This is a genomic window from Bordetella genomosp. 4, assembly GCF_002261185.1.
Taxonomy (GTDB): Bacteria; Pseudomonadota; Gammaproteobacteria; order Burkholderiales; family Burkholderiaceae_B; genus Bordetella_A.
The window spans coordinates 230,687-328,583 of sequence record NZ_NEVQ01000008.1 but is presented as its reverse complement, the minus strand read 5'-3'; the positions used below and the strand labels follow the sequence as shown (position 1 = coordinate 328,583).

General features: G+C 59.3%; 87 protein-coding genes and 3 tRNA genes (1 of these 90 only partly in view). 41 read left to right on the top strand and 49 right to left on the bottom strand.

Annotated features, from left to right (window positions below; translation table 11 throughout):
* Positions 1 to 728 (bottom strand): IS110 family transposase (locus CAL20_RS06735; RefSeq protein ID WP_094837481.1); only part of this gene is annotated, 728 nt, incomplete at its 3' end.
* 26 nt (positions 729 to 754) lie between these two features.
* Here CAL20_RS06735 and CAL20_RS06730 point away from each other — a divergent pair.
* Positions 755 to 1,582: an alpha/beta fold hydrolase gene (locus CAL20_RS06730; protein WP_141217700.1), complete on the top strand. Its 828-nt coding sequence runs from the start codon at positions 755 to 757 to the stop codon at positions 1,580 to 1,582.
* Positions 1,583 to 1,648: 66 nt separating this feature from the next.
* On the opposite strand, the gene CAL20_RS06725 is transcribed toward CAL20_RS06730, so the two are convergent.
* The 6 genes from CAL20_RS06725 to cysS all read right to left on the bottom strand — a co-directional run bounded on the left by CAL20_RS06725 (position 1,649) and on the right by cysS (position 7,686).
* Positions 1,649 to 1,741: transfer RNA gene (locus CAL20_RS06725), tRNA-Ser, on the bottom strand.
* A 70-nt stretch (positions 1,742 to 1,811) separates the two neighbouring features.
* Complete coding sequence (locus tag CAL20_RS06720; protein ID WP_176456544.1) at positions 1,812 to 3,077, bottom strand: aspartate kinase; 1,266 nt, start codon at positions 3,075 to 3,077, stop codon at positions 1,812 to 1,814.
* A 465-nt stretch (positions 3,078 to 3,542) separates the two neighbouring features.
* The gene (tilS, locus tag CAL20_RS06715) at positions 3,543 to 4,535 is read right to left on the bottom strand and encodes a tRNA lysidine(34) synthetase TilS (RefSeq protein ID WP_373558278.1); all 993 of its coding nucleotides are present in this window, start codon (positions 4,533 to 4,535) and stop codon (positions 3,543 to 3,545) included.
* A 25-nt stretch (positions 4,536 to 4,560) separates the two neighbouring features.
* Complete coding sequence (locus tag CAL20_RS06710) at positions 4,561 to 5,526, bottom strand: acetyl-CoA carboxylase carboxyltransferase subunit alpha (RefSeq protein ID WP_094837480.1); 966 nt, start codon at positions 5,524 to 5,526, stop codon at positions 4,561 to 4,563.
* Between the two features lie 36 nt (positions 5,527 to 5,562).
* Complete coding sequence (locus tag CAL20_RS06705; RefSeq protein ID WP_094837479.1) at positions 5,563 to 6,207, bottom strand: DNA-3-methyladenine glycosylase family protein; 645 nt, start codon at positions 6,205 to 6,207, stop codon at positions 5,563 to 5,565.
* A 15-nt stretch (positions 6,208 to 6,222) separates the two neighbouring features.
* A complete protein-coding gene (gene cysS / locus CAL20_RS06700; RefSeq protein WP_094837478.1) occupies positions 6,223 to 7,686 on the bottom strand; it encodes a cysteine--tRNA ligase in 1,464 nt (487 codons plus the stop codon).
* 261 nt (positions 7,687 to 7,947) lie between these two features.
* Here cysS and CAL20_RS06695 point away from each other — a divergent pair, with 261 nt between their 5' ends.
* The 3 genes from CAL20_RS06695 (at position 7,948) to CAL20_RS06685 (ending at position 9,957) form a co-directional block, all read left to right on the top strand.
* Positions 7,948 to 8,553, top strand: coding sequence for a tetratricopeptide repeat protein (locus CAL20_RS06695; protein ID WP_254924222.1), 606 nt, complete (start codon positions 7,948 to 7,950; stop codon positions 8,551 to 8,553).
* 131 nt (positions 8,554 to 8,684) lie between these two features.
* The gene (locus tag CAL20_RS06690; RefSeq protein WP_094822507.1) at positions 8,685 to 9,194 is read left to right on the top strand and encodes a peptidylprolyl isomerase; all 510 of its coding nucleotides are present in this window, start codon (positions 8,685 to 8,687) and stop codon (positions 9,192 to 9,194) included.
* Positions 9,187 to 9,957, top strand: a complete 771-nt coding sequence (locus CAL20_RS06685; RefSeq protein WP_094822393.1) for a UDP-2,3-diacylglucosamine diphosphatase — start codon at positions 9,187 to 9,189, stop codon at positions 9,955 to 9,957. The genes CAL20_RS06690 and CAL20_RS06685 overlap by 8 nt, the downstream gene beginning before the upstream one ends.
* A gap of 145 nt (positions 9,958 to 10,102) precedes the next feature.
* Here CAL20_RS06685 and CAL20_RS06680 read toward each other — a convergent pair whose 3' ends face one another.
* The 3 genes from CAL20_RS06680 to CAL20_RS06670 form a co-directional block, all read right to left on the bottom strand.
* Complete coding sequence (locus CAL20_RS06680) at positions 10,103 to 10,969, bottom strand: undecaprenyl-diphosphate phosphatase (protein WP_094822394.1); 867 nt, start codon at positions 10,967 to 10,969, stop codon at positions 10,103 to 10,105.
* 21 nt (positions 10,970 to 10,990) lie between these two features.
* Complete coding sequence (locus CAL20_RS06675; RefSeq protein WP_094822395.1) at positions 10,991 to 12,577, bottom strand: TerC family protein; 1,587 nt, start codon at positions 12,575 to 12,577, stop codon at positions 10,991 to 10,993.
* 197 nt (positions 12,578 to 12,774) lie between these two features.
* Positions 12,775 to 13,557, bottom strand: a complete 783-nt coding sequence (locus CAL20_RS06670) for an inositol monophosphatase family protein (RefSeq protein WP_094822396.1) — start codon at positions 13,555 to 13,557, stop codon at positions 12,775 to 12,777.
* 152 nt (positions 13,558 to 13,709) lie between these two features.
* Here CAL20_RS06670 and CAL20_RS06665 point away from each other — a divergent pair, with 152 nt between their 5' ends.
* Complete coding sequence (locus CAL20_RS06665; protein ID WP_094822397.1) at positions 13,710 to 14,501, top strand: RNA methyltransferase; 792 nt, start codon at positions 13,710 to 13,712, stop codon at positions 14,499 to 14,501.
* A gap of 208 nt (positions 14,502 to 14,709) precedes the next feature.
* On the opposite strand, the gene CAL20_RS06660 is transcribed toward CAL20_RS06665, so the two are convergent.
* Entirely contained in the window at positions 14,710 to 15,702 is a 993-nt protein-coding gene (locus CAL20_RS06660) for a Bug family tripartite tricarboxylate transporter substrate binding protein (RefSeq protein ID WP_094837477.1), read from the bottom strand.
* 175 nt (positions 15,703 to 15,877) lie between these two features.
* On the opposite strand from CAL20_RS06660, the gene CAL20_RS06655 reads away from it, so the two are divergent.
* Positions 15,878 to 16,639, top strand: a complete 762-nt coding sequence (locus CAL20_RS06655) for an IclR family transcriptional regulator (protein ID WP_094822399.1) — start codon at positions 15,878 to 15,880, stop codon at positions 16,637 to 16,639.
* Here CAL20_RS06655 and CAL20_RS06650 read toward each other — a convergent pair whose 3' ends face one another.
* The 6 genes from CAL20_RS06650 to CAL20_RS06625 all read right to left on the bottom strand — a co-directional run bounded on the left by CAL20_RS06650 (position 16,640) and on the right by CAL20_RS06625 (position 23,343).
* Positions 16,640 to 17,476, bottom strand: coding sequence for a mechanosensitive ion channel family protein (locus tag CAL20_RS06650; protein ID WP_094822400.1), 837 nt, complete (start codon positions 17,474 to 17,476; stop codon positions 16,640 to 16,642). It abuts the gene before it with no gap.
* A 113-nt stretch (positions 17,477 to 17,589) separates the two neighbouring features.
* Complete coding sequence (locus CAL20_RS06645; RefSeq protein ID WP_176456546.1) at positions 17,590 to 18,735, bottom strand: DUF1513 domain-containing protein; 1,146 nt, start codon at positions 18,733 to 18,735, stop codon at positions 17,590 to 17,592.
* Positions 18,725 to 19,798, bottom strand: coding sequence for an imelysin family protein (locus CAL20_RS06640; protein WP_094822402.1), 1,074 nt, complete (start codon positions 19,796 to 19,798; stop codon positions 18,725 to 18,727). The genes CAL20_RS06645 and CAL20_RS06640 overlap by 11 nt, the downstream gene beginning before the upstream one ends.
* Before the next feature lie 20 nt (positions 19,799 to 19,818).
* Positions 19,819 to 21,327 (bottom strand): di-heme oxidoreductase family protein, encoded by a 1,509-nt coding sequence (locus tag CAL20_RS06635; protein WP_094822403.1) that lies wholly within the window; start codon positions 21,325 to 21,327, stop codon positions 19,819 to 19,821.
* Entirely contained in the window at positions 21,324 to 22,622 is a 1,299-nt protein-coding gene (locus tag CAL20_RS06630; RefSeq protein ID WP_094822404.1) for an imelysin family protein, read from the bottom strand. The genes CAL20_RS06635 and CAL20_RS06630 overlap by 4 nt, the downstream gene beginning before the upstream one ends.
* Positions 22,623 to 22,797: 175 nt before the next feature.
* Positions 22,798 to 23,343 (bottom strand): antibiotic biosynthesis monooxygenase, encoded by a 546-nt coding sequence (locus tag CAL20_RS06625; RefSeq protein WP_094822405.1) that lies wholly within the window; start codon positions 23,341 to 23,343, stop codon positions 22,798 to 22,800.
* A 315-nt stretch (positions 23,344 to 23,658) separates the two neighbouring features.
* Between CAL20_RS06625 and CAL20_RS06620 the strand changes: the two genes are divergently transcribed.
* A complete protein-coding gene (locus CAL20_RS06620) occupies positions 23,659 to 24,213 on the top strand; it encodes an NADPH-dependent FMN reductase (RefSeq protein ID WP_094822406.1) in 555 nt (184 codons plus the stop codon).
* A 673-nt stretch (positions 24,214 to 24,886) separates the two neighbouring features.
* Here the strand turns inward: CAL20_RS06620 and CAL20_RS06615 are convergent.
* Entirely contained in the window at positions 24,887 to 25,105 is a 219-nt protein-coding gene (locus CAL20_RS06615) for a dodecin (RefSeq protein ID WP_094822407.1), read from the bottom strand.
* Positions 25,106 to 25,480: 375 nt separating this feature from the next.
* On the opposite strand from CAL20_RS06615, the gene CAL20_RS06610 reads away from it, so the two are divergent.
* On the top strand, positions 25,481 to 26,428 hold the full coding sequence (locus CAL20_RS06610; RefSeq protein WP_176456547.1) for a LysR substrate-binding domain-containing protein: 948 nt from the start codon (positions 25,481 to 25,483) through the stop codon (positions 26,426 to 26,428).
* A 68-nt stretch (positions 26,429 to 26,496) separates the two neighbouring features.
* Here CAL20_RS06610 and CAL20_RS06605 read toward each other — a convergent pair whose 3' ends face one another.
* The 3 genes from CAL20_RS06605 to CAL20_RS06595 form a co-directional block, all read right to left on the bottom strand.
* Entirely contained in the window at positions 26,497 to 27,882 is a 1,386-nt protein-coding gene (locus CAL20_RS06605; RefSeq protein ID WP_094822409.1) for an MFS transporter, read from the bottom strand.
* A 75-nt stretch (positions 27,883 to 27,957) separates the two neighbouring features.
* Positions 27,958 to 29,628, bottom strand: a complete 1,671-nt coding sequence (locus tag CAL20_RS06600; protein ID WP_094822410.1) for a hydantoinase B/oxoprolinase family protein — start codon at positions 29,626 to 29,628, stop codon at positions 27,958 to 27,960.
* Between the two features lies 1 nt (position 29,629).
* Positions 29,630 to 31,741, bottom strand: coding sequence for a hydantoinase/oxoprolinase family protein (locus tag CAL20_RS06595; RefSeq protein WP_094822411.1), 2,112 nt, complete (start codon positions 31,739 to 31,741; stop codon positions 29,630 to 29,632).
* A 336-nt stretch (positions 31,742 to 32,077) separates the two neighbouring features.
* Between CAL20_RS06595 and CAL20_RS06590 the strand changes: the two genes are divergently transcribed.
* The gene (locus CAL20_RS06590) at positions 32,078 to 33,925 is read left to right on the top strand and encodes a PhoX family protein (RefSeq protein ID WP_094822412.1); all 1,848 of its coding nucleotides are present in this window, start codon (positions 32,078 to 32,080) and stop codon (positions 33,923 to 33,925) included.
* Between the two features lie 380 nt (positions 33,926 to 34,305).
* Here CAL20_RS06590 and CAL20_RS06585 read toward each other — a convergent pair whose 3' ends face one another.
* Both CAL20_RS06585 and CAL20_RS06580 read right to left on the bottom strand, forming a co-directional pair.
* Entirely contained in the window at positions 34,306 to 34,914 is a 609-nt protein-coding gene (locus CAL20_RS06585) for a YiiX/YebB-like N1pC/P60 family cysteine hydrolase (protein WP_094837476.1), read from the bottom strand.
* The gene (locus CAL20_RS06580; RefSeq protein ID WP_179266627.1) at positions 34,911 to 35,312 is read right to left on the bottom strand and encodes a DUF4878 domain-containing protein; all 402 of its coding nucleotides are present in this window, start codon (positions 35,310 to 35,312) and stop codon (positions 34,911 to 34,913) included. The genes CAL20_RS06585 and CAL20_RS06580 overlap by 4 nt, the downstream gene beginning before the upstream one ends.
* Before the next feature lie 502 nt (positions 35,313 to 35,814).
* Between CAL20_RS06580 and CAL20_RS06575 the strand changes: the two genes are divergently transcribed.
* Positions 35,815 to 36,765 (top strand): DUF3829 domain-containing protein, encoded by a 951-nt coding sequence (locus tag CAL20_RS06575; protein ID WP_094837474.1) that lies wholly within the window; start codon positions 35,815 to 35,817, stop codon positions 36,763 to 36,765.
* Positions 36,766 to 36,813: 48 nt separating this feature from the next.
* Here the strand turns inward: CAL20_RS06575 and CAL20_RS06570 are convergent, their stop codons facing one another.
* The 3 genes from CAL20_RS06570 to CAL20_RS06560 are packed head-to-tail and all read right to left on the bottom strand — an operon-like array spanning position 36,814 to position 39,134.
* Positions 36,814 to 37,140, bottom strand: a complete 327-nt coding sequence (locus CAL20_RS06570; RefSeq protein ID WP_094837473.1) for a DUF3325 domain-containing protein — start codon at positions 37,138 to 37,140, stop codon at positions 36,814 to 36,816.
* On the bottom strand, positions 37,133 to 38,812 hold the full coding sequence (locus CAL20_RS06565; RefSeq protein ID WP_094837472.1) for a PepSY-associated TM helix domain-containing protein: 1,680 nt from the start codon (positions 38,810 to 38,812) through the stop codon (positions 37,133 to 37,135). The genes CAL20_RS06570 and CAL20_RS06565 overlap by 8 nt, the downstream gene beginning before the upstream one ends.
* 34 nt (positions 38,813 to 38,846) lie before the next feature.
* Positions 38,847 to 39,134: an iron uptake protein gene (locus CAL20_RS06560; RefSeq protein WP_094837471.1), complete on the bottom strand. Its 288-nt coding sequence runs from the start codon at positions 39,132 to 39,134 to the stop codon at positions 38,847 to 38,849.
* A gap of 244 nt (positions 39,135 to 39,378) precedes the next feature.
* Between CAL20_RS06560 and CAL20_RS06555 the strand changes: the two genes are divergently transcribed.
* The 4 genes from CAL20_RS06555 to CAL20_RS06540 are packed head-to-tail and all read left to right on the top strand — an operon-like array spanning position 39,379 to position 43,825.
* On the top strand, positions 39,379 to 41,514 hold the full coding sequence (locus tag CAL20_RS06555; RefSeq protein WP_094837470.1) for a TonB-dependent receptor: 2,136 nt from the start codon (positions 39,379 to 39,381) through the stop codon (positions 41,512 to 41,514).
* 2 nt (positions 41,515 to 41,516) lie between these two features.
* Entirely contained in the window at positions 41,517 to 41,804 is a 288-nt protein-coding gene (locus CAL20_RS06550) for a hypothetical protein (protein ID WP_094837469.1), read from the top strand.
* Positions 41,797 to 42,132, top strand: a complete 336-nt coding sequence (locus CAL20_RS06545) for a hypothetical protein (RefSeq protein ID WP_218830698.1) — start codon at positions 41,797 to 41,799, stop codon at positions 42,130 to 42,132. The genes CAL20_RS06550 and CAL20_RS06545 overlap by 8 nt, the downstream gene beginning before the upstream one ends.
* 46 nt (positions 42,133 to 42,178) lie before the next feature.
* On the top strand, positions 42,179 to 43,825 hold the full coding sequence (locus CAL20_RS06540; protein ID WP_094837468.1) for a PepSY-associated TM helix domain-containing protein: 1,647 nt from the start codon (positions 42,179 to 42,181) through the stop codon (positions 43,823 to 43,825).
* Between the two features lie 23 nt (positions 43,826 to 43,848).
* Here the strand turns inward: CAL20_RS06540 and CAL20_RS06535 are convergent, their stop codons facing one another.
* Positions 43,849 to 44,742: a LysR family transcriptional regulator gene (locus CAL20_RS06535; RefSeq protein WP_094837467.1), complete on the bottom strand. Its 894-nt coding sequence runs from the start codon at positions 44,740 to 44,742 to the stop codon at positions 43,849 to 43,851.
* 322 nt (positions 44,743 to 45,064) lie between these two features.
* Here CAL20_RS06535 and CAL20_RS06530 point away from each other — a divergent pair, with 322 nt between their 5' ends.
* The 7 genes from CAL20_RS06530 (at position 45,065) to CAL20_RS06500 (ending at position 51,764) form a co-directional block, all read left to right on the top strand.
* Positions 45,065 to 46,027 carry a tripartite tricarboxylate transporter substrate binding protein gene (locus CAL20_RS06530; protein ID WP_094837466.1) on the top strand — a complete coding sequence of 321 codons (963 nt, stop codon included), beginning with the start codon at positions 45,065 to 45,067 and terminating at the stop codon, positions 46,025 to 46,027.
* Positions 46,015 to 46,992, top strand: coding sequence for a tripartite tricarboxylate transporter substrate binding protein (locus CAL20_RS06525; RefSeq protein WP_094837465.1), 978 nt, complete (start codon positions 46,015 to 46,017; stop codon positions 46,990 to 46,992). Before CAL20_RS06530 ends, CAL20_RS06525 begins: the two co-directional genes overlap by 13 nt.
* A 43-nt stretch (positions 46,993 to 47,035) precedes the next feature.
* Positions 47,036 to 47,830: a creatininase family protein gene (locus CAL20_RS06520; protein WP_094837464.1), complete on the top strand. Its 795-nt coding sequence runs from the start codon at positions 47,036 to 47,038 to the stop codon at positions 47,828 to 47,830.
* Positions 47,827 to 48,621: an HpcH/HpaI aldolase family protein gene (locus CAL20_RS06515; protein ID WP_094837463.1), complete on the top strand. Its 795-nt coding sequence runs from the start codon at positions 47,827 to 47,829 to the stop codon at positions 48,619 to 48,621. Before CAL20_RS06520 ends, CAL20_RS06515 begins: the two co-directional genes overlap by 4 nt.
* The gene (locus CAL20_RS06510; protein ID WP_094837462.1) at positions 48,621 to 49,418 is read left to right on the top strand and encodes a maleate cis-trans isomerase family protein; all 798 of its coding nucleotides are present in this window, start codon (positions 48,621 to 48,623) and stop codon (positions 49,416 to 49,418) included. Before CAL20_RS06515 ends, CAL20_RS06510 begins: the two co-directional genes overlap by 1 nt.
* A gap of 3 nt (positions 49,419 to 49,421) precedes the next feature.
* The gene (locus CAL20_RS06505) at positions 49,422 to 50,687 is read left to right on the top strand and encodes a Zn-dependent hydrolase (protein ID WP_094837461.1); all 1,266 of its coding nucleotides are present in this window, start codon (positions 49,422 to 49,424) and stop codon (positions 50,685 to 50,687) included.
* Positions 50,688 to 50,780: 93 nt separating this feature from the next.
* Positions 50,781 to 51,764 (top strand): hydroxyacid dehydrogenase, encoded by a 984-nt coding sequence (locus CAL20_RS06500; RefSeq protein ID WP_094837460.1) that lies wholly within the window; start codon positions 50,781 to 50,783, stop codon positions 51,762 to 51,764.
* Here the strand turns inward: CAL20_RS06500 and CAL20_RS06495 are convergent.
* On the bottom strand, positions 51,748 to 52,068 hold the full coding sequence (locus CAL20_RS06495) for a helix-turn-helix domain-containing protein (protein WP_094837459.1): 321 nt from the start codon (positions 52,066 to 52,068) through the stop codon (positions 51,748 to 51,750). The two genes, CAL20_RS06500 and CAL20_RS06495, sit on opposite strands and share 17 nt — an antisense overlap.
* Positions 52,068 to 52,430 (bottom strand): type II toxin-antitoxin system RelE/ParE family toxin, encoded by a 363-nt coding sequence (locus tag CAL20_RS06490; RefSeq protein WP_094837458.1) that lies wholly within the window; start codon positions 52,428 to 52,430, stop codon positions 52,068 to 52,070. The genes CAL20_RS06495 and CAL20_RS06490 overlap by 1 nt, the downstream gene beginning before the upstream one ends.
* Positions 52,431 to 52,844: 414 nt before the next feature.
* On the opposite strand from CAL20_RS06490, the gene mutS reads away from it, so the two are divergent.
* On the top strand, positions 52,845 to 55,499 hold the full coding sequence (mutS, locus tag CAL20_RS06485) for a DNA mismatch repair protein MutS (protein ID WP_094837457.1): 2,655 nt from the start codon (positions 52,845 to 52,847) through the stop codon (positions 55,497 to 55,499).
* A gap of 50 nt (positions 55,500 to 55,549) precedes the next feature.
* Positions 55,550 to 56,689, top strand: a complete 1,140-nt coding sequence (locus tag CAL20_RS06480; RefSeq protein ID WP_094837493.1) for a ribosomal protein uL16 3-hydroxylase — start codon at positions 55,550 to 55,552, stop codon at positions 56,687 to 56,689.
* A 31-nt stretch (positions 56,690 to 56,720) separates the two neighbouring features.
* Here the strand turns inward: CAL20_RS06480 and CAL20_RS06475 are convergent, their stop codons facing one another.
* From CAL20_RS06475 to CAL20_RS06465, 3 genes are all read right to left on the bottom strand, one after another.
* Entirely contained in the window at positions 56,721 to 57,173 is a 453-nt protein-coding gene (locus tag CAL20_RS06475; RefSeq protein WP_179266626.1) for a CesT family type III secretion system chaperone, read from the bottom strand.
* 63 nt (positions 57,174 to 57,236) lie between these two features.
* Entirely contained in the window at positions 57,237 to 60,485 is a 3,249-nt protein-coding gene (locus CAL20_RS06470) for a hypothetical protein (RefSeq protein WP_094837455.1), read from the bottom strand.
* A gap of 64 nt (positions 60,486 to 60,549) precedes the next feature.
* Positions 60,550 to 60,933 (bottom strand): type III secretion system chaperone, encoded by a 384-nt coding sequence (locus tag CAL20_RS06465; protein WP_179266625.1) that lies wholly within the window; start codon positions 60,931 to 60,933, stop codon positions 60,550 to 60,552.
* A gap of 351 nt (positions 60,934 to 61,284) precedes the next feature.
* On the opposite strand from CAL20_RS06465, the gene CAL20_RS06460 reads away from it, so the two are divergent.
* Positions 61,285 to 61,500 carry a hypothetical protein gene (locus CAL20_RS06460; protein ID WP_094822431.1) on the top strand — a complete coding sequence of 72 codons (216 nt, stop codon included), beginning with the start codon at positions 61,285 to 61,287 and terminating at the stop codon, positions 61,498 to 61,500.
* Positions 61,501 to 61,660: 160 nt separating this feature from the next.
* Here CAL20_RS06460 and bamC read toward each other — a convergent pair whose 3' ends face one another.
* The 4 genes from bamC to CAL20_RS06440 form a co-directional block, all read right to left on the bottom strand.
* Positions 61,661 to 62,791: an outer membrane protein assembly factor BamC gene (bamC, locus tag CAL20_RS06455; protein WP_094822432.1), complete on the bottom strand. Its 1,131-nt coding sequence runs from the start codon at positions 62,789 to 62,791 to the stop codon at positions 61,661 to 61,663.
* A gap of 11 nt (positions 62,792 to 62,802) precedes the next feature.
* On the bottom strand, positions 62,803 to 63,705 hold the full coding sequence (gene dapA / locus CAL20_RS06450) for a 4-hydroxy-tetrahydrodipicolinate synthase (protein ID WP_094822433.1): 903 nt from the start codon (positions 63,703 to 63,705) through the stop codon (positions 62,803 to 62,805).
* An 84-nt stretch (positions 63,706 to 63,789) separates the two neighbouring features.
* On the bottom strand, positions 63,790 to 64,437 hold the full coding sequence (locus tag CAL20_RS06445; RefSeq protein ID WP_094822434.1) for a site-2 protease family protein: 648 nt from the start codon (positions 64,435 to 64,437) through the stop codon (positions 63,790 to 63,792).
* A gap of 25 nt (positions 64,438 to 64,462) precedes the next feature.
* Positions 64,463 to 65,089 carry an L-threonylcarbamoyladenylate synthase gene (locus CAL20_RS06440; protein WP_094822435.1) on the bottom strand — a complete coding sequence of 209 codons (627 nt, stop codon included), beginning with the start codon at positions 65,087 to 65,089 and terminating at the stop codon, positions 64,463 to 64,465.
* 43 nt (positions 65,090 to 65,132) lie between these two features.
* On the opposite strand from CAL20_RS06440, the gene ypfJ reads away from it, so the two are divergent.
* The 3 genes from ypfJ to CAL20_RS06425 all read left to right on the top strand — a co-directional run bounded on the left by ypfJ (position 65,133) and on the right by CAL20_RS06425 (position 67,501).
* Complete coding sequence (ypfJ, locus tag CAL20_RS06435) at positions 65,133 to 65,990, top strand: KPN_02809 family neutral zinc metallopeptidase (protein WP_176456551.1); 858 nt, start codon at positions 65,133 to 65,135, stop codon at positions 65,988 to 65,990.
* Positions 65,991 to 66,197: 207 nt separating this feature from the next.
* Positions 66,198 to 66,734 (top strand): hypothetical protein, encoded by a 537-nt coding sequence (locus tag CAL20_RS06430; protein ID WP_094822436.1) that lies wholly within the window; start codon positions 66,198 to 66,200, stop codon positions 66,732 to 66,734.
* A 2-nt stretch (positions 66,735 to 66,736) separates the two neighbouring features.
* Positions 66,737 to 67,501: a DUF1828 domain-containing protein gene (locus CAL20_RS06425; protein WP_094822437.1), complete on the top strand. Its 765-nt coding sequence runs from the start codon at positions 66,737 to 66,739 to the stop codon at positions 67,499 to 67,501.
* A gap of 14 nt (positions 67,502 to 67,515) precedes the next feature.
* Here the strand turns inward: CAL20_RS06425 and CAL20_RS06420 are convergent, their stop codons facing one another.
* A complete protein-coding gene (locus tag CAL20_RS06420; protein ID WP_094822510.1) occupies positions 67,516 to 67,788 on the bottom strand; it encodes a hypothetical protein in 273 nt (90 codons plus the stop codon).
* A 224-nt stretch (positions 67,789 to 68,012) separates the two neighbouring features.
* Between CAL20_RS06420 and CAL20_RS06415 the strand changes: the two genes are divergently transcribed.
* Both CAL20_RS06415 and CAL20_RS06410 read left to right on the top strand, forming a co-directional pair.
* Positions 68,013 to 68,088 (top strand) — tRNA-His (locus tag CAL20_RS06415).
* A gap of 220 nt (positions 68,089 to 68,308) precedes the next feature.
* The gene (locus CAL20_RS06410) at positions 68,309 to 69,766 is read left to right on the top strand and encodes a phospholipase D-like domain-containing protein (protein ID WP_094837453.1); all 1,458 of its coding nucleotides are present in this window, start codon (positions 68,309 to 68,311) and stop codon (positions 69,764 to 69,766) included.
* A 298-nt stretch (positions 69,767 to 70,064) separates the two neighbouring features.
* Here the strand turns inward: CAL20_RS06410 and CAL20_RS06405 are convergent, their stop codons facing one another.
* Entirely contained in the window at positions 70,065 to 71,018 is a 954-nt protein-coding gene (locus tag CAL20_RS06405) for a LysR family transcriptional regulator (protein WP_094837452.1), read from the bottom strand.
* A gap of 136 nt (positions 71,019 to 71,154) precedes the next feature.
* Between CAL20_RS06405 and CAL20_RS06400 the strand changes: the two genes are divergently transcribed.
* The 4 genes from CAL20_RS06400 to pntB all read left to right on the top strand — a co-directional run bounded on the left by CAL20_RS06400 (position 71,155) and on the right by pntB (position 77,033).
* Positions 71,155 to 72,219: a tripartite tricarboxylate transporter substrate binding protein gene (locus tag CAL20_RS06400; RefSeq protein ID WP_094837451.1), complete on the top strand. Its 1,065-nt coding sequence runs from the start codon at positions 71,155 to 71,157 to the stop codon at positions 72,217 to 72,219.
* Positions 72,220 to 72,277: 58 nt separating this feature from the next.
* A complete protein-coding gene (locus tag CAL20_RS06395) occupies positions 72,278 to 73,768 on the top strand; it encodes a M81 family metallopeptidase (protein ID WP_094837450.1) in 1,491 nt (496 codons plus the stop codon).
* Positions 73,769 to 73,981: 213 nt separating this feature from the next.
* Positions 73,982 to 75,592 carry a Re/Si-specific NAD(P)(+) transhydrogenase subunit alpha gene (locus CAL20_RS06390; RefSeq protein ID WP_094837449.1) on the top strand — a complete coding sequence of 537 codons (1,611 nt, stop codon included), beginning with the start codon at positions 73,982 to 73,984 and terminating at the stop codon, positions 75,590 to 75,592.
* 28 nt (positions 75,593 to 75,620) lie between these two features.
* Positions 75,621 to 77,033, top strand: coding sequence for a Re/Si-specific NAD(P)(+) transhydrogenase subunit beta (gene pntB / locus CAL20_RS06385; RefSeq protein ID WP_094837448.1), 1,413 nt, complete (start codon positions 75,621 to 75,623; stop codon positions 77,031 to 77,033).
* A 73-nt stretch (positions 77,034 to 77,106) separates the two neighbouring features.
* Here pntB and CAL20_RS06380 read toward each other — a convergent pair whose 3' ends face one another.
* Together CAL20_RS06380 and CAL20_RS06375 are read right to left on the bottom strand one after the other, a co-directional pair.
* A complete protein-coding gene (locus CAL20_RS06380; protein WP_094822442.1) occupies positions 77,107 to 78,093 on the bottom strand; it encodes an alpha/beta fold hydrolase in 987 nt (328 codons plus the stop codon).
* A gap of 187 nt (positions 78,094 to 78,280) precedes the next feature.
* Positions 78,281 to 78,357, bottom strand: a tRNA-Arg gene (locus CAL20_RS06375).
* A 307-nt stretch (positions 78,358 to 78,664) separates the two neighbouring features.
* On the opposite strand from CAL20_RS06375, the gene CAL20_RS06370 reads away from it, so the two are divergent.
* The 3 genes from CAL20_RS06370 (at position 78,665) to CAL20_RS06360 (ending at position 82,027) form a co-directional block, all read left to right on the top strand.
* Positions 78,665 to 79,885: a phospholipase A gene (locus CAL20_RS06370; RefSeq protein ID WP_256981362.1), complete on the top strand. Its 1,221-nt coding sequence runs from the start codon at positions 78,665 to 78,667 to the stop codon at positions 79,883 to 79,885.
* Positions 79,886 to 79,972: 87 nt separating this feature from the next.
* Complete coding sequence (locus CAL20_RS06365) at positions 79,973 to 80,617, top strand: flavin reductase family protein (protein ID WP_094822444.1); 645 nt, start codon at positions 79,973 to 79,975, stop codon at positions 80,615 to 80,617.
* Positions 80,618 to 80,764: 147 nt separating this feature from the next.
* The gene (locus tag CAL20_RS06360; protein WP_094822445.1) at positions 80,765 to 82,027 is read left to right on the top strand and encodes an MFS transporter; all 1,263 of its coding nucleotides are present in this window, start codon (positions 80,765 to 80,767) and stop codon (positions 82,025 to 82,027) included.
* Positions 82,028 to 82,068: 41 nt separating this feature from the next.
* Here the strand turns inward: CAL20_RS06360 and prpR are convergent, their stop codons facing one another.
* Positions 82,069 to 83,994, bottom strand: a complete 1,926-nt coding sequence (gene prpR / locus CAL20_RS06355; protein ID WP_094822446.1) for a propionate catabolism operon regulatory protein PrpR — start codon at positions 83,992 to 83,994, stop codon at positions 82,069 to 82,071.
* 180 nt (positions 83,995 to 84,174) lie between these two features.
* Between prpR and CAL20_RS06350 the strand changes: the two genes are divergently transcribed.
* The 3 genes from CAL20_RS06350 to CAL20_RS06340 are packed head-to-tail and all read left to right on the top strand — an operon-like array spanning position 84,175 to position 87,378.
* Positions 84,175 to 85,371, top strand: a complete 1,197-nt coding sequence (locus tag CAL20_RS06350; RefSeq protein ID WP_094837446.1) for a CaiB/BaiF CoA transferase family protein — start codon at positions 84,175 to 84,177, stop codon at positions 85,369 to 85,371.
* A gap of 13 nt (positions 85,372 to 85,384) precedes the next feature.
* Positions 85,385 to 86,308 carry a hydroxymethylglutaryl-CoA lyase gene (locus tag CAL20_RS06345; RefSeq protein WP_094837445.1) on the top strand — a complete coding sequence of 308 codons (924 nt, stop codon included), beginning with the start codon at positions 85,385 to 85,387 and terminating at the stop codon, positions 86,306 to 86,308.
* Between the two features lie 50 nt (positions 86,309 to 86,358).
* Positions 86,359 to 87,378, top strand: coding sequence for a Bug family tripartite tricarboxylate transporter substrate binding protein (locus CAL20_RS06340; protein ID WP_373558277.1), 1,020 nt, complete (start codon positions 86,359 to 86,361; stop codon positions 87,376 to 87,378).
* Between the two features lie 10 nt (positions 87,379 to 87,388).
* On the opposite strand, the gene CAL20_RS06335 is transcribed toward CAL20_RS06340, so the two are convergent.
* Positions 87,389 to 88,042: a VOC family protein gene (locus tag CAL20_RS06335; protein ID WP_094837444.1), complete on the bottom strand. Its 654-nt coding sequence runs from the start codon at positions 88,040 to 88,042 to the stop codon at positions 87,389 to 87,391.
* A 157-nt stretch (positions 88,043 to 88,199) separates the two neighbouring features.
* Entirely contained in the window at positions 88,200 to 89,756 is a 1,557-nt protein-coding gene (locus CAL20_RS06330) for an AMP-binding protein (protein WP_094837443.1), read from the bottom strand.
* A 223-nt stretch (positions 89,757 to 89,979) separates the two neighbouring features.
* On the opposite strand from CAL20_RS06330, the gene CAL20_RS06325 reads away from it, so the two are divergent.
* Complete coding sequence (locus CAL20_RS06325) at positions 89,980 to 90,966, top strand: Bug family tripartite tricarboxylate transporter substrate binding protein (protein WP_094837442.1); 987 nt, start codon at positions 89,980 to 89,982, stop codon at positions 90,964 to 90,966.
* Between the two features lie 50 nt (positions 90,967 to 91,016).
* Here the strand turns inward: CAL20_RS06325 and CAL20_RS06320 are convergent, their stop codons facing one another.
* Entirely contained in the window at positions 91,017 to 91,544 is a 528-nt protein-coding gene (locus CAL20_RS06320) for a LysR substrate-binding domain-containing protein (protein ID WP_256981355.1), read from the bottom strand.
* On the bottom strand, positions 91,498 to 91,917 hold the full coding sequence (locus CAL20_RS06315) for a LysR family transcriptional regulator (RefSeq protein ID WP_094837440.1): 420 nt from the start codon (positions 91,915 to 91,917) through the stop codon (positions 91,498 to 91,500). The genes CAL20_RS06320 and CAL20_RS06315 overlap by 47 nt, the downstream gene beginning before the upstream one ends.
* A gap of 86 nt (positions 91,918 to 92,003) precedes the next feature.
* Between CAL20_RS06315 and CAL20_RS06310 the strand changes: the two genes are divergently transcribed.
* Positions 92,004 to 93,161, top strand: a complete 1,158-nt coding sequence (locus tag CAL20_RS06310) for an acyl-CoA dehydrogenase family protein (RefSeq protein WP_094837439.1) — start codon at positions 92,004 to 92,006, stop codon at positions 93,159 to 93,161.
* Positions 93,162 to 93,616: 455 nt separating this feature from the next.
* Here the strand turns inward: CAL20_RS06310 and lpdA are convergent, their stop codons facing one another.
* The 4 genes in view from lpdA to CAL20_RS06290 are tightly spaced (at most 2 nt apart) and all read right to left on the bottom strand, a layout consistent with a single transcriptional unit that may run on beyond the window.
* Complete coding sequence (gene lpdA, locus CAL20_RS06305) at positions 93,617 to 95,014, bottom strand: dihydrolipoyl dehydrogenase (RefSeq protein ID WP_094837438.1); 1,398 nt, start codon at positions 95,012 to 95,014, stop codon at positions 93,617 to 93,619.
* Positions 95,014 to 96,501, bottom strand: coding sequence for a dihydrolipoamide acetyltransferase family protein (locus CAL20_RS06300; protein WP_094837437.1), 1,488 nt, complete (start codon positions 96,499 to 96,501; stop codon positions 95,014 to 95,016). The genes lpdA and CAL20_RS06300 overlap by 1 nt, the downstream gene beginning before the upstream one ends.
* 1 nt (position 96,502) lies before the next feature.
* Entirely contained in the window at positions 96,503 to 97,546 is a 1,044-nt protein-coding gene (locus CAL20_RS06295) for an alpha-ketoacid dehydrogenase subunit beta (RefSeq protein ID WP_094822456.1), read from the bottom strand.
* 2 nt (positions 97,547 to 97,548) lie between these two features.
* Positions 97,549 to 97,897: the 3' portion of a 3-methyl-2-oxobutanoate dehydrogenase (2-methylpropanoyl-transferring) subunit alpha gene (locus CAL20_RS06290; RefSeq protein WP_094822457.1), read on the bottom strand. Its footprint extends 884 nt past the window's final position; the window shows 349 of its 1,233 coding nt (coding positions 885-1,233); the start codon falls outside the window, past its right edge; it ends in the stop codon at positions 97,549 to 97,551.

Genomic DNA, 97,897 nt, shown 5'->3' with positions numbered 1-97,897 from the left:
TGGCGCCCGTTCTTAAAGGCCTTTGCATCACCGATAGAGGCGCTTAAGGCGCTGGCGGTAATGGGCCCGATGCCAGGCACTTCTTCGAGCCGACGGCTGATGACGTGGTCCCGGTGCCAGGTTTTGATCTGTCCCTCGAGCTGCTGAACATGGGTATCAAGCACCTTGAGATGATCAAGCAATCGGTCGATTAACCCGCGCAGCATCAGAGGCACGTCATCGCCGGCGAGCTCCATCAAGGCTGGCACTTGCTTAGTAACGTGGACGATGCCTACGGGCACAATCACACCGAATTCAGCCAGCAGGCCTCGGATCTGATTGGCTTGAGCAGTGCGCGCTTGGACGAAGCTCTGGCGTGCACGATGGAGCGAGAGCAGGGCCTGCTGATCGACGGTTTTAATGGGTACGAAGCGCATGGTAGGTCGACTGACCGCCTCGCAGATCGCCTCGGCATCGGCGCGGTCGTTCTTGTTGCCCTTGACGAAGGGCTTGACGAACTGAGGAGCGATGATCCGTACGGTATGGCCCATGCTTTGTAACTTTCGCGCCCAATAATGTGCGCTGCCGCATGCCTCCATGCCGATGACACATGGCGGCAAGTTGGCGAAATAGGAGGCCATTTGATCGCGCTTGAGCTGCTTACGCACCAATGGCTTACCGCGTTTGTCGGCACCGTGGATCTGAAAGACACTCTTTGCCAAATCGATCGCAACTGTCGTAATCTCCATAGCGGACGCTCCTTCCGTCCAAGTGGTTGTACGCACTCCCACTTTGGCACATTGATGCCGTTTCAGGTAGGGGCGTCCATCCCATTGAATTCCGAAACTTCATGCCCAGGCTGGCGGACAAATGGCGGCTGATCGCGCCGGATTTTCCTGGCTTTGGGTATAGCGGCACGCCGGAGAGCTTTTCCTATACGTTCGATGGTTACGCTGCCTGGCTCAATGCCTTTGTCGAAAAACTGGGGCTCGAACGTTTTGTTCTCTACTTGCACGACTTCGGCTCGCCGATTGGAGCGAGGCTGGCCATCATGCAGCCAGAGCGTATCGCCGGACAGATCATCCAGAACGGCGACATTCCTTACGAAGACGCGCTGGGGCCCAAATACGCCGACATCGAGAAAGCCTGGACGCTGCCCGAAGACCAGATGCGCGCCGCAATGCGCGCAGCCGTGACCGAAGAAAACTTCCGCGACGAATTCCTGAACGATGTGCGCCCGGACCTGGCGGCGCTCATCTCCCCGGACCTCTGGAAACTGCACTGGGGCTTGGTGACAGAGAGAAGAAAGGACGCCGCCGCGCAGCTTCTCGCCGACCTGAAAGCGAATCGGGCCTGGTTTCCCGCCCATCGCCGCTACTTGCAGACCCATCAGCCGCCGACACTCATTGTCTGGGGGCCGCAAGACCACTACATGCCGGAAAAATCCGCCCGCGCCTATCTGCGCGACTTGCCTGACGCGCAGCTCCACCTATTGGACGGAGGACACTGGCTGCTGGAGACGAACCTCGACGAAGTCGTTTCCCTGGTCAGAGGATTCCTCGACTGTCTGAATTGGCACCAGGACACGCCGGCGCGGCAATAAAAAACCCCGCAAGCCATTGAGCTTACGGGGTTTTGGGATTTCGCTAGACTCTCTTGGAAGAGTCCCTGGCGGAGACGGAGGGATTCGAACCCTCGATGCAGTTTTAAGCCGCATGCTCCCTTAGCAGGGGAGTACCTTCAACCACTCGGCCACGTCTCCGCAGAACTTGTAATTCTAGCACGGTTTTTTGGACATACGCCACTGGCGCATGCCGAAAATGGGTGCAGAATCAGACTTTTTCAGCCGGTACCTGGTCCAGGCCAAAAGCCTTGTGCAGCGAACGGACGGCCAGTTCCATGTATTTGTCGTCGATGACCACCGAGGTCTTGATTTCGCTGGTGCTGATCATCTGGATGTTGATGCCCTCTTGCGAGAGGGTCTGGAACATCAGGCTGGCGACGCCCACGTGGGAACGCATGCCGATACCGACGATGGAGACTTTGGCGACTTTGTCATCGGTGACCAGTTCGCGCGCCTTGACGGCGGGTACGACTTCGCGCTGGAGCAGTTCGATGGTGCGCTGGAACTCGTTGCGGTTGACCGTGAACGAGAAATCAGTCGTACCAGCGACGGACTGGTTCTGCACGATCATGTCGACGTCGATGTTGGCAGCAGCAACAGGACCCAGGATGGAGAAGGCTACCCCCGGGGTGTCGGGCACAGCCAACAGGGTGATCTTGGCTTCGTCGCGGCTGAAGGCGATGCCGGAGACAACGGCGGCTTCCATTTTTTCGTCTTCCTCAAAAGTAATCAGCGTGCCCGAAGTCATTTCTTCTTCGAGCGGGATAAACGGGTCGGTCAGCGAAGACAGCACACGGGTGGGGACGCGGTACTTGCCGGCGAATTCCACCGAGCGGATCTGCAGCACCTTGGAGCCCAGCGAGGCCATTTCGAGCATTTCTTCGAAGGACACGACGGACATGCGGCGCGCCTCGGGGACGACGCGCGGGTCTGTGGTGTAGACGCCGTCGACATCGGTGTAGATCAGGCATTCGTCTGCCTTGAGGGCCGCAGCGACGGCCACGGCCGAGGTGTCGGAACCGCCACGGCCCAGCGTGGTGATGTGCCCCTCGGGATCGATGCCCTGGAATCCAGTCACGATGACGACGCGGCCGGCGTCGAGGTCGGTACGAATGCGGGTATCGTCGATCGATGTGATGCGAGCCTTGGTGAAGGACGAGTCGGTGCACACCGGGACTTGCCAGCCTGTATAGCTGCGGGCGGCGACGCCCTCGGCCTGCAGGGCGATGGCGAGCAGGCCGCTGCTGGCTTGTTCGCCGGTGGCGGCAATCATATCGAGTTCGCGGGGGTCGGGCTGGGGCGCAATTTCGCGGGCCAGGCCCAGCAGGCGGTTGGTTTCGCCGGCCATGGCCGACGGCACGACGACCACTTGGTGGCCAGCGGCATGCCATTTGGCAACGCGACGCGCGACATTGCGGATGCGCTCGACTGAGCCCATCGAGGTACCGCCGTATTTGTGAACGATCAGGGACATCTCGTACTCTGGCTGGAAACCTGCCACTGCTGGGCAGGCAAAGCTGAGTATTTTAGCGCGTGGTGAAAATTTGCGCAGGGGTGGGTCAATTTTGTGGGTGTTGAATGTTCAGAGTATCTCTATTTAGACGTACCGGCGGCGTGTGTGAGGTGGTGCTGGCCCTGTCGTCCGGTCTGGCCGCCTGCGCGGCCAGACTGCCCTTCGCCAGCCTCATCAGGCGGGGCGGCCGGGCAAACTCGCTTCGCTCAAACATGCCCAGCCGACTTCCCCCCGCCTGATGAGGCTGGCTCGGCGGACTCTACGGGCCAGCACCGCCTCACACACGCCGCCGGTACTCGCGATGGAGGCACACTACGGCCGTTGAAACCCTTTGTTGGTTGCATTGGATTTTATGGGCGTCTGCTTAACCTTATGAGCGCCGGCTTAATCCTATGGCAACAGTTCGAGCGGGTTGCGTATCGGGGTTTATGCCTCGTTGCGAGGCTCGATCCGCACGCGGCCGCGCTGGCAATGGATGACGTGCTGGGCGTGGGCGACTTGCATTTGGCGGTCGTGGCCCAGGCTGTGTAGTTGGCGCAGTTGGCGTAGCAGGTCTGCCATGCGGGCTTCGGTGGGCATGCGGGCGCCGTTCAAGCGCAGCCAGTGGCGTAGCACCAGGGATTGCCGGGCGGATGGCAGGCCGCGCCATTGGGCCAGGGAAAAGCTCTTGCCGTCGGGCGAGAGATCCAAGGTGGCCAGGTCGTTTTGTGCGACCTCTTCCAGGATGGCGCTTGTCTCGGCGGCGTGGCGTGCGTGGCTGGCCAGGCGAGCTTGCCAGCCGGGCCAGCGAGCGTCCAGAACCGGCGACAGCAATTCGCGAACGGCTGCGCGGGTGTAGCGGGGATCGGCGTTGGTAGGGTCCTGGACGGCATGCCAATCGTGCTGCTCGGCGAATGCGTGTGCAGATTGCAGGATGCTGGTGCGGCTTAGGTTCAACCACGGACGATGGTAGGTGATGCCATCGCGCTGCATGGTGGGCGCCATGGCAGCCATGCCGTCGGGGCCCGTACCGCGCAGCAGTCGCAGCAGGACGGTTTCGGCCTGGTCGTTCTGGTGATGGGCCAGCAGGATGTGCTGGACGTCGTGTTGACGGGCCAGTTCGGCTAACGAGGCGTAGCGTGCGTCGCGCGCGGCGGCTTCGATGCCCAGGCCGGTGGTGGCATCAACCTGGGCGTGGGCAGTGGCAACGGGTATGCCCAGGATGCGTCCCAGCCCCTGAACGTGATCGGCCCAGCCATCGGCGGCCGTTTGCAGGCCGTGGTGGACGTGGAACAGGATGAGTTCCGTGCCGCGCTCACGTGCCAGTGCAGCAGCATGTGCAGCAAGCATCGCGGAATCTGCGCCGCCGCTGGTGGCAACGGCCAGGCGTGCCGCCGGATTTGCCACGCCCTGCCATACCTTGCGCAGGGCGGCGGTCAAATCAGGACACGGAAACACGGCTATCTCAGGCGCGGACTTCTTGGAATTTGCCGTACGACAGCAGGCGCTGCACGCGTTGCTCGACCAGTTGTTCGGCCGTCATGCCGCGGAACTGGCGCAGGGCGTCGCCCAGTGCGCGGCGCAGCAGACGCGCCATGACACGGGGGTCGCGATGAGCGCCGCCCACAGGCTCGTTGACCACGCGATCGATCAAGCCCAGGTCTTTCAGTCGCGGCGCGGTGATGGCCAGCGCCTCGGCGGCCTCAGCGGCCTTGTCCGCGCTGCGCCACAGAATGGAAGCGCAGCCCTCGGGCGAAATCACCGAGTAGGTGGCGTATTGCAGCATCAACACGGCGTTGCCGACAGCGATCGCCAATGCCCCGCCGGAGCCACCCTCGCCGATGATGGTCGTGATGACCGGAACTTTGAGCTCGGCCATGGCGTACAGGTTGTGGCCGATGGCTTCGGATTGGCCGCGTTCCTCGGCACCGACGCCAGGGTAAGCGCCCGGCGTGTCGACAAAGGTAAAGATCGGCAACTTGAACTTTTCGGCCAGGCGCATCAGGCGCAGAGCCTTGCGATAGCCTTCGGGACGCGGCATGCCGAAATTGCGCGCGGCACGTTCTTTGGTATCGCGGCCCTTTTGGTGGCCGATGACCATGCAGGATTCGCCGTTAAAGCGCGCCAGGCCGCCGACGATGGACTGGTCATCGGCATACATGCGGTCGCCGTGCAGTTCATGGTAGTCGGTGAAGATCTCCCGGACATAGTCCAGGGTGTAGGGGCGCTGCGGATGCCGAGCCACCAGGGCGGTTTGCCACGGCGTCAATTTGCCGTAGATTTCCTTGGCCAGCGTCTGGCTTTTTTGCTGCAGCCGGCCGATTTCGTCGGAAATATCGACGGCAGAGTCGGCCTGGACATAGCGCAGTTGCTCGATTTTGTTCTCGAGCTCGGCCAGCGGTTGTTCAAATTCAAGGAAGGTATTGCGCATGAAATAGGGTTCCGTTATTGGGTGCCAGGTGGTGCGCTAGTTCAGAGCCGTATGGGGCTCCAGACTGCGCCACAGGTACCAGGTCGCCACGGTACGCCAAGGCTGCCACGCCGACGAGACCTCTCGGGCCTCGAAGCGCGAGACAGGCTCTCCGCTGAAGTAGTGTAACGAGATTGCTTTGAGCAATCCCAGATCGTCCAGAGGCAGCACATCGGGCCGCTGCAAATGGAAGATCAAAAACATCTCGGCCGTCCAGCGGCCGATGCCACGAATGGCGACCAATTCTGAGACCACGCTTTCGTCGTCCATGGCGGCCCATTTTTCCGGGTGCACACGGCGCTCGCCAAAATGCGCGGCTAAATCCTGTACGTATTCACATTTGCGCTGCGGCAGGCCTGCTTGCCGCAAGCCCTGTACGCCAACAGTGAGCACACTGCTCGGCGTGGGGCGCTTGCCAACAGTATCCACAAACCGTTGCCACAGCGTATCCGCGGCCTTGTTGGAAATCTGCTGTCCGAGGATGGCGCGCGCCAGCGTGATAAACGGCGAGCCGCGCGATGTCAGCCAGGTTTCACTATGCTGCGGAATGATTTTCTTGAGAATGCGATCGCGCCGCATCAGGTGGGCGACGGCTTCTTCCCAGTAGTCGGGCTTGGCGATGGCGATATCTGCGCTAGACATGACAGTGAGTGTTCCTCAGGCGCGGCGCCATTGGGTGATACCACCGGGTTTGTCATCGAGCTCGATGCCGGCCTCGCGCAACTGGGCGCGGATCCGGTCGGCTTCAGCGTAGTCGCGTGCCTGTTTGGCTGCCGCTCGCGCAGCGATCAGCGCATCGATCTGGCCAGCGTCCAATTCGTTGGAGGCCGTAGCGCCCCCCTGTGCCAGGCTGGCGGCCGAATAGCGGGTAGTGCATTGAAAGTAGCTGGCCGGATCCTGTTGCAGCAGTCCCAGCACCGCGGCCAATGCCTTGAGCTGGCCGGCAGCCTGCGCACTACGGGTGCGATTGGCATCGGAGGCCAGCTCAAACAATGCCGCCAACGCCCCCGAAGTGTTGAAATCATCGTCCATTGCGGCCTTGAAGGCCTGCGCCTGCGCACTATTCCAATCCACCGGACTACCGTCGGGCACGACATTCAGCAGCGCCTGATAGAGGCGGTCCAAGGCGTTTTGTGCATCGACCAGGTTATCCGGCGCGTAGTTTTGCGGGCTGCGATAGTGGTTGCGCACAATAAAGAAACGCAACATTTCGGCTTCGCGCGGATTGACGGCGTAGTCGGCCTGATCAGCGGCAGCCTCGCCCTGGGCGATGGTCTGGCGGATGGTGCGGAAATTGCCGAGGGATTTGGACATTTTGTCCGAGTCAACCATCAGCGGGCCGCAATGCATCCAGATGTTGGCCAAGGTACCGCCGAATGCGCCCTCGGTCTGGGCGATTTCGTTCTCGTGATGCGGGAATTTCAGGTCGGGGCCGCCGCCATGGATGTCCAGGGGCAAACCCAACAGGGCCTTGCTCATGGCCGAGCACTCGATGTGCCAGCCGGGACGGCCCAGGCCATACGGGGACGGCCATTTGGTGTCCTCGGGCTCGTCGGGTTTGGCGGCCTTCCAGAGGACAAAATCCAGGGGATCGCGTTTGGCCGAGCCCACGGCTACGCGCTCGCCAGCGCGCAAGTCGTCCAGCGCCTTGCCGGAGAGCTTGCCATAGCCGGCGAAGCCGCGCACCGCGTAGTTCACGTCACCGTCGTCGGCTCGATAGGCCAGGCCGTTTTGCTCGAGTTTGCCAATGATGTCGAGCATATCGCCCACGTACTGGGTGGCCCTCGGCTCGCGGTCGGGTGACTGTACCCCCAGGGCGCGCTCATCCGCATGCATGGCAGCGATGTAGTATTCGGTAACCTCGCCAATCCGCCGCCCGGTCTCGACCGCCCGGCGAATGATTTTGTCGTCGATATCCGTGATGTTGCGCACATAGTCGACCGTCAGGCCGCTGGCGCGCAGCCAGCGCTGCACCACATCGAAAGCCACCAGCATGCGGGCATGGCCCAGATGGCAATAGTCGTACACGGTCATGCCACACACGTACATGCGCACCTGGCCGGGCTGGGCCGGCTTGAAGGGTTCTTTAGTACGCGATAACGTGTTGTAGATGTGCAGCATGACGCTTGAACAGGCCTCGATAAATTGCGGTGCAAGTCCCGCGGAGCGGTCGGCGCCGGCAGGCGAAACATCGGCGGATCAACGACGAACACAACCGGGGCTAAAATGGCGGTCGTCAAGTATAGCAAGCGGCCTCGTTACGCGCCCAACGCGTCTCCATTTTTAACGGATACCCCAGTGACCCTAAACCGCCTTTTCCGTATAACCATGCTGATCCTGCCTCTGGTCGCCCTGCCCGGCGGAGCTGCGTTCGGGCAGGCCATGGGCGGAGCTGGAAACCTCCCCTATGACGACACGAACACGCGCACCAAGCTGGATCCGCCGCGTCCCGAGGGTGGCTGGAAAGGCTTGGCCAATCTGCTCGAGGCCCTGAAACCGGGCGTAGACACGCGCCTGGACCCGACGCCGTCCCAGATCACGACGCATATTGAGCGCCTGCTCAATGACGGCAAAAACGAAGAAGCCCTCGCGATGATCGAGCAACGCGAGGCCGCTATCAAGGACCAGCGCGGCACCGATGTGCAGCTCATGTTCCAGCATGCGCGCGCGCTGGCTGCGCTGGGCCGCACCTCCGAAGCGGTGAGCCTCTACACCGAGATGACTACCCGATTTCCAGAATTGCCCGAACCCTGGAACAATCTGGCTGCGCTGTATGCGCAACAAGGCGAACTGGATCGGGCCCACGAGGCCCTCGAGATGGCGTTGCGCGCCGATCCGAATTACCCGGCTGCGCGCGCCAACATGGGAGACATTCAACTCATGATGGCGCTGCGCACCTATCGCAATGCTGCGAACCAGGGCGTGCCTGGCATGAACGCCAAGGCACGTGAAATCGAAAACATGCTGAAGGAAAGTCAACACAGATGATTTCGCGCTACTCTCCTCTACATTTGCTGCGTTTAGCGGCCTGCAGTGTTGCCCTGGCGATCGTGCCGGCAGCCGCGAGCGCCCAGGCAGCAACCCCATCAACCCCCTCCTCCAAAGAAGGCACCAAACCCATGAGCACCTCTCCCCGCGTCAAACTGCAAACCAATCAGGGCGATATTGTGATTACCCTGGATGCGGAAAAAGCCCCCAAGACCGTGGAAAACTTCCTGAGCTACGTCAAGAGCGGTTTCTACAACGGCACGATTTTCCACCGCGTCATTGACGGTTTCATGATCCAGGGCGGCGGCTTCGAAGCCGGTCTCAAGCAAAAACCCACGCAAGCGCCGATCGAAAACGAAGCCAACAACGGCCTGAAGAATGACAAGTACACCCTGGCCATGGCGCGCACCAGCGATCCGCATTCGGCGACCGCTCAGTTCTTTATCAACGTCGCCAACAACGACTTCCTGAACTTCACCGCTCCCACGCCTAACGGCTGGGGCTACGCCGTATTCGGCAAAGTCACAGAAGGCACCGAGGTCGTCGACAAGATCAAGGGCGTGAAGACCGGCAACAGCGGCTTCCACCAAAACGTGCCGACCGAGGACGTGGTCATCGAAAAGGCCGAAGTCCTTGAATAAGGTCACGTTGCAGGGCCCCGTCTGGCTGGCTTCGGATGTACACCTGGGGCCGGCCACACCGGCCACCGCCGAGGCATTCCTGGGGTTCCTGGACGCGGCGGCAGACGAAGCCGCTGCGCTGCTTTTGCCTGGCGATATTTTTGATGCCTGGATCGGTGACGATGTCATCAAGATCGCCCCGCCCTGGCTGGCGGCAGCGCTCCAGGGGCTGCAACGCACGGCTGCCCGCATTCCGCTCTGGCTGGGGCGCGGCAACCGCGATTTCCTGATGGGCGCCGATCTGGCCAATGCGCTGGGCGCGCAGCTGCTGCCCGAACCCGCTCTGTTGGAAACGGACTTTGGCCGTATCCTGCTGACCCACGGCGATGAGTACTGTACGGACGATGCCGCCTACCAGCAGTTTCGGACCATGGTGCGCAACCCGCAATGGCAAGCCCAGTTTCTGGCCAAGACCATTCCCGAACGGATGGCCATGGCGCAGCAGGCGCGCGGCGAGAGCCAATCGGCGAATCAAATGAAATCCGCCGAGATCATGGACGTCAATGCACAGGCGATCGAACAGGCCTTTCGCGAGGCCGACATCGATATTCTGGTGCACGGCCACACGCATCGTCCTGCCCGGCATGTGTTGGAGGTCGATGGACGCCGCCGCGAACGCTGGGTGTTGCCCGACTGGGAATGCGATCATGCCAATCCGCCGCGCGGCGGCTGGCTGGTCATCGACCGCGACGGCATTACGCCTTACGATCTGGATATCGCCTGAACGGTATCCGAGAACGCACGGCCCAAAAAAACGCTGGATTCGCGATATCACGAATCCAGCGTTTTTTATTGCCGAGCCACCCAAAACCCAAAGGGGCCCTTGGGGCGGCAAACCGAAGGCGCAGCGTGGGGTTTTTCCTAGAACGTCAGGCGTGCGTCGCAAGCCAGATGGCCACCACGATACCCAACGCAATCCGGTACCAGGCAAACACGCGATAGGTGTGATTGGCCACAAAACGCAGGACTGCACGCACCACGACCAACGCGCTCAAGAAGGCCGCGATGAAGCCCACCGCGATGGCCGACAGATCATGACTGCTCAGTAAGTCGATATTGCGGTACATGTCATAGACCGCCGCCCCCAGCATCGTGGGCATGGCGAGAAAGAACGAAAACTCCGTCGCCGTCTTGCGTTGGATACCGGCAATCATCCCGCCAATAATTGTCGCGCCTGAACGCGACACACCAGGAATCATCGCGACGCACTGCGCAACGCCGACGCCGATCGCCTGTTTCCACGTAATCTGCTCCAGCGTACGAGCCGTGGCACGCTCATCCGACGCAGAGTCATCGGCCGCCCCTGGCACATCGCCTGGCGTATGGTGCGTGCGGCGCTCTACCCACAGCATGATGAGTCCGCCCAGTACCAGGGTCACCGCGACCACGCCGGGGTGATAGAAGACGCTTTTGATGGTCTTGATGAAAATCGCCCCGATCACCGCGGCCGGCAAGAAAGCCAACAGCAGGTTGCGGGTAAAGGCGACCTCAACGGGCACACCGGTCAGCGTGCCACGGATCAGTTGCCACAAGCGCGCGCGGAATATCCACATCACCGCCAGGATCGACCCCAGCTGAATCACTACCTCGAACACCTTGCCGGAGCTCGAGGTGAAATTGATCAAGTCACCGATGATGATCAAATGCCCTGTGCTGGAAACCGGAATGAACTCGGTCAGCCCTTCGATGATGCCGAGGAAAAAAGCCTTGATCAGGTATAGGGTGCTATCGGTCACAGTGTCTGTAGAAGAGAAGGATTAATAACTATCGCCATCGGCATCAGCATCAGACGGCATCAGAGACATACGCTCAACGCGCACCGACGCGATACGACGGCCATCGAGTTCCAGCACCTCGAAACGGAAACGATAATGCAGGTCCTCGTATTCGCAGCTATCGCCGGGCCGCGGCAAATGGCCAAAACGCGCCAATAAGTAGCCCGCCAGCGTGGAATAGTCCTGCGCATCGTCGAGCAAGCCTTCGGTCTCCAGCACTTGCTCGACGTGATGCAGGTCGGCAGCGCCGTCGATTCTCCAGACGTTGTCCTCTAGCGGCGTGATGTCGGGCAGTTCGTCCTCATCGGGGAATTCGCCGGCAATCGCCTCGAAAACATCGATCGGCGTGACCAAGCCCTCGATCGCACCGAACTCGTCAGCCACCAGCACCAACTGCCCGCGCGAACGCTTCAGCGTGTCCATCAAGCGCAGGATACCAATAGATTCGTGCACGATGATGGGATCACGCAAACGGTTACGACGAATATGGCCGTCGGTGATCAGGTCGGCCACAAGGTCTTTGGCGCGGCCAATCCCGATGACCTCGTCGAGCGAGCCGCGGCATACCGGAAAAAAGCTGTGAGGCGCCTCAGTCAACTGCTTGCGTATCGTCTGCGCGTCGTCATCGATATTGACCCATGACAAATCGGTGCGCGGCGTCATGATAGAGCGTATCGAGCGCTCGGCCAGCGTCAATACGCCACTGACCATGTTGCGCTCTTCGACGCCAAAGGCGGGCGTGTCGGGCTGGTCCGGTCGCGCGATCGCGGTATCGTCGCTTTCGGCTGGCGGGCGCTTGCCCAGCATGCGCAACACGGCGCTGGCCGTACGGTCGCGCATCGGGCGGGTCGCATCCAGGCGCAGCAGATTGCGGCGCGCCACCTGATTCAGCGCCTCGATCGCCACCGAGAAGCCGATCGCAGCATAGAGATAGCCCTTGGGGACTTTGAAGCCAAAGCTTTCGGCCAACAGCGAAAAACCGATCATCAGCAAAAAGCCCAAACACAGCACCACCACGGTAGGGTGCGCATTGACGAAACGCGTCAACGGTTTGGAGGCAATCAACATCACGCCGATCGCAATGGTCACCGCCATCATCATGATGGCCAGATGATCCACCATCCCTACGGCGGTAATGACCGAGTCCAATGAGAACACGGCGTCCAGCACGACGATCTGCGTCACGATGACCCAGAAACTGGCGTAAACGCGCGGTCCGGATACCTCAGCGGTTTTGCCCTCGATGCGCTCGTGGAGCTCGAGGGTCCCTTTGAACAGCAGGAACAGGCCGCCCACCATCAGGATCAGGTCTCGACCTGAGAACGTCAGCGGCCCGACAGAAAATAGCGGAGCAGTGAGAGTGACCAGCCACGACATGACGGACAACAGGCCCAGACGCATCAGCAGCGCCAAGGACAGACCCACGATACGCGCGCGGTCGCGCTGCGCCGGGGGCAACTTGTCAGCCAGAATGGCAATGAAAATGAGGTTATCGATCCCCAGGACGATTTCAAGAACGACCAGGGTAAGCAGGCCGACCCACGCGGCGGGGTCCTGCAGCCACTCCATCAAGAGCTCCGAAAGTTTTGGAACCGCCAATCGTACATGGAAATGGCGCGACTTGCCGGCAACATGCCGGCAGATGAGGATAAATCAGGAGGCGGATTTGCCCCGGTACGATGCAAAAAACCGGGGTGCCGATCCCTGTTATTGTGACCCAGCGCCCCGCAGGCATGCAGCATGCATGCGCCGGAGTCAACGCGTACTCAGTCCTGCTTCGGTTGCAGGGCAGCCAGCATCTGCGTAAAGATCTTGGGGCTGCCTGCGAGCACGTTGCCTGAATCCATCCACCCTTGTTCGCCGTCCAGATCGGCGACCAGGCCGCCCGCCTCCTGGATCAGCAGGCTGCCTGCCGCCACGTCCCAGGGTTTGAGCTTGAGGCCGCAGAAACCGTCCAAGCGGCCCGTGGCCACATAGGCCAGATCCAGCACGGTCGAGCCCATACGGCGCACGCCGCTGCAGTTCTCGGTCATTTGGCGGAACCGGCCACCGCCGGCGTCGGCGTCGCCCGAGCGCGGCCAGTGCGCCCCCAGGAGCGCTTCGGCGTAACGGGTGCGGCTCGACACGCGCACACGGCGGTCGTTCAGGAACGTACCGCTGCCGCGGCTGGCGGTGAACAATTCGTTGCGCGACGGGTCGTAGACCACTGCCTGCGTGACTTGGCCACGCTGGGTCAAGGCGATCGACACGGCATAATTGGGCAAGCCATGGATGAAGTTGGTCGTGCCGTCCAGCGGATCAATGATCCATTGGAATTCGGCCTGCTCCGGCCCCTGCAGGCCGAATTCCTCGCCCAGCACCGCATGATCGGGATAGGCGGCTTGCAGGGTCTCGACAATGGACTCCTCGGCAGCACGATCGACATCCGTGACATAATCGCGCGGTCCCTTGCGGGCTACGCTGATTCGTTCCAAGTCCAGGCTGGCACGATTGACGATAGTGCCGGCACGCCGGGCCGCCTTGATGGCGATATTGAGCATCGGGTGCATAAAATTCCGTACGTATGCAATAAGGCTCAACGGGAATGCCGGGTTTCACCAGCCGGTTCCCCTTGAGCGACAACATGGGGCGGCCCTGCCGCAATCGCGCGGCAAAGCCCCGAAAAAATCAGGATGGCACTAGGCCAAACCGGGTATTTTAAATGACTCAAGCATTTTCACGCGTTCAGTTCATCATGGTACAGCCCAGCCACCCCGGAAACGTCGGGTCGGCGGCACGCGCCATCAAGACGATGGGCTTTCAGAATCTGGTCCTGGTCGAGCCCAAATTTCCCGATATGACCACGCAACCCGAGGCCATCGCCCTGGCCAGCGGCGCCGTCGACGTCCTCGAACACGCCCGCGTCTGCGCCACCCTGGAAGAAGCCCTGGCGCCGGTCACTCTGGCATTTGCCCTGACGGCGCGGGTGCGCGACCTGGGGCCTCCGCCCTGCGACATCCGTCAGGCGGCAGAGCTGGCCAGCGATCACCTGGCCAACGCGGAATCCGGCGACACCGCCATCGTGCTGGGCACCGAGCGGGCGGGCCTGACCAACGCGCAGATCGCATTGTGCCATCGCATTTGCCATATCCCCGCCAACCCGGAATACAGTTCACTGAACGTCGCCCAGGCCCTGCAACTGGGCGCGTGGGAACTGAGATATGCCTTGCTCAAGGCAGCCGGCGCGGCCATGTTGCCCGCCTCGACGGCCCAACAGGCCGACCCGGGCGCGGCGCCTGCCCCCAGCGAGGCCGTGCTGGCATTTCTGAAACACTGGGAAGAAGCCTTGATCCAGATCGAGTTTCTCGACCCAGCCCACCCCAAAAAACTGATGCCGCGCATGCGGCACTTGTTCAGCCGCAGTGGCCTGACCCGCGACGAAGTCGATATGCTGCGAGGGGTGTGCACAGCGATGCTGCGTAAAACAAAGATCGTCGGGGATAAGCAGAAATAGCTCTCTGCTATCTCCGCTTGAGGTGCTCGCGCCTCGGCAAACACCCCACGCCCTGCATCATATTCACCCGCCACAAACAATCGGGCGGGCCACAGCCCGCCTGATCGCCGTTCCGTGCCGAGAGCGTGCAAGGAAACGCGATATCTACGTTGCCTCCTTGCCGCCCTATGGGCTGTCCGGGTCAAAGATTCGCCCGGACCTATCCCCCTCAGTCGACCTGCGCGCCCGAAGCCTTGACCACCGGCGCCCAGTTTTCGACTTCCGACTTGATGAAAGCGCCGAACTGAGCAGGAGTCGTCTTTTCACCCACAGCGCCCAGGCCCTCAAACGCCTTTTGCACTTCGGGATTGTCTTGCGCCTTGACGATGGCGGCGTTGAGCTTTTCGATGACCTCCGGCGGCGTGCCGGCCGGCGCGATCAAACCGAACCACGACGACACGTCGAACTTGTCAAAGCCCAATTCCTGCATCGTGGGCAGATCGGGAGCCGAGGGCGAACGCTTGGCCGTAGTCACGGCCAACGCTTTCAACTTGCCGCCTTTCACATGCGGCCAAGAAGACGGCATGTTATCGAACATGAATTGCACCTGGCCGCCGATCAGATCGGTCACCGCTGGCGCGCTGCCTTTGTAGGGCACGTGTAATACGTCAATGCCGGTACGCATCTTGAACAGCTCGCCTGCCATGTGAATCGACGTGCCGCTGCCCGATGAGGCGAACGCCAGCTTGCCGGGATTCGCCTTGGCATAGTCCACCAGTTCTTGCACCGACTTCACCGGCACATTCGGGTTCAGGACCAGAATGTTCGGGACCTTGGCACCCAATGCGACGGGGACGAAGTCCTTGGTCAGATCGAACGAAACGTTGCGGTAGAGCGTCTGGTTGATGGCGCTGGTCACGGCGACGAACAACAGCGTGTAACCGTCGGGGTCCGCACGTTTTACGTAATCAGTTGCGATGTTGCTGCCGGCGCCGGGCTTGTTTTCTACAACAAAGGATTGACCCAATGTCTGCGTCAGCTCCTTGGCCATGATGCGAGCGATCACGTCAGTCGTGCCACCCGCCGAAAAACCTACAACAATGTGCACGGGCTTGTCTGGGTAGGCAGCCTGGGCACTGGCGGCAATCGCCATCGATCCCAGAACACCGGCAAGCAGCGACGCGGCATGGCGAAGAAAACGGGGCTTTTGACCTGTGGTCATGTCGTGTCTCCTGTGAAGTGTCCATAGTACGGACGTTATGGTTGGTAATACCGACCGAATTTTCTACTAGTCAACGTCGTTCCGGCAAGGTAGAGTCCACACCACGGACGATTTTGCAGGGCGCCGCTTTACGAAGGCTGCTCGCATCGTTATTAGTTACAAGTTCGAGTGCAGCATGTCGATTTCTGAGAGCTCTTCCGGCCCGCGCACCCTGCGCCGTGGCCTGACGGTACTGGCCACTCTGCGCGACCACGGCGCAGGCGGCTTGAGCATTACCGACCTTGCCCGCCTGACGGGCATCCAGCGCCCGACGATTTACCGTCTACTTGCGGCGTTGTTAGACGCTGGCCTGGTATTACCCGTGCCCGGCACCAAAAAATACCGGGCACAATGGGCGACGACCGCGGATACGGTGACGCCTGACCCCCGCATCAGTCAGACGCTGCCGAGCCTGAAACGCCTGGCCGAGCGCACCGGAGACGCCGTGTTCCTCGTGGTGCGCGAAGGCGACGAGTCGGTCAGCCTGCATCGGGAAATCGGCGGCTATCCCGTGCAGATCCTGGCCACTTATGCCGGCAAGCGCCAACCGCTGGGTGTCGGCTCGGGGGGGATGGCGATTCTGGCCGCCCTGCCCGACGCTGTCGCACACAGCATCGTCGAGCGCAACTCCGGATACCTGGATGAATATGGCGGCATGACGCCGCACGAGATGCTGCGATTGATCGAGAACACGCGCGCGCGCGGTTATGCCGTCGTCGGCAACCATGCCGTGCGCGGTGCGCTGGGCGTAGGCTGCGCCCTGCTGGACCCGCAAGGAGCGCCCATTCTGGCGATCAGCGTGACTGCCATCATTGACCGCATGCCTGCGCCACGGCAGCGAGAAATCGCGGGCTGGATCCATGCGGAACTCGCCCGGCTCTCGCTGCGCAGCACGTGATCAGGCGGCCAAATCGTCTTTGGGCTGGCCCTGAATCTCGCGTACGGGGATCGGGGCCTTGAACCCCGAAGACGCCAGCGTCTGACGGATCTGGTGAAACAACCCCCAACGCAGATCCCAGTATTGCGCGGCTGCGCACCACATGCGGATATTGATCACCGTCCCGTTATCTTTGTATTCGCTTACCTTGACCAGCGGTGCAGGATCTTTCAACACCAACGGGTGCGACTCGACGATCTGGGTCAAACTCGTGATCGCCGCATCCAGGTCGTCGCTATAGTGGATCGTGACAGGCAGATCCAGACGGCGCGTCACATTGCGGCTGTAATTGGTGATGGTCGCGCCCCAGACTACGCTATTGGGCAGCGTGATGTGAATACCATCGGCCTGCACCAGGCGGCACAAGAACAGGCCGACTTCCTCGACGGTTCCTTCGGTGCCGGTGCTCAACGCAACATATTCACCAGTACGCAACGGGCGCAAAATCAACAGCATGATGCCCGCCGCAATGTTCTGCAGCGTATTCTGCAATGCCAGCCCTACCGCCAAGCCGGCCGCGCCCAACACCGCAATCAAACTAGCCGTTTGCACGCCAAAGCGCGCCAACACGGCGATAAGCGTAAAGATACGTACGGTCCACACCACGACGCTGTAGAACATCGGCACGATCGTCGCATCGATACGCGGCGATCGCGTTGCCGCGCGTCGCACCCAGCGGCCTAGCAACGACGATACCCACCAGCCAAGGATCAATATCACCAGGGCCATGGCGACATTGACCGCGCCGTCGGCCAATCGCGGCATGATGGCTTCCAGATTCACCAAATACTCTTGCATGTCTTTTCCAACAGGTCAAAATTAAGCGCACAACATTAGTTGTACGCTGAATAATTAAACAGCCGGAAACTGTATCAAATCACGGTGACCGTGCCGAGTATTGTTCGGTTCCGTCACAAACGACGGAAATGATTATCCCAAGACAGACCTGAAGACGGCGTCAGAATGGATTGCGCCGATGCCGCAGGACCTGCCTGCACCAGCGCGCCCATTCCGCTATTGACTAAAAAGCGTCCCGGCGCCAACGGCGCGACACCGCAGCCATCCGACAGGCGCGTTGTCCCAAGCATGCGACCGCTGGCAGCGTCCCAGTACAGCACCTGATTCCCCACAGGACTGCTGGTCGCGATCACGCCCCCTGCCGGATCTGCGGCAACAGAACCGATGTAATTGCGGCAATCACGCAGCACGTCTTCTGGGCCGGCAAACAACTCCGGCTCGTGCCCCCTGCGATGCCTTCCCACCAGCGCAGGCCGCTCGCTGGCAGGCCCCATGTGCTGGCAGCCGAACCACACGGTCCCGTCAGCCGCCAAGGCCAGATGACGAATCGACAAACGGTGCAGATCCTGTGTCAACTCGACACGCTCGATCAAGCGTCCATCGTTCGCATCGATATACGCCAACGACGGGCGCATCGTATCCAGATTCAGTTCCAGCTTGCCGTAATCCGGGTGCGTCAGAATGCCGCCATTGGCCACACAAAGCGTCTTGCCGTCTGGCAGCAGGACGACCTCATGAGGGCCAATGCCGCCGGTTTCAAACTCACCAATGCGGCGATAGTCTCCGCCCTCCGACGCATCGTAAATACCCAGAACACCCTTGCCCGCTTCGTAGGCGTTCTCTGTTGCCACCATGCGTTTGCCGTCGGGTAGATAGACACCGTGACCGAAAAAATGGCGCTCGCTCACGGCCTTCAATGCGACGGGAGACCGGGAACCGTCGATACGAAAAGCGACCGCGAAAAATCCCGGCTGGCGACCGAACACCACAGCACGCCCTCTAGCAGGATCCAACGCAAAACTGTGGCCACGAGCGGGCATGGGCACCACCAGTTGGTCACGGCCCTGCACGTCTAATACAACGGCCTCATAACGACCATGAGCCTTGCGCGCGGCCACATACAGCGGCCCCTCGGCAGCGGTCAAAGGGTCTGTACGGCTGGCCACGTCCTCTGGCAAGCCCGTCGCAGCACGTAATACCGCAGGCGACAGACCAGCCAGCGCAGTCAAGGCCAAAAAGCGGCGGCGATCAATCTCCATCGAGCGCATTGAATCCAATCGTGACGCCCATGGCAGGCGCAAAATTCTGATCCACAATGTCCTTGGCGTTTTTCAGGATCAAACCCACCAATGCCAAGCGTTGCCATCCCGCCTCGTCGGCCAACAATTGCTGCAGTGGTTCGTTCACCTTATCCAACACCTCAGCGGCGCGATCGAGTTCACCGGTCAACGAGGCCCCGATCCATTCTTCGCCCTTGGGATAGCGATAGCCGCCCGCGTCGTAAAACGCACGCATCCCTTTTATGCTTGCCGCCAACATCGGTACAGTCGACCCGCTGCGCCAGAATGCGGCACGCTGCGCGCGGGCTGCCTGCGCGGAGTCGCCCAACACAGGCAACAATTTGACGTCGCGCGCAAATTGCAGACCTGTCGACAATGCTTTGATGGCCTCGGCCGCGACCTCTTGTTGAGTGCGATACAAGTCATTGCCCGCAGCAGGCGCAGTAAATTGCCGCCCGAATTCACCCTCGGGGCTCCAGGCCTGCTGCAACTCGTCCGACACCGCCGCGACATTACCCGCCACGGCCACGGCGTAGCTGCACGCATAGGGCGTGTCTTTGCCCGGCGCAGATTTCACCAAGCCTGGCGTGTCGTACAACACATATTCCAATGCAGGCAAACCTTGCATCGCCACGCTGCGCGAGGCCAGTGCCCCCGGCGCCACCGCAGCAGGATCGGCCGCAGCCAACAACGCGCGGACCTGACGCTGCATCACCCCGCGGGTGTCGGGCCAGAATGCCAATTTCTCATAGCGGTTGCCCTGCACCAACGGACCGAAACGCAAAAACTCCACGCCAGCCCAGGCCTGCATCGTCCCAGCAAAAGCCTGCTGTACGCCTTTCACATCGGCTTGTCCGCTGCTATCGCACCAGGTCTTCAAAGCCTGCTGCAAATGATCGGCCTGCTCGGCCAGTTTGGCGACGGCAGGCCGCGCATAACCGTCGGCCAGGCGCTTGCCCAAGTCGCTGGGCGCCTGTGCCAAGGCCAGCCAGGGCGCAATCACCATGACAGCGGCCGACATCCATTGCTTCGTCTTCAACATACTTACTCCTATCGGATCGCTCACAGCGACTCCAGGAATCGAATCAGGTCTGCCCGTTCCTCCGGCGTCATCGCGACGACGCGGTCACGCGCAGCCTGGGCTTCGCCCCCGTGCCACAGCACCGCCTCCAACAGCGACCGCGCACGCCCATCGTGCAACCACGTTGCATTGGGATTCACCGTGCGCGTCAGGCCTATGCCCCACAAGGGCGGCGTGCGCCATTCGCTGCCGCTGGCCTCATCTTCGGAGACCTGGTCAGCCAATCCCTCGCCCATGTCATGCAGCAACATGTCGGTATACGGCCAGATCAGCTGAAAGCGATGCTCCTCGCGCGCGGCATCTCGCCGCGTCACATACTTCGGCACGTGACACGCAACGCAATTCGCCTCGTAAAACAATTTTTTCCCGGCCAGCACCCGCGCGTCATCCACATCACGCCGCTGCGGCACAGCCAGGTTCACGGAATACGTCGTCACGAAATCCATCAGCTCGGCGGGGACTTCGTGTTCGCCCAGATGCGGTTGTGCACCGTGCGGCATATCGAAGCACGCAGATTGAGCCTTGGTGCACTCGCCATAATGACTGGGGAACAACGGCGTAGACAAGCCCATGTCATTCGAGAATGCCGCCGCGCTTTGCTGCTCTACCGTCGGTTGGCTGGCCTTCCAATTAAAGCGTCCCAACACACGCTCGCCGGTGCGGCGATCACGCGTCCAATTAGGCCGGCCGCTGATGCCATCGCCATGATCGGCAGCCGCGTTGGCCAGAATGTCAGCCGGATGAATTGCCTCCAGCAACCCCAGGCCTATCATGGGCTGGGCGATACGCGGCGATATTTGTACGTCCTTGCGCATGGGGCCATAGCCCAGGTTTTCGATGCGGTAAGTCGGCTTCATCAACGTCGCCGTTTCGCCGCCGTTCAGTTGCACCGTCACCGGTTCATACTCGATTTCCAGACTGCCTTCGGAAGGCAATCCGGCTACCGAGAAATTCTGCAACTGCACGCCATAAACAGGTTCAGGCACAAAGGGCAGATGGCCCGACGCCAATTGCTGGCGCTGCTCATCCGTCGTCGCTGGCACCGACAAGCGCAGCAACAAAGCCACAGTATCCGAGCGTTCAAGCGGATCAAAACCGGGCACCGTACCTCGGCCATCCTTGGTGTGACAGGCCTGGCACGAACGTGCGTTGAACAAAGGCCCCAGGCCATCTGAGGCTTGCGTCGACGACGGCGACGAGACCCAGTCCTTGCGGAACAAGCCATTGCCCACCAGAAATTCCTGGCGTCCCTCGAACGTCAAATTGGCAGACGGATGCGAAAAAATGTCTGCATTGATCATCTTGCGCGTGGTCCCGGCCCCTGCAGGCAGTGTCTCGAATGACTCCGGCGCAGAAAAATCGCGCGTCGGCGCGGTGACCTTGGCCACCCGCGCACGGTCCTCCTCTGTCAGATCATCCCGTCCATCAGAGGCAGCAACGGCGCTGGCTGCCGCCAGCGCCGTCAGTATTGCAACAGCGAGCTTGTTCACTGAAATACGGCTTCCGGCTTGTCCAGACTATCCGAGCCTTCCAATGCGACGTCGCCCAATTCCAGGGCAGCAATCACCCGCTCCAGGCTGCGCGTCTGATCGATCAGGCTGTCGATGGCTTTCTGCACCACCGCATTGCCCTCGGCATTGCCCGACGCGATCATCTGATCATAGGTCTCGACTTTTTCTGCACGATCCCGCATGGCCTGCATTGCCGCGACCGTCGCATCCAGCTTGGCGCGCATTTCTGCGTCCAGCTTGGCATCACGCGCCTTGACGAGATCAGACAGGCTCGCGCCCTTGACCGTCTTGCCGTCCGTGCGCTGGTAGTCGCCCAGATACACGTTGCGGATACCGATCTGGTTGTAATAGTGCGAGTTATGCGTGTTGTCCGAGAAGCAGTCGTGCTCTTCTTCGGGATCGTTCAGCATCAGACCCAGCTTCATGCGTTCGCCTGCCAGCTCGCCGTACGACAGGCTGCCCAGCCCCGTCATCATGGCGATCAAGCCGGCCTTGGGATCTTCTTCGACAGCCTTGCGTGCAGCGCCGTCGGATTTCCAATTAGCGACCATGTCCTCCAGGTCGGAGACGAGCAGATCAGTCACCGCCTTGAGATACGCGATACGGCGCTCGCAATTGCCGCCCGTGCAGTTGGCGGGATCAAAGTCCGTGTGCGGACGGTTGCCCGAGTGGCGTTCCTGCGGTGTGCCGGTACGATCGGCTGGCGCCGCGCCGGTGCCGTTCAGATCCTGCCCCCACAACAAGAATTCAATCGCGTGATAGCCCGTCGCCACATTGGCCTCGTTACCATCGGCCTCGTGCAGCGTTTTGGACAACAGCTCAGGGGTGATCTTGCTGGCGTCGATGGTCTTGCCGCCCACATTGATCTTCGAGTTGGCAATCACATTGACCGCATAGAACGCGTTCTCGTCGTTTTCTGTGCCGTACGACGCGTCCACGTAATCGATCAGGCCCTCGTCCAGCGGCCAGGCATTCACGCTGCCTTCCCAATCGTCCACAATAGGATTGCCGAAGCGGAACGCCTCCGTTTGCTGGTAAGGCACACGTGCCGCCAACCACGCGGTACGCGCGGCCTTCAGCGTCTCGGCGCTGGGCTTGGCGACCAGGGCATCAATTGCCGTGCGCAAGGCCTGTGCTGTAGTCAGCGAATCCTCATAACCCGCCAACGCGATGTCAGAATAGGTTTTCACCACCGCCTTGGGTTCGGCAGCCGCCTGGGCGGCGCCTCCCGTCAGGGCGGCCATCAGCAGCGCGCCATAGAGCAACTTGCGCATCGGAACAATCTCCTTTGTTGAAAAAGCGCGCCCCGCGTGGCCGCGCTTTCTTAGAAATCGGATGAGATAACGCAAGTGTAAACAATTTTCGTTTAATGTTCAGTCTAGTGTCAGTGTTCTTTATCCTAAATGTAAGAATCAGCGGCCAACTCCGGTCAACTACCTCGCCCCACGATTAATTTCTGGCAGACGGTTGCAACCATCCGCGCAACAGGCGGGTAATAACTGGAATACAAATAAAAGACAGCACCGGCGTCATGCAAACCGTCGTGACCAACACGCGCCAGAATATCGGCAAGGCGCTCAACTGCTCATTCAGCAGCAAACTGAACAGCAACAGCATCGGAAAATACGCCAGCCAGATGCTGACAGCCTGCTTCCAACGAGGCGGCGCCGTGCGCGCCGCGCCAAACCAGGTGTCCATGCCGCTGACACGATGCACCCGGCTCGTACGCACCAGGCTTGCGCCGCGCTCGAGCCACATCCGGCGCGGCAACGAGTTTTCCCAACGGGCCAGACTCGCGGCATCGACAAAGCGCAGGACGATCTGATACTGATCGCCCCCTTCGGGAGGCTGCAACACCCCCGAGCCCAAGAAACCTGGAAAGCCTGCTGCCAGGATTTCACCCTGGCGCATCCAAGTCAGAAAATCCCCATAACGTTCGGGAGAAATGTGGCGGGTCACCAGCATAGTGACAGGTGCGGGAACATGAGCGGACATACGAAAACTCCTGGTTGCTTGCGGGCCGGTGTCGAACGAGTCCGGCCTCTTAGTACTTACCCTAGCAAACGGCATGCCAATTAGCGGGCTTCTCGCTTCCCGGGGGAAAACCATCTGAACCGTCCCGCGTTATTGCTGCATCGCACCAATTCAAGCCGACGTGCATAGATAACAGCGCATCCTGCACCAAAACAGTGCGCAATACTTGTCCGTCCCACATACTTTTCATCGCCATCGATATATGGGTTCCGTGTATTGAGGCAGCAAAGACCGAGGTCTACACTAGGCGCTTTCCCCTCGTCTGGAGCAAGTGCAATGAGCAACACCAAGATCGCGGTTTTCGTGGGCAGCCTGCGGGCCGCCTCTATCAATTTGCGCCTGGCTCGCGCCCTGGAAAAACTCGCGCCCTCAGACGTCCAGTTTGAATACGCCAGCCTGGGTGACATCCCCCTGTTCAACCAAGATCTTGAGACGGATCTGCCCGCGCCGGCAGCTAAACTAAAGGCCTTGATCGCCGAGGCCGATGGCCTGCTATTCGTCACCCCGGAGCACAATCGCTCGATACCTGCAGCCCTGAAAAACGCGATCGACTGGGGCTCCCGTCCCTGGGGACAAAACTCGTGGCCCGGCAAAGCCGGCGGCCTGCTGGGCACCTCGCCCAGCGCTGCGGGCACGGCCATGGCCCAACAACACCTGCGCAACATCCTCGCCGCGGAGGGCGTCAATGTGTACACCACCCCTGAGGTGTTCCTGCAAGACACCGCCGGGCTCATCGACGATCAGTACACCATCACCAACGAACGCACCCGCCAATTCCTGCAAGGCTGGCTCGATGGCTATATCGCCTGGGTGAACAAGTTCAAGGCATAAGACGAGATCACTGCCGACGATATGCCGGCAGGCAACAGAAGCGGGGGAAAGGCTCACACCTTTCCCCCGTTTTTCTATCCACACACCCAAGGCTTATCCCCGTCTAATGTGGACAAGCCACTGAACAGTTTTCTGACAAGCGGGGAATCATCTTTCACGACAAGGACTTAGAAGCACTGCTTAAAAAATGCCCAATCAATGCGTGGACCTGCGATTCCATGGATAAAAGTCCAAGAAACGGCATCGACGACCGCAAAACCCTCTTTTTCCATCGATCTCAATGCCGGTTGCCTTCTCAACTATCCACACACCCTGAGCTTATCCCCGCGTAATGTGGACAAGCCACTGAACAGTTTTCTGACAAGCAGAGAATCGCCTTTCGCGACAAAGGCTTACGATCGTCGATCAAAAAATGACCAATCGTCGCTTCCGCCCGGTTTTTTAGCCTAACCCGCGAATAGCCCGCACCCCGGAGCGGAAAATTTCAGGGTCCGCGAAGTTTTGCACACCCACCCGGACCTGAACTATCCACACGCCCTGGGTTTATCCCCGGACAATGTGGACAAGCCACTGAACAGTTTTCGGACAAGCAAAGAAAATCCTTACACCGCAAACACTTACGATGCATGGTGAAAAAATGCGCAGCAATCAGCGTCGCTGCGCCCACGCGGCGTCAGGGCTCTTGTTCCAGACGCATCCCGATCTTCAGGCTCACCTGCCAGTGCGCAACTTTGCCATCCTTGATATGGCCGCGCACTTCAGTGACTTCGAACCAATCCAGATTGCGCAACGTTTCCGATGCACGAGCGATCGCCTGCGTAATGGCATCGTCCGAAGACTTCGTAGACGATCCCACCAACTCGATCTGCTTGTAGATATGGCTATTGGACATTGCTGTACCTCCTAGAGAAAAGGTCCCACGCTTCTGTCACCCCGTGACGACGCGCCTATCGCTGCCCACCGCCCGCTATGGAGAATCGCCCCACAACACCGGCGGCGCGCTCTGCAACTCATTATTAATGTGTTTGTCAGCAACTGCAATGCCTGAGCCTCTGCTGAAAGAGCACGCAGAAAGCACGAAGGTACTCGCACGGAAATCACCGCGCGCAGACACCCGAAGCAGAAATACTTGCCGATCCAAGACCTGCTTCAGAAAGGATTACGATTGAGGGTTTCCACGTGACCTGGTAATAGCGGGACGTCTTTCATTCCGTATTGCACCCCACAGAGCGTCCCATCCGCGACCATGCGTTATCGCCTTCCTCCTTTGAATACCTTACGTATCTTCGAGGCCATCATGCGCCGCGGCTCGATACGCCAGGCTGCAGAAGAGCTGTGTCTCACCCCGCAAGCCGTCAGCCAACAGCTCAAACAACTCGAAGCCCATTTGGAACAGACCCTGTTCCAACGCAATATCCGCAGCCTGACTCCTACCCAAGCGGCGCATACGCTGTATGACCACGTGCGTGATGGGCTGGATCGGTTCTCTCAGGGCGTCAGCGCCGTCCAGACCTCTCGCACGGCGCAGCAGTTATATCTGTATGTCAGCCCGTATTTTGCGACGGAATTCCTGGTGCCCCGGCTGGGTCAATTCACCGCGCTGTTTCCTGGCATCGACTTTCGTATGGCTGTGGGTGTGGACTTGATCGAGCTCGATGATCGCGGGATGGATGCGGCCATACATTGGGATTACGGCGGCAACGTCGACTATATCGAAACGCCCTTGATCGACGACTTGAAAGTACTGGTCGCCACGCCCGGCCTGCTGGAACGGATCCCGTTGAACAGCCCCTCGGACTTGCTCAAACACAGCGTGGTCACGTCGTTGGTGGCAAACTCGCTCTGGGACGACACGCTGGACCTGCTGCAAGTAAAGGAACGTGCCTCGCAGCGAGTCATGCTGCTGCATACCCACGCGGCAATGATGGAGGCCATCCTCGCGGGCCTCGGCGTAGGTTTTATCTCCTATGCCGATGCCGTCAGAGAAATCGCCGCGGGCCGGCTCGTGGCGCCCTATGGCATCGATCTGCTCAAACAACTGCCCGCGGAAAAAATGCCCCGTTTCACGCTGTTGATCAAACCCGATCGCAAGCATTCGCCATTGCTCAAGCAGTTCACCGCATGGTTGTTGGAATACGTTTGCACAGAAGACATCGTGGGCTATCCCTCGGCATGCCGCCGGGTTTCCAGCGCGTCGAACACCGCGCGGCGCTGAGATACTCGCAGAAAAACCGACATCGTCCGTGCGGTCATCACTACGACAGGGGCATCGCCCCTGCGCATTCAGTGCGGACGCGCCACATCCCCATGCATGGGCTCGCCGGTACGGTCACGGCTATACAACAGCGCCACCACACCGACCAACGCCCCCAGCATCAAGTAATAGGCCGGCATCATCGGGTTGCCCGTACGCTGAATCAGCCACGCATTCAACATGGGTGCAGTGCCCGCAAACAACGCCACCGACACGTTGTAGCTGATCGCCATTCCCGTGAACCGCACATGAGGTGCGAATAATGCAGGCACGGCGGCAAAGATGCATCCCAGCATGGCAGCCAGGCACAGATTCATCACCATCAAGGCGCCCAGTTTCTCGAGATAGCCCCCCGTCGACAACATGCTGAAGCACGGAATCGCCAACACCAGGATCGCCACGCTGCCTGCCAGCATCGTCGCTTTGCGCGTGATGCGATCGGCCAGCCATCCCATGACCGGGATCATCACAATCAGGAAAATCTGCGGTCCGAGCGACAACATGAAGCCTTGGGCAGGCGCCATGGTCAAGGTGCTGATCAAATACGTCGGGATATACGTCACCACCGTATACAAGGTGATGTTGGTGACAATGATCAAGCCGCAAGACTGCAGCAGCGGGCCCCTATGCGTTTCAAACAAATGCCGCCAGCTGACTTTGGGAGGCGCGGCCTTGCTTTCCCGCACCGCTTGAAAGGTCGGCGTTTCCTCCAGATGGTTGCGGATGTACAGGCCAATCGCGCCCAAGGGCAATGCCAACAGGAACGGCACACGCCAGGCCCAATCATTGATCTGATCTGCCGTGAACAGGCTGGTCAGAACCGTCGTAATGATGGCGCCAAATGCAAAGCCGCTGATGCAACCCACCTCGACCCAACTCGTCACGGCTGTGCGATGTTTGTCTGAGCAATACTCCGCCACAAAAATAGCAGCGCCACTGCCCTCGCCGCCCGCCGAGATCCCTTGCAGCAAGCGCATCACCACCAGCAATATAGGCGCTGCAATACCGATCGTATCGTGCGACGGGATCAAGCCGATGGCGCATGTCGCCAGCGCCATCATCAGAATCGTGACCGTCAGCACGTTCTTTCGGCCATAGCGATCGCCGATCGGGCCAAATAGAAAGCCACCAAAAGGCCGTGCAAAAAACGCGACGGCGAACGCCGCCAATGAGGCGATCAACTGCACTCCCGGCTCACTGGCCGGGAAAAACACTTTGCCGAGGATTGCGGCCAGATAGCCATAAACAGAAAACTCGAACCACTCAACAAAACTGCCCACTACCGAGGCCAGCACGACACGGTTCAACTCTTTCTTGCCGACTTTACGCGGTGTCATGCCCGCAGTGTCTTGCACGTTCTGATCGGAAAACTCCCCCGATACGGGACGGCCAGCGCTGATTGCATTGGTATTCATTTTTTCCCCATCATGTATTGATATTGAATGAACATTGCCGGTGTCTGCACAGACACCGGCAGTCCCGCCCTGCGATCAATCAAACGCGTGTGGATAGTCGCGGCGCGCCTCGGCCTCGCTGATATAGCCGTAGTGCACATCGCGCTTGACCAGTTCGGCAGGCCGCTCGGCCGGCTCGCCAAAACCGCCGCCACCGGGCAAGTCCAGCACCAGCCGCTGCCCTTCTGCAATCAACTGGCTGCCCTTGGCACGCAATGCCGTGCCATCATCCAGTGCGACCTTGCCGGCTCCGCCGTTGCTGCCGCCATGATGGCCTCGCGCCGGGAAAGCCACGCGATCAAACATCGCATTCAACGTGAACTGGTATCCCTCGTGAGCGCCGATCTCGATACGCTGCCCCAGGCCGCCGCGCCAACGCCCTGCGCCGCCGGAATCCGGAAGCAGTTCCTTGCGCCATACGACGATCGGGCCAATGCTCTCCGTCACTTCCGAGGACATGGTATGCACACCGCTCGGGAAAGCTGTCGTACTCAGCCCGTCACTGTTAGGCCGAGCGCCCGTGCCGCCCGTATTGAAAATCAGCATCTCGTGGCGCGATTCGCGATTATGCTCACGCGCGCCCTGGAATCGCATCTGCAGGTTCCATAGTGCGCTGGCACCCTCGGCAGGGATCAAATCCGGGCGATAGCTCTGCAGGGCTCCCAACACCACATCGGGAATCAGATGCCCCAGCACGTGCCGCACTGCCACCGGAGCAGGGAACGGCGCATTCAAAATACAACCCGCCGGCGCAGTGATTTCGAACGGACGCAGCGACGCCCAGTTGTTCGGGATCTCTGGGGCGATGGCACACTTCAGGGCATAACATGCATAGGCCTTGGTATAGGTCAGCGGCACGTTGATACCGTAACGGCTGGTGCCCGACGTGCCCGCAAAATCCGCATACATGGTGCCGCCCTGCGGCTGCACCGTCACCCGCAGATCAATCGGGCTCTCGTAACCATCGACACGCATTTCATAGCTGTGCTTGCCTTGAGGCAGCGCCGCAATGTACTCGCGCGTGGCGCGCTCGCTGTGTTCGAAAATAAACGCCGCTAATTCCGTCAGATCGGGCAGCCCGAACTCATCCAGCATGGCCTCCAGGCGACGGCGACCCGTGTCGTTGCAAGCAACCAGCGAATGGAAATCTCCGACGACCTGATCGCGCTCGCGCACGTTATTGCGCAGGATCTCGACCAGATCCTCATTCAGTTCGCCGCCCTTGTAGAACTTCATCAACGGGATGCGTATACCTTCTTCGTATACATCGCCCGCATCCGGGCCAAAACCGCGGCCGCCAATATCCACTACGTGCGCCGTGGAGGCAAAAAAGCCGATCAGGCGAGGCGCCGCCTCGGCCGAGGGCTTGCGGTAGACCGGCGTCACCATGGTGATATCGTGCAAATGCCCGGTTCCCATCCAGGGGTCGTTGGTCACAAGAACATCACCTGGCACCAAGCCATTCTCACCGAATTTGGCCACGAAATGGCCGACAGACTCCGCCATGGAATTGACGTGCCCCGGCGTTCCGGTCACCGCCTGCGCAATCATGCGCCCCTGCGCATCGAACACGCCTGCCGACAGATCGCCTGCCTCGCGCACGCTGGTGCAAAACGCCGTACGGATCAACGTCGCAGCCTGCTCCTCGACCACCGAGATCAGGCGATTCCACATGATCTGTTCGCGGACTTTGATATTGGTGCTCATGTCACACCCCTTCTTTCTGTTGACGTTGGATGAGTAAGCTATCGTCCTGCTGCAGGATCAAGCTGTAGTCCGGGCTGACGTAGGTCGAGGTCTCTTTTTCCGTCACAATCAACGGCCCATCCAGCCGCACGGCACGCGGCAAGCTGGCACGGTCATAGATCGCGCAATCATGAAAATCGCCGGACTTGGCATCGAACACATCACGCCGATCAATCGGCGGATATTGCTCGCGCGATCCCGCGCGGTCGCCCGTGCTCGGCTCGATGCGCGCCGGCATTTCCGTTTCTGTGCGCAAAGACAGCGCCCAGCTCACCACTTCGATGTCTAGTCCAGCCACCTCGTGGCCAAACAGTTGCGTATAGGCCCGAACGAAATTCGCGCGCAGGACTTCAAGGCTGGCATCGTTCAACACCCCCGTGGGCGCATCCACCGGGATTTCCCAGCCCTGGCCGGCATAGCGCATATACGCCCGCAGCTCGCGAATGGCATCCTCGCCATGTCCCGTTTCGCGCAGGAAACTCGCGACCTCGTCATTCATCTCGTCAATCATGCCGTTCACAATCCCGGCATCGAACTGACTCAAACGCATGACCGCGCTGCGCAGTGATTCATAGCCGAAAGGCGCACGCAGAAAGCCGATAGCCGACCCGACACCTGCGCCTGGCGGCACGAGCAGACGTTCCATGCCGAGCTTTTCGCACAGCCGTACCGCATGCAGCGGCGCAGCGCCGCCATAGGCGATCATCGTGTATTCGCTCAGATCACGGCCGCTCTCGACCGCATGCATGCGTGCGGCGTTGGACATGTTCTCGTCCACCATCTCAGCCACTGCATAGGCGGCTTGCACGTTCACACTCTGCAGCGGGTCCGCGACATGCGTTTGCAATGCCCGACGCGATGCCTGCTCGTCCAGGGTAATAGAACCACCCGCAAACCGCTTGGCGTCCAGCTTTGCCAACACCAGATCCGCATCCGTCACCGTCGGACGCTCGCCACCCCGGCCATAGCAGGCTGGCCCCGGCTCGGAACCCGCGCTCTCCGGGCCGACCCGGACCTGCTTCAGATCATCGACATGGGCAATCGAACCGCCGCCCGCACCGATCTCCACCATTTCGATCACCGGGATCGAAATCGGCATACCGCTGCCCTTCTTGAACCGATACGTGCGCGCCACCTCGAACGTGCGCGCAGTCTTGGGATGCAAGTCTTCAATGAGGCAGATCTTGGCCGTCGTTCCACCCATATCGAATGACAAAACGCGATCCAGACCGTATTTCGCGGCAACGTGGCTGGCGTAGATCGCTCCGCCCGCGGGCCCGGATTCCAGCAAGCGCACCGGAAATTCCGCAGCGCTCGCCAATGACATCAAACCGCCCCCCGAATGAATCATGTACAGCGGACATGCCATCCCCTCTGCCGCCAGCGCCTGAGCCAGGCGATTCAGGTACGACGACATCAGCGGCTTCACATAAGCATTCGCGCAGACCGTGTTGAACCGTTCAAACTCGCGGATCTGCGGCGAGACCTCGCACGAAATCGACACCGACACATCGGGCAACGCACGCCGCAGACGATCACGCACCAGACGCTCATGATCGCCATTGCGATAGCTGTGCATCAAGCCCACCGCCACACTGGTAAAGCCGCCGTCGCGAATCGCCTCGATAATGCGGTCCAGGCCTTCCATGTCGAGAGGCACGAGCTCACGCCCAGACGCATCCAGACGCCCTTTGAGCGGAAAACGATCGCAGCGCGGGATCAACGGCGCAGGCAACTGGATCGTCAAGTCATACTGCTCGAAACGGCCCTCGTTGCGCATTTCGATGACATCGCGAAAACCGTCGCTCGTAATAAATGCCGTCTTGGCGCCCCGCCGCTCGATCAGCGCATTGGTCGCGAGCGTCGTACCATGCACGATGGACTGGATCGCCTCAGGCGCAATCCCTGCTTGTTCTATCGCCAATTTCAAGCCCTGCACGATGGCGCGCTCGGGCTTCTCATAATCGGTCAGTACCTTGGCGGTATACAGCCGCCCCTGGTGTTCCAATGCCACATCGGTGAATGTCCCGCCGATGTCGACCCCTGCCCTGCAAGCCAAATTCTTGTCGCTCATGTATTACCCATGTACGGATGAAAGGGTTCTGGCGATGTGCCGCGCGGTCTGCGGCACATCACGCTATGCCCATCATCGGCCAAGCCGGGCAATGATGACAAACAAGTAATAACGCGCATTAGGGCAAGCCAGGCTAGGCCAGCAATTACCCTTAAGGGACTACCCTTACCGCCCTATATGTCAATGAGATGGCGCTTTTTTGACTGCGCATCGATCAAAAAATGTCGAATTACGATGTTTTTTGTCTTTAGCCATATCAGCGTCATACACGCACCTTAGTCTCTCGTCCGCTCCCTGACGTTTTACTGAAAAACGACTCACATTACGAGGATCTACATGTCATATTTGACGGACAAATTGCGTGCCCCCAGCCGTGAGGCCCGCGGTGAGATTACGGTTCCGGGCCAAATGCTCGAGGACATCGTGGCGGCCAACCCCGCCCGCCGCACGCTCTTGAGAAACAGTATCGGCTTGTCGCTGATATCCGTCTTTGGTGCGACGCTGACTGCCTGTGGCAGCGGTAGCGATGATGATGACGACAGCACCGGCGGCGGCGATACCGGCGGTGGCGAGACGCCCGGCCCCACGCCCGAGCCGGGTCCTGATTATTCCGTCACGTTCAAGCCCTTGGACGATCTGATCACCGCAGACATGGTCACCGTACCGGAAGGCTACGTGGTAGACGTGCTGTATTCTGCTGGCGACAAATGCGCCATCGGTTCGATCGGCTACACCGGCGTACCCCAGTCCTTTCCGGTCACCGAGAACCAAGCGGGCGGCCAGCACGACGGCATGCATTTCTATCCGCTGGAAGGCATCGACCCAAGCAAGGGCGGCCTGCTGGTACTGAATCACGAGAACGTCGACAGCGAAACGCTGGACCTGAGCACCAACGAAATCCAGACCAACTTGTCCAACGTCGGCGTATCGGTGATCGAGATCTCCCGTACCGACGATGGGAAGTGGTCGGTCAACACGAACTCCAGCTACAACAAGCGCTACACCGGCAACACCGTCTATGGCGTGAGCGGTCCGGCCGCCGCCGTGGTGGGTTCGACCGTGGTAGGCACCTTGAACAACTGCGCCAGCGGCCCGACGCCCTGGGGCACGTACCTGACCTGCGAAGAAACGACCGACAACTATTGGGATCCCTCTCAAGCCGAGGAAGGCTATGGGTGGGTGGTTGAGATCGATCCGTATAGCCCGAACTCCACCGCTGTCAAACGTACCGCCATGGGCCGTTTCGACCACGAGAACACGGCTTACATGCTGGACGAGAACAACCGTGTCGCGTTCTACATGGGCGATGACGGCACACCGGGCTGCATTTATAAGTTCGTCCCCAGCAAGGCTTACGATCCGTCGAACCGCGCCAACAATTTTGGCCTGCTCGACGAGGGCACGTTGTATGCCGCCCGCTTTAACGATGACGGCTCGGGTAATTGGGTCGAGCTGACGGTCGGCAAGAACAATCTGACCGTGGGTGCTGTAGACCCGGGCAACTACACCCAGGTTGCCCCGGGCACGCTGCCCGAGTCGTCGCTGATCGACTTCAAGACACAAGCCGATGTGCTGATCAACACCAAGGCCGCTGCACGCGTGGCAGGCGCTACGTTGATGGACCGTCCGGAGTGGATCACCGTCGGCACCGACAAGACCATTTACTGCACGCTGACCAACAACAGCCGCCGCCAACGTACCAGCGCAGCCAACCCCCGCACGCAAAACCAGCACGGTCACATCGTGCGCTGGAAGGAAACGGGTGACTCTCCGCTGGCCACGACTTTCCAATGGGATCTGCTGCTGTTGGCCGGCTTTGACAAGTCCGAAGGCCAAGCTGAGAACGTCACCGGCAACATCAATGGCGACACCTTCTCGAGCCCGGACGGCATTCGCGTCGATCCCCAGGGCCGCCTGTGGGTGCAAACCGATTCCGGCGCCTCCGGCTTCGGCAACAACTCGATGTATTACATCGATCAGAACACTGGCGAGTCCAAGCGCTTCCTGGTGGGCCCAGCTGGTTGCGAAATCACCGGTATCGCTTATCCGGATGATCTGACCGCGTTCTTCATCAACATCCAGCACCCGAACGGTGTGTGGAATACGGTGCGCGCAGAAGGTGGTGATGCACGCTCGGCTACCATCGTTGTGCGGCGTGAAGACGGTAAGCCCGTCGGCGCCTGATTGATGATGGTGGGAGGGGTCGTTGCTGTATGGGCGGCTCCTTCTCCAGAGCTCTTGGCTGGTGGAGTTTTACGCCCTCTCTCGCTCTCGAGTAGAGGGCGTCTTCATCATGGGGGTTAGGGTTTTTGCAAGCGGCGTATGGTTCTTAAGCGCCAGGGGCTGCCTTGTACAGGCTGCGCCGGCCCTATCGCCCGGTCTGGTCGCCTTCGCGACCAGACTGCCCTTCGCCAGCTTCATCAGGCGGGGCGGCTGGGCAAACTCGCTCCGCTGCGCTCCACTCAAACATGCCCATCCGACTTCCCCCCGCCTGATGAAGCTGGCTCGGCGGGCTCAACGGGCCGGCGCAGCCTGTACAAGGCAGCCCCTGGCTCGCGTTGTGCTCACATTGCGGATGATTCTTTGGCTTTGTGATGTGGTGTTAGCGGATGCAGTTTTTTTGATGCCAGCAATGAACTGGGCAATAGGTATTCGCCGTTTAGCAACGGCAAATTTAATCGGGTGAAGGGCACATCTAGATCTATGCCGGCTTGGCGCCAGGCATTCCACACCAATACTGTGCAGTATGTCCCGGTGGGGTCTGCCACGCGAAAGGGCTTGCCTAACATGGTCTGCGCGTCCCGGATTGCTCGGGTCCGATGCGCTGCGTCGGCATCTACGTGATAGATGGCATAGCGCTTTGCGCGCTTGGCGTCGACGAAAAACGCTAAGGTATCGGACACGACGCCGTCTGGCCGGCCCGGTACCTCGGAGGGCGTTGCATGCAGTACATGCCAATCGCCCGGCTGACCGATCAGCATCCCCACATGACTGAATGGGCCGCCGTCCACCGCCATGACGGCATCGCTGACAGACTCAGTGCCCTCGCGAAAAATCAGATCGCCAGCTTGCGCCGCGTCGGGCAGCACCACTTCATCTGCATAGGCTTGTGTCCATATCAGCCAGCCGCCGAGACACAGGGCGGCCAGCCGACGCGCACGGGCCTGGGTCATTTCAACAGGATTTTCCAGCTATCGTCTTCTTTGATCAGGCGATGGTTTTCGGTTTGTTCTTTGCCGTTCTTGAATTTGACCTTGGAACGGACCGTGGCCAGTTTCCCCTCTTCGTTGATCTTTGACTCCAGGATCTCTACGCTGTCCAAACCGTCGTTCGCTTGAATGCGTGCCTGCATTTCGCCCACGATCATTTGCACTTTTCCTTTGGCAGCCATCATCTGCGCGGCCGGGACACTCGAGAACGAGATTTGCTCTGTGGCTTTCTCTACGTCACCCTTCGCGGCGGCCTCGTAAAACGTTTCTACTGTCGACTCCGGCTTGCCGCTGGAGCATGCCGTCAAGGCCAGAGCGAATACCGCCATGAAGAAAGCCGAAAATATGCGAGAGGGAAACATCTTCTTTTCCTTTGATGAACGAGAACGCGCACCACACGTGCGCACCGCGCCGAATGATATCCAGAATTCTTCGCTCATGGCCGCGCACTTGCATCAATTTGATGCACACGAATGACTAAACGTATCTTTGCGGTTCTTTTATTGTCATCAGGACGATCCCTCCCTATTTAAGGCGTACACTCCCGCCCTGCCTCATCGGCTGACAAAACGCCTTTAGGCGATGTTATGCCTGACCGTCGATATGCATATTTTTTCGCAGCAAAAACAACGGCCATCCGATTGCGCATGGCCGGCCCAGTGCCCTGAATATAGGCCTTGCCTTCGGAGCAGCGCTCTATCTCTGTCTGATGTCTCCCCATCGGTCTCTTGCGCGGGTCTCTCGCCTGTGCGCCACGGCGCGCCAATGTTCCTGACGAATATCTGAATACGACGGTTGTCTCGTTCCACCACTACATTCAATGACGCAGCTTGCCGTCAGGCCGGCAACTGTGTTGGAGTCTATATGTCTTTTCAAATGAAACCCCTGTTCGCAGCGCTGTTTGTTGCCGGCACGCTGATTCTGAGCGGCTGCAATGACGACAACAAATCGGCCGCCCAACAATCCGACACTGCGCAGGTATCCGCCGAGCAACAGGACATCATCAAGTACAACGCGTTCATCGACGCGGCCAACGGCAATTCGTTTGCCAAGGATCTCGCTGATCACTTGAAATACTACGCGGACGATATCAAGAATAAAAAGCCGCTGGCCAATTATTCGGTAGTGAGCATCTATAACATCAAGATCACCCGCGAGGCACTGGACAAGGCACTGGCCCTGCCCGGCAACCTGCCTGAGCTCGACGCAACCGGCAAGCCATTAAAGGACGCCTTGGCCAAGCTCGAGCCTATCAATGCCGAGCTGAGCAACTACGCGCAATCAAAAGGTTTCTTGGCCGACGATGGTAAAAAGGCGCAGGAAAAAGAAGCAGAATTTGTCGCCGCACTGACCGAGGTCGCCAAGTCCCAGAACGCGTTCTTTGAGGCGATTGCCAAGCGTGATGAGATCAACACGCGCACGGCCTTTGAAAAGGCTCCCAAAGACACTCTCGAGTATTACCGCGCCGGCCTGATCGTGTACGCCAAGGAGGCCGCCAATCGTTCAGATGCCTTCTTTGAAACGAAGGGCGAGCAGAAAGCCGCGGACGCGCTCAAGGAAAGCCTGAACAAGACCGCTGAAATGGTGGACGGCTGGAACAAGAAAGTGACTGAAGCCAAGCCCGGTGGCTGCTCCAGCATGACGATGGCAATGAACAGTTTTCTGAGCAGCGGCCGCAACGCGATTGCGCACGCCGCCCGCGGAGACTACCAGCGCGGCCAAGGCCTGCTCATGGGTCCGATGCAAATGGACGCGCAGAGCTTTGCCCAGGATTTCAACAATCTGATCAACAAATTGAACGAACAACGCTGCTAAACACACAGCGTGGGCGAGCGGGCTCGAGTTATCTGAGCCCGCTCGCGTCTAGTTCAGTTCGGCACGAATTCCGGGCAGCAATACCGCCAACCAACGCGCGCGCCAAGACAGCGTAAAGGCGACCACCAGCGCTGCTGCGGCCAAAGTCATGAACCAGACCAGTGCCGCCATCGTCGCGTGATCCACCGCCAGACACAGCAGCAAAGCCCCTAGCAGGGACACTCCGCCCAGCCAACGGAGCCGCCGCGCCAATGCAGGCGAGCACACCGCCTCGCCATAGACCTGCTTCCAGTGCGCCTCCATCGCCAGCGCCAGCCACCCCATCCCGGCCAGGGCAAGCACAAAGGCAAACAACAACGTCACGCTATCAGGCATGTGCAGGCCCCGAGGATTCTGGCTGCAACACGGGCGCTCGTTGCGCGCGCTGCTTCAGTTTGCGAGCCGCAAACAAAGCGACCATCGCACCTGCCAGCATAAACAAATCCACACCCGCCACCGGCCAGTAGCCAGCGCTCAACGTGCGCAGCAAGTGATCGCCCGTCGTGGCCCAGTTGAGCAACACCGCTACGACGGCCAGCCCAGCGACCGCGAGACATTGCTCACGCCACGCCGGATTCAGCCGTCCCTGCGCCACCGGCGCCGACCGCCAGAACGCATGCACCATGGCGAGCGCCCAGACGCCCCAGAAAATATAGCGTTCCATCGCCTGCCGCTCCGGCCAGCCCGCGCCCATGGAATCAGGCAGCAATCGATTGGCAATCAAAATTCCCAATGTCGCGACTACCATGCCTGTCACTGTCGTCACCGCCAGTGCATCCACCACACGCGCCCCTTGGCTGCCCTGCTTGGCGTGTTGCCGTTTGCGTTTTTCGACGAAGAATAAAAAGCCCGTGGCGATGCACACGCATCCCATCAGTCCGCCCAACACATACAGCCACCGCAGCAGCCAATGACGGAAGTGCTGCAAATGCAGACCCGTCAGAAACTCGTTGACGCTATCGACCGCACTGCTCGGCGGGTCCTCGCGCAGCAGTTCACCCGTGGACGCCTTGAAGTGAATCCCTTCGCCGGTCAAGGCAATACGATCCGTGCCTGCGCGATAAATACTGACGTAGCCATTCGCGTCACCGACGTGCCGCATGGCCAAGAAACCGACCTCTCCGGCCATGCCCTTTTCTGCCCAGCGGCGTTGCGCCTCGACCACCATCGCGTCGACAGAGGCCATCGGCGCAGCAACGCCGGCCCGGTCATGCGGCAGTCCCGTTTCCTCGGCATCCAGGCGCTCGTGCAGCTCATGCAACGGTTCCAACTGCGTATGCGTGATGGGAAAATAAATCCCCGCAAAGATCACCAGGCCGGTAAAGGCAAAGAAAAAATGGAACGGCAACGCCACCACGCCGGTGAGATTGTGCAGATCCAGCAGGCTGCGCTGCTTGTTTTTATTGGGTCGGAAAGTGAACAGCTCGCGAAACAGCTTGCGATGCATGATCACGCCGCTGACCAGAGCCGCCAACATGATCAGCGCCGCCAACCCTACGATCCAATAGCCTACATTCTTCCAATAGAAAGTCAGGCTGTAGTGCATGGGATAGAAAAAGCTGCTGCCGATCTTGAGCCTATCGTCCGGCAAGGATGCTCCGGAACGCGGATCAATGGTGCGCAGGGCAAACACACGCGTATCGTGCTCTTTGGCGTTGGGCACCTCATAGCCGACGAACAAGCCCAGCACAGGATCCCGATGCGTGGTGTACGCGCCCCAGACTGACGGCGTCGTAAAGTGCGTGGGAACAGGACCATTGACCTTGTTGCGCAGTTGATCGATCCGTTCGGCCGAGGGCTGCATCGTTTCGAAAACAGGCTTGAGCATCTGATCGAACGACGGCATGGGTTGCGCCTCGAAACGCGAGGACGGGATCGCCCAACGATCGATCTCGCGGTCAAACACCGACAAGGCGCCAAAGAAAAACACGATCATCAACACAAACCCCAGCACGAGCCCGAACCAGGTGTGCAACCAGGCCATGCTGAGACGTAAATTCTGGAACATAGGAGACTCCGGTCTCTTTTTAATCGTCGTCGGTTCAGACCAACATGTGCTGAATCAAGGAAGCCGATGCCGTCATCAAGCCACCGCCACCCAATAGCACCAGCCACACGCGCGGCATGCTGCGGGCGGCAAACGCCCATAGAAAAACCACCAGGAACACCAGGAATCCCAGGATGTTGCACAAGTGTTCGGCGTCGTGGAACTCCATCCCTGCCGCAAACAGGCCGGCCATCCCCAAGGCAATCCCACCCCAGGTGAAGACATAGCCTCCCAGCAAAGCCGCCCCAATACGCCCGGCGATGTGAATCTGTTCTGTCGTCATATTCGATACGCGAGTCTTGCGCCGATGCCGCGTCACCAGCCCGCTGGGCAGCTCTCGCCCAGCCCTCTTTTTTCAGCTAACTGTCAATATTGACACAAAACCGCATAGAAGAAAGAAAATTTTAAACTTTGATTATAAGATTGATTCTTGTTTAGAATTCAGAGGTTTTTATCTCCCCTGCCCGCCGTCCGTATCTCACCAAAAAAATATGGCAGGGGATCCACATCCTCGCATCTCGTTTCCAATGAAATCCCGCCTCCCGAACCGACGCGTCACCACGCTTGCCTGCTTGTCCGCCCTGGCCATGATGGGTGCCCATTTGTCCGCCGCAGCCCAATCTCAAAACGCCGCGGAGGCGACGGTGACGCTGCCGGACGTCAAAGTCACTGGCACGAGCGAAAGCGACAACAACCTGCCTGCGGTTGCGCCTGGCGGCAAGACCGCCACGGGCGCGCGGCTCGGGATATTGGGCAACGCCAACGTCATGGATGCGGCCTTCAGCGTCAAGTCGTATACCTCCGAATTGGCCCAAGACCAGATTGCCATGAGCCTGGGCGATGTCCTGCTGAACGATCCGTCGGTGCAGTACACGACCAACGGCGGGCATTTGATCGAGAACTTCACCATTCGCGGTTTTGGCGTCACGGCAACGGATATCGGCCTGAACGGCATGTACGGCATATTGCCCATCAGCCACGTCCCGATGGAATTCATCGAACGCGTCGAAGTCCTGAACGGCCCCAACGCCATGCTGGGCGGCATTTCGCCTAGTGGCGGCGTCGGCGGCATGATCAATCTAGTGACCAAACGCGCCGGCAGCGAGCCCATTACAGAATTCACCACTACGTACTCGTCGAAATCGTATTTCCAGCAACAGGTCGACCTGGGCCGGCGGTTCGGGGACGACGATCGCTGGGGCATCCGGTTCAACGGGGTATACGGCGATGGCGAGACCGGCGTATCCGGCCAAAAGAAAGGGCGCACGCTAGGTGCATTGGCGCTGGACTATCAGGGCGACGACTTCAACCTGCAACTGGATGCGTATTCCAACCGCGAGGACATCGAGAACGGCAGCCCCGCGCAGTATTCCATGGCCAAACTGGGCTACCTGGTCAGTCCGCCTGACTCCAGCACGAATATGTTTCGCGGTACGCGCGGTTACTCGCGGACTTCGGGTTTCTTGATGCGTGGCGAGTATCAATTCAACGATAAAACCAGCGCCTATGCCGCCTTTGGCGCCGCCAACACCGTCGCAAACGGCTTGCAGTTCGGCACACGCGTGGTCGTGAACAACGAGGACGGCGACGCCACGGGGTACGTCTACAACATCAATAGCATCACGCACACGCGCACCGCAGAGCTCGGCCTGAAAACGCAATTGCAAACCGGCCCCGTCTCGCACAAGGTCACCATGGCGCTGAACCAGATGACCTATAAATACTGGCTGTCCAGCACCGCCAACACCGGCTGGGCGCAGAATATCTACGACCCCGTTTCACCCGACGTCCCAGTAGGCCCCAACGGCGCCGCCCTCAATACCGACAACGTTTACAAAGGTGTCGCGCTGGCTGACACGATGGGGATATTCGACGACAAGCTGCTGGTCACACTGGGCGCACGTTATCAAAGCGTCGAGCAGAAAGTCTCAGACAGCAAAAAATCAACGATCACCCCGGCTTTCGGCATCGTCTATAAACCTTGGGGCGACGATGTGGCGCTCTACGCGAACTATATCGAAGGCCTCTCACCTGGTGCTACCGTCGGTACGGGGTATGCCAATGCAGGCGAACAGTTTTCACCCTATCGCACCAAGCAGGGTGAAATCGGCCTCAAGATCCGTGCGGACAGTATGTTGAATACCTTCAGCCTGTTCCGCATCGAACAGCCATCGGTCATCACGAATGCCGACACCAACACGCAAAGCGTGGACGGGGAGCAGCGTAACCAGGGTTTCGAGTGGAGTTTCTCCGGCCAACTGACCGACACCGTGTCGCTGCTGGGCGGTTTCACCTACACCGATGCCCGCTACCATCGCAACACCGCGGCCCTGCAGGGCAATACAGTCTATGGCGTGCCGAAAACCGCGATCACGCTGGGCGCAGAATGGCGCACTCCCGTACAAGGCCTGAGCGTGAATGGCCGTGTGACACGCGTGGGCGAGCAATATCTGAACTCGACCAACACTATCAAACTGCCCGCCTGGTATCGCTTTGACGTCGGTGCGGCCTACGCCACCCGAATCCACAACACGCCCGTCACGTTCCGCGCCTATGTCGACAACGTGTTTGACCACGACTACTGGTCGGGCGTCTTCAACGATAATTTTGCCATGCTGTCGGCGCCTCGAACCTTCCGCCTGTCGGCCACTATCGCGTTCTGATCATGCTTGCACTCGCTCTCCTATTGGGAACACTGGGCACGATCTGCGTCGTACTCCGTCATCCTAATCAGGAATGGCGCGACGGGCGCCGCCTGCCGGCGGGTTGTGGCTGGCTTGGGCTCGTGCTCATCGCGGCATCGTTCTGGGCCGCGTGGCAGGCCATGCGCCCTGTGGCATCTGTCTTTGTCATTGCGACGCTGCTGATGCTGACTTTTAGCCTGATCCCCGCGATCGGCCCTGTCTGGCGGGCCCGCCAGGCGCATCGACAAGATGACCCCACCCATGGCTGAGCGTCCCGCAAAAATACAACGAGACTGGGTCTCCAAAACCATTGCCGGCACAGTGCTGGGATTGGCGCTCGCGCTCGCAGCCGGTGGCGCCGTCATGCGCCTGTCGTCGGCCGCACCCATGATCGCTGCCCAATTTGCGATGTGGATCGTGCCTCCCGTCTGGATGGGCGTACTGAGTCTGTGCTATTTATTTCGCAATGGCCTGCGCACCTGGCTGTGGCTGGGCGCAGCCACGCTGTTGGCGTATGCGCTGCTCTATGCGCCTGACGTGGTGCGGCATGTGACATGCGTCCGCTGCCTCGACGCCCTGACATGGCCCGCCACATGACCACGTCCACCGTATCCACGCCCTGACATCGCGACACAGCTCATCCATGGTTCGTCCCGACATCGTTCGCCTCTACAAGAGCCTGCATACCTGGACCGGCATCATTTCCGGCATGGCACTGTTCATCGCTTTTTACGCGGGCGCACTGACCGTATTCAAAGATCCCATCGCGCGTTGGGTATCGCCGCCCTCACCTGGCCTGGAGTCCAGCACGCTGGCTGATGCTCCGCGACTGATCGAGCAAGTATTGCAGGAACGCCCCAAAGCCAGCCGCGACTTCATACTGTATCTCCAGGACGGCGAAAACGTCCCTGCCCCGCTCGCCTGGCGAGAACTGCCTGCAGGAGTCCAGCCCTCCGGCCACGACGGGCAAGCCCATGCACAGCACTTTGCCGCACGCCTCACCAACGATCGCGTCGTGGTCGAACAACATACGCCCTCGGCTCTGCCCGAATTTATCGATACGCTGCATCGCGTCGTCGGGCTGCCCGAGGATATCGATCCCTATCGCCGCGTCATGGGCGTCATCGCTGCGCTCTATGCGGTCGCACTGGTATCTGGCCTGATTGTGCTGCTGCCCACGCTCGCGAAGAGTCTGTTCGCGCTGCACATCGGGCCGAATCTGAAACGCATGTGGCTCGATGCGCACAACCTGATCGGCCTGGCCAGCTTGCCGTTTCACATCATCATGGCGTTGACCTCGATCGTATTCGCCTTTCACGACGATATTTTCGCGATCCAGGATCCGATGATCCATGGCGGCAAACTCGAATCCATCTGGCGCGGACCGGCACCAGCAGCACAACCGGATGTACAGGCCAAACCCGTACCGCGCAATCCTGCGGCGATGCTGCCTCCTGCGGAGTTGCTGGCAAAGGTCAAGGCTATCGCCCCCGATTTTGTGCCCAGGACCATGCAATACACCCAAGTCACCGGCCCTCGAGCCACCGTGCGCATCTGGGGTTTTGACGACAAAGACATCGCGAGATCGGATCAAGGCGGACTCGTCAGAGTCGATCCGTATTCAGGAAACATCCTGGATACCGAGCTATTGCCCGGCCAACAGTCCCCAGCGGCAGTCACGCTGACCAGTTTCTTTACCCTGCACTTTGCCAATTTTGGAGGCACGCCGGTGCGTTGGCTGTACTTTGTACTGGGCCTGGCGGGCGCGTTCCTGTTTTACTCGGGAAATCTGCTTTGGATCGAATCGCGGCGCAAAGCCCAACGCAAGGGGCAGCCCATGCCCATGCAAACGAAACCGACGCGGGGAATAGCCGCGGCCTCCGTTGGCGTCTGTTTGGGCTGTGTATGCGGCATATCGCTGAGCATGGCCGCCGGCAAATGGCTGCATGGCATCGTCGCCGATCTGGCCGCATGGCATATGGCCGTCTATTACGTGGTTTTCTTCGCCTGCATCGCCTGGAGTTTTTACGTCGGCGCAGCTCGCGCCAGCGTGCACCTGCTGTGGTTGGCGTCGCTGAGTACGCTCGCCATTCCGCTCACGTCGCTGGTGGCGTGGGCAATGCCATCGCTGGGGTGGTGGGCGTACGGCACCGTGGCTCCGCTGGGCGTGGATGCCACGGCATTATTGGCCTCGGTTGCATGGGCTTGGCTGGCACGCATGACAGCGCGGCGCGCCACGCGTGGGCGTCCAGACAGCGTATGGGCATTGCCTACGTCAACGCCCACTTGATCTCAGCGCCCTCACAGTCGATTTCACTCCAACAATGGATGCACGAACGGCGATTCACGAATCTGTGCGCAGGTGATGCGCACGAATTGCGCTACGAGTTGCGCCTGCCGTTGGTTGGCTGGATGAACGACACCAACCTCACGATGCAATTGGTGCTCCCCCAGATCGAGAACGCGAACGGATGCCTGATGACGCCCCACATCCTTTATCGGCACCAGCGCGGCGCCCAGCCCAGACGCCACCATTTCCAGGATGGCGTCTACATCCTGTGACTCCACCTGGTATTTAGGCACCAGACGCTGGCTCTGTAAAAAACGATCGACGACCCGTCCGCCAAAGGACGCGCTGTCATAACGGATAAAGGGCAATGTTTTCAGAATCTGCCGCCAATCATCGCCCGCGACATCCGCTGGGCAGATCACTTTGAATGGTTCCTGCAGTAAAGGTACCCATTTCAACTCTGGTGGCAAAGCGAAGAAAGGCTTTACCACGATCGCAGCATCGAGCTTGCCGTGATCGACCAGGGTCAACAGCGGCATCGAGCCTCCCAGCTCCAGATGAGTACTGACATCAGGGTATTCACCGACCAATGCCTGAATGATGCGAGGCAGGTATTGACGCTGCATGCTCTGAATCGCCCCCAATCGCAAATGCCCACGCAACGCCGTGCGTTGGGACTGATCGCACAGCTCGTCATAAAGATGCAGTATCTGGGTCGCTCGCGCCACAGCGTCGGCACCGGCAGCATTGAGCTTCACTTGGCGTCCTCTGCGATCAAACAGCGATGTCTGCAAGGATTCTTCCAGGCGCTGAATCTGCGCGCTGGCAGCGGCCTGAGTCAAGCCGATGTGCTGTGCAGCGGCCGTAATACTGCCGTGCTTGGCGACGGCCACCAGTGTGCGAAGCTCTTTCAACATAGGTACACAAATAATATTTGTGAATCACACAAAAAAATAGAGTTTTTCAATTACCCGATCTATATATACCATCTTCTCCAGGCTAGACGAAATGGTTCAATTTCCGTTGATGCCTACCAAGCCTGACGTGTCGAAGAATACGGACAAGGCAAAAGTTTTTGTTTGAATTCAAAAGCTTAAAAAATCACAAGGGGTTTTAATCATGATGCATATCCGCTTTTTCAAAAGAGGTCTTCGTAGAAAGATCCCGGCGCCATCGCCGGGCTGATCATGGCCTGAGTGTAAGTAATCCACTTTCACTTTCTTCCTATCCGGAGGGGCCATGCATCGCTTTTGCGTCTTATCCGGGCTGCTCGCGATCCATAGTGTGATCGCGTGCTCACCGGCATTTGCTCAGGACTTTCCACATAAACCCATCACGCTGGTGGTGCCGTTCACCGCGGCGGGCGGCACCGACCTGACTGCTCGTCTTTTTGCCCGCGCATTGGAGCGGCAATCAGGTCAACCCGTGACAGTGCTGAACAAGCCTGGCGCAGGTGGCGAAATCGGGATGAGCTATGTAGCCCGATCCGAGCCGGATGGCTACACATTAGGCATCATCAACACGCCCAATGTGCTGACCATCCCCATCGAACGGCATGCCCAATTCGATCTGACTTCGTTCGCTCTCATCGCCAATCTGGTTGATGACCCCGCGACATTCAGCGTACATGCCGATTGGCCTATCCGCTCCATTTCCGACCTCGTCGAGGCCGCAAAACGCAATCCGGAGGGCCTGACATATGGGACAGCCGGCATAGGCTCGGCCGGGCATATCGCCATGCTTATGCTCGAACAGGCCGCCGGCATCAAGCTACGCCATGTCCCATTCAAAGGAACCGCCGACGTACGCACCGCGCTGCTTAGCAAACACATTGATATTGCTGCCGCGAATCTCAGTGAAGCGCTGGCCTTTTCTCAAGGCTCGCCTTGGCGCACGTTAGGCGTCATGAAAGCGACGCGATCCACCACGGCTCCCGACTTGCCGACGCTGGCGGAAGCCGGCTACGCGTTACAAGCCGGCTCACTACGCGGCATCGGTGCACCTGCTGCCATCACGGCACAACGTCAACAGCAGGTCGCCGCATTAATCACAAAAGCTGCCAACGATCCTTTATTCATCGAGGACGCACGCAAGGCAGAGCAGGACATCAGGGTGATTCCCGGAGACGAGTACCACAAGGCGCTGCAGCAACAGCAAACGCAATTCCAGGCCCTGTGGAAAACATCCCCATGGAACCGTTGAATACCTTGGAGTCCCACACCATGAAAAAAGTCCTCTGCGGCGCCCTGCTTGCCCTGCCTACACTGTGTTCGGCAGCCTACCCCGCTCATCCCATCAACCTAATCGTGCCGTTTCCGGCTGGCGCGGGTTCGGATCAAACGGCCCGCACGATTGCCGCCTGCATGGAAACCAAGCTCGATTCAGCTCGCATTGTTGTCCTCAACAAACCGGGCGCTTCGGGTGATATCGGCCTGACGGCCTTGGCTCGAGCTGAGCCCGACGGCTACACAATCGGTCTGGTCAACACTCCTGGCGTGATCAGCCTGCCTATCGAACGCAAGACGGCCTATACGCTAGAGAGTTTCGACTTTATTGCCAACCTTGTTGAAGACCCCGGCACGATCAGCGTCCATGCAGACAGTCCTATCCATTCGATCCAGGATCTGATTGCCGCAGCCAAAGCCAAACCCGGTGAAATCACCGTTGGCACACAAGGCGTCGGCTCCGCGGGACATATCTCCGCGCTCTCGCTCGAACATGCAGCGGGTATTCAACTTTCTCCCGTGCCATTCCAAGGAGCCGCTCCCGCCAGTGTGGCACTGCTAGGCAAAGTCGTTGACAGCACAATGGCCAACCTGGGTGAAGCCATCACATTTGCCAGCGGCAAACCCTGGCGCATTGTGGGCGTGATGGGCGACAAACGGGCCGAGCAGGCACCGGACATACCCACGTTTCACGACGCAGGATATGAGGTCATTGGCGGCTCGATGCGTGGATTGGCGGGACCACGCGGCATGCCAGCGGAGGTGATCGCCGACCTGAGCCGGGCCGTGGACGAATGCAATCGCGATCAAACGTATCTCAGCCGCGCCAAGGCTTCTTTTCAACCCCTGCGCTATCTCAAACGCGACGACTACATCGCCAGCCTGAAAGCCGTCGATCGGCAGTTACGCGAGCTGTGGACGGTGAAGCCATGGCAACAGTGAACAGCTCTCTTTTTTTCTAGCACACACAAACAGGCCCTGCATTATGCGAACAGATCAACACCCCTACGATGACATCCGAGCCTATCTGGCAGAACGCGATACCGTCTTGATCCCTGTCGGAGCCGTTGAGCAATACGGCAGCCATCTGGCTACAGGCACCGAATTGCGCATCTGCGAATCCATTGCGACCGAGATCGGTGAGCATACGGGCTTGGCGGTAACGCCCATCGTTCCCGTCAATTATTCGGCTATGTTTCTGGACTACCCCGGCACCTTGTCGGTGGAAATGCACACGATCGAATCCTATCTAAAAGACATGTGCGATGCCTTGGCCGGTCAGGGGTTTCGTCATTTCTTTTTCATCAATATCCACGCGGGCTCGCTGGGACCGATCGAGAGCGTTTGCCGCCATCTGCGTCGCAAATACGACGCGGTTGGCGGCCTGATCGATGTGTTCTCGATCATGCGCGATGTGGCTGGCGACAGCTTTCAGACGAAACGCTCGCCCAGCGGCCATGCCTCTGAAATGGTGACCTCCGTGGCATTGGCCAAATTTCCTGAGCTGGTTTTTATGGACCGCGCACGGGCCACAGAATCACTGCGCCCCTTTACCGCTGACGTCAAGACCGTCAGCAGCGGCAAAGTGTCGTTGGGCAAATCGAGCTTTGCGGTATTCAGCGACATCAGCGACTACGCTCCCATCGGCACTCAGGGCGACCCCACCCACGCCAGCGCCGGCGTCGGACACACCATCTGGAATGCGACCGTTCAGTATATGAGCGAGGCCGCACTCAAATTCAGCACCATGTCCTTTACCTCGGAAGCCACAGCCTCATGAAACAAAACCCACTCAAGCAGCTTTGGACTCAGAACAAACCTGTATTTGGCACCTGGGCGACCATGGTGCATCACCCTCGCTTTATGAAACTGCTCGCCACGACGGGTCTGGATTTCGTGTTGATCGAAATGGAGCACAGCGACTTTTCGATCGCTGATGTGGCGACACTCTGCCTGGTAGCGCGCGAAGCAGGCATTGTACCCATCGTGCGTCCCGCAGGGTCGGACTCTCATGACTACACGCGCCCGCTGGATGCCGGTGCAATGGGTCTGCTATTGCCCAATATCGAAACGCCGGAGCAACTCGAACAGATTCTGCGTTACACCAAATACTATCCCGATGGACAACGCATTCTGAACATGCGGGGACCGCACACGGACTACATCAAACTGTCGTCCCCCCTATCCCAGGCCGCGGAGATCAACGCCAACACCGCCACCGTCGCCATGATGGAAACGCGAGTCGGACTGGATAATCTGGATCGTATCTGCCAAGTACGGGGCCTGGACGCCATCATGATAGGTCCCGATGATCTCACCCAGGATCTTGGCATTCCAGGTGATATGCAACACCCGCTGTACCAAGAGGCCGTCGAACATGTCATTGCCACATGCAGCCAACACGGCATTCCCTGGGGTTTCAGTTGCCAAGACCTGAATGCCGCCGAGCGTTGGATCGCCCGCGGTATCCACTGGATGCCGTTCAGCAACGATGTCAACGCCCTGTTCAATACTTTCAACACGGCAGCCGCCGGCTTGAAACGCCTGGCAGCACGCGAGGAGATTGCATAATGCCCGTTCAAACGCTGATGAAAACGACCGCGCAATACCGCCCCTATGGCTGGCGCGCGAAAATTGGGCTGATCGTCCCATCGACCAACACCATCAACGAGCCCGAGTTCTACCGGCTGGCTCCCGAAGGCGTCACAATCCACACGGGCCGTGCCATCAACGCAGGTCCTGCCACACAAGAGAACTACGACCGCATGGCACAAGGCGTGCTCGAAGCCGCCGATCTGATCAAGACTGCCGAAGTGGACGTCGTAGCCTATGGGTGCACGTCCGGTTCGATTGTCTGCTCATTGGACGAACTGTGCGATGGGATGAGCGAGCGCGTCGGCGTCCCAGCCATCGCCACCGCAGGCGCGGCAGTGGCGGCATTACGTGCACTAGGCGCCAAACGCATCGCGGTGGGTACGCCTTATATTGATTTCGTCAATCAACGCGAGCGCGATTTCCTGGAACAATATGGCTTTGATGTAGTATCGATCCAAGGCCTGGATCTGGGCCACACGCAGGAAGAAAGGCGCGATATCGGGCGTGTTCCGCCACAATCTACATTCCAGTTGGCCCGAGCCATCGATCGCGCGGATGCAGACGCCATCTTTCTATCGTGCACCAACTTGGCCACGATTGATATGATCGCCCATATCGAAGACGAACTGGGCAAGCCTGTCGTCACCAGCAATCAAGCCACGTTCTGGGCATGCTTGCGCCTGCTGGGCCTGTCTAACGCGATCCCAGGCTACGGACGGCTGCTCACAGACCATCTGGCGCCGATCTCCCGCGCCGATTACTCATTGGTATAACCCATGAGCCATCTCCCCGATCCGGATATCGACCTGGCAGTCCACCTCTTCGAGACTTTGCGTACACAGTCGTTCGGCGGACTGGGCGTAACCCGCGACACCTACGGTGCCGGAGAACAACGCGCCCACGACTTGATGCAGAACACAGCGCGCCAATTAGGTCTGGAAACTCGTGTTGATACCAGTGGCAATCTCTACATCACATTACCGGGACATTATCGGGATCGGCCCGTACGGTTGACAGGCTCGCATCTGGACTCTGTACCTGCCGGCGGGAATTTCGATGGGGCTGCAGGCGTGGTTGCAGGATTGTCGGTGCTGGCAGGTTGGCATACGGCCGGCTATCGGCCACAGGCCGACGTTACCGTCATGGCGATTCGCGCGGAAGAAAGCACCTGGTTTCCTTACTCATATTTGGGCAGCAAGGCCGCCTTTGGTTTGGTCGACGCCTCGGTGCTCGAGCTGCCACGCGCCGACACCCGCCAAACGCTACGTGAACATCTGTCCACCTTGTCTATTGACCCGGCCGCATTCGGACGTGCTGCGCTGAACCCCACCAGGATCGATCGCTTCATCGAGTTGCATATCGAACAAGGCCCGACGCTGGTCGACGCCGGCATACCTGTGGGCATCGTTACCGGCATCCGCGGCAGTTTTCGATATCGCGACATGCGTTGGATCGGCGAATACGCGCACTCCGGTGCAGTCAACCGGCGTTACCGACGCGATGCCGTGCGTGCCGCAGCATTGTGGATGACCGCGCTGGATAAAACCTGGGCAGACCTCGAGGCTGATGGCGAGGACCTCGTCGTGACGGTAGGCCAACTATCGACCAACTCGGCTCAGCATGCCTTCAGCAAGGTGGCCGGCGAACTGGACTGCTGCATCGACGTACGCAGCATTAGCGTTCCCCTGCTCGAGCGGTTTGATCAGTTGTTGCGCGATCACGCGTTGGACACAGCGCGAGCCACCTCCACCGAGGTGCATTTTGGCCCCAAGACAGGCTCGCAACCCGCCCTCATGGACACCAAGCTGATCGCCCAATTGACTGCCATGGCCTCGGCCCGCGCCATCCCTGCGCTGGCTATGCCCAGCGGGGCAGGACATGATGCGGCGGTGTTCGCGCAACAGAAAATTCCGACCGCCATGATTTTCGTGCGTAATCAAAACGGCTCACACAACCCTCACGAGGCCATGGACATATCGGATTTCGCGATGGCGACGCAATTGCTGTCCGATATTCTCGCTGCAGACCACACGGCTATGTAGTCATCAAGAGGCCCCGGCAGTGCCTACAGGTGCACAACGGCTCTCCTTTTTCGTTCCGGCTTGAATGCCGGGATTTCTCGAGGCAACCCACCGATGAAATGTCTGATCGTTCAACCCATTCATGAACAGGGGCTGGCAATGCTGCGCACGGCGGGCATCACCTGCGTCACCCCTAAATCTGCATCCATGCAAGACGTCGCCGACGCCATTAGAGACTGCGATGCTGTCATTACTCGTAATGCGGGCTTGAACACGCTCGCCATCGAATCCGCTCCGAAACTGCGTATCATCGGCAGCCACGGCGCGGGTACCAATGCCATTGATCTCGCGTCAGCCGAACGGCTGGGAATTCCTGTTGTAAACACTCCAGGCGCCAACGCACGTTCCGTGGCAGAACTGGCCCTGTCGATGATGTTGGCGCTGGTCAAACGCACGGTGATGCTGGATCAGGCTGTGCGCAAGGGCAATTGGGATGTGCGGTATGAGCCCGGCCTGTATGAGCTTTCTGGCATGTCGCTGGGCATCGTCGGATTCGGCCAGATTGGACGACTATTGGCACGAATGGCGGCTGGCGGATTTGGCATGACGGTTCGCGTCCACTCTCCTTCGGTCGCGCCCAGTGAGATCACTGCTGCGGGTTTCGAGGTCGTCGATAGTCTGGCGGACCTGGTCAGTCAGGTGGATATTCTTTCTTTGCATCGGCCGTCTCGTGCAGGAACAGGTCCATTGCTGACGGATGCATTACTCGCATCCATGAAACCAGGAGCGCTGGTGATTAATACGGCTCGTGGCGACCTGATTGACGAAGCGGCGCTCACCCGTTATTTGACGTCCGGCCAAATCGGCGGAGCAGGCCTGGATGTGTTCTCGCAGGAGCCACTTGTTGATTCGCCGTTACTACGCATGCCTCAAGTTGTCCTGACCCCTCATGCGGGAGGCAGTACGGAACAAGCCCTGGTACGCACCGCGCGTGCTGTAGTGGGACAGGTCATTGAGGTGCTGCAAGGGCAACGTCCCGCTCATCTAGTTACGCCTGCAGTATGGGAGCAACGACGTGAAATCACGCCGCAACCGTGATGCCCGGCAAATCGCTACGCCTTGCGGGTTGCACCACGATTTCGACATGCTGGTCCAGGGACACCAGCGCCTGCATCAGCCGTTCGAGCGAAATGTTCTGAAGCTTGTAGCGACGGACTTGCGATACCTTCGGTTGCGTCATACCGACGATCGCCCCTGCTTCGGTCTGACTGAGACCGCGTTGATCGATCAGCTCATTGAGCTTAAATGCGAGCGCAGCCTTAGCCGACAGTTCAGTAGCATCCTCGAATCCTAGATCCAGCAAAACGTTGTCTATGCCCTGGGCATGGTCGATACGAGTCATCATATTCTCCTGTTCGCTCCATAGCGGGCGAGCACTGCTTTTAATCTCTTTTCAATCAATGCCACGTCCGGCTGCGGCGTGGCGATACCCGACTTGGATTTTTTCTGGAAGGCATGGAGCACGTGCACCGCGTCACCGATCCGTACGGTATAAACCGCGCGAAAGGCATCACCACGATGATCCTCCACCAGTTCATACACCCCAGAACCGAGCCCCTTCCAAAGCTTGGCTGACTCTGGCGTACCACCCAACTGAGTGACAAACAACGCCACACCCATGTCTTTCTGCACCTCGATCGGAAATTCTTTGAAATCCCTTTTTGACGAGCCTTCCCAGTAGAGAAGCTTACGTTTCTGTTCCATCATTATATCCGTTCAGGTATATACGGCAAGCCTGCGAACTGTCGCAACCACAGCGAATTGGGGCAGGCACGCGTCCGTAGATAGCGTGAACGCATGCAAACGGACGAAGCCACCGTCGTTGCTGATTTGCTGGCCACATAGGGCTGGAGTCAACATGCTCGTTTGGTTTTCACGCGCCAGATCTTATCGGCGTCAAGCCAGTACAACTGGATATCCAAACAGCCGCTATTCAAATCAGACTAAGCCGCAGATCGGGGGCTACGTTCTTATTCTTCTCAGCGTAAGTATTGAGGCTTCTCTGAACAACAACGGCTGACGATAGTTAACGAGATACTGGCTCGATATCCTGATCTCGGCATTGTCGGCAGCGGTGCAAGAACCACTTTGAAACTCTCACCCGATACAATACCGGGCATGAATTCCGCACCGCAAAAATCCCCCACTGACTCCCTGGCCGGCCATACGCCGATGATGCAGCAATATCTACGCCTCAAAGCCGAGGCGGGGCCGTTGCTGCTGTTCTATCGCATGGGCGACTTCTACGAGATGTTCTACGAAGACGCCGAGCGCGGGGCGCGCTTGCTGGGCTTGACGCTGACCAAACGGGGCGCCTCGAACGGCACGCCGATTCCCATGGCGGGCATTCCGGTGCACGCCATGGAGCAATACCTGGCCCGTCTGGTTGCCCAGGGGGAATCCGTCGCCATTTGCGAACAAATCGGCGACCCTGCGGCGTCCAAAGGGCCGGTCGAACGGCGTATCGTGCGCATTGTCACACCCGGCACCCTCACCGACGAGGCGCTGCTGCCGGCCAAAGCCGACCGTGCGCTGGCGGCCGTCTGCATCAGCGGTAAAGCACGCAACCAACGCGCCGGATTGGCATGGTTGAACTTGGCCAGCGGCGAGTTTCGCGTGACCGAATGCGCGCCCGCGCAGATCGAGTCGGAATTGCATCGCATTGCACCCGCCGAACTGGTCTACGCGGAGAGCGCCGAGCTACCCTTGGCGTTCGACGGCGCACGCACGCGCGTTCCGGATTGGCATTTCGAAAGCGATGGCGCACGTGCGCATCTGTTGGCGCATTTCAAGACCGATACCTTGTCGGGCTTCGACGTGGACGATATGCCGGCAGCCATCTGCGCCGCAGGGGCTTTGCTGCGCTATGCCGCGCGCACGCAATCGCAGGCATTGGCACATGTGCAGAGCATTGCCGTTGACCGCCCGGGCCAATATGTACTGATGGATCCCGTCACGCGCCGCAATCTGGAGCTGACCCAAACCCTGAGTGGCGAAGACTCCCCGACCTTGTTCTCGTTGCTCGACAGTTGCCAGACGCCCATGGGCAGCCGGTTGCTGCGCCGCTGGTTGCATCACCCCCTACGCGACAATGCGCCCGCGCAAGCCAGGCAACAAGCCATCGCCGCCCTGTTGGCGGGCCGCATGGATGTGGAACAAACCTTTGGCGCGGCAGGGTTGTTGGAAACGCTGCGCGACGCGTTGGATGCATTTCCCGACGTCGAGCGTATCGCCTCGCGTTTGGCGCTGCGATCGGTACGCCCGCGGGAATTGGCCAGCTTGCGAGACGCACTGTCTGCCCTGCCCGCGCTGCGCGAGTTGATCGTGCCGTTGGAGAACACGCCTCGTCTCGCGGAACTCGCGGCGCATCTCTCGCTGGACCCTGCCATCGCGGATCTGCTGAGCCGCGCGATTGCCCAGGAACCGGCTGTCGCCATACGCGATGGCGGCGTGATCGCAACCGGCTTCGATGCCGAGCTGGACGAGCTACGGGCCTTGGCCGCAGACGGAGGAGATTTCCTGCTGCAGCTGGAGGCTCGCGAACGCGAACGGACGGGCATCAATAACCTGCGCGTCGAGTTCAATCGCGTGCACGGCTTTTATATCGAAGTCACCAAGGGCCAGACCGACAAGGTGCCCGACGACTACCGCCGCCGCCAGACGCTCAAGAATGCCGAGCGCTACATCACGCCTGAACTGAAGTCCTGGGAAGACAAAGTCCTGTCCGCCCAGGACCGCTCGCTAGCTCGGGAAAAATGGCTATACGAGCAGGTCCTGGATGCACTGGCAGCGTTCGTGCGTCCGCTATCGGAGTGCGCTGTCTCACTGGCGGAATTGGATACCCTGGCCGCATTGGCTGAACACGCACGCCGTCACGGCTGGGTCGCCCCCGAGCTGACCGAGCAGGCCGATATTTCCATCGAGGCTGGCCGTCACCCCGTGGTGGAACGCACGATCGAGCGCTTTACGCCCAATAACTGCTCCCTCGACGCCACGCGCCGCATGCTGTTGATCACCGGCCCGAACATGGGCGGTAAATCCACCTACATGCGGCAGATCGCCTTGATTGCATTGCTGGCGCGTACGGGCAGTTTTGTGCCCGCACAGCGCGCCACCATCGGCAAACTGGATCGCATTTTCACGCGCATTGGTGCGGCAGACGATCTGGCCGGAGGACGCTCGACTTTCATGATGGAAATGACCGAGGCGGCTGCAATCCTCGCTGCCAGTACGCCGCACAGTCTGGTGCTGATGGACGAAATCGGCCGAGGGACATCCACCTATGATGGTCTGGCATTGGCATGGGCCATCGCACTGCGTCTGATCACGCACAATCAGGCGTTGACCTTGTTTGCCACGCACTATTTTGAATTGACACGTCTGCCTGCCGAGCAGCCCACTGCGGCCAACGTGCACTTGGCCGCCGCTGAATCCGCGGGAGGCATTGTGTTCCTGCACGAAGTCCGCGAGGGCCCTGCCAGCCGCAGCTACGGGATTCAAGTCGCCCAGCGAGCCGGAATTCCCGCTGCGGTCATTCGCCATGCCTCACGCGAACTGGAACGCCTGGAAGCCCAAGGCGCCCCTACTCCGCAACTGGGTCTGTTCGCCGCTGCGCTGGACGCCGACGCGCAAGCCAGCGCCGCCAGCGACCGTTCCGAGGAATCGGCGGCGTTGGACACGCTGCGCGACGAACTGGCTCACATCGATCCCGACAGCCTGACGCCGCGCGAAGCGTTGGAAGCCCTTTATCGCTTGAAAGCCTGCCTACCGTGAACATCAACGAACCCTTGACTTTGCTTGGCGGCATCAGCGCCGCCGATTTTATGCGTCGCTTTTGGCAACGCAAGCCGTTGCTGATCCGGCAGGCGATTCCGAATTTCAAACCGCCTGTCAGCATTGCCAACGTGAAAAAGCTGGCGCGCCGCGACGATGTGGAATCACGTCTGATCTGGCGCGAAGACGGTGCCTGGCAAATGGAAAACGGGCCCTTCGCGCGCCTGCCCAAACCTGCGGAGCCGGATTGGACGCTGCTCGTGCAAAGCGTGGATCTGCATGATGATGCCGCCATGGCGCTGTTGCAGTTGTTCCGGTTCATTCCGGATGCGCGTCTGGATGACGTCATGATCAGCGTGGCCTCGGATGGTGGCGGCGTCGGGCCGCATTTCGATAGCTACGACGTTTTCTTGCTGCAAGCCTCGGGCCGCCGCCGTTGGCGCTATGGCCGGCAGAAGGACTTGACGCTGCAACCTGGCTTGCCGCTAAAGATATTGGAGAACTTCACGCCTGAGCACGATGTCATCCTGGAACCGGGCGACATGCTGTATTTGCCGCCACAGGCAGCACACGATGGCGTTGCCGTCGGCGGAGACTGCATGACGATTTCGATCGGTTTTCGGGCGCCTACGCAGGCCATCTTGGCGCGAGGCCTGCTCGAGGCGGCAGCAGACCAGGCCATGGCGCGCGTCGGACTGCTGGGAGGCCCCTATGGTGAACCGGCACTGCCGGGTCCAAAGCTGGATGCGCTATATCGTGACCCAGGCCAACCTGCCGTCGAAACGCCGGCGGCCTTGCCCGACGATTTGGTTCAAGCAACGTTGGACACCTTGGCCAAGGTCCGTTTCGATGACGCACTCGCCTCGCGTTTTCTAGGATGCTGGCTGACCGAGCCCAGCAACCTCAGCGTCTTTGAACCCGCGGCCGATCCGGTCATCGACCTCGTATCAGAATGGCCAGAGAGCGGCTATCTGGAACTGGATCGCCGCAGCCGCATGCTATATCGCGGCAAGCAGCTCTTCATCAATGGCGAGACGGCCACAGTCGCCGCGCATCCTGCATTGCGTGCCCTGGCCGATGCGCGCCAATTGCAGTGCAACGACCCACGTTGCAAACGGCTAGGCGAAGATGAGCGTGAATGCCTGACGGATTGGCTGGATGCCGGTTGGCTGCATTATCGGCAAGGTTGAGCCGCCGGCACAACCGTGCCGAAAAGTTTAATCAAGCTACGAATATCTCGCGGCCGACGTCACCCTCAGACTCGACACCCAGGTTGCCGTCGGCTCGTTCCGGAAAGAACAGCCGCAGTTTCACCAGACGCCACGCCTCAATGAAGTCCTCCATGCGGCTGACCACATCATCATGGGATATCTGTGCGACAGGCAAACGATGAACCAGAAACATCGGCCCATAACGGTCAGTCAGCGCGATAGCCCCGAGATCGCGCATGTGCAGCAGAAAGTTCATGTATAGACAGACTTGCGGATCCAGCGTCTCCATCTGACCTTCATCGGCTAACAGAGCGCTGATCATCCAAGCCTCTCGGTCCACGTCGTTCGTGATACAGAGGACAAGGGCATCGTCCAATTCGATGGTGCAAACGCCTTCATCGAACGACAGTGGCAAACCCAAGGTCGCGCTCAATTGTTTAAGGTGCGCTTCAGAGCTCGTCATGGTATCCATGGCATGGTTTCGGTCAGTATGCGAAATCAAAGCGGGGGCGCGGCTGCACGCTCATCATGGCCGCATGAGGCCACTGAGATCATATTGGACGCCATGCCGGCGCCGCTGCATCAGAAACTCGTCCTGGTTCTGCAGCGCAGTCCGCGGTTGAGGCGACACATTCCTAACCGATAGAGGTGTTTTCTCATGCAGCTTGAATCCAGTACGAGCGAAGCCGATACGGAAGCTGTCGTACCGGCCACGAGCCAGCACCTGTGGGTCAGAGAAGTTGTAACGGTCGGGAATGATGCTGGACGTTGAGACAAGCTTGATACCTTCGATATTCACACCCGCTAACTGCATCATACTGCGCACCCAATCCGCACAATTCCCCGCCCGCAAGGCGCGACGGCCTTTTTCATCGGTCGCGGTATAACCGTCTGCCCCCTTGATCATTTCAGCGCTACGCACGCTGTATCGACTCTCCAGGTCAGCCGCCAGTTTGGCGAGATCTTCGTCGCTCATCAGGACGTCAAATTCGGGGAGCTCGCCACCGAAATTCTTGACGCGAATCTGGGCCAAATCTTCGTTGGGATTCTTGGCGCGGACCGCGAATGGCGTTGATAACGTGTCGTGGACTATTCTTTTGGCTGCTGCGGCCAATCTGTTGTTGTCCTCCTCGGACATTGGCGCTGCTGCCAGGTTCTCAATATAGTTACTGAGCCTTTTGGGCTTGGTCAAAAATATATCTCTGAGCCGGTCCGCCGTCCAACTCTCGTCCCAGCCGGCCGGCTTCAACTCGCTAAGCCGGGAAGCAAGTGGCTCAAAATCCCGAATCGTCAACGCATCCGAAAGCGACTCGGGCTCAGACTTCGGCTGACGAGCTGCCTTTTCGCGAATGCGCGCCATGATCGAATCAACTCGGAGAGAGTCGGACAACGCGAGCCTTTTCTGCTGAGTCGCAATAGCGTCCTTTACGAACTGCTCATAGAAGGCTTCGAAGGAACCATCCTTCTTACTACTCTCGAGCTCTTCCGAACTTGGGGTGGCGTCCCAATTGTCGGGTTTGAGTTTTCGCATCGCAGCGGCAAGGTGGACGTTCGCGTTTTGCCGATGCTCTTTCGCGATAGTCTTGGACGCCTCTCGCATCTGTAGTTCTTTGCGAACCGCCTTGAGATCCAACTCCAAGGCTTCGATGTTCGATAGTTTCTCAATTTTGTAAGAAAGCTGATGAATCGCACGTTGGCAATACCAAAGCTCCGCCAACAAACCATTGACCTCGGACGGGAAGAGTTTCTGAAGCTGCCCGCGTTCGCTAGCAGAAAGTCCCTTGCCGTCCTCCAGCAGCCCTTTAACGCTTGCGCCGAAACGACTGGATGCGTCTGTGACACTGCGCACCAGGTCTGCCCGCTTTTTAGCGGCCTCGCTTGTGTCGACGTATGCTTCCTCGACGGTTCCGATTCGTTCCTTCATGGTCCCAAGCACCTCGTGCATTGGCGTGTTGCGAGGCGGGCGCTGCAACGACTCGAGCGATAGCTTCGCCAGCAGCCCCTGGTCGCGAAGCGATTGAAGTAGCGTCGGGCACCATGGCCGCTCGGGCGCAGGCGCTGCCGCCTGTGCAGGGGCAGCCCCCTGGGCGGCGGCGGCGGCTGCGGCTTGAGCAGCGGCCGCTTCCTTGTCGTCGAGTTTCATTTCGGCGAGATGGTCAAACAACATCTGGATTCGAACGAGTTCCACCATGGCGCTGGCCTGCCTATGTTGATGGATCTTCAGCTCTTTACCCAGCTCCTCCTTGGAAGCAGTCCTGCCATAAAGATGATAGAGGGGCACATCATCCAACTCTTCCGCTATTTCACGTTTACGCAGGACTTTCGCGGTCTCGATGATTTTTTTAATTTCTGTAATCGGCAAACGTATGCTGGTGACATCCTTCATCTTTCCGCTCCCCATGCCCAACAGGCCGGTAGGAACGGATCTGCCGATTTTCCGATCTGCCTCTGAAATAACCGTCGGATTAGTCATTTTGTACTCAGCCTCTCCTCCGTTCATGCTCTTAGTCACTTCCGCCTCAGAGAGCCTGATCGTCCCACGGAGCAGCGACTCGTCCGTGAGTTGCTCAAACAAAGACGGGTCCGGCCGTGACATATCCGTCACGTAAGCAAAATCGAGCTTGGTAAGTTTCCACTTATGCGTTTCGGGATCCAATGTCTCGATATACATGGCTGCGTGCCGAGGGCTTTCAGCGATTAAATGAATCACACCCGCGTCCTTCTCAAGGGTGAATCCCGAGTAGCGAGAGTGGGCAGGACCCGCCGCACTAGCTTCGAACATCTCATTAAACGGTCTTTCGGCGCGGCCTACGGTTGACCGATTCTTGAAAGCCAATCGCTCTAACGCTTGAAAGTCGTTTTTTGTGAGATCGCAGAGACGTCCCGTCTTCTTGTCAATTAATCTGCTTTCTACGTATTTACCGACGAGACGATCGAAGGCCACCTCCTTGGTACTGACGGAGTCCACGCGAGCACCTCGGAAATAGGCCAGCTTAAGCGATGCCAGGCAGTGCGCCAGAGTTCTCTCGGCAACGTTTTCCTCCGGGGGAACGCTTCCCCGGGGTGCAAGCATCAGGCGTGCTGCGCCACGCCCGACCTCAACAGCGTCTTGATTTCCCTGACTCGACATGTCGCTGTTCGTCGTAAGGCGAATGACGTCCGATCCGGCCTGGCTACGCCGTAGCAGAGCCTTATAGTCTTTCAAGGGATCGAAATTCTGAGCGTCTGACAAACGCCCGCCCGTGGATTGCGGACGATAGCGTCTCACCCCGCTCATCGTAATGGATGCAAATTGAATTTCGGCCTTCGTTCTGAGCTCGGCAATCATTCTCGGCGTGAGGAACGCGCCCTTTCGGGAGGACAGGAGGTCGATCTCCGCTTCGATTCGCTTGATGGCGGCGAGCCGGACCACGCCCATCGACACGCAGCTTTGATCAGTGCCGCGAAACAGCCCCTTTTTTTCCACGCTACTGATTTCCGAATTCAGCTGATGGGCGCCATTCTCCGTCCGAGCGTCGATAGGCTCTCCGCCCAAGTATTCCTCACGCAACTCGGATTTGAGTTGGTCGAACAGCTTCTGCTGCTGGCCTAATGTCGACGCCGTGTGAACACGATACCCAAGCCATCCCCAAAAGCCCCAGGCTGAAACGGTAGACTCAGTCCGAAAGCCTGTGGTGGTTTCCGTGCCAGCGTTTATATCTGTAGACGTTTGCTCAACCACCGCGTCGTTCAGGGAATCCGGCGAGAAGGTTGTAGAAAGTAATTTTCCGACCATCTTGGCACTCCATTGCTTCAATAGCGCTGCTCGGCGGCGCTTCGCCAGGCACACGGCCCATTAGTCAATAGGTTCGGATTCGTTGTTGCCAATTGGTGGCAACTTCGCAAAACGTCTTGAGAATAGGCAAGCAGTCATCCGGACAATGGACGCCGGTAGGGACGTGCCTGAAAAGGCATGCGACGGGATCATCCGGCCGGAGGGCGAGTACCGCGCCTTCCGTGCCTGCCCCGAGAAAATTCGCTCGTCCGATATCCTGCAGAAACGCATCACCGCTCGGCACGCCGCCTAGCTCCGCATACAAGAGCACGCTCTCGACGCCAGAAGTCTCCAGACTGACGGTGACCTGCACATCACCCGCGAGCGTGAGATAGAGGACGGCGCTGTCCTCAGCTTGGGGGGCGCCTAAAAGGCGCGCGAGTTCTGTCAGAAAGAGCTGCCCACTCATTTGCATCGTCCGCTCCGGATGCGTGATTGAGATATTTAATTGTGATCGTGAGTGGCAGTATGAAATTTAAAGTTCCAATTGGAACTTGAGCGCGGACAGCCCTGTGCACAAATCCTACAGAAAGAAATTCGTATCTATCTCCCACAGGTTACGGACGAAATGGAGCATATGAAACATTAGGAAATACCCAACACGTATCAGTAAGGCTTGTTACATTCTAGATGCCACCGCTTTAATTTTTACACGCCAGCGCACGCCTGATTCCTGTAGCCTGACTACTGGTTTCCCCTAATGGGATTCTGATTTCCCCGACTTGGGGCCGCATGATCGTCATTTCACAGGAGTCTCAACATGATCAGCAAAACCTTGATTCTTGCTTCGGTATTGGCCGTAGCGCTGACCGCTTGCGACAAGAAGGAAGACACCTCGAGCCCCGCCGGCTCGGCACCGTCGACCACGGCACCGGCACCTACGACCCCCGCTCCCACGGCGCCTACGCCCGCTCCGGACAGCTCGAGCACCACGACCCCGGGCACCTCGACCACGCCGGGATCGTCGGGTGGCTAATTCCGTTTTCTGGTGAAACTCGCCAGACATGAAAAGGGGCTACGGCGATTGCCGTAGCCCCTTTTTTATTGGAGGGGCGGGTCGCCCAAAAATAAAAACGCCCCACAGGGGCGTTTTTATTGCACAGAGACGGGCCATCGGCGACGGCCCTGCTCGAACATCAGACCATTTTGTCCTTCAGCACGCCCAACAGACGCTGTGCGGTTGCACTATTGTCACGCTGGCCGCTGGCGTTGAGCACCGTCACCTGGGTCTGGCCACCGACTTCGGTCAGATGGATGCGGTACTGCGCCGCTTGGGACGGTTTGTCACCAGAGAACATCCGGCTGAAGAAACCCGGCTCGCTTTGCTGAGCGCCCGTATCCGTATCCACATAGCGCACGAAATACTCGCCAGCGGAACGATCACGATCATCCACCGCAAAACCGCCCGAATCCAGCGCCACGCCAACACGACGCCATGCGCGGTCAAAGGACTCGTCAACCACCAACATGGCGCCATCGGCGCGCACGTCCTGCTGGACCTTCGGCGACTGCGGCGAAGCCTCGGCCTGAGCCACCAGCTTGCGAGCGCTGTCGACGTCAGTACCCAGATACACCATCAGGCGCGCCAGCATGGCGGCGTTCAGACCGGGATCTTCTTTACCGTGCTCCCATTGCACTTGGGAGTCATCAGAGCCCACGCGTTTTTCGAACATCTGCTGGTGCGAGATATAGATCTCGGTACGCCCGTTGACGCGCTCGACACGCGTACGGAATTTCTCGCGCTCGCCGCTATCCCACACCGAATCCAGGATGGAACCCAACGCCTGACGCAGCCAGCTCTCGGGGATCTTGGCACGGTTTTCGGCCCAGTTCGTGTCGATCAAACCGGCCTTTGGATTGTTGTTCGCAATCGTAAAGCCGGTGTCTGTCCAGAAATCGACCACTTTGGGAAAGACTTGCTCGGGAGGCAAATCGACCACCAGCCAACGCAAATCGCCATCACGCTCGACGCGCATGTCGCTGCGCTCGGGCAGCACATTGCTAGTCTGTGCTGACGAAGAGGCGACTTGCTGGCCCTGCTCTTGATATTGCGAGAACGTGGTGCTGCCCGAGGCAGGAGCACGATAACGTGGATCGTTCGATGCCTGAGTCAGATCCGGAGGGATGCTCAGCGGTTCGCCACGTTTTGTGCTTTTGTAATCGATCGACTCTTCGCCGCCGAGAAATTCATTCACATCGCTGCAACCCGCCAGCAATGCCAGAGCCATCAATGCCGACGCAGCGGCATGACGTTGGTTCATACGCATCCTCACTTAAATTAGAGCAGACCCGTTTCCTGGAGCGTGCGACGGACCGTATCGTGATGCTGCGCGCCGAGTTCGACCAGCGGTAACCGGTAACCCAACGACGTACGGCCCATCTGGGCAAGCGCCCATTTCACAGGAATGGGATTAGCCTCGACAAACAAGGCCTTGTTAAGACGGGCCAGGCGTGAGTTTAGTTCACGCACTTTTGGAACGTCACCGGCCAGGGCCGCAGCACAAAGCTCACGCATGAGTCGTGGTGCGACATTGGCTGTCACTGAAATATTGCCTCGGGCGCCCAACAGAATGAGTGCGGCAGCGGTAGGATCATCGCCGCTGAACACTTGAAAATCTGCGGGGGCTTCGCGCAACAACAACGCCCCGCGGCCGATGTCGCCGGTCGCGTCCTTGATACCGATGATGCCCGGGATTTGCGCCAGACGCAGCACGGTGTCGTTGCTCATGTCAGCGACCGTACGGCCCGGCACGTTGTACAAGACCGTCGGTAAATCCACCGCCTCGGCGACCGCGCGAAAATGCTGATAGAGGCCTTCCTGAGAAGGTTTATTGTAGTAAGGCACCACGGACAGGCCCGCCTGGGCGCCCACGCGCTGGGCGTGACGCGTCAGATGGATTGCCTCGTCGGTCGAGTTGGCGCCGACCCCAGCGATCACCGGAATACGCCCCGCCGCGTGCTCTACCGCCACACGGATGAGCTCGGCATGCTCGTCCATGGACACCGTGGGAGACTCGCCCGTGGTCCCGACCACCACCAGGGCGTCGGTGCCTTCGGCGACATGCCAATCGATCAGAGATCGATAAGCCGGGTAATCCAGGCTGCCATCAGGCTGCATGGGCGTCACCAACGCCACCATGCTGCCCTGAAAAGTAATCGTTGCGGAATCGGGGGATGCCATGAAAATGGGCTCCGAACCCGGCGCAACATGCACCGGGCGAGAAACAGGTCAGTCGAACCGTCGAGTTTACCGGAATATTGGCAATTACAAGAACCACGTCACGATGGTTGAGCCCAATTCCATAAAGGGCCGCATCAAGGTCCACAACACATCGGTCGCCAGCAATACCAGCACGATCACCAAGCCATAGGGTTCGATCCGGGAATATTGCCAAGCCAGGCGGTTAGGCAGCAGGCTGAATAGGACACGACCACCGTCCAGAGGCAGAATAGGCAGCAAATTGAGCGCCATTAGGACCAAATTGACGTTAATACCCGCCATACCCACCTGATACCAGTAGCCCTCTTCGATGCCGGCAGCCAGGAACAGGCGCATCGAGATGACCCACAGAATGGCCATGACCAGATTGGCGGCAGGCCCCGCCAAGGCCACCCACAGCATGTCCTGCTTGGGCCGGCGCAGGCGCCCGAAGTCAACCGGGACGGGTTTGGCCCAACCGAACAGCATGCCCGGCCCACCCATCAATTTGGACATCAGCAAGATCGCCACAGGAACCAGTATGGTGCCGACGGGATCGATGTGGCGCACAGGGTTGAGCGTGATGCGCCCCGCCTGCTCGGCAGTGGGGTCCCCGAACATACGAGCCACATAACCGTGGGCCGCTTCGTGCAGAGTGATCGCGAAAATAACGGGGATCGCGTAGATCGCGATGGCTTGAATAATGTCGGACATGAGGCGCCGGAGTTATCTTTTTATATCAGACCAAACCCAACGTGGCGGGATCACCCCGACCACGCCGCAGCACTGCCGGCTCGTCGCCGGTCAGATCAATAACGGTAGTGGGAGATTGCGGGCAAGCGCCGGCATCAATGACAGCAGCCAGCTCGTGGGCATAGCGATCGCGGATATCCTCGGCGTCGTTAAGCGCCTCGTCTTCATCCTTGGGGATCAACGTCGTAGACAGCAACGGCGCCCCCACCTGCTCGAGCAGCGCCAAGGTCACCGCGTGCTGCGGCACACGGATCCCGATCGTCTTGCGAGATGGGTGAGATACCCGGCGCGGTACCTCGCGGGTCGCCTCGAGAATAAAGGTCCAGGGCCCCGGCGTCGCGGCTTTCAGCAAGCGGTATTGGCGATTGTCGACCCGTGCAAAATGGCCGATCTCGGCCAGATCGCGACACAAGAGTGTCAAATGGTGACGTTCGTCCAATCCACGCAACCGCCGCAACGCATCGGCGGCCGCTTTGTCGTCGAGATGGGCCACCACCGCATAACTGGAGTCGGTCGGCACCGCCACCAAACCGCCGTCGCTGAGCCATTGAGCGGCCTGTTTGAGCAATCGCGGTTGCGGATTGTCAGGATGAATGGAGAAAAAGAGAGCCATGGGTTTATCCTAGCATCCTTAGCGCTTGCTCAGGAGAAACAAGATGCGCATGGATGACTCGCGGGAAAGTCAAAATATCGAAGATCGACGCTCAAGCGGCCCGCGGTTCGGCGGACGCCGTGGGTCGATCGGCATAGGCACCATCGTACTGGCTTTGGTGGCGATCTATTTCGGCGTGGACCCCTCGGTCGTGCTGCAAATGGCCGATGGCACCGCTCCGGTACAACAACAGCAAACCTCGACCCAACCGCCAGCCAACGATCCGCAGACGCGTTTCGTTTCCAAAGTCTTGGGCGAGACCGAAGACGTCTGGAGCACGATTTTCCAGGAAAACCTCAATCGGCAATATGTCCCGCCCAAGATGGTCCTGTTCCGCGGCGCGACCCCGACCGCCTGCGGCACCGGGCAATCCGCCATGGGGCCGTTTTATTGCCCTGCGGACAGCAAGGTCTATATCGACCTGAGTTTCTTTGATGAAATGGACCGACAGCTGAACGCGCCGGGGGATTTTGCCCAGGCCTACGTCATTGCTCACGAGGTTGGTCACCATGTACAACACCTGCTCGGCATTTCCGATCAGGTGGATCAGCTACGCCAGCGTAACCCTGGCCAGGCCAACGCCCTGTCGATCCGCATGGAATTACAGGCGGACTGCTTCGCCGGGTTGTGGGCACGCCGGGCCGACCAGGCTCGCAACATCCTCGAAAGCGGCGACATCGAAGAAGGCCTGAACGCCGCGACCGCCATCGGCGACGACACACTGCAAAAGAAAAGCCAGGGCTACGTCGTCCCCGATGCCTTTACGCACGGTACCTCCGCGCAACGTGTGCAGTGGTTCAAACGCGGTCTGGACAGCGGCGACCTGCGCCAATGCGACACGTTTTCCAGCAAGACCCTGTGATCGCCACTCGTTGATTACCCAGGCACATCGGGGCGACGGGCTAGCCGTCCAGACGGCCTACCATGCCGGCTCTCCGAATGGTAGGCCGTACCGATTTAGAGCCAACTAAACGGTTGCGGCCTGCCGACAACGCCACGATCTTGTAATATTACGGCCCTTTCGGGTGTCCCACTGCACCCGCTGAACGACAACAGCCCCAAACGGCGCATGGCCACTACGCAAGCCCCTCTCATTACCCCGGCAGAAGTCCGCGAAATCCTGGCAGAGCCCAAGGAAACCGCCAAAGCGGTGACCTGGACGCCTCGCCCAGCGCCCGGACAAGCCCAATGGGTAGAATTCGTCTCGTCCTGCCGCCTGCGCGGAGAAACGCGCGACGACATCATTTTTCGTACGCTCTATCGTCCGGCACGCACTGCCGTGCACGGACAAGCCATCATCACCCTGGCAGAAGCCTGTTCGGCCAGCCTGTTCATCGGACCGCATCGCGTGCTGGGCATTGACACCAACGATGCGTACCACACGAATCTGGCTGGCACAGACCTGCCGCTCTACAGAAACGTGCTCGACCAGCGTACCCACCAGCATCTCTGGCATCACGAGGGCGAAGGCTATGCCGAGCCCGTCGTCCCTGCGCTGAACGACATCGCCACCCTGATTCCTTATTTTCTGCAACGCGCCAATCTGACGCTGGCGGGCGGCTTTGCCCATCCGCTCAAAGGCCGTCAGATTGAACTGCTCATCTGAATATGACCGCATTTCTGCCCCCGGCCGGCTGGACGGTCGTGCCCGCCGGAGAACGCGCCGTACGCGCCATCACGCCCGTTGCCATGGGCCTGGACGGCCAGCACGCCACGTTCTACATCGCTCACCCTGACGACAATTCGTTCTTTTTGACCGATGCAGGCGAGGCTGCCATGCATGCCGCCACCTATGGCGTCGAGCTCACGCCCAAACGGCTGGACCAATTGAATCAGACTCCGGGTCTCAGTCTGGCGCATTTCGACCATAGCGGCGCCATCACGGCCGCCGGCCCCCAATCGCAACTGCAGGACGCCCTGTGGGATGCGATCAAATTGACGACTGCCCTGACCTTTCAGTGCAGCCAATGGATGCCCAAATTCAGCCGCTTGCGTTTTCGAGCCGAAGTCGGCCGCACCCTGGCCGAGGCCGTGGGCGCCGACCGGTTGGTCCAAAGCGCAAAAGCACGCGCCAGCAGCGGCCACACCGCCGAATTCGCCTATGCCGTGCGCAGCACCGCCGGCGCGTCATTGACCTTCATCGAGCCCATCGCACTCAAAGCAGGCAAGAAAATCGACTGGACGCAGGTCTACCAGACGCACGGCAAAATGTCGGACGTCAAAATGGCCGACGCGGATAACAGCCGCCTGGTCATCCTGGAGGATGGCGCAGCCGCCGAGGAGTTCAACAAGGCGGTATCGATTCTGGAACAGTCCGCGATCGTCAGACCGCTGGGTAAAGCTCGCAGCTGGTCGGAGATCTTCGCTAATTAAAGGGATAGGCGCGCCTATCCCGTGACCCCTGTCAGGGCGTCAACAATCGCGCACCCATGGCTGATCGCCTGGTGTACCGCTTCGCGCGGACTGAATACAAAATTCCCTTCGGCGAAGCTGGGGACTTCATACTCGTCGCCCTCTTCTTGCACGGAATCGGCCTGAACCACGAATACCGAAGCAGTAAAGACGGGCGACCCCGACGCGTTTGCCTTGCTGTCTTGGACACCCCGGGTGACTTTAGCCGTCAACCGATATCCTTTGTAAACAAAATTATTTGGATGCACTCGTAGGCCCTCTCTAAAGGGCAGCATACCTCGCATATCATGACAAGCCTGATAAGTTTTGTAACGGACTGAAGAATCGTCTGCGTCTGAGTCAAGCGCGGCTCACCCACAGTGCTATGTACGGTACGGTCTGGCTGCTTAATCGACCGCTCGATGTATGAACCACGCGCATTTGCGTTGCCGATTTTTTCTATGCTAGAATTCGGCCTCTTTGCAGTACAGCGGTGGCTGTAGCTCAGTTGGTAGAGTCCCGGATTGTGATTCCGGTTGTCGTGGGTTCGAGTCCCATCAGCCACCCCACCGCACTTGCAGATTCAAGCCCTTGATTTCCAGTTGGAACGAGGGCTTTTTTCATGTTCGAGCTGCCAACAAAAACGAAAAGGCTCATTTGCAAACGCGGCGTCGAAGCCCGCTTGTTGCTCCCCCACGACGAAATGCGAGCTAACGGCTACAACTTGGTATCCTGACGCACCTGCCATGTATAGGCATGACACCCTGCGAGAGTCATTCAGAGCTGCATATGGATCGCTTCGACGACCTTTTACATGAATACTGGCCCCATTTGGTATTCGGCATCAGCGTAGTGGCCGGCACGGGCGCGGCCGTCCATGCTGCCATGACCAAACAGGACGTCCGTGCAGCAATTGGTTGGGTCGGGGTGGCCCTGTTTTCCCCTCTGTTTGGCGCTCTGTTTTATTTCGTCGCCGGGGTAAACCGCATCCGTCACACGCGCGTTTCACAGCAACGCGATGAAACCCCCCTGTCTTACGCGAGCTACGAGCAGGAACCCATCGACGATGTAGTGCCCTACTCGGCCATGCAATTTGCGTCACTCCGGACACTGGGCGACAAGATCAGCCATTTCCCGGTCGTAGGCAATAATTCCATCACGCCGCTATCAGGAGGCGACCAAGCCTACCCTGCCATGATGCAAGCCATCCGCCAGGCGCGTCATTGCATCGCCATGCAGAGCTATATCTTTGACAGCGACCCAATCGGCCGGGAAATGGCGCAGGCGCTGATCGAGGCGCACGAGCGCGGCGTACAGGTCCGGGTCCTGATCGATGCGATCGGCAGCAAATATTCCCGTCCGCCTATCGTGCGCATGCTGCACCGCGCGGGTGTGCGCGCCGCGTTGTTCATGACCAACCCGCTGGGCGTGCTGCGCATGCCGTATGCCAATCTGCGCAGCCACCGCAAGATTCTGGTCGTCGACGGCAACCTGGGCTTTACCGGCGGCATGAATGTGCGCGCGGCATTTGTCACTGCCTTATCCGGCGATCAGACCAACAAAGACGTCCACTTCCAACTAGAGGGTCCCGTCGTCACGCAGCTCATGTCTGTGTTCGCGCACGACTGGAATTTCACCACCCACGAGATGCTCGAAGGCGAGCCCTGGTTTCCGGCCCCGCCCTCAACGCCAGCAGGCACGGTACCGCTGCGATGCGTTCCCTCGGGGCCTGATCGCGCTGTCGTCAGCACGCGCAATATGCTTTTGGGCGCCCTTGCCGTCGCTCAGCATCACATCCGCATTCAATCGCCTTATTTCCTGCCTGATCAACCGCTGATCCTGGCGCTGGCCACCGCCGCTCGGCGCGGCATCACTGTCGATGTCGTGATTCCCGGGCGCAACAACTTGCGCTTGGTCAACTATGCGATGACGGCGCAGCTGGACCAGATCATCCGCACGGGATGCCGCGTATGGCGCTCAGCGGGCTCGTTCGATCATTCCAAGCTGATGACGGTCGACGGCGCCTGGTCGTATATCGGTTCGTCGAATATGGACCCGCGCAGCCTGCGGCTGAATTTCGAACTCGACACGGAAGTCTACGATCACAAGCTGGCGCAGTGGATTGGTGATCGCGTGGATGCCTATATCGCTGATGCACGACAAGTCACGCTAGAGGATCTCTATCGACAACCGTTTATCAAGCGGCTGCGCAACAAGATTATCTGGCTGGCTTCGCCGTATTTGTAATATGCGCAGCTTTTTTTAAAGCGCTTGTATGCGCCCCTGCGAAACACACAGTACGACACACAACGTCTCTCCTCGCCCGGTATAAGGAACTCGTACCTTTTCGGGAGTAAATGCAATGAGACCATCATATCCGGCGAACCTTTCCGCAGGCCGTTCGCCCCGCTTGACCATGAAGCGATTATTAGCTGTACTCCTTTTGCTCGCGGGTGGATTCAGCGTAGAGGCCGTCAAGCCAGTGCAGTGCACACTGATTTTCAATAGCCGGCCTTATCGTCCCCGTTCACCACAGGACTAGGCATTAAACCGTCGGGGACCGTGAACTGGCGCCAGATACTCCGCGTCTCTTGAAAACCGAAAATTGCTGGCGGATTTCCTCTAGCAAACGAGCCGCGGCCCTCGGCAAGGGTCGCCCTTGGCGCACCAATAACTGAACTTGGGCCGACGCGCACAATGGATGCGCCAGATCCAGCGCGACCAATCTCCCGGCAGAAATCTCCGGCGCCGCGGCCAGGCCTGCGCCGACCAACGTGACGCCGTCGGTAGACTGCACAAAACGTTTGATGCCAGCGACTGAATTGCAGCTCAGCGCAGGGCGTAGCTTGAAATGCCCTGCGTACTCCAATAACTCTACCAGGCGACCGACGCCATACCCAGGCGGCATGAGCGCCAACGGATAGTCCATCATGTCGGCCACCGTCAATGGCCTGGCAACGGCGGTCAATGGATGTCCTGCCCGCACCAACAGCTTTGCCGGTGCGGGAGCGCTCGCCACCACCTTGACCTCCGGCTCCGACGGCGGGTGATAGGCCACGCCAATGTGGGCCGTATCGTCCATCACCCGGTTAACCAATTCCGTAACGGGTAACGCGTCAATCGAAATCGACAACCCCGGATACGCAGCACAAAACGGCACGATGACCTGATCCAACAGTCCATCGATAAAGCCTTCGCTGGCCACGATACGGACCTCGCCTTGCGCCATGGATTCGACGGCATGCAACCGCTCTGCCAACTGCTCGCGATGCGCCTGGCACCCTTTCCAATACTCCAGGAGGTGGCGTGCTGCGTCGGTGGGTGCGACGCCGCGCGCCTGTCGTTCAAACAACATCAATCCCAACTCGCTTTCCAGTAAAGCGATCTGGCGTGTGAGCACCGAGGGCGCCGTATTCAAGGCATCGGCGGCGCCGCGAATGGAGCCATGTCGGAAAACCTCATGAAAGTACCGCAAGCGCTTTTGATTGATTTCACGCATGGTCGCATGTCTGGAGTGTTGCCTATATAGCAACTATATAAGAAATAAATTGCTATTGCTCGAACACTTTCTCTCTCAAATAATGCTTCTACATCAATCGCCCTGAGGGCACTCATTGAAGGTAAGGGGAAAAAGCATGACGAAACGCATGATGCTGGATGCCAGCGCGCAGACAAGGCGCCGGGTAGGGGAGACCATCGCACGCCTACGAAAGAAAATGATCTGTCTCGCCGCGAGTGCGGTGGCGCTGTCGGCCATAGGTACCCACGCTACCGCCGCCGAACAGCCATTCCCGTCCAAACCCATCACGATGCTCGTCGCTTTTCCTCCAGGCGGGCCCGCCGATGTGCTGGCGCGTGCCTTGCAACCGACCATGTCTAAAGTGCTGGGCCAAACAGTGATTGTGGAGAACGTCCCCGGCGCAGGTGGCGCGCTGGCGGCACGCCGCCTGCTGAACCAACCGGCGGATGGCTATACGCTGATTCTGGGCTCCCCCAACGAAGCCATTCTGGCGCCGCTCACCAACACTGCCGCCACCTATAAGCCCGAAGACATGGTGCTGCTGGCACCTATCTCCAATCACCCGCTGGTGGTCATGGCGCGATCAGATCTGCCCTATCACTCGTTGGAGGAAATCATCGCGGCGGGTAAACGCACCGGGAGCAATGGCCTGACATTCGGCAGTCCGGGCCATGGATCGATGTACCACATCATCTCTGAATACATCGCACAAACAACAGGGGCTCAACTGGTACAAGTTCCCTACAAAGGGGCCACTCCCATGATGCAGGATCTCGTGGGCCGTGCAATTGACTTCACCATTCTTCCCAACATAGGAAACTCGATCCAACTCATTGAGACTGGCAAGATCAAAGCGGTAAATGTGCTTGATCGGCAACGTATGCCTACGTTGCCCGACGTGCCTGCGATCAGCGAAAGCAACATCCCGCAAAAGCAAGAGATGGTCCACTCCGTTTGGACTGGCGTCATGACCAAAGCCGGTATTCCCGAAGACCGTGTGCGCATTCTGTTGGATGCCGCAAACCAGGCTATCCATGGCCCTGAAATGGGACAGGCATTAGCACTGTCCGGCACGCAGCCCTCGCCGTCGCAATCACTCGAAGCGTCTGCGTCGTTTTATGCCAGCGAAATCGCCAAATTCAAGAACATGACCCAATCCATTGCCTTGTCTCCGCAATGACACTGCGCCGACAGCGCAGGCAGACACGACTACGACGACTCTTCAGGACACCTTAAAAATGAATATTCTTATTGCAGGCTTTCAACACGAAACCAATACCTTTGCTCCAACACCCGCAACATATGAGAGCTTCGTACGTGGCGAAGATTTTCCTGCAATGGTGCGAGGTGAGCAGATCTTTGATCTACTGAATGTGAATCTGCCCATCAGCGGCTTTATTCACGCCATACGCCAGGCCGGTCATACCGTGACGCCCGTGATCTGGGCGGGCGCGGGCGCTTCGGCGCATGTCACCCGAGATGCCTACGAACGTATTGCGGGTGAGATTCTGCAAGCCGTCGAGACAGCGCAATATGATGCGATCTACCTGGACTTGCATGGCGCAATGGTGACAGAGCACCTGGACGATGGCGAAGGCGAGCTGCTCACCCGCATCCGGACCATAACCGGGCCTGATGTCAATATCGTCGTGTCGCTCGATCTGCATGCGAACGTCACTCAGGCCATGCTGAGCTTAGCCGATGCGTTGGTAGCCTATCGTACCTATCCCCACGTCGACATGGCCGCAACGGGACGCCGGGCAGCAGCGTTGATGTTGGTCCTGCATGAATCCCGCTCGCCCCTCAACTTGGTGGCAAAGCGCCTTCCGTTCCTGATCCCTGTCAACAGCATGTCCACGATGCTGCAGCCCGCTCAAGGGATCTATGATTTCCTGGAACTATTGGAGCGAGATGGCATGCTGTCTTTATCCTTCACCCCCGGCTTTCCTGCCGCTGACTTTGCCGAATGCGGACCGGTGATATGGGGCTATGGCAGCGATCAAAAAAAAGTTGAAGCCGCGGTCGCGAAACTCTACGAGTTCGCGACTGAGCCGGAGGACCAATGGGCCGTGCAATTCACGGAGCCGGACGCTGCGATACAGCACGCAGTGCAAGTGGCCCAGCATGCCCAGCGTCCAGTCATCATCGCGGATACGCAGGACAATCCAGGCGTCGGCGGCGACTCGAATACCACGGGGTTGCTGCGTGCGTTGGTGAACGCAAAGGTCCGAGATGCCGCCATCGGATTGATATGTGACGCAGCAGCCGCCGCTGCCGCACACCAGGCCGGCGTTGGAGCGAGCGTCGACATCGCTCTAGGCGGATGCCCGAAAGTACCTGGGGATGCCCCTTTCGAAGGCCGTTTTCGAGTCGTAGCGCTATCCGATGGCAAATTCGTCTATGGCGGACCGATGATGCACGGCAAGGCCGCCGATCTCGGTCTCATGGCCTGTCTTGAAATCGATGGCGTACAAATCGCCGTGAGCTCGGCAAAAGCCCAACTGCTCGATAGAAATATGTATCGAGCCGTCGGCATTCATCCGGAGACCAAAAAGATACTGGTGAACAAGAGTTCCGTGCATTTTCGCGCGGATTTTGGCGACATTGCGCAAGAGATCCTGGTGGCGCGCGCGCCTGGCCCTTTCATCGCCGATCCGGCGCAATTGCCCTGGACCCGCTTGGGCAAGGGAATGAGAATGTGTCCGACGGGCCCAGCATTTCAATCGTGAGGCCATGGCCGGTGACGCCATGCCAGGGGTAGTCCCCTCGTCACAACGGGATAGACCAGCGCCCGTCTCCGCCGGCCCAAACGGGGCCTGATTGTGCGCCCTCCTGAAGGCCAATATGCCCCTGCAAACTATAGGTCGAAGCCCCGTATTCGGCAGATCCATGATATGAATACGGACAGTAAAAAACCGTATCCATAAAGAGGGAGGCATTTGATGCAGTCAGACACCATCTCATCGCCGCAGCGAATCGGCGTACCCCGCGAGATATTTCCTGGCGAAAAGCGCGTCGCCACGGTACCCGAAGCGGTAGAAAAACTCGTCAAACTGGGTTTTCGGGTTGCAGTCGAGGCTGGCGCCGGCGAGGCGGCCAATTTCAGCGATGAGTCCTATTCGGCCGCAGGTGCAGAGATCGTCCAGGACGCCGCGGCGCTCTGGGCAGAATCCGACATTGTCTTCAAAACACGCCCTCCCAGCACCGAAGAAGTCGCCCTGATGCGCGAAGGCGGGACCCTGATCGGCTTCATCTGGCCCGCCCAAAATCCGGATCTGATGCAGCAACTCGCCGCGAAAAAGGCAACCGTGCTGGCCATTGACTGCCTGCCGCGCACGCTGTCACGCGCCCAGAAAATGGATGCGCTCACCTCCACGGCCGGGGTCAGCGGCTACCGAGCCGTCATTGAGGCAGCCAACGCATTCGGGCGCTATTTCAACGGACAGATCACCGCAGCAGGTAAAGTCCCGCCTGCCAAAGTCTTCATCGCAGGCGCCGGTGTGGCAGGCCTGGCGGCCATCGGTACGGCGGCCAGCCTGGGCGCCATCGTACGCGCCAACGATACCCGCGCCGAAGTCGCCGATCAGGTCAAATCCCTGGGCGGCGAGTTCGTCAAAGTCGACTACGAAGAAGAAGGCAGCGGCGGTGGCGGCTACGCCAAAGTCATGAGCGAAGGCTTTCAGGCCGCGCAGCGACAGATGTACGCGCAGCAAGCAAAAGACGCGGACATCATCATCACCACGGCTCTGATCCCCGGCAAACCGGCGCCCAAGCTCATCACCGCCGAGATGGTGCAATCGATGAAGCCCGGCAGCGTCATCGTCGACATGGCCGCAGAGCAAGGCGGCAATTGCGAGCTGACCGTACCCGGCGAAGCCGTCGTGCGTCATGGCGTCACGATCATCGGCTATACCGACCTGGCCTCGCGCCTGGCCAAACAGTCGTCCACGCTGTACGCCACCAACTTGCTGCGCCTTGCCGAGGAACTGTGCAAGGCCAAGGACGGGCATGCCGTGATCAATATGGAGGACGATGCGATCCGAGGCCTGACGGTAATCAAGGACGGCGCCATTACCTGGCCCGCTCCACCGCTAAAGCCCGCAACGCCTCCTGCCACAACTGCCAAACCGGCAGCGCCTGTTGCCGAAAAGAAAGGCGGCCACGGTCATGGCAGCAGCGGTCCGTTGCCGGCCAAAACGCTCGCGATCATTTTTGCCGTCGCGGCAGTGGCCTTCTGGTTCATCGGCGCCTATGCGCCGGCAGCATTCCTGGGGCACTTTACGGTGTTCGTACTGGCGTGCTTCATCGGATACATGGTGGTGTGGAATGTGACCCCTGCACTGCACACACCGCTGATGAGCGTGACCAATGCCATTTCCAGCATCATTGCCATCGGGGCGCTAGTGCAGATCGCGCCGCCAACAGCGGGCGTGAACGATCGACCCGATGCGCTGATTCACTGGCTGGCTTTTGCCGCGCTCGTGCTCACAGCGGTCAATATGTTTGGCGGCTTTGCCGTCACCCGTCGCATGCTCGCCATGTTCCGTAAATAAGAACAATAAATAAAGGAAAGACATCATCATGTCCCAAAGTCTCGCCACGGTGGCCTATCTCGGTGCCGCCATTCTCTTTATCTTGAGTTTGAGTGGCCTGTCCAATCCAGAAACTTCACGTCGCGGTAATCTGTTCGGCATGATCGGCATGGCGCTGGCCGTATTGGCGACCGTGTTCGGCCCCAGCGTCAGCACCTCAGGCATTGCCTGGATTGTCATTGCGTTGGTTGTGGGCGGCGGCATCGGTCTCTATGCAGCCAAGGTCGTCAAAATGACCCAGATGCCTGAGCTGGTCGCGCTCATGCATAGCCTGGTGGGTCTGGCGGCCTGCATCGTCGGATTCGCCAGCTATATCGACCCCACCATGAAATACGAAGGTGCGGAGAAAATCATCCACGAGGTGGAAATCTACGTCGGTATTCTGATCGGTGCGGTCACGTTCTCGGGCTCGCTGATCGCGTTCGGCAAACTGGCAGGGCGCATCGGCGGCAAGCCGCTGTTGCTGCCCGCGCGCCACTGGCTCAATCTGATTGCCCTGCTGGTGGTGATCTGGTTCGGCCGGGAATTCCTGGCAGCGCCCGACGTCAATGCCGGCATGCTGCCGTTGATTGTGATGACCGTGATTGCCCTGCTGTTCGGCATACACATGGTCATGGCCATCGGCGGCGCGGACATGCCTGTGGTCGTCTCCATGCTCAACAGCTATTCGGGCTGGGCAGCCGCCGCTACCGGATTCATGCTGAGCAATGACCTGTTGATTGTGACGGGTGCTCTGGTCGGCTCATCGGGTGCGATCCTGTCGTACATCATGTGCACGGCGATGAACCGCAACTTCATCAGCGTCATTGCGGGTGGCTTTGGCTCGGGCGGCGGTACGCCTGCCAAGAAAAGCGATGCAGCCGAGCCTCAAGGTGAAGTCGTGCCCGTCAGCGCCGCCGAGACATCCGAGATGCTGCGTGACGCCAAAAGCGTCATCATCGTGCCGGGTTACGGTATGGCGGTGGCCCAGGCTCAACACACGGTGTACGAGATCACCAAGACACTGCGCGAAAAAGGCGTGGACGTCCGCTTTGCCATTCACCCGGTGGCAGGCCGTATGCCAGGCCACATGAATGTGCTGCTGGCCGAGGCGAAGGTGCCCTATGACATCGTGATGGAGATGGATGAAATCAACGAAGATTTCCCCGATACGGATGTTGCCATCGTCATCGGCGCCAACGACATCGTCAATCCTAGCGCCGCCGAAGACCCGTCCAGTCCCATCGCCGGCATGCCGGTGCTGGAAGTCTGGAAGGCCAAAACCTCGATCGTAATGAAACGATCAATGGCATCGGGATATGCGGGTGTGGACAATCCGCTGTTCTACAAAGAAAACAACCGCATGTTGTTTGGCGATGCCAAGAAAATGTTGGATGAAGTCTTGGTCGCACTGAAGGGTTGAGCCGGTAATCGGCACAATCCGCTGGCGTCCTCCACGCGACTGCGTACTCGTTCGCGTGGAGGAAAACTACTAATCAACTACGAATAAACGCCAGCAAATCCGCATTGAATTTTTCCTTGTGCGTATCGGTCAGGCCGTGAGGCGCACCAGGATACTCAATCAACTTAGCATTCTTGATGAGCTTGACCGACGCGCGGCCCGAGGCTTCAATCGGCACGACTTGGTCATCGTCGCCATGAATGACCAGCGTAGGCACGTCGAATTTCTTGAGGTCTTCCCTCATATCGGTTTCGGAGAACGCCTTGATCGAGTCATAGGTGTTCTTGTGTCCGCCGAGCATGCCCTGCATCCACCACAGATCGATCAGCGGCTGTGATACCTTGGCACCGGGGCGATTGAACCCGTAGAACGGTCCCGACGGGAAATCACGATACAGTTGCGAGCGATTGGCCAATTGCGCCGCGCGCAGGTCGTCGAACGCCTCGATAGGTGTTCCGTTTGGATTGCTGGGCGTCTTCAGCATGAATGGCGTCACGGCCGAGACCAGGACCGCTTTCGCAACGCGCTTGGTGCCATGACGGCCAATATAACGAGCGACTTCGCCACCACCCGTGGAGAATCCGACCAGAACAACGTTCTTCAGGTCCAGGGTTTCGATAACGGTGGCGAGATCGTCGGCGTAGGTGTTCATGTCGTTGCCTTTCCACGGCTGGCTGGAACGCCCGTGGCCGCGCCGATCGTGCGCAACGGTTCGATACCCCTGCGAGGCCAGGAACAACATCTGCGATTCCCAGCTATCGGAGTTCAGCGGCCAGCCGTGGCTGAAAACGATAGGCTGGCCTTCGCCCCAGTCCTTGTAGTAGAGCTGGGTGCCGTCCTTGGCCACAATGGTCGAGCTGGATGCGGCAGCACCGCGCGTAGCCGCAGCGGCTGGCGTGACCGCCTTGGCTGTGGCCGGCTGGGACATCCCGGCCGCCAACAGGGTTCCTACGGCGGTGGCACCGCCAATCAGGACATTGCGGCGCGATGAAGGGTCTTTGCTTGCGGTATGGTCAGACATGAGATCGGTCCTCGTCGTTTTCAATGGGATGTGATCGACGAGGAGCCTGTGCCCAATCGACCGATCACGTTCGTTGATATTGCGAGGAGATCGTAGGGCGGGCGCTATTGAGGCGGTAGCCATGCGAAAGGACGCATGGTGTTGCCTGGCGCGCAGCAATGCTGCCGGGGGTGTGGCCTTGATGATCTGGCCCGCCCTACACGATTCGAACGTGTGACCGCTCGCTTAGAAGGCGAGTGCTCTATCCAACTGAGCTAAGGGCGGGTATCGGGGCCGTGCGTATGATAACGCGCGGCAATTGTACCGTCTCGCGGCGACCGATCTGAGCCCACAGAATGTAAAAACTCATCGGAATCGTGAAAAATATCCCGCGATTTGCGCCTGATACCCGGAGACGTACGACACAATGATTACATTTTACATGCCGTTGCAGTAGCATCCTGGCACCGGAACGTGACGATGCTACATTGCCTCGTCGTCTTATCTCTGCCTGATTATGCTTTCGGACACGGTCTCCTCGTCTTCTGGCGCGTTGCGCCCCCTGGTTTTAACCGCACTGCTCGCCGCGGCGATGCCTGCGGCAGCCGGGATCACTTATCAACTGGAGCGGCCGTCGGCGGCGCCGGGTGAAACGGTACAGATTCAAGCCGTCCTCTTTAATGACGGAACGGCGGCCACGAACTGGCGCCCTCCCACGCAACTGGTCGTACAGTGGCGCGGAACGGACGGCAATGTCGTGCGCAGCATGGCAACATTGGCCAGCCCGCAGGCGGCAATGAACATCCCGGTCAACAATTTTGCCCGCATGGCGTGGACGACTGTGGTGCCGCAACAAGCCAAAGGCCTGCAGGCGCTGTCCATCGAGGGCGAACCCGCCATGATGGCGTTGGACGTCTCAGGCCGGGAAACGGGTACGCTGGCCAGCACGCCGGCAAACAGTCCGGTGGTCGATGCTGGCACGGGCCAGCCCTTGCCAGCCGCTGCCGTCTCTGCGGCTGGCGCGCAACCCGATGCCGGCCCGGCACCTGACCAGGCCGCGCTGGCGCAGATGGAGAACAGACCTTCGGCGTTCGATGCGTTCCGTGGCGCGCTGTCGGAGTATGAACCGATCTATTTCGATATCGGTACTCGTGGCGGGACGACGGCGCGCTTTCAGATCAGTGCCAAATATCGCCTATTCAATCCGCCCAGCGGCCGTGCGCCGACCTTTGGAGAGAACTTCTACATCGGCTATACGCAACGCTCGCTGTGGGATCTGGAAGGCGATTCCATGCCGTTTATCGACACCACGTTCAACCCTAGCGTGTTCTGGCTGAACGACAATATGTGGAACTCCAGCAACCAGAATTGGCGCCTTGGCCTGAATACCGGTGTCGAACACATGTCCAACGGCAAGGATGGCGAAGACTCGCGCTCGTTGAACGATTTCTATGTCCAGCCAGCCATCAATTACCGTTTCGACAGCGGCAGCACCTTGACCTTTGCGCCCAGGATCAAGGCCTATTTTGCGGTGGAGGACGAGAACTCGGACTACACCGACTATGCCGGATATGTGGACTGGAATCTGCGTTGGGCACAAGACAACGGCGCAGTGATATCCGCGATGTATCGCCAGGGCGCGAGCCGTCACCGTACGACTCAACTGGATTTTGCCTGGCCGCTGAAACGGACGTGGCTGGACATGAACGGCTATCTGCATTTGCAGTACTTCAACGGCTACGGCGAAACCTTGCTGGGCTATAACCAGCGCAACGAATCGCAGTTCCGTATCGGTCTGTCGCTAGTGCCATAATGAGGTGAACACCGTATCGCTGACGAGGCTGGCACCATTTGCGGCCCCGCACGCGGTACGCCCCGCCAACACATACAAAGCCAGACCATGTATTTCGATATCTCTGCACTGAAAGGAAATAACGCCTACAAGCTGATGACGGCGACGATCGTGCCGCGTCCGATCGCGTGGATCGTGAGCCAGGATGAGCAAGGGCGCAATAACGCTGCCCCGTTCTCATTTTTTGGCGCGATGTCTGGCGAGCCGCCTGTGGTGTGCGTTGGCATAGGCACGCGGCCAGACGGCGTGCACAAGGATACCGCTGCCAATTTGCACATCGGTGCAGGGTTCGTGATCAACATGGTGTCGTCGGAATTGATGGCGCAAATGAACGTCACGGCGATCGATTTCGCGCCTGGCGTGGATGAGCTGCAAGCAGCCGGCCTGGAAATCGCCGCCTCGAACAAGGTAGCGCCTCCTCGCATTGCGGCCAGCCCGGTCGCCATGGAATGCCGCGTGCAGCAGCATCTGGATGTCTCTGCCCATCGGCGCATCATTGTGGCCGATATTCTCGCCATGCACATTCGTGATGATGCCGTGCTGGACGCAGAACGCTGCCATATCGACACGCCCCGCCTGGACCTGGTGGGCAGAATGCACGGCGGCGGCTGGTACAGCATCCAGAACAAACTGGTCGAGCTGCCTCGCATGACCGAAGCCCAATGGCGTGATCTCACGCCCTCTGAAGAATAAAGCCTGGGCTTGCCGGACAGCCGGCGGCTCATTCGCGCAAAGTTCGATAGCCGTACACCGCCAAGCGCATTTTCCGAAAATGTCCGACAATTCCCGTCCAGGGCGCCCGATCTAGAGGTAGCCCGCAAACAGGATACGGAGAAGGCGGTGGCAGGAACACGGACTGGCAACTGGTATTTTGGGTGGAACATTGTCGCAGCAGCCACCCTGCTGACCTTGCTGACGGTGGGCATGCGCATGGGCGTAGGCCCATTTTTTCTGCCTATCGCCCGCGATCTGGGTTTCAGCCGTAGCCTTTTGTCGGGCATCGTCGCCATCGGCATGTTGTGCTATGGGCTGGCCATGCCGGTGGCGGGCATGCTGGTTGCCCGGCATGGCACGCGCTTCGTTCTGTTGCTGGGCACAGCGATTGTGGTCATCTCGAGCATCTGGTCTGTCTACGCCCACAGCGCGGTCAGTTTCTTTTTATCTTTTGGCGTGCTTTTGTCGATCGGATTGGGGTTTACGAGTCCCGTCGCGCTGACGCCCGTATTGACACGGTGGTTTACCCGGCGGCGCGGGATGGCGCTGTTCTTTTTGTCTACCGGGTCCATGGCAGGGATCGCGATCATGACGCCCGTGCTGACTTTCGCTATTGAGTCTACTCATTGGCAAACCACTCTGCTGGGCTTTGCAATGGTGTTCACGGCCATCACTGTTCCGCTGGCCCTGTACGTCATTCGCGATCAGGCGCCCGAACACACGGATCTGACGCCCGAGCAAATCGCCCGTAAATCCAGCAGCCGCCGCACCAGCATCCCTGAAAGCCTGAGCTTTCGCGAAGCCACGCGCACGCAACCATTCTGGCAGATCACGCTGGGGCTCTTTGCCTGTGGGTTCAGCATGAACCTGCTAGGCACCCACGGCATGCCTATGCTGATGGATCACGGTTTTGACGCCACGACGAGCTCGCTGGGAATTGGATTGATCGGACTGGTGGCGATATTCAGCACGCTGGTGCTGGGCCGGATATCGGATAGCTTGCCGCGACGCCATATTCTGGCGACGATTTATTTGATACGCGGCCTGGGTTTCTTTGCCCTCATGGTGGTGGGCACGCATTGGGAACTCTATCTGGCGGCAGCCATCGGCGGCATTGTCTGGGCTGGCAGCATTGCGATGTCGTCGGCGATTCTGGCCGATATCTATGGCGTGCGTATTGTCGGGGTCCTGTATGGCTGCGCCTATCTGGGCCATCAGGTGGGCGCAATGATCAGTTCGTGGCTGGGCGGTTGGGGCTACGAGACTTTTGGCACGCATTGGGTGGCCTTTGGCAGTGCGGGTGCCATTCTGCTGCTGGCGTCATTGATCTCGATACGTCTACCTGCACAGGGATTCACGCTGATGGCTGCGCCCAAAATGGCGCACTGATTCGCGTATCGAGAACACCTCACGATTTCAACGCGTGAGCGTCAATCCTCATTCATCCAGCGCCACAAGGTAGAACGGCTGATGCCCAGGCGGCGTGCGGCTTGTTGACGCCGCCCGCCGCACGCCTCGAGAGCGTGGATAGCACGTGTTCGCAGAGACCCGTCGCCCGCGTTATGCGCCAAGGTTTGCGCACCCTCAAACAGCTCTGGGCAATCATGCCGCAAAGCATCGTAATCAATGGCGTCAGGGCTGTCGTATTGCGAGAGGAATACGGCAATACGTTCGCTCATGTTTTCCAGTTCCCGGACGTTGCCAGGCCAAGGATATTGCCTTAGCTGCGGCAACCACGGTGCAACGAGGTCAACGATGTCGCGCGCTGGCATGGCACCCAGTCGAGAAAGGCACCGCACAACCAGAGTGTGCAGCAAAGGCCCGATATCATCAGCGCGCTCGCGTAGCGCGGGCACTTCGAGACGCAGGGTATTGACGCGGTAATACAAGTCTTGCCGGAAACGCCGCTGTTCAATCATGTCGCGCAACGGCTGATGCGTGGCGACAATGATGCGTACATCGACGGGAATAGCAGCCGTCGCACCCACCCGGGTAATCTCGCGCTCTTGCAGCACGCGCAATAGGCGGCTTTGCAGGGGCAGAGGCATATCGCCGATCTCGTCCAGGAATATGGTTCCTGTGTGGGCCGCCTCGAACAAACCGCGTTTACCGCCACGCCTCGATCCCGTGAATGCACCCTCCTCGTATCCGAAGAGTTCGCTTTCCAGCAATGACTCGGGAAACGAAGCGCAGTTCACGGCGATGAAAGGCCGGTCGGCGCGGCGGCTGTCGTTGTGTATGGCTTGGGCGAATAGTTCTTTGCCGACGCCGCTCTCGCCTGCGATCAAAACAGTCAGATCGGTTTGCGCATAACGGCGAGCTGCCTGTACCGCGCGCAGAAAGCCAGGGCTCTGGCCGATCAGCTCGTCGAACCGGTATTTCGCCGTATTTTGCCGGCGGCGTTGCTGCACTCGCAGACTCGTGTCTGCCTCGTGGATACGGCCCGCGTCATAAAGCGTCAGCGCCGCCCCGACAATCGCGCCACGTTCACGGATGGCCGTGCGGTTGACGATCCAATCACGGCCGCCAAAGCGCTGCAGGCCTGCGCTCTCTTGCTGACCAGTGTCCAACGTCGTGCGCAGGTTCAGCTCGGGCCGCAACTGATCCAGCGGCTGCCCCCTCACGTCCTCGTCGTTGACTGCCAGCAAGCGTTGCATCGGCGGGTTGACGGCAATGATGCGATGGTCCCGATCGACGGCCACCACGGCGTCCTGCAGGCTGTGCAGTACGCCGTTGAGCTGTTCGTAACGGCCCGCCTCCAGGCGCGCGACACGGGCCAACTCGATAGCGTCCTCGAAGCCCTTGCGCACGCTGGCGAGAGAATATGCCAAGAGCCCATGCAGGCCCGCCTGCTCGGCCAGCTCGACGACCAGGCTGGACCCTACGATGACCTGGAAATTGTCGCGCCGCAGTTGTTCGAAACGTTGGCGCGCATCATCAGGCGTCTGATAAGCATGCTGGACAATTTCAATATTCAACAGGTCTTTGACGGCATCCAACTCGGGAATGGTGCGCCCGTACATCACGACGCCGACTCTGTCGGCTATGCGCCGCGCCTTGATCAGCGCCTGCAGGATGTCGAAGCCCCCTAGTTGAATGGTAGCGACCGGGGCCTGCAGCCCGGCGCGCAGGATGCTGGCGTTGGAGCCCGCGCTCACAAAGGCATCGACCAATCCGCGGTTCAAGCGGTCTTGGGCAATGTCCAGGGCGCCGCCAAAGGTGCCATCGACCACTTCGATATGGGCGCGGCCGGTGTACTCGGCCACCACCGGCATGGCGAACTCCCGAATTTGCCGGTAGCTGAGGAAACACAGGCGCGGCAGGTCGGCACGTGTCGTCAGGTCTGCGTAGCTCATGGCGATCGATTGCGTTTCAATGAGACATTGTGATGTTTCAATTATGTCTCACAAAACAAAACTCTTGGGCTGATAAAAATAATTATTTTAAAAATCAATAGCTTATAGAAAACACAAAACTGGCACGAGCTTTGCGTAACGCATAGTTCTCACGCAACGCCTATGGATTGGAGACTTGCTTTGGCGCTCGAACACATTACCGTGCTGGATTTGACTCATATGCTCTCGGGGCCCTACGGCACGATGCTGCTCGCCGATCTAGGCGCGCGCACCATCAAGGTCGAACCTCCCGGCAGCGGTGAAGGCACCCGCCGCCTGTTAGAACATGATCCCGATTACTCGCGTGACGGCATGGGCGCGTATTTCCTCACGCTGAACCGCAACAAACAAAGTGTATGCATCGACTTGAAAAGCGAAACGGGCCTGGCGGTATTCAAAGATCTGGTACGTAGCGCGGATGTGGTGTTCGACAATTTCAGCGTGGGCGTGACGCAACGGCTGGGCATCGATTACCCCGCGCTATCCGCGATCAATCCGCGCATCATTACCTGCTCGGTGACAGGCTTTGGCAGCACGGGACCCGACACGCAGCGCCCGGCTTTTGATCAAGTCGTACAAGCCATGGGCGGCGGCATGTCCATCACCGGCACGCCTGAACAAGGGCCCACGCGCAGCGGTATTCCGATCGGAGATCTGGGCGGAGGCGTGTTCGGTGCCCTGGGCGTACTGGCAGCGTTAGCCGAACGCGAACGCACCGGTCGTGGCCAACATGTCGATGTGTCCATGCTCGACGCTCAGATCTCGCTGTTGAACTATATGGCGACCATGCATCTCATGTCGGGCATCGTGCCCGAGGGCATAGGCAATAGCCATTTTGTGCATGTGCCCTATAACAGCTATCCCACTGCGGACGGCTACATCATCGTTGCATGCATCGGCGATGCCTTTTGGAAACGGTTTCTGGAATGCATCGATCTGCCTGCGTTGCGCAAACCAGAATACGATTCGCAGCCGGGGCGTTTTGCTGCGAAAACGCAGATCGACGCTATCGTCAGCGACGAACTGCGTAAACACCCGACTACGTATTGGTTGGAAAAACTGTCGGCAGCACGTATCCCATGCGGCCCGGTGAACAATTTCCAGCAGGCATTGAACGACGCGCAGGTGCGGGCACGAGATATGGTTGTCGAGGTGCCGCTGAAATCCGGAGAGATGCTATCCATGCCCGGCAATCCCATCAAACTTTCGGCAGCTAACGAGCTTCAGTATGGCAGCCCGCCAGATCTAGGAGAACACACGGACGCAGTGTTGGGTACGCTACCCGGCTATGACCGCGCGCGCCTCGCCGTACTGCGCGATAACGGCGCCATTGCCTGATCAGGGGCCGGCCATGTCTCTAGATACCCTGATCATTACGGACGTTGCCCCGCGCGATGGACTACAGAACCAGCAAATTCCTGTTTCCACCTCAGCCAAACTCCGGCTGATCCAGTTATTACACGAAGCAGGCGTGACGAGCATCGAAGCGACGAGCTTCGTATCGCCAAAGGCTGTGCCGCAAATGGCGGATGCGACGGAATTGATGGGAGAAATCAACCGGCATCTGCCGCACCTGCGTGCATCGGCGCTTATTCCTAACCGAAAAGGGTTGGAGCGCGCCCATGCAGCAGGTGCGCGAGAAGTCGCCGTCGTGCTGTCTGCGACGCAGACGATGAACCAGAAAAATATCAATATGGATCTCGTCACGGCGACGAAAATCTGCGAAGAGACTCTGCACGCCGCACAAGCACTGGGCTTGCGCACCCGCGCCTATGTCGCGGTCGCCTTCGACTGCCCGTTCGAAGGTCCCACGAATCTGGACACGGTTGTAGCGTTGGCCGAACGCATGCACCAAGCAGGCGCAGAAGAAATTGTCATCGCCGACACCATAGGCTCGGCCTCGCCAGGCATGGTTAAAAACCATTTTGAAAGACTGGCGAGTGTGCTGCCGATCAAAAAACTCGCGGCCCACTTTCATGACACGCGCGGCATGGCCACGGCTAACGCCTGGGCGGCAATACAAGCCGGTGTGCGACGTTTCGACGCCAGTGCGGGAGGAATCGGCGGCTGCCCATTCGCGCCGGGTGCAGCAGGCAACGCTGCAACCGAAGACCTGGTTCTGATGGCAGAACGCAGCGGGCTCACGACAGATATCTCGCTCCCGGGCTTGCTGAAAGCCGTCGACTACGCCGAATCACAACTGGGCCGGACTTTAGGAGGACGCAGCATCGCCTGGCTCAGGCGGCAATACGCAGCCGATAAAACCGCGTCGTGATTGGCACATGACACGCATCAACAACGCATAACAACACCAAGGAGACACACATGCCCATCCATCGTTTCATCCTACAGCACCGTCAACTATTGACCGGCGCACTCGCCTCGATCTGTGTCGCGATGACCGCATTCAGCGGACCGCTAGCGCATGCCAATGAAACGGCACAACAGTATCCCTCCCGTCCTATACGTCTCATTGTCCCGTTCGCGCCTGGCGGCGTATCAGATACCGGTGCACGTCTGGTCGCAGACAAACTCAGTCAACGCCTGGGGCAGCAAATCATTGTCGATAACAAGCCCGGCGCATCGGGCAACATCGGCACGCAGATGGCTGCGCAAGCCGCCCCTGACGGCTACACCCTATTGCTAGGCTTTGATGGCACGCTGGTCATCAATCCGTATGTGCATAAGGACATCCCGTTCGATACGCTAAAAGACCTGGCCCCCGTAAGCAAGATCGGCGACGCGGCGTTGATCATTGTGGCGAATCCCAAAGTCCCCGCCAATACGCTGCAAGAGCTGATCGCCTATTCCAAGACACAACCGAAGGGCATTTCCTATGGCAGCGCCGGCGTAGGCAGCACGCCGCATCTGGCGGGAGAACTGTTACGCCAACGTACGGGGATAAAGTTGGAGCACATTCCGTATAAAGGCGGCGGCCAAGCCATGGCAGACGTCGTGGGTGGCACTCTGCCGCTCTTATATACCGCAGTCGCGGGCGCCTATCCCTATGTTGAACGCAAGCAGCTCAAAGCGATCGCGGTCAGTACAGAAAAACGTCTGCCCTCGCTGCCTGATGTGCCCACCGTATCGGAGTCCGGTGTGGAGGGATTTGTATCGAACTCATGGATAGGAATATTGTCCCCGGCAAAAACCCCGGCGGACATCGTCTCGAAGCTGCAACAGGCGATTCATGATGTGGTCCATACGCCCGAAACCGAAGAGCGTCTGGCCGGTCTGGGGATCACCGCGTCCGGCAACACCCCGCAAGAGTTTCGCCAACAGATCGAGGCTGACCTCAAGACCTACAAAGCCGTCGTAAAAAGCGCAAATATCCAGGTGCAGTGAGCCCCAATAACTACGCCGAAAAATCGGTGGACAACATCCGCAGTCCGTGAGGAGTACGGATATGAGCGACCAGGTGCGGCGATGTATCAGTAGGCAGCGACCGCACCTGTACTTTGCTGTTGAGCAGGTTCAACGTATCCAACGCATCACGTATGCGCTCAGGCGTGGAATGAAAGAGCTCTAACGCCTGCAGTGTGCAGCCCTTGTCATCCAGCATGTTGGCGGGATGCGATGGCACGTCCCATTGGATCAAAGTGGGCGCCACGCCACTCTCGGGCAGACTGCCATCTGCAGGAATCGTGATGCGCCAGGCCAATGTACCTCGAGTCATGCTCTCGATCGGACCTGTATCCCAAGAGCAAGCGGCCCGAGCCGCAACGATATCGTCGGTACGTATCGCCCATGTTCCCAGCCTGGGCGTGGATTCGGGTGTCATCTGGTCCAATTCGAACCATCGAGGGCGTTGCGGTGCCGGGGCGGCGGGATCGGCTGCGATGACTTCCAGATAAACATCGTCGCCCAACCGCAGCAATTTATTATGCGTGCCCATGCGCGGATGCTGTCCCCCTGCTTGCAGAGACACACCCAAAGCCTGTTCGACAAAACGTGTGCCACTGGCCAGGTCTGGCGCCACAACGGCAATGTGATCTAGGAAGGACTGCATCAGGGCTCCTCGAGGTACACAGGGCAAGCGACGCTGGCTTCGCATTGGCCGTCAAAGGATAGATAGTCTACCTCGGCCCCCGCGATACCGCCCTGGCGCGTGCATCAAGGCCGACAACCGCAGGCCGCGCACGCGAAGCGTCGACCTGCTGCCCCCCCTAGCCTACCTTGCGTTCATGACCTTCCCAATATGCATCGCGCAGCGGCTTACGTGCCAATTTCCCGTTCGCGTTCTTTGGCAACTCGGCCACAATGTCGATACTGCGTGGCTTCTTGAAATCGGCCAGATGCGCACGGCAATGCTCCATGAGTTCGGCCTGCCCCGTCTGTGCGCCAGGTTTCAGCACGAGCACCGCCTTGATCGACTCGCCCCACTTGTCGTCGGGGATACCGAATACGCATGCTTCATATACATCCGGGTGCTGATACAACGCTTGCTCGACCTCGGTGGGATAGACATTGAATCCGCCTGTGATGATCATGTCCTTCTTGCGATCGACAATATAGACGAACCCCTCTTCGTCCATGCGTGCGAGATCACCAGTATGCAAACGCCCGTTGCGCAGCGCCTGCGCCGACAATTCCGGCTCACCCCAATAACCTGCGAATACGTCGGGGCCGCGCACAGTGATCTCGCCCACCTCGCCTTGCGGCACTGGCTGCCCGTCATCACCTAGCAAGCAGAGTTCGCCTTCGCCAAACAATCGCCCGCAGGAGGACAGACGCTCTGGACGCGATGCCAACGCATGCGCATGGTCAGCCGTGCTCAACAAAGCCAGTCCACCGGTGGTTTCGCCAGTACCGTAGCCTTGGCTCAATTTCGGCCCCAGCGCCTCCCATGCCTCGCGGACTCGGGCGGGCGCCATCGGCGCACCGCCATAAGATATCTGACGCAGCGCGCTCAGATCGTGACGATGCAAGCTGGGCTCCGCAATCAACATATTGATCATCGTCGGCACCATGAAACTGAATGCCGCACGATGCTTTGCCGCCGAGGCCAGAAAGGCCTCGGGGTCGAAACGGTCATGCAGCAGGATGGTGCCTCCCTGGAACAGAAAGGGCTGCATGAACATACCGCTGGCATGCGTAATCGGGCCCGCCAGCGCCAGCACCTCGCCGGGATTGGCGCGCATGCGGCCCATGACCACCTTGCGCAGCGAGGCCATGCGGTTGCCCACCGTTTGCATCGCCGCCTTCAGTTTGCCGGTGGAGCCTGATGTGAAATGCAGCACCGCAAGGTCGTTTTCCGCCATCTCTATATCAGGATTCCGGTCCGCAGCTGCTGCGATAAACGACTCGTATGTGCGCCACCCTTCGATCGCATCGTTGCCCGTCACGATCATATGGCGCACGCTGCTCAACTCGCTCAGGATCGACGCCACGCCTTCGCTATGCGTAGGGTCGACGATGAACACCGTCGCCTGGGCGTTATTGACCGTATCGACGACTTCTCGACTGGACAGACGCGCGTTCAATGCGACCTTGACCAGGCCGGCTTTGTAGAGCGCGCATTCGAGCTCGATGATTTCAGGGCAATTCCAGGCCTGGATGGCAACGCGGTCGCCTTTGACCAGCCCCAATCCCAGCAAGGCATTGGCCAAGCGATTCGAACGCGTCTCCAACTGGCCAAAACTGATTGTCTTTTCGCCATAGATGATGGCGGGCCGATCACGCCAATAGGTTGCGTTACGGCTGGTATATCGTCCTTGATTCATCGAATGCTCCATCGTTTTTTTGCATGGCGGGATGGTGCAGCCGGAACCATACTCGGCAAATAACCGGCGCGCGTTTTTCAATGCCGCAGGGTTATCAAGCGATAATCATGCCGTAAAGTTATCGGGATACGCGGATAGGGCATCGCTTGATGAGTCCACGCAGGTTAAATCTGGCCACGACAGGCACATTCGACAGCCTGCTTGCGATTCCTAGGAGACACTCGTGCAAATACGCGTTCATCGCCCCTGGCAAACTCTGGCCGCATTGGTGCTGGGTTTGGCGGCCCTGATTCCGGCTACGGTCCGAGCCGGCACGTATCCGGATCGGCCCATACGTTTAGTGGTGCCCTTTACCGCCGGCGGCCAATTCGATTACATCGCCCGGCTGGTCGCAGATCCTCTGGGGCGCGAACTAGGCCAGAACATCATTGTGGAAAATGTGGGCGGAGGCGGCGGCAGCATTGGCGGTGCGAAAGTCGTGAACTCGCCTGCGGACGGCTATACACTGCTGGAATATGGCGGCAACTTCGCCATTGCCAAACACCTGACGCCGAATCTGTCATTCGACCCTATAGCCGACTTGATACCCGTTTCCGGGATCAGCCTGTCACCCCATGTCATTCTGGTCAACAGCAGTCTGCCCATCCATAATCTGGCGGAGCTGACCGCCTATTCAAAAGCCAATCCCGGCAAACTGAGCTATGGCAGCCCTGGCGTAGGCTCATCCATGCATCTGACATTCGAGGCAGTCAAGCAGCACTTCGGCATCGATGCGGTGCATGTGCCTTATCGCGGCGGCAGTAACATGATCAACGACCTGGCCGGCGGCCAAGTGGGCGTGGGCATCATCGCCGTAGCGCCCGCCATGCCCTTCATCGAAAGCGGCCGCGTGCGAGCCATCGCCGTGACCGGTCACGACCGCGCCGGCTCATTGCCTGATGTACCCACGGTAGCAGAGGCCGGCTACAAGGACTTTGAAAGCGGCAGTTGGGGTGGCATCGCAGTACCCAAAGGCACGCCGGCGGATATCGTCGAGCGCCTGAATCAAGCCATGATCAAAGTCGTGAGCCAACCCGACGTCAAGAAAGCACTGCAATCGCAGTCGTTCACGCCCATCGCGGGTACGCAAGCAGAGTTTCAGGCACTGATCCAGGCCGAGTCGGACCGCTATGGGCCGCTGATCAAGCAACTAGGATTGCGCAACGAATAGGGTTGATTCCTCGCCGCCACGGTCGGCAGCAGGTCTACGCAGGTCGGCCGTCAACGCCCTCGAGCCCGCTCACGCAGAATTTCAATCAGGCGTTCGGCCAACGGCGACTGATAGCTGCCATGACGCGTCATGATGCCGATCTCGCGATGCCACGTGACATCGTCGAGCGGTACCGCGGCCAAGCCCTGTCCGGCCTCGGATCGCAGCGTGATCTCGCTGATCACAGTGAGCAAATCGGTACTGTGCAAAATGCTCACCAGGCTGGATACCGAAGAGTTGGACTCCACCATGATATTGGGCGGCGGGGCCCCATGCTGTTCAAACCTGGTCTCCAGCCAGCGGCGTGAGGCGACCTGCAAACCAGGCAGCATCCAGCTATAACCCAGCAAATGTTCAAAGCGGATCCGCGCATGGCCGAAAATTGGATGTCCACGACGAGCGGCGACAAAGAGGCGGTCGCGAAACAGCGGGATGCGATCAAACTCCGCAGGCGCAGCCGAATCGTGCAGCGAGCTGATCGAAAAATCCAGGTCACCCTGACGCAACGCCGGAATCAACGCATCGTTGAGTGCTACCACAACGTTGATTTTTGCGGCGGGTCGCTGCGCCATCAACTCGACACAAGCCTGGTTGAACACCGGCTCCACCAACAACGGGGGTTACCCCGACACGCACCAGGCCGACACTGCCTCGATGCAGATCACCGGCCTCGCGCAATGCCTCGTCCAGCTCGCGCCGCGCTTGCAGACTACGCTGGTAAAACGCTTTCCCGGGCATGGTCAGTTCCATCCCCTTTGGCGTGCGCACGAACAACTGCAGCTTCAGCTCGTCCTCGAGGCGCCGGATCCCCTTGGTCAGCGCGGGTTGGCTGATCCCCATGCCATCAGCTGCGCGCCCTACATGCCCGGCGCGCGCCACGGCCAGAAAATAGTCCAGATCTTCGAGTCGCATGATTCCGCCTGGTTATTGAACCCAAAGAAAAGATAATCACCAAGCGAGCAAGCGCTGTCAAGCTAGCGCTCATTCAAGGAGACATCATGGCCCAAGACAGCCCCACCCTCGCCGAGTTGCGCGAACGCCTGCACCGTTATCTGCATGACGAATTGATCCCCATGGAACGCTCGCGCGGCCTGGGATACGAGGACGAGTTTCCTCGCGAACTGGTCAAATCGATTTGGCAACGTTCTCGCGCCCTGGGCCTGTACGGCCTGCAATTGCCCAAGGAGATAGGCGGACAGGCCTTGCCGTACCGGGACCTATGTGTATTGAAAGACGATGCCGCTGCATCGGGCGCCATTCTGTTCCCTCATGTGCTAGGCGATTGGGGCGGACCGTCACGAATAGGCAATCTCGTCCGTTACGCCACGCCGTATCAGTTGGAACGCTACATCATGCCGGTCGTACACGCCGAGCGCGGCGCTTGCTTTGCGATGACTGAGCCGCAGTCGGGCTCGGACGCCACCAGCTTGCGCACACTCGCGGTAGAAGACGGCGATGACTACATCATCACAGGCGTCAAACACTACATCACGGCATCGATGTTTGCGGACTTTGCGATCACGATGTGCGTCACCGATCCTGAAAAAGGCATGGACGGAATCTCGGCTATCCTGATCGATCTGGATCTGCCAGGAGTGCGGCTAGAGCATGATTGCGTGCCGATGACAGGACAGTATGTCGACGCAGACATCGTGTTGGATCATGTACGCGTGCCGAAAAAAAATCTGATCGGCAAACCGGGAGAAGGCTTTCGCATCGCGATGAATCGCGTCAGCGTCAATCGCCTGCTGCACTGTCCTACGATGATAGGACTGGCGCGGCAGGCCTTTCGCATGGCTGTCGATTATGCAAAAACGCGCCAGCAGTTCGGCGGCCCGATCAGCCGCTTTCAGGCCATCCAGCACATGCTGGCCGACATGGCGACCTCGCTCTATGCGTGCGAGCAAATGGTATTGGGCGCCGCACAGCGAGCCGACGCGGGCGAGGACGTGCGCGAGCTGGCGGCCATGTGCAAGCTCTTCGTATCCGAGCGGTGTTTTGAAATCGCCGACAAGGCTATGCAGATACATGGCAATGTCGGCGTGACCAAAAATCACCCGGTGGAATTCATTTTCCGCCGGTTGCGGCTATATCGGATAGTGACGGGTACCAGCGAGATACAGCGCAATACGATTGCGAAAGGGATTTTGGCGTAGTCACAGGCGGCATACGTGCTTATCGCGATTTCAATGGAGATGAGCTACGCATCATCGCCGCATGCATCAACTCTAGCCAAGCAGATCTTCCAAACTGGCACCATGCCACCCCGCCGCATGCCCGGACCGATCGCGATTCGCGTGTGTGCAGGGCACACGCGAATCGCAGCCCTGCAAGATCTTTCTCTTTGCCAACACGGTTGCAGAAAAATGCCAAGCAAGAAAGTCGTGCCAGCGACGTGATGAGCTTGAATGACTGCGAGTCGAGCCGAGGCAATCGGGCCGTGAGGGCGCCTCAAAGCCGAGTGGAGCGGACGTCGTAGGTAGGCCCGAACGGGCCGGACGAGACGAGCGAACACGATGTCCGGTGCCCGCGCGCCGGACCGGCTTTGTGAAGCCCTCACGGCCCGATTGCCTCGGCTCGACGTCCAATAAGCACACCACCCTCTACCCAACTAAATATGCAAAGCATGCCCCAACGCACGCAAAGCAGCCTCTTGAACAGCCTCCCCCAACGTCGGATGCGCATGAATAGTTCCAGCCACGTCCTCCAACACGGCCCCCATCTCCAGCGACTGCGAAAACGCCGCCGCCAGCTCAGACACCCCGCGCCCGACCGCCTGCCACCCGACAATCAGATGGTTATCACGGCGCACGACGACACGCACAAAGCCTTCTGTCGACTCCAGCGTCATGGCGCGCCCATTGGCGGCAAACGGGAATACACCGACCAGACAATCCAACCCTGCATCCTGCGCCTGCTGCGGCGCGAGACCCGCCGTGACGATTTCCGGATCGGTAAAACACACCGCCGGAATGGCCGCTGGCGTAAAGCGACGCTTCTGACCGGCCACTAATTCGGCAACCATCTCGCCCTGCGCCATCGCACGATGCGCCAACATCGGTTCCCCCGCGATATCGCCAATCGCCCAGACATTTCGCATCGACGTCCGGCATTGATCGTCAATACGCAATGCATTACCCGATCGGCTCAACTGCAGGTTCTCCAGCCCCCACCCCTGAGTACGAGGCCGGCGACCGATAGCCAGCAGAACTTGATCTGCAGGCAACACCGTCTCGGCCCCCGATGCATCCTGTATGCGTACCGCATCGCCGGCCGCATTCATGCCCATGACCTTGCGCCCGAGGTAGAGTGTGATCCCCATCTTGGCCAGCGCAGCCGCGACCGGCTTGGTCAGATCGGCATCGTAGGTCGGCAAAATACGATCCTGCGCCTCGACCACCGCGACCTCGGCGCCGAGCTTGCGATACACCGTGCCCAGCTCCAATCCAATATAGCCGCCGCCGACCACGACCAATCGTTCAGGAATAGATGACGGCGACAGCGCCTCGGTGGACGAAATCACTCGGCCTGCGAAAGGCATGGACGGCAACGGCATCGGCTCTGATCCCGCTGCCAACAGCAAGTGCTCGCACTGGATGCGTTGAATGCCTTGTCCGGTATCGACCTCAACCGTCTTGCCATCCAGCACCTGAGCCCAGCCGCGCACCAGTTGCACCCCGTTTTTCTTGAGCAAGGCGGTTACGCCCCCGGTCAATCGGCTCACGATGCCGTCTTTCCAGGCGACCGTCTTTGTGATGTCTATCGAGGGCGTCTGCACCGAAATACCCAATGGTGCAGCCTCGGCGTACTCGCGAGCACGTTCAAACTCGCCCGCTGCATGAATCAGCGCCTTTGACGGAATGCAGCCGATATTCAGGCATGTACCACCCGGCTGCTGTCCCTCGACGACAATCGTGGGCACGCCCAACTGACCGGCGCGAATCGCGGCGACATAACCTCCCGGCCCGCCGCCGATCACCAACAATGTTGTGTTCAGCGTCTCGCTCATCACGCCTCCACGAAAAGTAAGGCAGGCTGTTCAAGCAATGCACGCACTGCCTGGATGAACTGCGCTGCATCCATGCCGTCGACCACACGATGATCAAAGGACGAAGACAAGTTCATCAGCTTACGGGCGACGACTGCGCCTTGCTGGAACATCGGCCGCTCGACGATGCGATTCACCCCCACAATGCCTACCTCGGGATGATTGATGACGGGCGTACTGACAATGCCGCCCAAGGCCCCCAAGCTCGTGAGTGTGATCGTGGATCCGCTTAACGCATCGCGTTCGGCTTTGCCGTTGCGCACCGCCTGGGCCAATCGTGCGATCTCTTGCGCAATCGCCCAGATATCGAGCGACTCGGCATGGCGCACAACAGGCACGATCAAACCGGCATCGGTCTGCGTCGCCACACCCAGATGCACGGCGCCAAAACGGGTCACTACACCCGCCTCATCGTCGTAACGCGCATTGATTTGCGGGAAATCCCGCAAGGCGATAACCATGGCGCGAGCCAGCAAGGGCAACAGCGTGAGCTTGCCGCGCGACTCGCCATATTTGCGATTCAGTTGCGCGCGCAGATCCTCGATCTCGGTCACGTCGATTTCCTCGACGTAACTGAAATGAGGAATACGCCGCTTGGATTCCTGCATTTTCTGCGCGATCTTACGGCGCAGCCCCACGACGGGGACCTGTTCCTCGTCATGGCGCTCGCGATATCCGGATAGCGCCGCCGATGCGGTTGCGCCCTGCCCTTGTACATAGGCGTCCAGGTCTTCGTGCATGATACGGCCCGCCGGCCCAGATCCATGCACATAACGCAGCTCGATACCCAGATCCCAGGCCCGTTTGCGCACGGCGGGCGAGGCCAAGGGACGTTCGTCTGGTTGACGAGACGGCGTGGCGCGCTGCACAGCGGATGTGGCTGCAGGGGATTTCCGGGCAGCTCCAGCCGAAGCCTGTGTCTCGGCTTGAGCCATACCACGCGCAGCCATCGCCGACGCAACCGTCGAACCCGACGAAACATTCGAAGCGATGGATGCACCAAGCGATGCCGACTCTCGCGATACAGTCGCAGCGCTGGACGCCGTCGAGGATGTCGAAGACGACTGCGATCCAGCGTTGGCCTCTCTATCGGCTTGACTTGCGGCGTCTCGAACCACACTCGCATCACCCGCCGGCTTGCCGGCTGCTGCGGTTGGCGTCTGACCTGCTTGCGCAGCCGTCGCATCGCCTTTGAAATTGCCCGCGCCCTCAACCTCTAAGCGAATCAATTCGCCGCCCACGGCCATCGTGTCACCCACGTTGCCGCCCAGCGAGATCACCTTGCCCACCACCGGCGACGGAATCTCCACCGTCGCCTTGTCTGTCATCACGTCGGCCAGAGGTTGATCCTCTGCCACGGTATCACCGGCCTTTACATGCCACGCTACGAGCTCGACCTCGGCAATCCCTTCGCCGATGTCGGGCATTTTGATGATGTGAATCCCCATGTCATGCCTCCATCACGCGTTGGAATGCCGCGCCCACGCGAGCCGGCCCTGGAAAATACGCCCATTCCTGAGCATGCGGATATGGGGTATCCCAACCCGTGACACGCTCGATAGGAGCCTCCAGGTAATGAAAGCAATGCTCTTGAATCAAGGACACCAGCTCGGCGCCGAAACCGCAGGTGCGTGTCGCCTCGTGCACCACGACGCAACGACCAGTCTTGCGCACCGAGTTCACGATCGTGTCGAGATCCAGTGGCCATAACGTACGCAGGTCGATCACTTCGGCATCGAGGCCGGTTTCCTCGGCTGCGGTCAGAGACACATGCACCGTCGTGCCGTACGTCAGCACAGTCAGCGCCTCACCCGGACGCACAATAGCGGCGCTGCCTAGGGGCACGGTGTAATAGCCCGTGGGGACCTGGCTGGCCGGATGCTTGCTCCACGGCGTCACGGGGCGGTCATGATGCCCATCGAACGGGCCGTTATAGAGACGTTTCGGCTCGAGAAAAATCACCGGATCATTATTCTCGATCGCCGCGATCAACAGGCCTTTCGCATCGTACGGATTGGAGGGCAGCACGGTACGCAAACCGCATACCTGCGTGAACATGGCCTCGGGGCTCTGGCTATGCGTCTGCCCGCCATAGATACCGCCACCGCAGGGCATGCGAATCGTCATCGGTGCGATGAATTCATTCACCGAGCGATAACGCAGCCGCGCCGCCTCGGATACGATCTGATCCGACGCGGGATAAAAATAATCGGCGAACTGGATTTCGCATACCGGCCGTAGGCCATACGCCCCCATGCCTACCGCGACGCCGACGATACCGCCCTCGGAAATAGGCGCATCAAAAACACGCGAAGAACCGTACTTGGCTTGCAAGCCCTCGGTGCAGCGAAACACGCCACCGAAATACCCCACGTCCTGGCCGAACACCACCACATTGTCATCACGTTCCAGCATGACGTCCATGGCCGAACGCAATGCCTGGATCATGGTCATCGACGTCGTCGTCGGACCCGTATTCTTGTCGTTTGCCATGATCAGACTCCCAGCTCTTGGCGCTGCCGGCGCAGATGATCCGGCATCTCTTCGTAGACATCCTCGAAAATACTGGCCGCACTGGGAACATGCCCATCGACCAGCGTGCCAAAACTCTCGGCCTCTTTTTGCGCCGCCAGAATCTCGGCCTCGAGCTCTGCCTTCAAGGCCTCGTGCTGTTCATCCGACCAAATGCCCAGGCTGATCAAATGCTTTTTGAACCGCGCGATCGGGTCTCCCAATGGGAAATGGCTCCAGTCGTCGCCCGGCCGGTACTTCGTTGGATCGTCCGACGTGGAATGGGGCCCAGCCCGATACGTGACCCACTCGATCAACGTGGGTCCCAGATTG

Bases quoted from the DNA above. Each gene is read 5' to 3' on its own strand.
- CAL20_RS06470 (WP_094837455.1), bottom strand. From the start codon at position 60,485: ATGGTCGGAAAATTACTTTCTACAACCTTCTCGCCGGATTCCCTGAAC.
- CAL20_RS06645 (WP_176456546.1), bottom strand. From the start codon at position 18,735: ATGGAGATTGATCGCCGCCGCTTTTTGGCCTTGACTGCGCTGGCTGGT.
- CAL20_RS06380 (WP_094822442.1), bottom strand. From the start codon at position 78,093: ATGTCTGACCATACCGCAAGCAAAGACCCTTCATCGCGCCGCAATGTC.
- CAL20_RS06605 (WP_094822409.1), bottom strand. From the start codon at position 27,882: ATGAATACCAATGCAATCAGCGCTGGCCGTCCCGTATCGGGGGAGTTT.
- CAL20_RS06585 (WP_094837476.1), bottom strand. From the start codon at position 34,914: ATGACCCAGGCCCGTGCGCGTCGGCTGGCCGCCCTGTGTCTCGGCGGC.
- CAL20_RS06330 (WP_094837443.1), bottom strand. From the start codon at position 89,756: ATGAATCAAGGACGATATACCAGCCGTAACGCAACCTATTGGCGTGAT.
- CAL20_RS06650 (WP_094822400.1), bottom strand. From the start codon at position 17,476: ATGCAAGAGTATTTGGTGAATCTGGAAGCCATCATGCCGCGATTGGCC.
- CAL20_RS06675 (WP_094822395.1), bottom strand. From the start codon at position 12,577: ATGGAGTGGCTGCAGGACCCCGCCGCGTGGGTCGGCCTGCTTACCCTG.
- prpR (WP_094822446.1), bottom strand. From the start codon at position 83,994: ATGAGCTACGCAGACCTGACGACACGTGCCGACCTGCCGCGCCTGTGT.
- pntB (WP_094837448.1), top strand. From the start codon at position 75,621: ATGTCCCAAAGTCTCGCCACGGTGGCCTATCTCGGTGCCGCCATTCTC.
- CAL20_RS06545 (WP_218830698.1), top strand. From the start codon at position 41,797: ATGGCTGAGCGTCCCGCAAAAATACAACGAGACTGGGTCTCCAAAACC.
- CAL20_RS06640 (WP_094822402.1), bottom strand. From the start codon at position 19,798: ATGTTGAAGACGAAGCAATGGATGTCGGCCGCTGTCATGGTGATTGCG.
- CAL20_RS06295 (WP_094822456.1), bottom strand. From the start codon at position 97,546: ATGGCAAACGACAAGAATACGGGTCCGACGACGACGTCGATGACCATG.
- CAL20_RS06575 (WP_094837474.1), top strand. From the start codon at position 35,815: ATGTCTTTTCAAATGAAACCCCTGTTCGCAGCGCTGTTTGTTGCCGGC.
- CAL20_RS06370 (WP_256981362.1), top strand. From the start codon at position 78,665: ATGCCTGCGGCAGCCGGGATCACTTATCAACTGGAGCGGCCGTCGGCG.
- CAL20_RS06580 (WP_179266627.1), bottom strand. From the start codon at position 35,312: ATGTTTCCCTCTCGCATATTTTCGGCTTTCTTCATGGCGGTATTCGCT.
- CAL20_RS06475 (WP_179266626.1), bottom strand. From the start codon at position 57,173: ATGACGAGCTCTGAAGCGCACCTTAAACAATTGAGCGCGACCTTGGGT.
- CAL20_RS06625 (WP_094822405.1), bottom strand. From the start codon at position 23,343: ATGTCCGCTCATGTTCCCGCACCTGTCACTATGCTGGTGACCCGCCAC.
- cysS (WP_094837478.1), bottom strand. From the start codon at position 7,686: ATGCTGCACATCTACAACACGTTATCGCGTACTAAAGAACCCTTCAAG.
- CAL20_RS06555 (WP_094837470.1), top strand. From the start codon at position 39,379: ATGAAATCCCGCCTCCCGAACCGACGCGTCACCACGCTTGCCTGCTTG.
- dapA (WP_094822433.1), bottom strand. From the start codon at position 63,705: ATGGCATCCCCCGATTCCGCAACGATTACTTTTCAGGGCAGCATGGTG.
- CAL20_RS06445 (WP_094822434.1), bottom strand. From the start codon at position 64,437: ATGTCCGACATTATTCAAGCCATCGCGATCTACGCGATCCCCGTTATT.
- CAL20_RS06690 (WP_094822507.1), top strand. From the start codon at position 8,685: ATGAGCACCTCTCCCCGCGTCAAACTGCAAACCAATCAGGGCGATATT.
- CAL20_RS06310 (WP_094837439.1), top strand. From the start codon at position 92,004: ATGGCCCAAGACAGCCCCACCCTCGCCGAGTTGCGCGAACGCCTGCAC.
- CAL20_RS06300 (WP_094837437.1), bottom strand. From the start codon at position 96,501: ATGGGGATTCACATCATCAAAATGCCCGACATCGGCGAAGGGATTGCC.
- CAL20_RS06340 (WP_373558277.1), top strand. From the start codon at position 86,359: ATGCCCATCCATCGTTTCATCCTACAGCACCGTCAACTATTGACCGGC.
- CAL20_RS06600 (WP_094822410.1), bottom strand. From the start codon at position 29,628: ATGAGCACCAATATCAAAGTCCGCGAACAGATCATGTGGAATCGCCTG.
- CAL20_RS06655 (WP_094822399.1), top strand. From the start codon at position 15,878: ATGTCGATTTCTGAGAGCTCTTCCGGCCCGCGCACCCTGCGCCGTGGC.
- CAL20_RS06395 (WP_094837450.1), top strand. From the start codon at position 72,278: ATGAATATTCTTATTGCAGGCTTTCAACACGAAACCAATACCTTTGCT.
- CAL20_RS06560 (WP_094837471.1), bottom strand. From the start codon at position 39,134: ATGACGACAGAACAGATTCACATCGCCGGGCGTATTGGGGCGGCTTTG.
- CAL20_RS06720 (WP_176456544.1), bottom strand. From the start codon at position 3,077: ATGTCCCTGATCGTTCACAAATACGGCGGTACCTCGATGGGCTCAGTC.
- CAL20_RS06390 (WP_094837449.1), top strand. From the start codon at position 73,982: ATGCAGTCAGACACCATCTCATCGCCGCAGCGAATCGGCGTACCCCGC.
- CAL20_RS06615 (WP_094822407.1), bottom strand. From the start codon at position 25,105: ATGTCCAATAGCCATATCTACAAGCAGATCGAGTTGGTGGGATCGTCT.
- CAL20_RS06495 (WP_094837459.1), bottom strand. From the start codon at position 52,068: ATGACTCGTATCGACCATGCCCAGGGCATAGACAACGTTTTGCTGGAT.
- CAL20_RS06540 (WP_094837468.1), top strand. From the start codon at position 42,179: ATGGTTCGTCCCGACATCGTTCGCCTCTACAAGAGCCTGCATACCTGG.
- CAL20_RS06400 (WP_094837451.1), top strand. From the start codon at position 71,155: ATGACGAAACGCATGATGCTGGATGCCAGCGCGCAGACAAGGCGCCGG.
- CAL20_RS06335 (WP_094837444.1), bottom strand. From the start codon at position 88,042: ATGCAGTCCTTCCTAGATCACATTGCCGTTGTGGCGCCAGACCTGGCC.
- CAL20_RS06590 (WP_094822412.1), top strand. From the start codon at position 32,078: ATGTCATATTTGACGGACAAATTGCGTGCCCCCAGCCGTGAGGCCCGC.
- CAL20_RS06440 (WP_094822435.1), bottom strand. From the start codon at position 65,089: ATGGCTCTCTTTTTCTCCATTCATCCTGACAATCCGCAACCGCGATTG.
- CAL20_RS06460 (WP_094822431.1), top strand. From the start codon at position 61,285: ATGATCAGCAAAACCTTGATTCTTGCTTCGGTATTGGCCGTAGCGCTG.
- CAL20_RS06595 (WP_094822411.1), bottom strand. From the start codon at position 31,741: ATGAGCGACAAGAATTTGGCTTGCAGGGCAGGGGTCGACATCGGCGGG.
- CAL20_RS06505 (WP_094837461.1), top strand. From the start codon at position 49,422: ATGAGCCATCTCCCCGATCCGGATATCGACCTGGCAGTCCACCTCTTC.
- CAL20_RS06365 (WP_094822444.1), top strand. From the start codon at position 79,973: ATGTATTTCGATATCTCTGCACTGAAAGGAAATAACGCCTACAAGCTG.
- CAL20_RS06550 (WP_094837469.1), top strand. From the start codon at position 41,517: ATGCTTGCACTCGCTCTCCTATTGGGAACACTGGGCACGATCTGCGTC.
- CAL20_RS06520 (WP_094837464.1), top strand. From the start codon at position 47,036: ATGCGAACAGATCAACACCCCTACGATGACATCCGAGCCTATCTGGCA.
- CAL20_RS06695 (WP_254924222.1), top strand. From the start codon at position 7,948: ATGGGCGGAGCTGGAAACCTCCCCTATGACGACACGAACACGCGCACC.
- CAL20_RS06530 (WP_094837466.1), top strand. From the start codon at position 45,065: ATGCATCGCTTTTGCGTCTTATCCGGGCTGCTCGCGATCCATAGTGTG.
- lpdA (WP_094837438.1), bottom strand. From the start codon at position 95,014: ATGAGCGAGACGCTGAACACAACATTGTTGGTGATCGGCGGCGGGCCG.
- CAL20_RS06705 (WP_094837479.1), bottom strand. From the start codon at position 6,207: ATGTCTAGCGCAGATATCGCCATCGCCAAGCCCGACTACTGGGAAGAA.
- CAL20_RS06570 (WP_094837473.1), bottom strand. From the start codon at position 37,140: ATGCCTGATAGCGTGACGTTGTTGTTTGCCTTTGTGCTTGCCCTGGCC.
- ypfJ (WP_176456551.1), top strand. From the start codon at position 65,133: ATGCGCATGGATGACTCGCGGGAAAGTCAAAATATCGAAGATCGACGC.
- CAL20_RS06535 (WP_094837467.1), bottom strand. From the start codon at position 44,742: ATGTTGAAAGAGCTTCGCACACTGGTGGCCGTCGCCAAGCACGGCAGT.
- CAL20_RS06480 (WP_094837493.1), top strand. From the start codon at position 55,550: ATGCGTCGCTTTTGGCAACGCAAGCCGTTGCTGATCCGGCAGGCGATT.
- CAL20_RS06670 (WP_094822396.1), bottom strand. From the start codon at position 13,557: ATGCACCCGATGCTCAATATCGCCATCAAGGCGGCCCGGCGTGCCGGC.
- CAL20_RS06405 (WP_094837452.1), bottom strand. From the start codon at position 71,018: ATGCGTGAAATCAATCAAAAGCGCTTGCGGTACTTTCATGAGGTTTTC.
- CAL20_RS06430 (WP_094822436.1), top strand. From the start codon at position 66,198: ATGGCCACTACGCAAGCCCCTCTCATTACCCCGGCAGAAGTCCGCGAA.
- CAL20_RS06710 (WP_094837480.1), bottom strand. From the start codon at position 5,526: ATGCGCAATACCTTCCTTGAATTTGAACAACCGCTGGCCGAGCTCGAG.
- CAL20_RS06425 (WP_094822437.1), top strand. From the start codon at position 66,737: ATGACCGCATTTCTGCCCCCGGCCGGCTGGACGGTCGTGCCCGCCGGA.
- CAL20_RS06490 (WP_094837458.1), bottom strand. From the start codon at position 52,430: ATGGAACAGAAACGTAAGCTTCTCTACTGGGAAGGCTCGTCAAAAAGG.
- CAL20_RS06665 (WP_094822397.1), top strand. From the start codon at position 13,710: ATGACTCAAGCATTTTCACGCGTTCAGTTCATCATGGTACAGCCCAGC.
- CAL20_RS06500 (WP_094837460.1), top strand. From the start codon at position 50,781: ATGAAATGTCTGATCGTTCAACCCATTCATGAACAGGGGCTGGCAATG.
- CAL20_RS06620 (WP_094822406.1), top strand. From the start codon at position 23,659: ATGAGCAACACCAAGATCGCGGTTTTCGTGGGCAGCCTGCGGGCCGCC.
- CAL20_RS06510 (WP_094837462.1), top strand. From the start codon at position 48,621: ATGCCCGTTCAAACGCTGATGAAAACGACCGCGCAATACCGCCCCTAT.
- CAL20_RS06660 (WP_094837477.1), bottom strand. From the start codon at position 15,702: ATGACCACAGGTCAAAAGCCCCGTTTTCTTCGCCATGCCGCGTCGCTG.
- bamC (WP_094822432.1), bottom strand. From the start codon at position 62,791: ATGCGTATGAACCAACGTCATGCCGCTGCGTCGGCATTGATGGCTCTG.
- CAL20_RS06465 (WP_179266625.1), bottom strand. From the start codon at position 60,933: ATGAGTGGGCAGCTCTTTCTGACAGAACTCGCGCGCCTTTTAGGCGCC.
- mutS (WP_094837457.1), top strand. From the start codon at position 52,845: ATGAATTCCGCACCGCAAAAATCCCCCACTGACTCCCTGGCCGGCCAT.
- CAL20_RS06315 (WP_094837440.1), bottom strand. From the start codon at position 91,917: ATGCGACTCGAAGATCTGGACTATTTTCTGGCCGTGGCGCGCGCCGGG.
- CAL20_RS06630 (WP_094822404.1), bottom strand. From the start codon at position 22,622: ATGCGCAAGTTGCTCTATGGCGCGCTGCTGATGGCCGCCCTGACGGGA.
- CAL20_RS06515 (WP_094837463.1), top strand. From the start codon at position 47,827: ATGAAACAAAACCCACTCAAGCAGCTTTGGACTCAGAACAAACCTGTA.
- CAL20_RS06410 (WP_094837453.1), top strand. From the start codon at position 68,309: ATGGATCGCTTCGACGACCTTTTACATGAATACTGGCCCCATTTGGTA.
- CAL20_RS06565 (WP_094837472.1), bottom strand. From the start codon at position 38,812: ATGTTCCAGAATTTACGTCTCAGCATGGCCTGGTTGCACACCTGGTTC.
- CAL20_RS06525 (WP_094837465.1), top strand. From the start codon at position 46,015: ATGGAACCGTTGAATACCTTGGAGTCCCACACCATGAAAAAAGTCCTC.
- CAL20_RS06345 (WP_094837445.1), top strand. From the start codon at position 85,385: ATGTCTCTAGATACCCTGATCATTACGGACGTTGCCCCGCGCGATGGA.